This window comes from Limnohabitans sp. 15K (assembly GCF_002778285.1).
Lineage (GTDB): Bacteria > Pseudomonadota > Gammaproteobacteria > Burkholderiales > Burkholderiaceae_C > Limnohabitans_A.
Genome location: NZ_NESM01000001.1, coordinates 340,183 through 450,275, shown reverse-complemented (window position 1 = coordinate 450,275; position 110,093 = coordinate 340,183). Strand labels below are relative to the sequence as shown.

The 110,093-nt window shown below is 60.2% G+C and carries 109 protein-coding genes and 1 tRNA gene (2 of these 110 only partly in view); 65 read left to right on the top strand and 45 right to left on the bottom strand.

The features are described from left to right. The 4 genes in view from B9Z40_RS02100 to B9Z40_RS02085 are tightly spaced (at most 35 nt apart) and all read left to right on the top strand, a layout consistent with a single transcriptional unit that may run on beyond the window. Window positions 1-1,493: the 3' portion of a thiamine pyrophosphate-requiring protein gene (locus B9Z40_RS02100; protein ID WP_100171665.1), read on the top strand. It extends 250 nt beyond the left edge of the window; only the last 1,493 of its 1,743 coding nucleotides appear in the window; its start codon lies off the left edge, out of view; its stop codon occupies window positions 1,491-1,493. Between the two features lie 35 nt (window positions 1,494-1,528). Then, on the top strand, window positions 1,529-2,530 hold the full coding sequence (locus B9Z40_RS02095) for a tripartite tricarboxylate transporter substrate binding protein (protein WP_100171664.1): 1,002 nt from the start codon (window positions 1,529-1,531) through the stop codon (window positions 2,528-2,530). Next, window positions 2,527-3,723, top strand: coding sequence for an FAD-dependent monooxygenase (locus B9Z40_RS02090; RefSeq protein WP_100171663.1), 1,197 nt, complete (start codon window positions 2,527-2,529; stop codon window positions 3,721-3,723). The genes B9Z40_RS02095 and B9Z40_RS02090 overlap by 4 nt, the downstream gene beginning before the upstream one ends. Then, on the top strand, window positions 3,720-5,387 hold the full coding sequence (locus tag B9Z40_RS02085) for an FAD-dependent monooxygenase (protein ID WP_100171662.1): 1,668 nt from the start codon (window positions 3,720-3,722) through the stop codon (window positions 5,385-5,387). Before B9Z40_RS02090 ends, B9Z40_RS02085 begins: the two co-directional genes overlap by 4 nt. Here B9Z40_RS02085 and B9Z40_RS02080 read toward each other — a convergent pair. Beyond that, window positions 5,380-6,876: a M81 family metallopeptidase gene (locus B9Z40_RS02080; protein ID WP_100171661.1), complete on the bottom strand. Its 1,497-nt coding sequence runs from the start codon at window positions 6,874-6,876 to the stop codon at window positions 5,380-5,382. The genes B9Z40_RS02085 and B9Z40_RS02080 overlap by 8 nt on opposite strands. Before the next feature lie 154 nt (window positions 6,877-7,030). Here B9Z40_RS02080 and B9Z40_RS02075 point away from each other — a divergent pair, with 154 nt between their 5' ends. Continuing rightward, on the top strand, window positions 7,031-8,266 hold the full coding sequence (locus B9Z40_RS02075) for a C45 family peptidase (protein WP_100171660.1): 1,236 nt from the start codon (window positions 7,031-7,033) through the stop codon (window positions 8,264-8,266). On the opposite strand, the gene B9Z40_RS02070 is transcribed toward B9Z40_RS02075, so the two are convergent. Continuing rightward, a complete protein-coding gene (locus B9Z40_RS02070) occupies window positions 8,232-9,110 on the bottom strand; it encodes a dienelactone hydrolase family protein (protein WP_100171659.1) in 879 nt (292 codons plus the stop codon). The genes B9Z40_RS02075 and B9Z40_RS02070 overlap by 35 nt on opposite strands. A gap of 5 nt (window positions 9,111-9,115) precedes the next feature. Further along, window positions 9,116-9,523: a hypothetical protein gene (locus B9Z40_RS02065; protein ID WP_100171658.1), complete on the bottom strand. Its 408-nt coding sequence runs from the start codon at window positions 9,521-9,523 to the stop codon at window positions 9,116-9,118. A gap of 86 nt (window positions 9,524-9,609) precedes the next feature. Here B9Z40_RS02065 and B9Z40_RS02060 point away from each other — a divergent pair, with 86 nt between their 5' ends. The 5 genes from B9Z40_RS02060 to B9Z40_RS02040 all read left to right on the top strand — a co-directional run bounded on the left by B9Z40_RS02060 (window position 9,610) and on the right by B9Z40_RS02040 (window position 13,430). Further along, the gene (locus B9Z40_RS02060) at window positions 9,610-10,503 is read left to right on the top strand and encodes an MBL fold metallo-hydrolase (protein ID WP_100171657.1); all 894 of its coding nucleotides are present in this window, start codon (window positions 9,610-9,612) and stop codon (window positions 10,501-10,503) included. Between the two features lie 36 nt (window positions 10,504-10,539). After that, window positions 10,540-11,355 carry a 2-keto-4-pentenoate hydratase gene (locus tag B9Z40_RS02055; RefSeq protein ID WP_100171656.1) on the top strand — a complete coding sequence of 272 codons (816 nt, stop codon included), beginning with the start codon at window positions 10,540-10,542 and terminating at the stop codon, window positions 11,353-11,355. 141 nt (window positions 11,356-11,496) lie between these two features. After that, entirely contained in the window at window positions 11,497-11,928 is a 432-nt protein-coding gene (locus B9Z40_RS02050) for a LexA family transcriptional regulator (RefSeq protein WP_100171655.1), read from the top strand. 27 nt (window positions 11,929-11,955) lie between these two features. Further along, window positions 11,956-12,831: an excinuclease Cho gene (gene cho, locus B9Z40_RS02045; RefSeq protein WP_100171654.1), complete on the top strand. Its 876-nt coding sequence runs from the start codon at window positions 11,956-11,958 to the stop codon at window positions 12,829-12,831. An 8-nt stretch (window positions 12,832-12,839) separates the two neighbouring features. After that, window positions 12,840-13,430 carry a pyridoxamine 5'-phosphate oxidase family protein gene (locus tag B9Z40_RS02040; protein WP_100171653.1) on the top strand — a complete coding sequence of 197 codons (591 nt, stop codon included), beginning with the start codon at window positions 12,840-12,842 and terminating at the stop codon, window positions 13,428-13,430. 6 nt (window positions 13,431-13,436) lie between these two features. Here the strand turns inward: B9Z40_RS02040 and B9Z40_RS02035 are convergent, their stop codons facing one another. From B9Z40_RS02035 to B9Z40_RS02015, 5 genes are all read right to left on the bottom strand, one after another. After that, window positions 13,437-13,844 (bottom strand): dihydroneopterin aldolase, encoded by a 408-nt coding sequence (locus B9Z40_RS02035; RefSeq protein WP_100171652.1) that lies wholly within the window; start codon window positions 13,842-13,844, stop codon window positions 13,437-13,439. A gap of 40 nt (window positions 13,845-13,884) precedes the next feature. Further along, complete coding sequence (locus B9Z40_RS02030; protein ID WP_233204754.1) at window positions 13,885-14,298, bottom strand: HNH endonuclease signature motif containing protein; 414 nt, start codon at window positions 14,296-14,298, stop codon at window positions 13,885-13,887. 68 nt (window positions 14,299-14,366) lie between these two features. Further along, on the bottom strand, window positions 14,367-14,687 hold the full coding sequence (locus B9Z40_RS02025; RefSeq protein ID WP_233204753.1) for a BrnA antitoxin family protein: 321 nt from the start codon (window positions 14,685-14,687) through the stop codon (window positions 14,367-14,369). After that, on the bottom strand, window positions 14,680-14,991 hold the full coding sequence (locus B9Z40_RS02020) for a transcriptional regulator (protein ID WP_100171650.1): 312 nt from the start codon (window positions 14,989-14,991) through the stop codon (window positions 14,680-14,682). The genes B9Z40_RS02025 and B9Z40_RS02020 overlap by 8 nt, the downstream gene beginning before the upstream one ends. A gap of 125 nt (window positions 14,992-15,116) precedes the next feature. Next, complete coding sequence (locus tag B9Z40_RS02015; protein ID WP_100172861.1) at window positions 15,117-15,644, bottom strand: heme-binding protein; 528 nt, start codon at window positions 15,642-15,644, stop codon at window positions 15,117-15,119. 254 nt (window positions 15,645-15,898) lie between these two features. Between B9Z40_RS02015 and B9Z40_RS02010 the strand changes: the two genes are divergently transcribed. Together B9Z40_RS02010 and B9Z40_RS02005 are read left to right on the top strand one after the other, a co-directional pair. Further along, a complete protein-coding gene (locus B9Z40_RS02010) occupies window positions 15,899-17,218 on the top strand; it encodes a Y-family DNA polymerase (RefSeq protein WP_100171649.1) in 1,320 nt (439 codons plus the stop codon). Between the two features lie 99 nt (window positions 17,219-17,317). After that, complete coding sequence (locus tag B9Z40_RS02005; protein ID WP_233204752.1) at window positions 17,318-18,424, top strand: Stealth CR1 domain-containing protein; 1,107 nt, start codon at window positions 17,318-17,320, stop codon at window positions 18,422-18,424. Between the two features lie 18 nt (window positions 18,425-18,442). Here B9Z40_RS02005 and B9Z40_RS02000 read toward each other — a convergent pair whose 3' ends face one another. Genes B9Z40_RS02000 through B9Z40_RS01990 form a run of 3 tightly spaced genes read right to left on the bottom strand, consistent with a single transcriptional unit; the run spans window position 18,443 to window position 21,503 of the window. After that, window positions 18,443-19,822, bottom strand: coding sequence for an MmgE/PrpD family protein (locus tag B9Z40_RS02000; RefSeq protein WP_100171648.1), 1,380 nt, complete (start codon window positions 19,820-19,822; stop codon window positions 18,443-18,445). Between the two features lie 5 nt (window positions 19,823-19,827). Continuing rightward, window positions 19,828-20,799, bottom strand: coding sequence for a tripartite tricarboxylate transporter substrate binding protein (locus tag B9Z40_RS01995; RefSeq protein WP_100171647.1), 972 nt, complete (start codon window positions 20,797-20,799; stop codon window positions 19,828-19,830). Beyond that, entirely contained in the window at window positions 20,796-21,503 is a 708-nt protein-coding gene (locus B9Z40_RS01990) for a GntR family transcriptional regulator (protein ID WP_100171646.1), read from the bottom strand. Before B9Z40_RS01990 ends, B9Z40_RS01995 begins: the two co-directional genes overlap by 4 nt. A gap of 253 nt (window positions 21,504-21,756) precedes the next feature. Between B9Z40_RS01990 and B9Z40_RS01985 the strand changes: the two genes are divergently transcribed. The 5 genes from B9Z40_RS01985 to B9Z40_RS01965 are packed head-to-tail and all read left to right on the top strand — an operon-like array spanning window position 21,757 to window position 26,868. Further along, complete coding sequence (locus B9Z40_RS01985) at window positions 21,757-22,716, top strand: tripartite tricarboxylate transporter substrate binding protein (RefSeq protein WP_100171645.1); 960 nt, start codon at window positions 21,757-21,759, stop codon at window positions 22,714-22,716. Continuing rightward, window positions 22,713-23,225 (top strand): tripartite tricarboxylate transporter TctB family protein, encoded by a 513-nt coding sequence (locus B9Z40_RS01980; protein WP_100171644.1) that lies wholly within the window; start codon window positions 22,713-22,715, stop codon window positions 23,223-23,225. Before B9Z40_RS01985 ends, B9Z40_RS01980 begins: the two co-directional genes overlap by 4 nt. A gap of 3 nt (window positions 23,226-23,228) precedes the next feature. Continuing rightward, entirely contained in the window at window positions 23,229-24,710 is a 1,482-nt protein-coding gene (locus B9Z40_RS01975) for a tripartite tricarboxylate transporter permease (RefSeq protein ID WP_100171643.1), read from the top strand. 50 nt (window positions 24,711-24,760) lie between these two features. Then, window positions 24,761-26,104 carry an MmgE/PrpD family protein gene (locus B9Z40_RS01970; protein WP_100171642.1) on the top strand — a complete coding sequence of 448 codons (1,344 nt, stop codon included), beginning with the start codon at window positions 24,761-24,763 and terminating at the stop codon, window positions 26,102-26,104. Beyond that, the gene (locus tag B9Z40_RS01965; RefSeq protein ID WP_100171641.1) at window positions 26,101-26,868 is read left to right on the top strand and encodes an SDR family NAD(P)-dependent oxidoreductase; all 768 of its coding nucleotides are present in this window, start codon (window positions 26,101-26,103) and stop codon (window positions 26,866-26,868) included. The genes B9Z40_RS01970 and B9Z40_RS01965 overlap by 4 nt, the downstream gene beginning before the upstream one ends. Window positions 26,869-26,914: 46 nt before the next feature. Here B9Z40_RS01965 and B9Z40_RS01960 read toward each other — a convergent pair whose 3' ends face one another. Next, window positions 26,915-27,265: a TIGR03643 family protein gene (locus B9Z40_RS01960; protein ID WP_100171640.1), complete on the bottom strand. Its 351-nt coding sequence runs from the start codon at window positions 27,263-27,265 to the stop codon at window positions 26,915-26,917. A gap of 61 nt (window positions 27,266-27,326) precedes the next feature. Further along, window positions 27,327-28,241, bottom strand: coding sequence for a LysR family transcriptional regulator (locus B9Z40_RS01955; protein WP_100171639.1), 915 nt, complete (start codon window positions 28,239-28,241; stop codon window positions 27,327-27,329). A 107-nt stretch (window positions 28,242-28,348) separates the two neighbouring features. On the opposite strand from B9Z40_RS01955, the gene B9Z40_RS01950 reads away from it, so the two are divergent. From B9Z40_RS01950 to B9Z40_RS01940, 3 genes are read left to right on the top strand one after another with little or no spacing between them, the layout of a single operon-like run. Next, window positions 28,349-29,302, top strand: a complete 954-nt coding sequence (locus tag B9Z40_RS01950) for a 3-hydroxyacyl-CoA dehydrogenase family protein (protein ID WP_100172860.1) — start codon at window positions 28,349-28,351, stop codon at window positions 29,300-29,302. 36 nt (window positions 29,303-29,338) lie between these two features. Then, window positions 29,339-30,166, top strand: a complete 828-nt coding sequence (locus B9Z40_RS01945; protein ID WP_100171638.1) for a 3-keto-5-aminohexanoate cleavage protein — start codon at window positions 29,339-29,341, stop codon at window positions 30,164-30,166. A gap of 27 nt (window positions 30,167-30,193) precedes the next feature. Further along, window positions 30,194-31,174, top strand: coding sequence for a tripartite tricarboxylate transporter substrate binding protein (locus B9Z40_RS01940; RefSeq protein ID WP_100171637.1), 981 nt, complete (start codon window positions 30,194-30,196; stop codon window positions 31,172-31,174). A 41-nt stretch (window positions 31,175-31,215) separates the two neighbouring features. Here the strand turns inward: B9Z40_RS01940 and B9Z40_RS01935 are convergent, their stop codons facing one another. Next, window positions 31,216-31,722 (bottom strand): cupin domain-containing protein, encoded by a 507-nt coding sequence (locus tag B9Z40_RS01935; RefSeq protein ID WP_100171636.1) that lies wholly within the window; start codon window positions 31,720-31,722, stop codon window positions 31,216-31,218. Window positions 31,723-31,896: 174 nt separating this feature from the next. Between B9Z40_RS01935 and B9Z40_RS01930 the strand changes: the two genes are divergently transcribed. The 3 genes from B9Z40_RS01930 to B9Z40_RS01920 are packed head-to-tail and all read left to right on the top strand — an operon-like array spanning window position 31,897 to window position 33,254. Beyond that, window positions 31,897-32,472: a restriction endonuclease gene (locus B9Z40_RS01930; RefSeq protein ID WP_233204751.1), complete on the top strand. Its 576-nt coding sequence runs from the start codon at window positions 31,897-31,899 to the stop codon at window positions 32,470-32,472. Between the two features lie 48 nt (window positions 32,473-32,520). Beyond that, window positions 32,521-32,889 (top strand): glutaredoxin domain-containing protein, encoded by a 369-nt coding sequence (locus B9Z40_RS01925; protein ID WP_100171634.1) that lies wholly within the window; start codon window positions 32,521-32,523, stop codon window positions 32,887-32,889. Window positions 32,890-32,894: 5 nt separating this feature from the next. Continuing rightward, the gene (locus B9Z40_RS01920; RefSeq protein WP_100171633.1) at window positions 32,895-33,254 is read left to right on the top strand and encodes a hypothetical protein; all 360 of its coding nucleotides are present in this window, start codon (window positions 32,895-32,897) and stop codon (window positions 33,252-33,254) included. A gap of 2 nt (window positions 33,255-33,256) precedes the next feature. Here B9Z40_RS01920 and B9Z40_RS01915 read toward each other — a convergent pair whose 3' ends face one another. From B9Z40_RS01915 to B9Z40_RS01900, 4 genes are read right to left on the bottom strand one after another with little or no spacing between them, the layout of a single operon-like run. Next, complete coding sequence (locus B9Z40_RS01915) at window positions 33,257-34,426, bottom strand: FAD-binding oxidoreductase (RefSeq protein ID WP_100171632.1); 1,170 nt, start codon at window positions 34,424-34,426, stop codon at window positions 33,257-33,259. Next, window positions 34,423-35,346 carry an ornithine cyclodeaminase family protein gene (locus tag B9Z40_RS01910; protein ID WP_100171631.1) on the bottom strand — a complete coding sequence of 308 codons (924 nt, stop codon included), beginning with the start codon at window positions 35,344-35,346 and terminating at the stop codon, window positions 34,423-34,425. The genes B9Z40_RS01915 and B9Z40_RS01910 overlap by 4 nt, the downstream gene beginning before the upstream one ends. A gap of 40 nt (window positions 35,347-35,386) precedes the next feature. Beyond that, window positions 35,387-35,941, bottom strand: coding sequence for a ribonuclease E activity regulator RraA (gene rraA / locus B9Z40_RS01905; protein WP_100171630.1), 555 nt, complete (start codon window positions 35,939-35,941; stop codon window positions 35,387-35,389). Between the two features lies 1 nt (window position 35,942). Next, window positions 35,943-36,911 (bottom strand): tripartite tricarboxylate transporter substrate binding protein, encoded by a 969-nt coding sequence (locus B9Z40_RS01900; protein WP_100171629.1) that lies wholly within the window; start codon window positions 36,909-36,911, stop codon window positions 35,943-35,945. 111 nt (window positions 36,912-37,022) lie between these two features. On the opposite strand from B9Z40_RS01900, the gene B9Z40_RS01895 reads away from it, so the two are divergent. Continuing rightward, window positions 37,023-37,847, top strand: coding sequence for a TauD/TfdA family dioxygenase (locus B9Z40_RS01895; RefSeq protein ID WP_100171628.1), 825 nt, complete (start codon window positions 37,023-37,025; stop codon window positions 37,845-37,847). Between the two features lie 81 nt (window positions 37,848-37,928). Here the strand turns inward: B9Z40_RS01895 and B9Z40_RS01890 are convergent, their stop codons facing one another. The 5 genes from B9Z40_RS01890 to B9Z40_RS17190 form a co-directional block, all read right to left on the bottom strand. Continuing rightward, window positions 37,929-38,990 (bottom strand): cyclase family protein, encoded by a 1,062-nt coding sequence (locus B9Z40_RS01890; protein WP_100171627.1) that lies wholly within the window; start codon window positions 38,988-38,990, stop codon window positions 37,929-37,931. 128 nt (window positions 38,991-39,118) lie between these two features. Continuing rightward, the gene (locus B9Z40_RS01885) at window positions 39,119-40,009 is read right to left on the bottom strand and encodes a DMT family transporter (RefSeq protein WP_100171626.1); all 891 of its coding nucleotides are present in this window, start codon (window positions 40,007-40,009) and stop codon (window positions 39,119-39,121) included. Window positions 40,010-40,033: 24 nt separating this feature from the next. Beyond that, complete coding sequence (locus B9Z40_RS01880) at window positions 40,034-40,801, bottom strand: SDR family oxidoreductase (RefSeq protein ID WP_100171625.1); 768 nt, start codon at window positions 40,799-40,801, stop codon at window positions 40,034-40,036. 38 nt (window positions 40,802-40,839) lie between these two features. Beyond that, on the bottom strand, window positions 40,840-41,472 hold the full coding sequence (locus B9Z40_RS01875; RefSeq protein WP_100171624.1) for a flavin reductase family protein: 633 nt from the start codon (window positions 41,470-41,472) through the stop codon (window positions 40,840-40,842). 57 nt (window positions 41,473-41,529) lie between these two features. Continuing rightward, window positions 41,530-41,670, bottom strand: a complete 141-nt coding sequence (locus B9Z40_RS17190) for a hypothetical protein (protein WP_158238048.1) — start codon at window positions 41,668-41,670, stop codon at window positions 41,530-41,532. Between the two features lie 116 nt (window positions 41,671-41,786). Here B9Z40_RS17190 and B9Z40_RS01870 point away from each other — a divergent pair, with 116 nt between their 5' ends. Together B9Z40_RS01870 and B9Z40_RS01865 are read left to right on the top strand one after the other, a co-directional pair. Continuing rightward, on the top strand, window positions 41,787-43,070 hold the full coding sequence (locus tag B9Z40_RS01870; protein WP_143473918.1) for a tetratricopeptide repeat protein: 1,284 nt from the start codon (window positions 41,787-41,789) through the stop codon (window positions 43,068-43,070). Next, the gene (locus B9Z40_RS01865; protein ID WP_100171622.1) at window positions 43,067-44,248 is read left to right on the top strand and encodes a HupE/UreJ family protein; all 1,182 of its coding nucleotides are present in this window, start codon (window positions 43,067-43,069) and stop codon (window positions 44,246-44,248) included. Before B9Z40_RS01870 ends, B9Z40_RS01865 begins: the two co-directional genes overlap by 4 nt. 42 nt (window positions 44,249-44,290) lie before the next feature. On the opposite strand, the gene B9Z40_RS01860 is transcribed toward B9Z40_RS01865, so the two are convergent. Further along, window positions 44,291-44,692 (bottom strand): 5-fold beta-flower protein, encoded by a 402-nt coding sequence (locus B9Z40_RS01860; RefSeq protein ID WP_233204750.1) that lies wholly within the window; start codon window positions 44,690-44,692, stop codon window positions 44,291-44,293. Between the two features lie 239 nt (window positions 44,693-44,931). Here B9Z40_RS01860 and recC point away from each other — a divergent pair, with 239 nt between their 5' ends. From recC to recD, 3 genes are read left to right on the top strand one after another with little or no spacing between them, the layout of a single operon-like run. Then, on the top strand, window positions 44,932-48,504 hold the full coding sequence (recC, locus tag B9Z40_RS01855) for an exodeoxyribonuclease V subunit gamma (protein WP_100171620.1): 3,573 nt from the start codon (window positions 44,932-44,934) through the stop codon (window positions 48,502-48,504). Further along, the gene (gene recB, locus B9Z40_RS01850) at window positions 48,501-52,172 is read left to right on the top strand and encodes an exodeoxyribonuclease V subunit beta (protein WP_100171619.1); all 3,672 of its coding nucleotides are present in this window, start codon (window positions 48,501-48,503) and stop codon (window positions 52,170-52,172) included. Before recC ends, recB begins: the two co-directional genes overlap by 4 nt. Continuing rightward, the gene (recD, locus tag B9Z40_RS01845; RefSeq protein WP_100171618.1) at window positions 52,169-54,256 is read left to right on the top strand and encodes an exodeoxyribonuclease V subunit alpha; all 2,088 of its coding nucleotides are present in this window, start codon (window positions 52,169-52,171) and stop codon (window positions 54,254-54,256) included. Before recB ends, recD begins: the two co-directional genes overlap by 4 nt. Before the next feature lie 89 nt (window positions 54,257-54,345). Here the strand turns inward: recD and B9Z40_RS01840 are convergent, their stop codons facing one another. After that, window positions 54,346-54,618, bottom strand: coding sequence for a hypothetical protein (locus tag B9Z40_RS01840; RefSeq protein WP_233204749.1), 273 nt, complete (start codon window positions 54,616-54,618; stop codon window positions 54,346-54,348). A gap of 123 nt (window positions 54,619-54,741) precedes the next feature. Here B9Z40_RS01840 and B9Z40_RS01835 point away from each other — a divergent pair, with 123 nt between their 5' ends. From B9Z40_RS01835 to arfB, 25 genes are all read left to right on the top strand, one after another. Then, window positions 54,742-55,926: a pyridoxal phosphate-dependent aminotransferase gene (locus tag B9Z40_RS01835; protein ID WP_100171616.1), complete on the top strand. Its 1,185-nt coding sequence runs from the start codon at window positions 54,742-54,744 to the stop codon at window positions 55,924-55,926. A 236-nt stretch (window positions 55,927-56,162) separates the two neighbouring features. After that, window positions 56,163-56,429 (top strand): 30S ribosomal protein S15, encoded by a 267-nt coding sequence (gene rpsO, locus B9Z40_RS01830; RefSeq protein WP_019428565.1) that lies wholly within the window; start codon window positions 56,163-56,165, stop codon window positions 56,427-56,429. A 210-nt stretch (window positions 56,430-56,639) separates the two neighbouring features. Next, complete coding sequence (pnp, locus tag B9Z40_RS01825; RefSeq protein WP_100171615.1) at window positions 56,640-58,745, top strand: polyribonucleotide nucleotidyltransferase; 2,106 nt, start codon at window positions 56,640-56,642, stop codon at window positions 58,743-58,745. Window positions 58,746-58,797: 52 nt separating this feature from the next. Next, complete coding sequence (locus B9Z40_RS01820) at window positions 58,798-59,808, top strand: NAD(P)H-quinone oxidoreductase (protein WP_100171614.1); 1,011 nt, start codon at window positions 58,798-58,800, stop codon at window positions 59,806-59,808. Continuing rightward, window positions 59,808-60,560: a triose-phosphate isomerase gene (gene tpiA, locus B9Z40_RS01815; protein ID WP_100171613.1), complete on the top strand. Its 753-nt coding sequence runs from the start codon at window positions 59,808-59,810 to the stop codon at window positions 60,558-60,560. The genes B9Z40_RS01820 and tpiA overlap by 1 nt, the downstream gene beginning before the upstream one ends. Window positions 60,561-60,597: 37 nt before the next feature. Continuing rightward, window positions 60,598-60,984, top strand: a complete 387-nt coding sequence (secG, locus tag B9Z40_RS01810; protein WP_100171612.1) for a preprotein translocase subunit SecG — start codon at window positions 60,598-60,600, stop codon at window positions 60,982-60,984. Between the two features lie 143 nt (window positions 60,985-61,127). Further along, window positions 61,128-61,212 (top strand) — tRNA-Leu (locus tag B9Z40_RS01805). Between the two features lie 66 nt (window positions 61,213-61,278). Beyond that, window positions 61,279-61,638, top strand: coding sequence for an NADH-quinone oxidoreductase subunit A (locus tag B9Z40_RS01800; RefSeq protein ID WP_100171611.1), 360 nt, complete (start codon window positions 61,279-61,281; stop codon window positions 61,636-61,638). Between the two features lie 44 nt (window positions 61,639-61,682). Beyond that, window positions 61,683-62,162 (top strand): NADH-quinone oxidoreductase subunit B family protein, encoded by a 480-nt coding sequence (locus B9Z40_RS01795; RefSeq protein ID WP_100171610.1) that lies wholly within the window; start codon window positions 61,683-61,685, stop codon window positions 62,160-62,162. 11 nt (window positions 62,163-62,173) lie between these two features. Further along, window positions 62,174-62,782: an NADH-quinone oxidoreductase subunit C gene (locus B9Z40_RS01790; RefSeq protein ID WP_100171609.1), complete on the top strand. Its 609-nt coding sequence runs from the start codon at window positions 62,174-62,176 to the stop codon at window positions 62,780-62,782. 1 nt (window position 62,783) lies between these two features. Continuing rightward, the gene (locus tag B9Z40_RS01785) at window positions 62,784-64,037 is read left to right on the top strand and encodes an NADH-quinone oxidoreductase subunit D (RefSeq protein WP_100171608.1); all 1,254 of its coding nucleotides are present in this window, start codon (window positions 62,784-62,786) and stop codon (window positions 64,035-64,037) included. Then, entirely contained in the window at window positions 64,034-64,522 is a 489-nt protein-coding gene (gene nuoE, locus B9Z40_RS01780) for an NADH-quinone oxidoreductase subunit NuoE (RefSeq protein ID WP_100171607.1), read from the top strand. Before B9Z40_RS01785 ends, nuoE begins: the two co-directional genes overlap by 4 nt. Further along, window positions 64,522-65,922 carry an NADH-quinone oxidoreductase subunit NuoF gene (gene nuoF / locus B9Z40_RS01775; RefSeq protein ID WP_100171606.1) on the top strand — a complete coding sequence of 467 codons (1,401 nt, stop codon included), beginning with the start codon at window positions 64,522-64,524 and terminating at the stop codon, window positions 65,920-65,922. The genes nuoE and nuoF overlap by 1 nt, the downstream gene beginning before the upstream one ends. Beyond that, window positions 65,915-68,023 carry an NADH-quinone oxidoreductase subunit NuoG gene (gene nuoG / locus B9Z40_RS01770; protein WP_100171605.1) on the top strand — a complete coding sequence of 703 codons (2,109 nt, stop codon included), beginning with the start codon at window positions 65,915-65,917 and terminating at the stop codon, window positions 68,021-68,023. The genes nuoF and nuoG overlap by 8 nt, the downstream gene beginning before the upstream one ends. Continuing rightward, on the top strand, window positions 68,020-69,102 hold the full coding sequence (gene nuoH, locus B9Z40_RS01765) for an NADH-quinone oxidoreductase subunit NuoH (protein WP_100171604.1): 1,083 nt from the start codon (window positions 68,020-68,022) through the stop codon (window positions 69,100-69,102). Before nuoG ends, nuoH begins: the two co-directional genes overlap by 4 nt. A gap of 21 nt (window positions 69,103-69,123) precedes the next feature. Beyond that, window positions 69,124-69,624 (top strand): NADH-quinone oxidoreductase subunit NuoI, encoded by a 501-nt coding sequence (gene nuoI, locus B9Z40_RS01760; RefSeq protein WP_369823382.1) that lies wholly within the window; start codon window positions 69,124-69,126, stop codon window positions 69,622-69,624. A 37-nt stretch (window positions 69,625-69,661) separates the two neighbouring features. Next, window positions 69,662-70,312 (top strand): NADH-quinone oxidoreductase subunit J, encoded by a 651-nt coding sequence (locus B9Z40_RS01755; RefSeq protein ID WP_100171602.1) that lies wholly within the window; start codon window positions 69,662-69,664, stop codon window positions 70,310-70,312. Beyond that, window positions 70,312-70,620 carry an NADH-quinone oxidoreductase subunit NuoK gene (gene nuoK, locus B9Z40_RS01750; protein ID WP_100119811.1) on the top strand — a complete coding sequence of 103 codons (309 nt, stop codon included), beginning with the start codon at window positions 70,312-70,314 and terminating at the stop codon, window positions 70,618-70,620. Before B9Z40_RS01755 ends, nuoK begins: the two co-directional genes overlap by 1 nt. Window positions 70,621-70,626: 6 nt before the next feature. Continuing rightward, window positions 70,627-72,660, top strand: coding sequence for an NADH-quinone oxidoreductase subunit L (gene nuoL, locus B9Z40_RS01745; RefSeq protein ID WP_100171601.1), 2,034 nt, complete (start codon window positions 70,627-70,629; stop codon window positions 72,658-72,660). A 22-nt stretch (window positions 72,661-72,682) separates the two neighbouring features. After that, a complete protein-coding gene (locus tag B9Z40_RS01740) occupies window positions 72,683-74,158 on the top strand; it encodes an NADH-quinone oxidoreductase subunit M (RefSeq protein WP_100171600.1) in 1,476 nt (491 codons plus the stop codon). An 18-nt stretch (window positions 74,159-74,176) separates the two neighbouring features. After that, window positions 74,177-75,664 carry an NADH-quinone oxidoreductase subunit NuoN gene (gene nuoN, locus B9Z40_RS01735; RefSeq protein ID WP_100171599.1) on the top strand — a complete coding sequence of 496 codons (1,488 nt, stop codon included), beginning with the start codon at window positions 74,177-74,179 and terminating at the stop codon, window positions 75,662-75,664. Between the two features lie 10 nt (window positions 75,665-75,674). Then, window positions 75,675-75,977, top strand: coding sequence for a DUF2818 family protein (locus tag B9Z40_RS01730; RefSeq protein WP_100171598.1), 303 nt, complete (start codon window positions 75,675-75,677; stop codon window positions 75,975-75,977). Window positions 75,978-76,011: 34 nt separating this feature from the next. Further along, window positions 76,012-76,596, top strand: coding sequence for an NUDIX domain-containing protein (locus B9Z40_RS01725; RefSeq protein ID WP_100171597.1), 585 nt, complete (start codon window positions 76,012-76,014; stop codon window positions 76,594-76,596). A 12-nt stretch (window positions 76,597-76,608) separates the two neighbouring features. Continuing rightward, a complete protein-coding gene (locus tag B9Z40_RS01720; RefSeq protein WP_100171596.1) occupies window positions 76,609-77,172 on the top strand; it encodes a DUF1178 family protein in 564 nt (187 codons plus the stop codon). A gap of 18 nt (window positions 77,173-77,190) precedes the next feature. Continuing rightward, window positions 77,191-77,592 carry an alternative ribosome rescue aminoacyl-tRNA hydrolase ArfB gene (arfB, locus tag B9Z40_RS01715; protein ID WP_100171595.1) on the top strand — a complete coding sequence of 134 codons (402 nt, stop codon included), beginning with the start codon at window positions 77,191-77,193 and terminating at the stop codon, window positions 77,590-77,592. Window positions 77,593-77,609: 17 nt separating this feature from the next. Here arfB and B9Z40_RS01710 read toward each other — a convergent pair whose 3' ends face one another. Next, on the bottom strand, window positions 77,610-78,884 hold the full coding sequence (locus tag B9Z40_RS01710) for a GDSL-type esterase/lipase family protein (RefSeq protein ID WP_100171594.1): 1,275 nt from the start codon (window positions 78,882-78,884) through the stop codon (window positions 77,610-77,612). Between the two features lie 193 nt (window positions 78,885-79,077). Here B9Z40_RS01710 and flgJ point away from each other — a divergent pair, with 193 nt between their 5' ends. Further along, window positions 79,078-80,283 carry a flagellar assembly peptidoglycan hydrolase FlgJ gene (gene flgJ / locus B9Z40_RS01705; protein WP_100171593.1) on the top strand — a complete coding sequence of 402 codons (1,206 nt, stop codon included), beginning with the start codon at window positions 79,078-79,080 and terminating at the stop codon, window positions 80,281-80,283. Window positions 80,284-80,298: 15 nt separating this feature from the next. Here the strand turns inward: flgJ and B9Z40_RS01700 are convergent, their stop codons facing one another. The 5 genes from B9Z40_RS01700 to mutL all read right to left on the bottom strand — a co-directional run bounded on the left by B9Z40_RS01700 (window position 80,299) and on the right by mutL (window position 88,049). Beyond that, complete coding sequence (locus B9Z40_RS01700; RefSeq protein WP_100171592.1) at window positions 80,299-82,248, bottom strand: acyltransferase family protein; 1,950 nt, start codon at window positions 82,246-82,248, stop codon at window positions 80,299-80,301. Then, on the bottom strand, window positions 82,245-83,654 hold the full coding sequence (locus B9Z40_RS01695; protein ID WP_158238047.1) for a GDSL-type esterase/lipase family protein: 1,410 nt from the start codon (window positions 83,652-83,654) through the stop codon (window positions 82,245-82,247). The genes B9Z40_RS01700 and B9Z40_RS01695 overlap by 4 nt, the downstream gene beginning before the upstream one ends. Before the next feature lie 155 nt (window positions 83,655-83,809). After that, window positions 83,810-84,796 (bottom strand): tRNA (adenosine(37)-N6)-dimethylallyltransferase MiaA, encoded by a 987-nt coding sequence (miaA, locus tag B9Z40_RS01690; RefSeq protein ID WP_233204748.1) that lies wholly within the window; start codon window positions 84,794-84,796, stop codon window positions 83,810-83,812. Next, a complete protein-coding gene (locus B9Z40_RS01685; protein WP_100172858.1) occupies window positions 84,793-86,010 on the bottom strand; it encodes a multidrug effflux MFS transporter in 1,218 nt (405 codons plus the stop codon). The genes miaA and B9Z40_RS01685 overlap by 4 nt, the downstream gene beginning before the upstream one ends. A gap of 8 nt (window positions 86,011-86,018) precedes the next feature. After that, the gene (mutL, locus tag B9Z40_RS01680) at window positions 86,019-88,049 is read right to left on the bottom strand and encodes a DNA mismatch repair endonuclease MutL (RefSeq protein WP_100171590.1); all 2,031 of its coding nucleotides are present in this window, start codon (window positions 88,047-88,049) and stop codon (window positions 86,019-86,021) included. 38 nt (window positions 88,050-88,087) lie between these two features. Here mutL and B9Z40_RS01675 point away from each other — a divergent pair, with 38 nt between their 5' ends. Continuing rightward, a complete protein-coding gene (locus B9Z40_RS01675; protein WP_100171589.1) occupies window positions 88,088-88,726 on the top strand; it encodes a DedA family protein in 639 nt (212 codons plus the stop codon). 35 nt (window positions 88,727-88,761) lie between these two features. Here the strand turns inward: B9Z40_RS01675 and B9Z40_RS01670 are convergent, their stop codons facing one another. The 3 genes from B9Z40_RS01670 to tsaE all read right to left on the bottom strand — a co-directional run bounded on the left by B9Z40_RS01670 (window position 88,762) and on the right by tsaE (window position 91,806). After that, window positions 88,762-89,736, bottom strand: coding sequence for a tripartite tricarboxylate transporter substrate binding protein (locus B9Z40_RS01670; protein WP_100171588.1), 975 nt, complete (start codon window positions 89,734-89,736; stop codon window positions 88,762-88,764). 128 nt (window positions 89,737-89,864) lie between these two features. Beyond that, window positions 89,865-91,256, bottom strand: coding sequence for an N-acetylmuramoyl-L-alanine amidase (locus tag B9Z40_RS01665; protein ID WP_100171587.1), 1,392 nt, complete (start codon window positions 91,254-91,256; stop codon window positions 89,865-89,867). Continuing rightward, on the bottom strand, window positions 91,246-91,806 hold the full coding sequence (gene tsaE / locus B9Z40_RS01660; RefSeq protein ID WP_369823426.1) for a tRNA (adenosine(37)-N6)-threonylcarbamoyltransferase complex ATPase subunit type 1 TsaE: 561 nt from the start codon (window positions 91,804-91,806) through the stop codon (window positions 91,246-91,248). The genes B9Z40_RS01665 and tsaE overlap by 11 nt, the downstream gene beginning before the upstream one ends. Window positions 91,807-91,863: 57 nt before the next feature. Between tsaE and queG the strand changes: the two genes are divergently transcribed. Continuing rightward, window positions 91,864-92,907, top strand: coding sequence for a tRNA epoxyqueuosine(34) reductase QueG (queG, locus tag B9Z40_RS01655; protein WP_369823425.1), 1,044 nt, complete (start codon window positions 91,864-91,866; stop codon window positions 92,905-92,907). Window positions 92,908-92,933: 26 nt separating this feature from the next. Here queG and B9Z40_RS01650 read toward each other — a convergent pair whose 3' ends face one another. Next, complete coding sequence (locus B9Z40_RS01650; RefSeq protein WP_100171586.1) at window positions 92,934-93,839, bottom strand: AEC family transporter; 906 nt, start codon at window positions 93,837-93,839, stop codon at window positions 92,934-92,936. A gap of 167 nt (window positions 93,840-94,006) precedes the next feature. Here B9Z40_RS01650 and B9Z40_RS01645 point away from each other — a divergent pair, with 167 nt between their 5' ends. Both B9Z40_RS01645 and xerD read left to right on the top strand, forming a co-directional pair. Further along, window positions 94,007-94,981, top strand: coding sequence for a tripartite tricarboxylate transporter substrate binding protein BugE (locus B9Z40_RS01645; RefSeq protein ID WP_100172855.1), 975 nt, complete (start codon window positions 94,007-94,009; stop codon window positions 94,979-94,981). Window positions 94,982-94,990: 9 nt separating this feature from the next. After that, on the top strand, window positions 94,991-95,899 hold the full coding sequence (xerD, locus tag B9Z40_RS01640) for a site-specific tyrosine recombinase XerD (RefSeq protein ID WP_100171585.1): 909 nt from the start codon (window positions 94,991-94,993) through the stop codon (window positions 95,897-95,899). A 103-nt stretch (window positions 95,900-96,002) separates the two neighbouring features. Here xerD and B9Z40_RS01635 read toward each other — a convergent pair whose 3' ends face one another. Beyond that, complete coding sequence (locus B9Z40_RS01635; protein ID WP_100171584.1) at window positions 96,003-96,779, bottom strand: ferritin-like domain-containing protein; 777 nt, start codon at window positions 96,777-96,779, stop codon at window positions 96,003-96,005. An 86-nt stretch (window positions 96,780-96,865) separates the two neighbouring features. Between B9Z40_RS01635 and B9Z40_RS01630 the strand changes: the two genes are divergently transcribed. Next, entirely contained in the window at window positions 96,866-97,390 is a 525-nt protein-coding gene (locus B9Z40_RS01630; RefSeq protein ID WP_100171583.1) for a gamma carbonic anhydrase family protein, read from the top strand. Between the two features lie 78 nt (window positions 97,391-97,468). After that, window positions 97,469-98,455: an Hsp33 family molecular chaperone HslO gene (locus B9Z40_RS01625; RefSeq protein ID WP_100171582.1), complete on the top strand. Its 987-nt coding sequence runs from the start codon at window positions 97,469-97,471 to the stop codon at window positions 98,453-98,455. Between the two features lie 101 nt (window positions 98,456-98,556). On the opposite strand, the gene B9Z40_RS01620 is transcribed toward B9Z40_RS01625, so the two are convergent. Genes B9Z40_RS01620 through B9Z40_RS01590 form a run of 7 tightly spaced genes read right to left on the bottom strand, consistent with a single transcriptional unit; the run spans window position 98,557 to window position 104,235 of the window. After that, window positions 98,557-99,225 (bottom strand): AAA family ATPase, encoded by a 669-nt coding sequence (locus tag B9Z40_RS01620; protein ID WP_100171581.1) that lies wholly within the window; start codon window positions 99,223-99,225, stop codon window positions 98,557-98,559. A gap of 7 nt (window positions 99,226-99,232) precedes the next feature. Further along, entirely contained in the window at window positions 99,233-99,805 is a 573-nt protein-coding gene (pnuC, locus tag B9Z40_RS01615) for a nicotinamide riboside transporter PnuC (RefSeq protein ID WP_100171580.1), read from the bottom strand. Continuing rightward, complete coding sequence (ftsB, locus tag B9Z40_RS01610; protein WP_100171579.1) at window positions 99,802-100,077, bottom strand: cell division protein FtsB; 276 nt, start codon at window positions 100,075-100,077, stop codon at window positions 99,802-99,804. Before ftsB ends, pnuC begins: the two co-directional genes overlap by 4 nt. A 12-nt stretch (window positions 100,078-100,089) precedes the next feature. Further along, window positions 100,090-101,376, bottom strand: coding sequence for a phosphopyruvate hydratase (eno, locus tag B9Z40_RS01605; protein ID WP_100171578.1), 1,287 nt, complete (start codon window positions 101,374-101,376; stop codon window positions 100,090-100,092). 50 nt (window positions 101,377-101,426) lie between these two features. Continuing rightward, a complete protein-coding gene (locus B9Z40_RS01600) occupies window positions 101,427-101,714 on the bottom strand; it encodes a DUF1330 domain-containing protein (protein WP_100171577.1) in 288 nt (95 codons plus the stop codon). Beyond that, complete coding sequence (gene kdsA / locus B9Z40_RS01595; RefSeq protein ID WP_100171576.1) at window positions 101,711-102,565, bottom strand: 3-deoxy-8-phosphooctulonate synthase; 855 nt, start codon at window positions 102,563-102,565, stop codon at window positions 101,711-101,713. The genes B9Z40_RS01600 and kdsA overlap by 4 nt, the downstream gene beginning before the upstream one ends. A gap of 23 nt (window positions 102,566-102,588) precedes the next feature. Beyond that, entirely contained in the window at window positions 102,589-104,235 is a 1,647-nt protein-coding gene (locus B9Z40_RS01590) for a CTP synthase (RefSeq protein ID WP_100171575.1), read from the bottom strand. Between the two features lie 77 nt (window positions 104,236-104,312). On the opposite strand from B9Z40_RS01590, the gene coaBC reads away from it, so the two are divergent. After that, complete coding sequence (coaBC, locus tag B9Z40_RS01585; protein WP_100171574.1) at window positions 104,313-105,524, top strand: bifunctional phosphopantothenoylcysteine decarboxylase/phosphopantothenate--cysteine ligase CoaBC; 1,212 nt, start codon at window positions 104,313-104,315, stop codon at window positions 105,522-105,524. A 9-nt stretch (window positions 105,525-105,533) separates the two neighbouring features. Here coaBC and B9Z40_RS01580 read toward each other — a convergent pair whose 3' ends face one another. Then, the gene (locus B9Z40_RS01580; protein ID WP_100171573.1) at window positions 105,534-106,652 is read right to left on the bottom strand and encodes a hypothetical protein; all 1,119 of its coding nucleotides are present in this window, start codon (window positions 106,650-106,652) and stop codon (window positions 105,534-105,536) included. Then, complete coding sequence (locus B9Z40_RS01575; RefSeq protein ID WP_100171572.1) at window positions 106,652-107,068, bottom strand: hypothetical protein; 417 nt, start codon at window positions 107,066-107,068, stop codon at window positions 106,652-106,654. Before B9Z40_RS01575 ends, B9Z40_RS01580 begins: the two co-directional genes overlap by 1 nt. A gap of 187 nt (window positions 107,069-107,255) precedes the next feature. Here B9Z40_RS01575 and B9Z40_RS01570 point away from each other — a divergent pair, with 187 nt between their 5' ends. The 3 genes in view from B9Z40_RS01570 to B9Z40_RS01560 are tightly spaced (at most 41 nt apart) and all read left to right on the top strand, a layout consistent with a single transcriptional unit that may run on beyond the window. Beyond that, on the top strand, window positions 107,256-108,104 hold the full coding sequence (locus B9Z40_RS01570; protein WP_143473916.1) for a peptidyl-prolyl cis-trans isomerase: 849 nt from the start codon (window positions 107,256-107,258) through the stop codon (window positions 108,102-108,104). Then, window positions 108,101-109,828, top strand: coding sequence for a ShlB/FhaC/HecB family hemolysin secretion/activation protein (locus B9Z40_RS01565; protein ID WP_100171570.1), 1,728 nt, complete (start codon window positions 108,101-108,103; stop codon window positions 109,826-109,828). Before B9Z40_RS01570 ends, B9Z40_RS01565 begins: the two co-directional genes overlap by 4 nt. A gap of 41 nt (window positions 109,829-109,869) precedes the next feature. Beyond that, window positions 109,870-110,093 carry the start of a YDG domain-containing protein gene (locus B9Z40_RS01560; protein WP_100171569.1) on the top strand. Its footprint extends 9,721 nt past the window's final position, so only the first 224 of its 9,945 coding nucleotides appear in the window; it begins with the start codon at window positions 109,870-109,872; its stop codon lies off the right edge, out of view.

Sequence of the window (110,093 nt, the reverse complement as noted above, 5' to 3'; positions counted from 1 at the left end):
TGGTGCATGTGGACGCGGGTACCGCCAACTCGGCCATGGGCATGCACAACCTGATGCGGGCGCGTTTGCCGGTCTTGCTCATGGCTGGCAAGTCGCCCTATGCCTTGCACGGCGAGTTGCCCGGTGCGCGTGACAACTATGTGCACTATGTGCAGGACCCTTTTGACATCGCTTCGCTGGTGCGCCCCTACGTCAAGTGGGAATACAACCTGCCCTCGGGTGTGGTGGCCAAAGAAGTGGTGCGCCGGGCCCACAGCGTGATGCACACCGAACCTGCGGGCCCGGTCTACATGACGCTGCCACGCGAGACCCTGGCTGAAACTTGGCCATCCGAGCAAGTCAAGACCTACCCCGCTGCCCGTTATGGCGAAGTGCGCATGGGGGCCTTGCCTGCTGAGGCGACGCTGCTTATCGCCCGCGAGTTGATGGCGGCCGAGAACCCGCTGGTGATCACTTCTTATTTGGGACGCAAGCCAGAAGCCGTGCAGGCCTTGGAGGCGTTGGCCGAGTTGTGCGGCATTCGGGTGGTGGAGTTCAGCCCCAGCTGGTTGTGCATCTCGCGCGAATCACCTTGCTTTTTTGGCTTTGACCCGACACCGCTGTTGCCCGACACCGATTGGGGTTTGCTGCTGGACATCGACGTGCCGTGGTTGCCGCACCAGACCCGTGCCCGCGAAGACACCCGATGGGTGCACATCGACGTGGATCCGATCAAGAAAGATTTCCCGGCCTGGGGTTTTGCCAGCGATGTGCGTTGGCCTGCTGACTGTGCGCTGGCCCTGCGTGACCTGCACCAGGCCGTGCTGTCGCTGGCCGACGACGCCTTTCACCAGAAAGTGGCCCATCGCATGGCAGGTTGGAGCGCGCAGCGCCAGCAGCGGCTGGCGCGTGTGGCCGCCGCCGCACAAAACCCTGGGACAGAAGACGCCCTCAACCCGGCTTGGGTCTGCGCCCAAATTGGTTTGCAGTTGCGCCCCGATGACGTGGTCATCAACGAAGCCATTCGCAATTCGCCTGCGGTGTTGCAGCAAATCCCGCGCACCCAGCCCTTGAGTTTTTTAGGGGGCGCGGGTGGCGGCTTGGGCTACAGCGCTGGCATGGCGCTGGGCGTCAAGCTGGCCAGGCCCAAGGACCGGGTGGTGCACATCGAAGGCGATGGTGGCTTTCATTTTTCGACCCCGACCTCGGTCTATGCCGTGGCCCAAGCCCGAGGCTTGCCCATCCTCACGGTGGTGCTGGACAACGGTGGCTGGCAAGCCGTCAAGGAAGCCGTGCTGCGTGTGCATCCCGATGGCCCTGCTGCCAAGGCGGGCGAATTTCAGGCCCGTCTGAAGGGCGAAAAACGACAGTTTGAACAAGTGGCCCAAGCCTTTGGTGCACACGGCGAGCGGGTCTCCCGACCCGAAGACTTGCCTGCGGCCATTGCCCGTTGCTTGCAGGCGCTGGACCACGGTCAGGCGGCTTTGCTGGTGGCTTCGGTGGCCAAGATTTGATGAACCCCGACACTTAAAAAATCAGGAGACAAACCATGACAACGCGCTTCACATTCCCTTCACGCCGCAAGCTGGTGGCCACCGCCGCCTTTTCTTTGGCCGTATCTTTGGCCACTTTGGCCCCGACCTTGTCTTGGGCGCAAGCCGCTTGGCCCAACAAGCCGGTGCGCATTGTGGTGCCCTATGCACCCGGTGGCGCCAACGACATTTTGGCGCGCGTGGTCGCTGAAAAATTGGCCCCTGTATTGGGTCAGCCCGTTTTGGTGGACAACAAACCGGGTGCTGGCGCAGTGGTGGGCTCTGACTTTGTGGCCAAAGCCGCGCCAGATGGTTACACCTTGCTGATGGCGGCCAGCGGCCCCATGGTGTTCAACCCGGTGTTGGTGGCCAAAATGCCATTCAACCCCTTGACCGACTTGGCCCCGATTTCCATGGTGGGTTCATTCCCCTTGATCCTGGCCGTCAACGAAGCCTCGCCTGCCAAAAATTTCAAAGATCTTGTGGCCCTGTCCAAAGCCAATGCCGACAAGACCAACTACTCCTATCCTTCGGCTTCCTTTCAATTGATCATGGAATTGGTCAAAGCCAAGTCGGGCCTGAAGGCGCTGAACGTGCCTTATCAAGGCAGCGCGCCGTCCATCAACGCCGTTCTCACGCAAGAAGTGCAAATGACCCTGATCGACTCTGGCCCCATCGCCGCCTTGGTCAAGTCGGGCAAATTGCGCGCTTTGGCCGTGACCTCTGAACAACGTCTGGCCAGTTACGGTCAAGTGCCTACCCTGAAAGAGCAAGGCATTGACCTGGCCGTGAACTTGTGGAGCGGTTTGCTCGCGCCAGCCGGCACCCCCGAGCCGATCCTCAAGCGCCTGCAAGAAGAAGTCGCCCGCATCATGGCCTTGCCTGATGTGGCCGAGCGCATGGCCAAGCTCGACATCCGTCCATTGGGAACGAGTTCAGCCGAGTTGGGCAAGACCATGGCCAGCGAAATCCAGTTGTGGACCCAGGTGGCCAAAGACAACAACATCAAAGCGCAATGACCGCGTCGAAGCGCATCGCCATTGCTGGCGCGGGCATAGGGGGCTTGACCACGGCCCTGGCTTTGCTGCAGCAAGGCTTTGAGGTGGACGTGTTCGAGCAAGCCTCGCAACTGGGCGAGTTGGGCGCTGGCTTGCAAATCTCGCCCAATGGCTCAAGGGTCTTGCAGTCGCTTGGACTGGGTGATGCCTTGCAGGCCTGTGTGTGCCAGGCCCGGGGCAAGGAAATCCGGATGTGGAACACCGGGCAGCGCTGGAAGCTGTTCGATTTGGGCGACGATTGTCTCGCTCGATTTGGTGCCCCTTATTGGATGGTGCACCGGGGCGATTTGCACCGGGTGCTTTTGGACGCTTTCGAGGCGCGGTCGCAACGGCCCGTGCGCCTGAACGCCCGGGTGGTCCATGCGCAAAGCACGGCTTCGGGCGTGACGTTCGAATTGAACGACGGCTCTCAGCACAGCGCCCATGCTTTGCTGGCGGCCGACGGTGTGCACTCGGTGCTGCGCGAGCAGCTGCTGGGGGAAGACAAAGCGCAATTCACCGGCTTGTTGGCTTGGCGTGGTCTGGTGCCTGTTGAGCGCGTCTCTGAACACTTGCGTGCGCAGGTCGGCACCAATTGGGTCGGCCCAGGGGCACACGTCATCACCTACCCGGTGCGTGGCGGGGCCTTGATGAACGTGGTGGGCATCATCGAGCGCGAAGGCTGGCGCAGCGAATCCTGGACCGAAGCGGGTACACATGCCGAATTGCTGCAGGATTTTGGCCACTGGCATGCCGATGTGTGCGAGTTGATGTCGGCCATTGAGCAGCCTTTCAAATGGGCTCTGCTGGGCCGTGCGCCGCAAACCGGTTGGGCGCAGGGCCACATCTGCTTGTTGGGCGATGCGGCGCACCCCACTTTGCCGTTTTTGGCGCAAGGGGCCAACATGGCCATCGAAGATGCGGCCGTCATGGCGCGCTGCCTGGCCTTGGATGAACCGACCGAACACGCCTTGGTCCGTTTTGAAAAGCTGCGCTGGCAGCGCACCGCCGACATCGTCAACCGCTCGCGCGACAACGCTCAGCGTTTTCACAACCCCCAGCTGTCGGACCCCGGCAAAGCGGTGGACTATGTCAGCAGCGAGTGGGAGCCCGAAAAAGTGCGTCGCCGCTACGACTGGCTGTTTGAATACGACCCCTTGAAAGTGCCGCTATGAGTTTGCATGCCCCCGTTGTGGTGGTGGGCGCTGGGCCTGTTGGCATGACCCTGGCACTGTGTTTGGCGCGCCGGGGCATCGCTTGCACCTTGGTCGAGATGCGGCCTGCGGGCGCGCTGCCCGATGTCAAGTGCAACCACATCTCTGCTCGGAGCATGGAGCTGTTTCGCGCGCTGGGTGTGGCCCAAGACCTGCGTGCCGCAGGCCTGCCTGACGACTACCCGCACGATGTGTCGTACCGCACCAGCACCGTGGGGCAAGAGATTGCACGCATCCACATTCCTGGTCGCAGCACCCGCCTGACCGACCACAGTGGCCCGGACGGCCATTGGCCCACGCCCGAGCCACCCCACCGCATCAACCAGCGGTACATCGAGCCGATTTTGGCGGGGCATGTGCAAAAGCAAGCCTTGATCACCACCCTGTACCGGCACCAGGTGCTGGGTTTTGAGCAAGCCGAAGGGCAGGTGAGGGTGCGGATTCAGAACCTGGACACGCCGGACGCACCGCCGCTGCAAATGCAAGCGGCCTACCTGGTCGGCTGCGACGGCGGCCGCTCGGCGGTGCGCAAAGCCATTGGGGCCAAGCTGGTGGGCGACGAGGTGGTGCAGCGCGTGCAAAGCACCTGCATCCGTGCGCCCGGCCTGCTGGCGCTTCTCAAGGCCCCAGCTGCATGGGCCATGTTCACCGTCAACCCCCGGCGCAGCGGCAACATTTACGCCATCGATGGCCAAGAAGTCTGGCTCATCCACAATTACCTGCGCGACCACGAGACCGACTTTGATGCGGTAGACCGCGACTGGGCCATCCGCACCATTTTGGGTGTGGGCGAAGATTTTGAATACGAACAGACGAGCCGCGAAGACTGGATTGGTCGCCGCCTGGTCAGTGACAAGCTGCGCGAAGGCCGCGTGTTTTTGGCTGGAGACGCCGCGCACCTGTGGGTGCCTTACGCCGGTTACGGCATGAACGCGGGCCTGGCCGATGCGGCCAATCTGGCCTGGCACTTGGCGGCGCAAATCGAAGGCTGGGCTGCGCCCGATGCCTTGTCTGCCTACGAGAAAGAGCGCCACCCGATCACCGAGCAGGTCTCGCGCTTTGCCATGAACCATGCCCACGCCATGAGTCAGCGGCGACGCGAGATTCCCTCGAACCTGGAAGATGACAGCCCCGAAGGGCAGGCTGCTCGCGAGGCCTTTGGCCAAAACTTGTACGACCTGAATGTGCAGCAATACTGCTGCGCAGGTCTGAACTTTGGTTATTACTACGACCAGTCGCCCATCATGGTGTACGACGGCGACAAAGCACCCGAGTACAGCATGGGCAGCTTCACAGCGTCCACCGTGCCGGGTTGCCGTGCGCCACATTTCTGGCTGGGTGAGGGTCAGTCGCTTTACGACGTTTTGGGACCCGCTTACACCTTGTTGTGTTTGCAGCCAGGGCATGACGACGCGCTGGAGGCCCTGCAAGCAGCGGCCGAACACCAAGGCATGCCGCTGCGGGTGCTGGATGTCTCGGGTATGAGGGACTTGCCGACCGAATACCAACACCCCTTGCTCATGGTGCGCGCCGATGCCCACACCGTGTGGCGTGGGCATGCGCTGGATGACGTCTCAGCCCAAGCCTTGGTGGCCACTTTGTGTGGCCGCCAGGCGGTCAGCTGACCGACCAAACCACGCCGGGGTCTAGCGGGTAAATCGGGCGGCGCAGGTTTTTGAATTGCAACTCGCTGTAGTCCGAGGTGCAGGCCCCCGCCCCAGCGCATTCCACCGTGGCGCGGGCCAGGTGACCCAGGCCAGCGCGCCAGTGCACCCGGCTTTTGAGCACCACAAAATCCTTTTGTGTCGGGTCGATGCCCAGGCACAGCAGGGCGTTCACGTCAAAGGGCTCGACATGGCGCGAGATCAGCGCCACCTCCACATTGCCCGTGTCGATCACCACCGCTTGGCCCATGTTTTGCCGGGCACCCCGGCTCATGGGGCCTTTGTTTCGGTACTTGCCGTTCGAGATCAGCTTGACCACGCCGCTCAATTCGATCGGCGCGCTGCGGTGCGGCATGAGCGGCATGGCCATCTTGCCGCCCACTTGCAGGCTCACCTGAGCGCCGATGCCTGCCGCGATGGCTTCTTGCACCGCCTGGGGGTCAAAAATCGCAAACACCGCCACGTTGCGCAAATCCTGGCGCAGCACCTCGGCCAACACGGCGGTGGTGTCCATGGTGCCGCCCGAGGCCGCGTTGTCGTAATGGTCGAGCAGCATGACCGGGAAGTCGGTCAATGTTTGGGCGCGGGCCACCGAAGTGGCCAGGGGTTCCACCTCGTACACCCATTGGGCACGGCTGTCCCAAGCCATTTGCATCAGCTCGTCGCGCAGGCGCTGGGCCAATGCCGGGTCGTTGTCGGTCACCACCACCACCGACAGGCCCGCGTTCTCGATGTCGGCATGTGGAAAACCAGTGAACACACTGGCGCACAAAGCGCCTTCTTTTTCCATTTGTTGGGCGCGGGCTTGGATGGAGCGGTTGGGCTCGTCCAGCGAGCTTTGCCGCATGATGTGCGGGATCATGGGCAGGCGGCCCCAAGCGGTGGTGGGCTTGGCCTGGCCCTGTAGCAGCTTGAGCAAGGCCGAGCCTGCCCGCACGCCTGTGCCGTACATGTCCACATGCGGATAGGTCTGGTAGCCCGCAATGGTTTGTGCCAGCTCGACCATGTCGGCGTACACGTTGGCGTGCATGTCGTAGGCCACGCCAATCGGGGTTTTGGGGTCGATGGCGCGGATGCGGCGCAGCAACTCGCCTTCGCCGTCTTCGTGGCTTTCGCTCACCATGGCGCCGTGCAGGTCGAGCAAGATGCCGTCAAACCCACCGCGGGCCACGGCCTGCAAAATCGTTTGGCTCATGGCCTCGTAGGCTTCGTCGTGCACCAGCCCGCTGGGCGCGGCGTGTGCACCCAAGGCCAGCTCGAATTCTGCCCCTGCCTGCTCGGCCAAGTCGATGAAGGCCCCGGTGGCCGTGCCCGTGCCGCGAAACGCCGCAATGGCCGCTTCACCGCGGGGTGGTTCTTCACCTGGCCCCAGCGCAAAGCGCTGCAGGTCGGTGGGCACAGGCGAGAAAGTGTTGGTCTCGTGCATCATCATCGCGATCAGCAAACGCATAGGAGGGCCTCCAGTTCAACATCTGGCCATGATGGCCTCGATGTCCGGTTGGGCACAGTCACCGACGTGCCAACGTGGGCGAGGGTGTGCGTTTGTCCGGATTGACAGCCAGCCTTGCTGGATCAAGACTGAAGCCCCTTGACGGAGATTGCGCATGTTTCCTTGCATTGACACCTTGGGTGCCGCCTCTGCTTTTGAACGCGGCCAAATTTATGGCCGCGAGGCCCAAGACCGCATCCAGCACAGCGTGGTCACCTACGCCCGTTTGTTTGCCGCCTGCGGCATCGACTGGGCCAGCGCTTGCGATCGGGCCATGCGGTTTGAGCCGGTGATCAAGCAGGTCGATGCCGATCTGATCGAAGAATTGCGCGGCATGGCCCAAGGCAGCGGCCAAACCTTGGGCAGCCTGATGGCGCTGAACTGCCGCACCGAAATTTTGCCGGCTACGTTTTTGGCGGATGCGCCGCACCTGAAAGAAGCCGCCCGAGCCGCTCTGGCCACCAACCGCGCCGCAGGTCTTCCAGACTGGCTGCATGAAGCGGCTTGGGACCATGCCCTGAACGACGGCGAATGCACCGCCATGGGCGTGACCGCCGCAGCCAGCCAGACCGGGCAAGCCTGGCTCGCGCAAAACTGGGACTGGATGGGCCGCCAACGAGAAGCACTGGTGGTGCTGCACACCCAAGGCCCCAGCGGTCAAAGCATCACCACCCTGACCGAGGCGGGCATGCTGGCCAAGATCGGCATCAACCAATCGGGTTTTGCGCTGGGTCTGAACATCTTGCGCTCGGTGCGCGACGGCAGCCGCCTGGGCTTGCCGGTGCATGTGCTGCTGCGGCACCTGCTCGATTGCACCTCTGTGGCGCATGCCCGCGAGCGTTTGCATGTTTTGCAAACGGAACTGAACCTGGGTTTTGGTGCCGCCTCCAACGTGCCCTGCGCCGACGCCGAGGGACAGGTTGCCTGTTTTGAAGTTTCGCCCGTTGGCTGGGCCGAAGTCACGCCCACCGATGGCGTGGTGGTGCACACCAACCATTTCGTGTGCGAGTCATTGCTGAGTGAACAAGCCCCCGTGGGGCCCGGCTTGTCGAGTCATAGCCGCCTGAGCACCGCCAGGCAGCACGCGTTGCGAACGCCCATCGGGCAAGCAGATCTGGAACACTTTTTGCGCGACGAATCGGACGGATTTTTGTCCATCTGCCGCAGCCCCGACCCCAGCGTGCCACCCGAAAGCCGCGTCGAAAGCGTGGCGGGCATCATCATGCAAACCCAGCCTCCGGCGATGTGGGTGGCCAGTGATGTGCCCAGCCGCGTGGCGTTTGAGGCGGTGCCCTTGGCCGCTGCGTCCCGTCAGCTCACTGAGCGACTGGATCCGGCCACCGTTTCTTGAGCAGCTCCAGCACATCCTGCCAGGCCTGCGGGCCAGTCACCGGATTGCGTCCTGCGTGAACGCCGCGGCCCGGGTTTTGGCCATTCGGCACGCGAGGCAAGTGTTGGACTTGCCCCACCGGGTTGTCAAAGCCATGGTGGCTGTCCGGGTACAGCTTGAAACTCATGCCGGCTTGCTGCCCCAAAGCCACACAGGGGGCTGCCGGGGTCCAGTCGTCTGCCGCACCCAGAAGCATGTGGACGGGCCAAGCGGGCTGGTAAGGCTGCCGAAGTGCGTCGGCGCAGCCTGGGTAAAAGGCCAGCGCCACGTTGGGTGTCACGCTGGGTTGAGGGCGCTTTGGGGTGCTGTCTGAACTGGCCAGCACGGCACTGCCGCCATGTGACCAGCCCAGCAAGGCCACCCGTTGCTGATCCGTCCAGGCTTGTTGGGCCAGCCAGGCCAAGGTGGTGTGAACGTCGCTGCGGCGATGGCTTTGACGCACTTTGCGTGACGCCATGCTTTGTTCGCACAAACTGGTTTCCTGACGGGGTGTGAGGCTGTCGGGCCAAACCACGCTGTAGCCTTGCGCCAGCAGCAGATCGGTCATGCCCTGATGGCGTGCACTGAGTTGGCCTTTGCGCGAACCGACCGTGGCATACATGCCGCCACATCCGTGCAGTGCCACCACCACGGGGCGCTCGGTGTCGGGTGCCCGTTGGGTGGGATGAAACACCCAAACTTTCAGCGCCAAACCGTCGGCACCTGGCAGATGTTCGGCCACAGGCTGAGCCAAGGCCGATGCTCCCAGTCCTAAACCCATATACAGCCAAAGATGGCTACGGCGCAGGTGTTGAAGGAAGTGCATGGCCCTTAACCCCGTGAGTTTTCAATCAGGTGCTGCATCGCTTCCGACACACGCATGCCCAGCTGCAAGCCTTGCGCCAGTGCCAAAGCGTTCAGGCCGTTGACGACCCCGTTGTCCAGCCCGTCCTGAGCCTCGCCAATGCGGGCCGAGGTGTGCGCATACAAAATGGCCAGCACCCCCACAGCCTGCAACTCGTGCAGCGCCACGCGACCTGCATCGTCTTTGCCACCTCCCGCATCGTTGAAGGCCACTGCAAAAGGTTTGAGGGGCTGCGCCGTCACGAAATGCGAGGCCGACAAACCGCCGTGCGAACCCGACACGATCACCGAGCCTGCATGCGTGGCGTTGACCAGGGCAATCGAATCGAGCAAGACCAGGGGCCCCAAGGTGGCGGGTGAGGGCAGGGTGTTCATGCATTTGACTGTAGCGTGTGCGCCAGCTTGGATGTGTCACGCTGGCTATATTGCAGCCTACACACCAGGATTTAGGAAAGGCTGTCATGTCCTCTGTTTTGCGTTTTGGCGCGGTGAGCGTGCATTTGGGTGAAAAGTCCGGCAAGTACCCCGACGGCAACCAACTCATCGTGCAGGGGGCCGACACCCGGGTGGCCTTTGACACACCCGAGGTGGCCAACCGCATCGGCCCCGAGCTGGACACGGTGGACCTGGTCATCCTGGGCCATGTGCACGAAGACCACATGGCCGGGCTGCACCGCCTGATGCATGCCCCGGTGCAGGTGCACGAGGCCGACCTGGCCGCCGCCCAGTCCTGGGACGGCATGTGCCGCCACTACGGCTACCCCCAAGACGTGCTGGACGCGATGCTGGCCATCGTGCAAAAGGATTTCCATTACCAGCCCCGGCCCGATGCCACCGGTTACAGCGACGGCGCGGTCTGGGACCTGGGCGGCGGCGTGCGCGTGCGGGCTCACCACCTGCCGGGCCACACCGCAGGCCACTGCGCTTTGGTGGTGGAGAGCGAAGGCCTGGCCTTCATTGGCGACATCGACCTGAGCGGCTTTGGCCCCTATTACGGCGACGCCACCTCCAGCCTGAGCGATTTTCGGCAGACTCTGAAAAAAGTGGCTGAGCTGGACGCACGCATCTGGGCCACCTCGCACCACAAAGCGGTCATCACCGATCGGGCGCAGTTTTTGGCCGATTTGGACCGCTTTGCCAGCAGGATCGACGAGCGCAGCGCGCAGCTGCTGGGCTATTTGCAAGCCCCCCACAGCCTTCAAGAGCTGGTCGACCGCCGCCTGCTGTACCCCCACGGCTACGACGTGCCCTTTGTGCCCTGCGCCGAACGCAACACCATCGGCATGCACTTGGCCGAGCTGCAGGCTGAAGGGCAAATCCAGACGCTGGACGATGGCCGCTATGTCGCCGTTTGACCCCCACATTTCAACCCCCACGACTGGAGACAACACATGACCCCCGAACAACTCTTGCAGCACCACGACCAAGCCCGTTTGTGGGGTCAGCCCCCCGGCGTGGTGGGCGGCTCCGACACGGCTGAGGCCTACCAAAAAGCCCTGGCCGTGCGCCAGTTGCGCCAGCAGCGGGGCGAAGTGGCCAAGGGTTACAAGATTGGCTTCACCAACCGCACCCTGTGGCAGCGTTACGAGGTGTTCGGTCCCATGTGGGGCACCGTCTGGGACACCGGCCTCAGCTTTGCCGAGTCCGCCGCATCGGGGTCTGCCGAGGGCGGCATCGACCTGACCCACACCTGCCAGCCCCGGTTGGAGCCCGAAATTGTCTTCGGCATGAAGGCCACACCCCCAGCCAACGCCAGCCTGCAGCAGCTGTTTGAAGCCATCGACTGGGTCGCGCCGGGTTTTGAAGTGGTGCAGTCGCACTGCTTGGATTGGAAATTCACCGCCACCGACACCATGGCCGACAGTGGCTTGCACGCCCGCCTGCTGGTGGGCCAGCGCCTGCCTGTTCAGCAACTGGCCGCCGATGCGCAGGCCTTGCATACCCTGCTGGCGCAGGTCCAAGTCACGCTGTTCAAAAACAGCCAGGCAGTCGACCAAGGCCTTGGCACCAACGTGCTCGACAGCCCGCTGAACGCCCTTTACCACTTCATGAAAGAACTGCGTCAATGCCCCGGCGCGGCCGATCTCCAAGCGGGTGACGTGATCACCACCGGCACTTTGACCGACGCTTGGCCCTTGCAAGTCGGCGAGCGCTGGCGTGCAGAGTTTTCTGCGCCTCTTGGCCGTCTGAGCGCCCACATGTGCTGATGGCGGGCAGATCGCCGGCCCAAAAAAAGCCCCGAGCTGCAAAGCCCGGGGCTTGAATCAACAAAAATGTCAGGCAACTGCAGGAAGCATGACAAGGTCAGTATACTGTAAATATAAACAGTATATTGAGCAGTTTACGCCATGCACGCCCCAGACACCCCCCAAGCCCTGCCGCCCGGAAATTGGTGGCTGCAGGCCTTGCCCGCCAGCATCGCAGCGGGTTTTCCATCGCCAGCCGAGGACCACCAGGTCGAGCGCATCGACCTCATGCAGCAGCTGGTCAAGCACCCGCAGGCCACGTTTTACATCCGTGTGCGGGGCGAAAGCATGCGCGACGCAGGCATCCTCGACGGCTCGGTGGTGTTGGTGGACCGCGCCATCACCCCGGCCGACGGACAAATCGTGCTGGCTGTGATCGACGGTGACTTCACCTGCAAGACGCTGCGCCTGCAAGGCGAGGGCATCCGCTTGCAAGCAGCTCACCCCCATTACCCGGACATCGTGCCCAAAGATGGCCAAAGCGTGGAAGTCTGGGGCGTGGTGGTCGCTACCATTCACCAGCACCAAACTTGACCTGATCTGCCCCCTCACCACTCTGACATGGCCACCATTTCCACACGCCACCGCCGCGACGACTTCGAAGCCAAGCGGGTCTACGAATACCCGCAGCACCTGCGCGAAGCCATCGAAGACGCGCCCACCGGGGCCGGCGTGTACACCTTCCATGGTCAAGAAGGCGATTTGCCGCTGTACATCGGCAAAAGCATCAACATCCGCGCACGCTTGCTCTCGCATTTGCGCACCGAAGACGAAGCCCGCATGCTGCGCCAGACCCAGCGCATCAGCCACATCCGTACGGCGGGTGAGATCGGGGCGCTGCTTTTAGAGGCGCAAATGATCAAGGCCCAGCACCCGCTGTTCAACCAGAAACTGCGGCGCAACAAACAACTGTGCAGCTTGCAAATGACGGGCGATGTGCCCCAAGTGGTTTACTCCAAAGACATCGACTTTGCTTCTCAGCCCGATCTTTATGGCCTGTACGCCAGCCGCCACGCGGCGCTGGACGCACTGCGTGCTGTGGCCGACCAGCACAAACTTTGTTATGGCCCGCTGGGTCTCGAAAAATTGCCGCCCGGCAAAGCCTGCTTTCGGTCCGCGATCCGGCAATGCGCTGGCGTGTGCCGTGGCGACGAAAGCCCAGACGCCCACCGCGAGCGCCTGTTCAGCAGTTTGCTGGCGCTGCGGGTGGAGTGTTGGCCTTACGAAGGCGCCGTGGGCCTGGTCGAGCGCGATGCCGAATTCACCCAAATCCATGTGGTGAACCACTGGTGCTATTTGGGCAGTGCTGACAGCGCCCAAGAAGCCCGCCAACTGAGCCAAACGACCCACCATGCCGCGGCTCATTTTGATGCCGACAGCTACAAAATTTTGTGCCGCCCGGTGCTCACGCAGAGCGTCGAGGTTGTGCCGTTGTGAGCCAGACCATGAAAATCCACCTGCAAACGCCCTCAGAAATACGCCCGCAAATTTGGATAGAGTTGGGGCGGGCCAGTCTTGACCGGCACCACGAGTGGCGCACGCCCGTGTTGGCTTCGACCGACGCAGACGGCTTGCCCGATGCCCGCACCGTGGTCTTGCGGCAGGTGGACGCAGGGGCTGGGCAACTGACTTTTTACACCGACAGCCGCAGCCCTAAAGTGGCCCAGCTGCAGGCCAAATCCCCTGCCATGCTGGTGTTTTGGAGTGCGCGTTTGAGTTGGCAATTGAGGGTGCGGGTGGCCTGCACGGTCATCACCGCTGGCCCGGAGGTCGATGTGCTTTGGCAAGGGGTCAAGCAGTCGGCGGCTGCGGGTGATTATTTGTCGCTACTGCCGCCGGGTGTCGTCTTGCCTCAAACCAGCGGCAAAGCGAATGTCGAAACGGCCAGTGTCGACCCGGCCAATGCCCCCGCGCCAGCGCACAGCTTTGCTATTTTGCGTGCGCAGGTGCTTCAAATGGACTGGCTGGAGTTGTCGCGTGAAGGGCATCGCCGGGCGCAGCTGAGCGACACCACTTGGGAGTGGCTCACGCCCTGAATGCTTTCAGCTTCGGTCGTCTCGCAGGCGTTGCAGTTGTGCGCCGTCGACTGCCAAGCGCACACCCAAAGAGCCGCTGCCCGCACGCACCGGGAATTTGCGCAAGGCGATGTCGATCGCCTCGATGGCGGGGTAAGCCGCGCAGGCCTGCACGATGCGCGTCATCAGCCGCTCTTGGGTCTCGTACCGTCCATCGGCTGCGAGTCGCTCGATCTCGATCACCAAAGGGTCGTAATCGAACACATGCGCCATGCCGTCTTGGGCAATCAGCACCAGTTCGGGGTGGATCCAGAGTGTCAAATCCAGCGCGTGGTAATCGGGCACAGTATCGCCGGGCGCATAGGTGCCGATGCGGGTGGTCAGACGAAAGTCTTTCAGTTCGATCTGGCTGGCGGTCAAGGTTGGCAGGGTCATGGGTGTTGAGGGGCAAGTTCGTGGGTTGGCGTTCTGGGTCTCAGCGCCTGCTTTTGAGCCGCTGGCTCTTGCGGCTTTTTTCAAAAAATGCGTCGGGTTTGGTTTGCATCCAACGGATGAAGCGGGCCATCTCTTCGGGCTGCTTCAAGGCTTCGACGGTGGCGTATTGGCGGGCCAATTCGGTCTCGGTGAACAGCGCATGGATCTGGCGATGGCAAATGCGGTGCAGCACCGCTGTCTGCACGCCCCCGTGCGACTTGGGCACCAAATGGTGCGCGTCTTGTTGGCTGGGCGGAATGGCTCGCTCGCACAGCGGGCACAGTAGGTCGCCACCGCGCGGGGCAGGCAGGGCTTCAAGCTGGGCTTGAATCAGCTTTTTCCGAATGCGCCCCGTCACGGCAAAACCAGTGTGTTGACCATGGCGCAAGGCTACAACAGACTGCCGGCGGCGCATGCCGCACCGGGCGATTGATCCCAGTGGCTTTCAGGGCATCAGGTCATGTTGAATGGTCGTGGCTTGGTTCAATGTCCGGCTTCAGCCGATGGGGAATGCGTGCGCAGCCAATCTTTGAGCGCGGCATCTATGCGGGTCTGCCAACCATGACCGGTGGCACGAAACGCCGACGAGACTTCTGGCGACAAACGGATGGTGGTGGGCACTTTGCGGTCTGGCTTGACGCTGCCCACGGGGCGGCCTGCACCGCGCGCCCGAATCGCTTGAGGCGTGTGGCTTGCGGCCAGTTCACCCCGGAGCGCCTGATCGACCGAGCTCAGCAGCGCAGCTTCAAATTCGAGCATTTCGGGGTCCATAGGGGACGCTTGAGTGGTTTTGGATTTAGGCATCGAATCGCTCCTTCAGTTTCAGCAGCAGTTCAGGTCTCAGATTGTCAAATTTGGCTTTGGCGTAAACCAACAGAAGAACAATCTCTCCGTTGGCCAAGCGGTTGAAATAAATCACTCTGGCGCCGCCGCTCTTGCCCATGCCTTGGCGTGTCCACCGCACTTTGCGCAAGGGGCCAGCCCCAGAAATCACATCCCCAGCCATTGGGTTTTCGCTGATCCACGCGATGAACTCAAACCGTTCGGAGTCAGCCCAAACCTTGGCTGACCAAGCGATGAAATCTGGGGTTTCATGGACGGTTAACATGAATTAATTGTACTAGCAAAAAATTAGTTGACTGAACCATGGCGGCTGCATCGAGGACCGGAGGGGCGGCGCTCGATACGCGGGACGCAGTCTCCTTTCTGTCAACTAGCCGCGTGGGCCCGGACTCAGGGCATCAGGTCAATCAAAATTTCATTGCGCCGGTTCCACGGCAAGGTGAAGGGGTTGTCGTAGCGGGCCACCTGCGCGGTGGGGCTGAGTTTGAGATTTCGCGCCTGTGCCCAAGCCCTGAGGCGTTCGGTTTGCTCTTGCATGCTGGCCTGCGTCGTCAAGCCACTGAAACGCACGGCCACCACCTCGTGCTCGGGCACGGGGCGCAGTTGTATTTGCGGGTTCAGGGGTTGGGGCAGGGTTTGCACGTTTTCCTCAGACGGCATCACAAAGTGCACGCGCCAGCCGTGGTTCTCAGGCGTGAGCGTGACGGGGGCGGTCATCGCGATTTTGCGCTGCATGCCCGATTGGTGCTGCAGGTTGTCACCAAAAATGTAAGCCGCGATGCGCCTGAAACCACTGCCGCTGGCCGCGTCAAAGTCGCCATTGATTTGCGTTTGGGCCACTGTGAAGGCGCTGTATCGGCGCACTTCAAATGGCGGCTCTGCCGTCAAAACGGTGTAGCGGGGTTCTTCAGTGGCCATGGCAGCCTCGCAAAAAAGGAACAAGAGGGGGGACAAAAGGGAAAAAATCCAGCGCATCGGGGTCTTTCGTGTGTCGTCATTACAGCAAATTCCCGCATGTGCATCTGTCTGACAGCGAACGGAGTGGGTTGGAAACGCATTCCCGCGTGCAAAAGTGGGGCGAGGTGTGGCCCCAAAGAGCTTGCCGTCTATATACTGTTCATTTGTACAGTATTGATGCGGCAGCTCACTTCATGAATTCCCCCCTTCGTCCCATGTACGCCCTCGTGGATGGCAACAACTTCTATGTCTCGTGCGAACGCGTCTTTCAGCCCTGGTTGCAAGGCCGGCCGGTGGTGGTGCTGTCCAACAACGACGGCTGCGCCATTGCCCGCAGCGACGAAGCCAAAGCTTTGGGCATCAAGATGGGGGCACCTTACTTTCAGTTGCATGAGTTGGAGCGCAACGCAGGCCTGATCGCACTGTCGGCCAATTTTTCTTTGTATGGCGACATGAGCGACCGCATGATGAGCTTGGCTGCAGGGCTTGGCCACCATCAAGAGGTTTACTCCATCGACGAGAGCTTTGTGGACCTGAGCGGTATCTCCGGCGATTTGGTCCGCCGTGCCCGCCAAATCCGAAGGCGCATCTTGCAATGGATCGGCATTCCGACCTGCATCGGCATCGGCCCGACCAAGACGCTTGCAAAACTCGCCAACGCCATTGCCAAAAGCGCCGAGCGCAAACCCGGCAGCTACCCCGCGCACCATGCCCAAATTTGCCATCTGGGCGCATGCACGCCGCAAGAGTTGGCCGCGCTGCTGCAGGCCACCGACGTGGGTGAGGTGTGGGGTGTAGGGCCACGCATCGCTGCACGGCTGCGGGCGCAGGGCATCGCGACTGCGCAAGACTTGGTGGGCATGAGCCCGGCAGCCGCTCGGGCCATGAGCTCGGTGGTGCTCGAAAAAACCGTGCGCGAGTTGCAGGGCACGCCCTGTTTTGAGTTTGAAGACGAGCCTTCGCCCAAACAGCAAATTGCCTGCACCCGCAGCTTTGGCCACCCGGTCACCGAGTTGGCCGATTTGCAGCAAGCCGTGACCGAGTTTGCCTGTCGCGCCGCAGAAAAATTGCGCAAGCAAAAGGGCCATGCGGCCCAGGTGCTGGTGTTCATCCGTACCAGCCCGTTCAGAAAGCAAAACGCGCAATACAGCCGCAGCGCCTGTCTGCCGCTGCCTGTGCCCACCAGCGACAGTGCGCACATCACCCAGGCAGCGGTGGCTTTGCTGGGCAGCATTTACGAGCCGGGTTATCTGTACGCCAAAGCGGGTGTGATGCTGATGGGCTTGCAACCGGCCACGCGCCAGCAGATGACGCTCGATTTGTCACGTCACTTAGGCGATGCCCAGCCTGCCAACCGCACGCGCTTGATGCTGGCCATCGATCAGATCAACCAGCGGCACGGCCGGGGCAGCCTGAAGTTGGGCAGCGCGGGCATGGGCCACGCTGCGCAAATTTGGCACATGAAACAAGATTTCAAAACCCCGGCGTACACCACCGATTGGGCCCATTTGCTCACGGTGCAGATGGATGCTTGAGGCGCATCCCCGCAGCGTCCCCGACCTCAGGATGGCTTTTTCGAAAGTGGATGTGTCAACGCTGCTAGACTTACGCCCTTGAAAAATTCCAACGCAGACATGTCCCTCGATTCACCCATTGACATCGTTTATTTGTGGGTTGACGGGAACGATTCGGCCTGGCGTGCCAAGCGCCAGGCTGCCCTGCAGCAACTCCCCAGCGATTCCAACGCCGCCATGGCCCTTTACAGCAATGTGGAGGGCCGGTTTCGTGACAACCACGAGCTGCGTTACAGCCTGCGTGCGTTGGAGAAGTTTTTCCCCGACCATGGTCATGTGTACATCGTGACCGACGCGCAGGCGCCCGACTGGTTGCGCCCCTCGGACCGCCTGACGCTGGTCGATCACCGGGATCTGATGCCCGAGGCGTCTTTGCCCACGTTTGATTCAGGCCATATCGAGTCGTGGATTCACCACATTCCGGGTCTGTCTGAGCGTTATTTTTATTTCAACGACGACGTATTTTTTGGGGCCCCGGTGCAGGTGAGCGATTGGTTCAGCGATGCCGGTTTTCATGTCACTTGGTCCGATGAGCCCATGGTCACCGATGAGGCCATGCGCATGGACGCCACTTCACTCGAGAACGCATGCCGTTTGTCGATCCAGTGGCTGACCGAAAAAGCCCGCTCAGGCGCGCCCGCACTGCGCGAGCAAGACCCGCTGTACCAAAGTACTTTCCGCACGTTCGCGCATTCGCCCCGGCCCATGCTCAAGTCGATCTTGTTCGAGCTTGAAGCCACGGCCCCCGAGTTGTTTGCCGCTGTGCGCTCCACGGTGTTTCGCAGCTGGGACAAGCCCACCATCGTGTCGGATTTTGTGTTGCGCTGGGCCTTGGCGCATGGCCTGGCCAGCATTCAGCCTTACCGTCACCGCTATGTGTCGACAGGTGAGAGCGATCAAAACGAGCAGTTGCAAGCCTTGGAGGCCGAATTTGGTGCGCTCGATTTCTTTTGCATCAACGACACCACCGACGACGCCCACACCCACGATCCGCGCTTGCAAAACGTGCTGACTGTGCTGCAAACCATCTTGCCCAAGCCTTCAGCGTTTGAAAACGACCAAGCCACAGCGTCTTCTGTCGGATCGCCAGCGCGGTCGGGTGTGCATTCAGCACAGGGCCAGGCCTTGAATGCCTTCCCTGTGCCTGCCCTGCAAAAAAGGGCGTGAACCTTCGCAGCCGTCGACTTAGGCGGTTTGGGGTGTTGCCAACTGGATGATGGAATTGACGTTGGCGGCGTTGCCAATGGCCCAGCAAGCGTTGATCAGTGCGGTGGTCTGGGCTTGGCCCAAAACAGGATCGCTCAGACCGTGGAATTTGCCCTCGAGCAGCGCTTGGGTCATGGGGTTTTTCAGCGAGCCAATCGCGTGCTCCACAAACACATGGACCTTGCTGCCATCGGTCAAAGTGGCGGTCACGTCGGCGCTGGCTTCGTCGATCGAGTCGTCCACTGTGGCCACCACTTTGCGGCGCAAGGCCACCATGTCGTCGCGCGTCACGATGTGGTCAGAGAACTCTTCCTCGGCGGCGAAACCAAAGGTCAAGCCCGCAGCGCAACCGTGGTAAACGCTGAACTTGGCCTGCAGACCATCAACCGGCTCTTTTTTGCCAGTCAGTTCGAGCACCAAGGAGTGCACGCGCAAATCAATGCGTTCCACTTGTTCTGGGCGCACGCCTTTGGCGCGCAACTGGGCGCAGGCATCGATGCTGGGGTGGATCACGATGCCGCAGGCGAAGGGCTTGTAACTGTTGAACGAAATTTCAAAGCGCTCGCCCAGCTCGTGGGTGATCTCGCTCCAGTCGTTCTTGATCGACACGGTTTGCATCATGCCGCGAGGTGCTTCCAGCGCTTTCGGGCTGGCGGTGAAACCTTGCTGGGCCAAGAGCGCCGACATCAGGCCTGCACGCGCGGCAGCACCGGGGTGAAAGGGCTTGGTCATGGTGCCGAACTGCTCGCGCATGCCAATGGGCTGAGAGGCTGCAATGCCCAAAGCCATGGCTGTTTGTTGTTCGTTGAGTTTGAGCAAACGGGCGCAGGCCGCAGCCGCACCCAAAGTGCCGGTAGAGCCGGTGATGTGCCAGCCACGGTCGTAGTGGTCGGGGTACATGGCATTGCCCACGCGGCAAGCCACGTCAATGCCGATGACCAGCGCATCGATCACCTCGCGGCCAGTGCACTGCTGGTGTTCGGCCAAAGCCAAAATGGCCGAGGCCACAGGACCTGCGGGGTGGATGATGGTTTTGAGGTGGGTGTCGTCAAAGTCAAAGGTGTGCGAGGTGATGCCATTGAGCAAGGCGGCGCTGGCCATGTCGACTTTGGTGGCGCGGCCCAGCACACTGGCTTGCGCTGCGGGTTGAAGCACCTGCACAGCGGCCAATGCGGCATCGGCGGCTTCGTGGCCAGTGGCGCCCACGGCGCAGCCCAGCCAATTCATGAAAGTGCGGTGAGCCTCCAGATCAACCTCGTCGCTCCAGCCTTTGGAAGGATGCGTGGCCACGAACTTGGCCAAAATTTGGGTGACTGCAGGGGCGTTGTGGTCAGCGGTGACTTGGGTATTGCGTGCCATGGTGTTCAGTTGTCGAGTTGGATGTTGCGGGCTTTGGCGATGGCGGACCATCGGACGATTTCAGCTTTGATGAAGACACCAAATTCGTCAGGTGTCATGGTGATGGGTTCGATGGCCTCGACCGAGAGTTTCTCGCGCAGGTCTGGGGCTTTGAGCACGGTGGCCAAGGTCTCATTGAGGTGCTTGACGATGGGCGCAGGCATGCCCGCAGGCCCGACCACGCCGTACCACTGCTGGGCGTCAAAACCCTTGAAACCGGATTCGTCGAGCGTGGGAATGTCTTTGTATTGCGAATGGCGCTTGGGGCCCGTGACCGCCAAGGCGCGCACGCGGCCCGACTTCATGTGGGGTACGGCTGCGGCCAAACCAGGGAACATGGCTTGGGTCTGCCCACCAATCAGGTCGGTGAAGGCCAGAGCGACGCCTCGGTAAGGAATGTGGACCATGAAGGAGTTGATCTGTTGCTTGAACAGCTCCATGGTCAAGTGGGTCAAGGAACCCTGACCTGCTGATCCATAGCTCAAGCGTCCTGGGTTGGCTTTGACGTATTCCACGAATTCTTTGATGTTGCGCACGGGCAGAGATGCGTTGACCACCAAGACATTGGGTGTGGCACCAATCATGCCAATCGGTGTGTGGTCCTTGATCGGGTCATAGGGCAATTTGCGCGTGGCTGGGCTGGTGCCGTGGGTGGCCACATAGCCTTGCAGCAAGGTGTAACCATCGGGGGCTGCGCGCGCAGCAGATTGGCAAGCGATCACGCCGCCACCACCAGCTTGGTTGTCCACAATGAACGATTGTTTGAGCAAAGCGCCCCAGCGCTCGGTCACGGTGCGGCCGACCATGTCGCTGCCACCACCGGCGACCACCGGAACGATGTAGCGGATCGGTTTGCTGGGGTAAGTGGCTTGGGCGTTTGCCAAAGAGGGCAGCAGGCCTAGGGCCGATGCGGCCTGCAGCAGTTGACGGCGTTTCATGTTGGTGCTTTCAGTTGAGAGGTTTCTTCCAGTCGAACAAGGGCGTCGTCGACGTGACGGGCCATCAGTAACTCGGTCTGCGCAAAGTCGCCTTGGCGCAAAGCCCGAACAATGGTTTGGTGCTCGGCAATGGAGGCTTTTCGGCCGCTGTTGCCAGAGAGATTCTTGAGGCGCGAGATGTGCAGTTTTTGCACAATGCCTCGGTAAATTTCGGCCATCTGCACATTGCCTGCAGCTTCGACGATGGCCCAGTGAAAACGCAGGTTTTCTGCGTAATAAAGGTTGGCATCGGCACTTTTCAGAGCTTCTTTCATGCTGCTGGTGGTGCTGACCAAAAATCTGACCAAGCTGTCGCGGTCTTTTTTGGGCAACTGGGCTGCAGCACGTCCGGCAAAACCGTCCAGTAAAGATCTGAGTTCGTAAAGGTCGCGAACTTCAACCATGCCGAGCTGTCGCACAAACACGCCAGAGTGTTTGCGTGAAATCACCACGCCAGAGCTTTCAAGTTCTCGCAGGGCTTCTCGGACCGGGACTCGCGAGACATTCAAACGAGCGGCGACATCGGGCTCATTGATCCGCTGCCCCGGCAGCAGGCTGCCATTGAGAATGCCCGCCAACACATCGTCGCGCACCAACTTCGCCAATGAAGTGGTGTGCGAGCCATGCGGCTGTTCTGTGGGGTTTTCGCCAAGCCAGGGAAGCATGCGGCAGTCTATGGTGTTGAATTTATAAAGGACATATCGTATACGAAATGTCCGGTTGGAACGGGTTGTGAGTTCCTTGTTGGCTGAATTTTTCGATGTGCGATAGCGACTGGGGGGGGGGGTGAGTTTTGATCATGCATGCGGGTTTTTCTCGGTGTTCTTGGTGGCGATTTTCGTATACGATAAAGAAATGAATTTGAAAAATGCGCTGAAATGTGCATGGATCTGATCACCTCATTTTTGGAGACGACCCATGAAAATCAAACAAGTGATGGCCAGCTTCGGCTTGTTCTTGGTGGCCAGCAGCATGACCCATGCACAGCAGGCCCCTTACCCTGTTGCGCGCGTTTCGTTGGTGACGCATTCCAGTCCCGGTGGCGGTACAGACGTTTTCTTGCGGGACTTTTCCAAGCAGCTGAGCACGGTGATGAAAACCAGCTTCTCTGTGGAAAATGTGCGTGGTGGCAGTGGTGCCACTGCAGTGGCTGCGGTGGCCAAAGGGGCGCCTGATGGTTCAATTTTTTACGGCACAACCCCCACGTACATTCAGACCACCTTGCTGTCCAAGCCGCCCGTCGGTTATGACGGTTTGGACCCCATGCTGATCGTCTTTTTGGACCCCGAGCTCATTTACACCCGTGCAGATTCGCCGCACAAGACGTTGGCCGATGTGATGGCTTTTGCCAAAGCCAATCCAGGAAAATCCCGTTGGGGTGCGTCCAATCCAGCGTCTTTGGAGCGCATCGCCATGGAGAAGCTGGCGCGTGCCGCAGGCGTGAAAGTGCCCATTGTTAGCCATGAAGGCGGCGCAGACCAAATGATTGGTGTGCTCAACGGCACTTATGACTTGGGCATTGGTGAAATGCAGGAATTGCAAGGCCAACTCGAAGCCGGAAAAATCCGTTTGTTGGCCACTTTGTCTGAAACGCGTTTGCAAGGTTTGCCCAAGTTGCCCACGGCCAAAGAGCAGGGCTTCAACGTGGTGGTGCGCAAATTCCGTGGACTGGCCAGCCCCAAGGGCTTACCGGACAGTGTGGCCAAAGCCTGGGAAGATGCTGCCCGCAAAGTCATGGAGTTGCCTGCTTATAAAGCTGAGTACACACGCGAGAACCTCACGCCCATGGTGTTGGGCCGTGAAGCTGCACGCAAATTCACAACCGATTTCGCGGCTGAAACAGTCACTTCCTTCAAAGAGTTGGGGCTGTTGAAATGAGTAGCACCCTCAGTGAACGCAAGACCAATTTGGTCACAGGTGCGATCGGTCTGTTGTTTTCATTGGGCTATGTTGGGTTTGCCAATGGCATTGAGGACAGTTTGTTGGCCGATGAGGTCGGGGCTTCGGGTGTTCCGGTGTTCATTGGCGCTTTGATGGCTGTAGCCTCCGCCTTACTGTTGTTCAAAGCATTGATGCAAAAGCCGGCACCGGGTTTGCTTGCAGATGCTGATGACACACAGGACGAAGATTCGCCGCAAAATCCGCACCAACTTGCCTTGGGTTTGCTGTTGATCTTGGCCACTTATTTGGTCTTGCTGCCTTGGCTCGGTTACGTGGTGTCGGTTGGCCTGCTGTCTGCCGCCGTGGCCTGGTTTGCAGGCGGGCGCGAAGCCAAAGTGCTGTTCGGTTTTGTATTGCTCACCGGTCCGGTGCTGTGGTTTTTGTTTGACTTTGCACTGAAAGTCAAAATGCCAGCGGGCATCTGGCCCACACTTTTTGCAGGTTGATTCATGGACGCGTTGTTGCAATCTCTCAGTGGTTTTGCTTGGCTGTGGGTCATCGCCGCAGCCTTTGGTGGCGTTTTGTGGGGCATTTTGGGTGGGGCTTTGCCAGGCATCTCGCCCTCGATTGCGATGGCTTTGTTGCTGCCCTTTACGGTTGGTTTGCCGCCAACCATCGCCATCGTTCTTTTGGCCAGCGTTTATGTGGGGGCTGAATATGGGGGCTCTATCCCCGCGATTTTGATTCGAACGCCGGGTACCAACTCGGCATCGGCCACGGTCATCGATGGTTTTGAAATGGCAAGGCAAGGCAAGGCGGGTGAGGCACTGGGCATTTCTTTGATGTCTGGTTTGGTGGGGGGCTTGTTTGGTTTGGTGGTGTTGGTGCTGGCCACCGAAAGTTTGGCCAAAGTGGCTTTGGCTTTCACGCCCGCGGCTTATTTTTCCTTGGGCGTTTTGGGACTCTCCGTGATTGCCAGTCTGTCGGGTGGTGCCTTGCTCAAGGGACTGATCGCCGCTTGTGTGGGGCTCATGATCGCTTTCATTGGCAGCGACCCTGTTTCTGGGGTGTCACGTTTCACCTTTGGTTCTGCCGACCTGCTGGATGGCGTGAAGCCCATCATCATCATGGTGGGCTTGTTCGCCGTCACCGAAATGTTGGTGCAAATTGGTGAGCCTGCTTGGGCCAAGGCCGACAAAATTTCGTCTCGTTTGAAGTTGCCCGATTGGGCCATGACCAAGCGCTTGTTCAGGCCACAGGCCATCGGTGCGGCTGTGGGCACATTCGAAGGTGTCACGCCGGGTGCGGGTGGCACGGTGGCCGCCTTCATGGCTTATTCTGAAAGCAAACGCTGGTCCAAGCACCCTGAGGAATATGGCCATGGTTCGCCTGAAGGCGTGGCGGCACCCGAGGCGGCCAACAACGTGGTGACAGCCACGGCGCTGGTGCCGTTGCTCAGCCTGGGCATTCCTGGGTCCAACTCGGCCGCCATCTTGATGGGGGGCTTTCTGATCCATGGCTTGCAGCCAGGTCCCATGTTGTTCACCAAAGCACCCGATGTGGTCTATGGCCTGTATGTGGGTTTGTTGGCGGCCAACATCGCCATGCTCTTGATTGGTTTGGTCATTCTCAACCCGTGTATCTGGCTGGTGAACCGTCCTAAGCCGTACCTGATTGCAGGCATTTTGGCCTTGGTCATGACGGGTGTTTATGCACTGCACCAAAGTGTCTTTGACATCGCTGTGACCTTGGCGGTGGGTGTTTTGGGCTATGGCATGCGTTTGTTGCGCATCCCTGTATTGCCGATGGTTTTGGGCTTGGTGCTGGGCTACATGGTCGAGTCCAACTACCGACGAAGCCTGCTGATTTCAGGCGGGGACCACAGCATCTTCATGACCGACATGGTTTCAGCCGGCTTGTTGGGCTTGTCCTTGGTCCTCGCGCTGTACACCGGCATCAAAGAATTTACCGATAGAAAGTCAAAGAAATGAGTCACGCAAGCCCCTCAGGCCCATCCGTTGCCGTCAGACTCGCTGCGGCGATGGCTTCATCCAAGCCCGAATTGGACCCTTTGGCATTGCCCGTGGCGCGGCGTTTGTTGATGGATGTGGCCGGCATTTGCATGGCCGCACGCCATGAAAACTATGTGCTGGCGGCACTGGCCGCTGTGGAGCAACCGGGTCCCTGCGCCGTGTTCGGTTTTCCAGAGGGCTACGGCGTTGAAGCGACTGCTTTTGTCAATGGCATCGCTGCCCACGGCGAAGATTTTGACGACACATACGAAGGTGGCCCTGTGCATGCAGGTGCGGTCATCGTGCCAGCGTTGTTGGCGGTGGCTCAGCGCCACACGCTGGACGGCGATGCGCTTTTGCGGGGCATCGCCTTGGGTGTTGAAGTCACTTGCCGTTTGTGCGCCGTGGCCCCTACCCGCGTTCACAAAGCAGGTTTTCATCCCACAGCCATTTTTGGCGTCATCGGCGCTGTGGCGGGCATTGGCACCGCCATGAAGCTGACCGAGGCCCAAATGGTCCATGCTTTGGGCCTGGCAGGCAGCATGGCTGCGGGCATCATTGAATATTTGGCCGACGGTTCTTGGACGAAACGGATGCACCCCGGTTGGGCCGCGCAGTCGGCTTACCGCGCTGTCCGTTTGGCGCAGGCAGGGTTTGTGGGACCTTCCACGGTGTTTGAAGGCACACATGGTTTGTTCCATGGTTTTGCGAACACGCTGGACGGTGACTTTGAAGCCATGTTGGCGGGTTTCGGCGAACGTTGGGTCTGGACCACGATTGCGTTCAAACCTTACGCCTGCGGCACGATGGCACATCCCTACATCGACTGCGCACGCGCTTTGCGCAAGCAGGGTGTGACGGCCGACCAGATCCAAAGCATTGAATGCGAGACCGCCGAGGGCATCGTGCACCGTCTCTGGGAGCCGTTGGCACTCAAAGCTTCTCCGCCTAACGCGTACTCTGCCAAGTTCAGCATTCCCTACGCCATCGCGGCGGGGTTGTTGTTGGACGATGCGGGCTTGTCCGCCTACACCGAAGCCACCGTCCAACGCGATGATTTGCGCGCACTCGCTGCCAAAGTTCGTTACGTTGTTGACCCGGCCAATCCTTACCCGCTTCAGTTCACTGGGCATGTGCGTGTGCATTTGACCGATGGCCGTGTTGTGGAAGAGCGTCAGGCGTTCTTCAAGGGCGGCGCGGCACACCCTTTGAGTGACGCCGATTTGGAACAAAAATTCCGAGCCAACTGCAGCCACGGTGGTTTGGACGCTGCGCAAACGCAGGCACTGTTGGACACGGTCAATGCGGCCTTGTTGGGCGGTCCTTTGTCATTCTCGGCCTTGGCCGCTACCGCAGCATCGGGCACGAAATGAGCACACCTGCTTCAAAAGAAACCCGTCGTGTGGCCTTGGTCACAGGGGCTGGACGCAACATTGGTCGCGCCATTGCTTTGGCCTTGGCCCGCGATGGCATGGCCGTTGCTGTCAACGTGCGCAGCTCAGTGTCCGAAGGCCAAGCCGTGGTCGATGAACTGACCGCTCTGGGCGTTCCTGCGCTCTTGTGCGTGGCCGATGTGACCGATGCCCAAGCGGTGAAAGCGATGGTGGCCGAAGTGGCCGATCGGTTTGGACGCCTGGATGTGTTGGTGAACAATGCGGCCATTCGCAAAGAAGCACCTCTGGCCGACATCAGCAGTGCAGATTGGCGCAGCACTTTGGCCGTGGTTTTGGATGGTGCTTTCCACTGCACGCAAGCGGCATTGCCGCACTTGCAACATGCAACCGACGGTGCTGTCATCAACATTGGTGGACTGACTGCCCACACTGGCGCTGAAAACCGCGTGCATGTGGTGACCGCCAAAGCGGGCCTGGTTGGCCTGACCCGCGCTTTGTCGCACGACTTGGCAGCACATCAAGTGACGGTCAATTGTGTGTCGCCCGGCATGATCGATACCGTGCGGCACGGCAGCAGCGTGTCGGCTCAGCCCAACCACCACAAAAAGCACACGCCATTGCTGGGTCGACGGGGTACGGCCGAAGAGGTGGCCGATTCCGTGGCCTGGCTGGCGGGCCCCCAAGCCCGTTTTGTCACGGGGCAAGTGCTGCACGTCAATGGTGGAACTTACTTGGGGTCTTGAGTCGCTTGATGGGCATGGGTCTCCATGCCAAGTCTCTCGTGCAGTTTCAGCGCAGCGATGCCGGTGTCAACGTCAAGTGGGGCGTCGGAAAATCCTCCTCTGGTGCCCTGTCGCGTGCCAGCGATTGAACCAGGGTGTGGGAGGCATGGCTTTGTGATTGCCGGTCCAACTTCTGCAGGCCACCGTGTTTGGCCGACCGTCCACGGACCCGCATGCGCCAGACTCTGAACGAGCGTGTTTTCAGCTGGTCTCGCATCAAGGCGATCACTTCGGCTTCATTCAGTCCAAACTGCAAGGCAATCGCTTCAAAAGGGGTGTCGTCTGACCAAGCCATGGCAATGACGCTGGATGCCTCTTCTTCAGACAAAGCGTGGTGATCGTTTTTCGATGAACTCATGGTGACACTTTAATGGAGTGCTCGGGGGCGCGTTGGCCCTCCAGGCAAAGTGTCGGATTGTTCAAGGCAATAAAGCCGTTGTTTCTTGCCGCAGCATGCGCACCATTTCTTGTGCGGCAGGTGACAGGCTTCGGTGGCGTCGCGTCACCAAGCCAATGGGCCGCTGGATGTCCGGCCCCGTCAGGCGCCGCGTGGCCACGCCGCCTTGCTGCACAAAGGCTGCTGCCAATTCGGGCAGGGCGGCCACCCCTAAACCGGCTTTGACCATGGCGTGGATGGTGGCGATGTGCTCGACTTCGTAGCGTGGCTGAAAAGCCATGCCGTGCGACATGAAGGCGGTGTTGGCGTATTGCCGCACGCTCGCAGGCAGGGGCATGGAGATGTGTGTCAGCTCGCCCACGGCCTGCCAGCTCAGGGGACTTTGAACTTTTGCCAGAGGGTGACCCAAAGGCATGAGCAGTACAAAGCCATCGGCCGACAAGGGGGTGTAATCCAGGTCTGCGTAGTCGGGGTTGGCGGCCGTTAAGGCCAAATCCACCGTGCCGGACCGCACCAGGTCAAAGGCAGGACCCGACAAAGTGTCGTGCAGTTGCAATGAAATTTGCGGGTACTGCGCCGCAAATCGGGCCATGACCCGGGGCACGACCGTCGCTGCCAAAGAGGGCAAGGCGGCGAGGGCGACTTTGCCCGACTGCACCTGCTTGATTTGCTGGACCTGCTGTACGGCCTCCAGCGTTTGGGCACTCAGAATCTTGGCTTGCTCGACAAACACCTGGCCAGCCACGGTCAAGTGCACGCTGCGGGTGGTGCGGTCAAACAAGCGCGTGCTGAGGGCTTCTTCGAGCCGAACGATGACACCCGATACCGCCGATTGCGACAAATGCACTTGTGCAGCCGTGCGGCGGAAACTGCCCGTTTCGGCCAGCACCAAAAAAATATCCAGATCGCGAGGCGTCCAGTTGAGTGGGGTGTTCATGGCTGCATTGATTTGTATTTCAGATCAGTTTATGGGAAAAAACGGCTGGACGAAACGAAGGGGGTTTTCTAGACTGCAAGCCATTTCAATCTGTGGGCATTCAAAACATGATTTCTTTGCTTCCTTTGCAGGCCCGGACCGTGGTGGTGGGCGGTGGCACCATGGGCATGGATGTGGCCATTGTGCTGGCCCGTGGCGGCAGCCAAGTCACCGTGGTCGAGCCCGACGCCGCCAAACGCCAAGCTTTGGCAGCCCATGTCCGCCACAACTTGGAACCGCTGGGCATGGCGCACCGCACCGAGCGGGTGCAAGCCGTGGCCAATTTGACCGACATCGCCTGGCCAGGCGTGTGTCTGCTGATTGAATGTATTCCGGAAAAACTGCCCCTCAAGCAGGCCCTGTTTGCGCAACTGGCGCAAATGGCGGCATCTGAAACCTTGCTGTGCAGCAACAGCTCCAGTTTCCCGATCAGTGCCATCGCCGAAGGTTTGCCCACGGCTGAGCGGATGTTGGGTCTGCACTTTTTCATGCCGGCACATCTGGTGCCCTTGGTCGAAGTGGTGCTGGGGCCAAAGTCCAGCGTGCAAGAGGCCGAGCAGCTGTGCGACTTCATGCGGGGTTGCGGCAGCGTGCCAGTGCTGGTGCGCAAGGACAAGCCGGGCTTTTTGGCCAACCGCATGCAGCATGCGCTAGCGCGTGAGGCCTTCGCCCTGATCGACGAAGGCGTGGCCTCGCCCGAAGACGTGGATGCGGCGGTTCGCTTTGGCTTTGGTTTTCGCTTTTTGGCGGCAGGCCCGGTCATGCAGCGTGACCATGCCGGCCTGGAGGTGCACACGGCCGCAGCCGCCAGCATGTACCCCAGCTTGGCCGTGAATGCTGAACCCGCTCGCGTGTTGCAAGAGCGCGTGGCCCGGGGCGACTTGGGCATGAAGACCGGGCAGGGCTTTTTCAGCTGGACGCCCGAGGGCCAAAAGGCCGAGCGCGAGCGCTACGACCACCTGCTGCGCCAGGGCTTGGATTTGCTCGCCTCTGAATTGCCACCGCTGAACGCAAAAGATTGATTTTTCTCCCCCCACAATTTCTAGACAAGGCATGACATGGCAGTTTTTTCACACCCCATTTTGATCACAGTGGCCCCCAACGGCGCCTACAAGCAGCGGCCTGATCACTCGGCCTTGCCCCTCACGACGGCGGAGCTGGGCCAAACCGCCAAGTTGTGCCTCGACGCAGGCGCGGCCATGATCCACATGCACATCCGGGATGCTGAGGGGCGCCATAGCCTGGACGTGCAGGGCTACCGCGATGCTCAGCAGGCGGTCAAGGCGGCGGTGGGCGATGAAATGATCATCCAAGTCACCAGCGAAGCGGCTCGCGTTTACAAAGCACCTGAGCAAATCGCCATGGTGACCGCGCTCAAACCCGAGGCGGTTTCCGTTGGCCTGCGCGAAGTGGACCAGCCTGAAATTGGCGAAGCGGGTCTCGCCCAATTTTTTGGCTGGCTGGCCAAAGAGCGCGTGATGACCCAGGTCATCGTGTACGACGTGGCCGATCTGCAGCGCTGGCAAGCCTTGCGCGCGCAAGGCGTGATCCCTGATGCGCCTTGGTCGCTCTTGTTTGTGCTGGGCCGTTATTCGGTCGGCCAAACGTCTGAGGCCAAAGACTTGTTGCCGTTTGTCATGGCCCACACCGGCAACGAGCCATGGTCCATGTGCGCCTTTGGTGCGGGCGAACATGCTTGTGCCACCACCGCAGCTGCTTTGGGTGGCCATGTGCGCGTGGGCTTTGAAAACAACCTGTTGCTCAACAACGGGCAAGTCGCTCCCGACAACGCCGCCTTGGTGCGCCAAGTGGCCGACTCGGCCCGAGTGCTGGGCCGCAGCCTCTACACTGCCAAGCAGGCGCGTGAAGCCTTTTTGGCCGCTTGAGCATTCCATTTTTAAAGGAGACACCCCATGAAACGCAGCACTTTCGTCGCAGCACTGTCTACCGCCTTGTTGGCGGCCACCGCTTTGCCCGCTTTGGCGCAGGACAACTACCCCAGCAAAACCATCCGTTTTGTGGTGCCTTACCCACCGGGTGGCCCCACCGACCTGATGGCCCGCATGTTGCAAAGTGAATTGACCACGCGTTTGGGCGTGACGGTGATCGTGGACAACAAAGGCGGTGCGGGTGGCAACCTGGGCAGCGCCGAAGTGGCCAAGCAAGCGCCAGCCGATGGTTACACCTTGCTGTTGGCAGCCAGCGGCCCGATGGCGGTCAACCCCACGCTCTTTCGCAGCATGCCGTTTGTGCCCATGACCGATCTGACCCCCGTGATCCAGATTTCGGCTTTTCCGCTGGTGCTGGAAGTGCACCCCAGCGTGCCTGTCAACAGCGTCAAGGAGTTGATCGCTCTGGCGCAAAAGCCAGACAGCAAACTTGCGTTCGCTTCTGCTGGAAACGGCACGCCCCAGCACTTGGCAGGCGAAATTTTCAACACCCAGATGAACACCAACATCTCGCACATTCCCTACCGTGGTGCAGGCCCTGCGCTCAACGACTTGATCGGTGGGCAGGTTCAGGTGATGTTTGACATTCTGGGCAGCTCATTGCCCCATATCCAGGGCGGCAAGCTCAAACCCTTGGCCGTGACCTCGGCCAAGCGCCACCCCTCGCTGCCCCATGTGCCGACCATGATCGAGGCCGGCGTGCCCGGTTACGAACTGACCGGCTGGCACGGTATTGCCGTGCGTGCGGGCACACCTGCGCCAGTTGTGCAAAAGCTCAACACCACTTTGAATGCGATCTTCAGCGACCCCGAATTCAAGAAAAAGTGGGAAGCCATCGGCACCCCTGTGGTGGGCGGCACTTCCGCTCAGTTTGGTGAGTTGATCCGCAAAGAAACGATCCGTTTGGGCCAAGTGGTCAAGAACGCTGGCGTGACGGTGGATTGATGGCGGTGTGAGTCACCCGGTCGTGAGACCGGGTGTTGCCTTCAAACGCCCCCTTGGGGGTGGGTGGGATCGATCCAAAGGACTGTTTCAGGTTTTTCAGCAGGGTCGATGTCCATGTTGACCGCCACCGCCTGACCATCGCTGCGGCACAAGACGCACTCCAATGTCTCGTCTTCGCTGGCGTTGATTTCTTGGTGCGGCACATAGGGCGGCACATAAATGAAATCACCAGGTCCGGCTTCGGCGGTGAATTCCAGCGCATTGCCCCAACGCATGCGGGCACGGCCTTTCACCACATAGATCACGCTTTCCAAGGGCCCGTGGTGGTGTGCGCCGGTTTTGGCATTGGGGTGAATGTGCACCGTGCCTGCCCAGAGCTTTTGAGCGCCCACCCGAGCAAAGTTGATGGCCGCTTTGCGGTCCATGCCCGGTGTGGAGGGCACATTGCCGTCCAACTGGTCATGCTGCACCACGCGCACACCATCGTGTTTCCAGTCGGTCGGCGGGTGATCGTGCGCTGAGGGAGGGGTGTGATCGTTCTGAGACATGGCTTGTATCTTTTAAAAACAGATATTTTCACTTTAGCATGTGACTTGGCTGTGTTTTTGCAGATCCCAGACCGTGGGACCACTAAACTCAGGTCGCTGAGCTCTTCAAGGCTCTCCAGCTGTGCGCACTTGACGGGTGCTGATCTCAACTTCTGATGACCCATGAAATTCAAAATGTCTGAAAAGTCGTTGTTTGCGACTTTGTTACGCGCCCCTTGGTGGGTGAGCTTCTTGGTGATGTTCGCTGTGGCATTGGTGGCTGGCGCTTTGCTGCCTGACGCTTACAAAATCCCGGGCATGCTCGGCGGATTCCCGTTCTTTGTCATTGGCGTCATGGCGGCTTGGCGTCAAAGAAAAGCCATCCCTGCCAGCCGTATTCAGGAACTCGTCGAGCAGGCTCGGGGCATGGGTTGGCGAGATTTTTCGGTGTTGGTCGAAGAGGCGCTCAGGCAGCAGGGCTTTGTGGTCACCTCCTTGAACGATGGCCCGGCCGATTTCCAAATTGAAAAAAATGGCCGCATCACCTTGGTCAGTGCCAAGCGCTGGAAAGCGGCCACCGTGGGTGCCGAACATTTACGTGAATTGCTGGCGGTCCGTGAAAGCCGGGATGCCTTTTCGTGCACCTGTATGAGTTTGGGCGTCTTCAGCCAGGCGGCCGTTGACCTGGCCAACAACAGCCCCATGCAGTTGCTGGGGCCTGCCAATATTGCGCAACTCATGCACGATGGGGCCAACGCCCTCAAAGGCTGAGACCTCTTCGCATCTCTTGTCGACCTTTCTCGGCTCCAAAGGACTCCCATGACCAGACAATTTCTCGCTGAATCGGCCATTCACCCGGCCATTCGCCAACGCATTGCCGAATACCACCTGCCCGTGATCCAGCAGGTGCAAAGCGCCATGGCCCAGCACCCTGTTGTGGTGGTGGGCTTGTCGGGTAACCCCTTTGTGGGCAAAGCGCGCAAGGCGCTGGCCGCGGTGGGCGTGGCGCACGCATACATCGAATTTGGCAGCTATTTCTCGCAATGGCGCTTGCGCAATGCCCTGAAAATGTGGACCGGCTGGCCTACTTTCCCGATGGTGTTTGTGCGCGGCACCTTGGTGGGTGGGGCTGACGATCTGCGCCGACTGATCGACAGCGGCGAACTCCAGACCTTGCTCAAAGCCTGATCGACATGGCTGCATTGGCAAAACCCGAGTTGTGGCGCACCGAGGTGGGCGTGGGCGATGCGGTGGCCGTGCTCAACATTCCCGGCGCGCTCAAGCGTTCTCGCACGTTCGACATCGATGTGAGCTTGCTGGTGCGTGTGCCTGAAGACAACGCAGAGGCCTGGCATGCCTTGACGCTGGAGATCGACGGTCAGCGGCAATGGCACAGGCAGGTTGCCAGCAGCTGTCCAGGTCAGACCGATGGGCTCGATTACCACTGCCGCTTGGTGCTCGAAGCAGGTCCTGCCCTGCGCATCCGCGCGGTGGCAGGCACCCGTGGCGCAGTGGTGAAACGCCTGCAGATCGAAGCCCGCGAAGACCTTTGACTTCAGCCGATCACCGCCAACTCGCGCAGCGGCCTGTTGTGTATCAGTCGATCAAATCCCAGTTCTTGCACGGCGATGGTTTGCGCTTGACCCTGCAGCATCCATTCGGCCAGGGCCAGACCGGCACCCGCGGCGTGTTGCATGCCGTGGCCTGAAAACCCGTTGATGAAATACAGGTTTCTAAGCTCCGGGTGTGGGCCCATCACGGCATTGTGGTCGAAGGTGTTCATCTCGTAATAACCCGCCCAAGCCCGCTCCACCCGCAAAGCCGCCAGCGCCGGAATGCGGTGCGCGAGCGAAGCCCATTGCTCGTCGTTCCATTCGGCCCAGTTGGGTTCCAGTGGCAAGCCGGGTTCGGTGTGCAAAGGCTCAGCGCCGCTGATCAAAAACCGACCTTCGGGCCGCAGCCACCAACCGCTCGGGTCGATCAGCAAGGGGCACTGCGGCAGCGGCTCGGGACACGACAGCACAAACACCGTGCGCCTCGCCGCCTCGATGGGCAACTGCACCCCGGCCATGGCCGCTACTTCGCCAGCCCAAGGTCCCGCTGCGTTGACAACTTGCCCACAAGACAAAGTGTTGCCACTGGCCAGCCGCACGGTGGTCACTTGACCTGCTGTGTGGTCCATGCTCACCACACGGCCGTGCAGGCGCTGCACGCCTTGCGACATGGCTTTTTTCAAGAAGGCCTGGTGCAGCGCCGGGCCGTCAAACCAACCCTCGCCACTCAGGCCCAGGCTGCCCAGCGCCACATCGTCCACGTTCAGCCAGGGGAAGCGCTGGCGCAGGGCCTCGGGGCCGAGCAAGGCCACATCGGCCCCGGCTTGCTTTTGGATCTGGTGCGCGGTGTGCAGGGCTGCCGTTTGCTCGGTCTGGGCCAGGTACAAATAGCCGGGCTCCTGCAAGCCCAGTTGCACCGGGTGATCGGGCAGGCCCAAGTGGTCTTCGGCCTCTCGTAAAAATGCGATGCCGTACTGGCTCAGACGGATGTTGACGGGGCAGGTGAACTGCTGGCGAATGGAGCTGGCCGACAGCGACGAGGAGGCTTTTTCGTAGCGGGTGTCCGACTCGACCAGCGTGACGCGCAGGCCAGGCTGCAATCGGGTCAGCCAATAGGCCGTGGCCGCGCCCATCACGCCGCTGCCCACAATCACCACATCGGCGCGGCTCATGGGCGAACGTCTTCAGCCAAAGCTGCGCGGTACACCAAACGTGCCGCCACGGTGTCTTCCACCGCTTGACCCAGCGATTTGAAAATGAGGGTGGTACCCGCAGGTGGCGGCGCCATACGGCCACACAAAATTTCGCCAATCTCGGCAGCGACCTTGGCACCCGAGAGCATCACGTCGCCCGATTCTTTTTCGGCGGCTTCGCGCTGATCGGCGACCACCCAATGCTGCATGGCCTCATCGTCCAGCTCGCGCCAAGTGGGGCGGGGCGCACCCACCGCCGCCACAAAAGCGCCTGGCTTGAGCCAAGCGCCCTGAAGCACGGGCTCGCTGGCGTTGGTCACGGTGCACACGATGTCTGCGCCGCGGACGGCCGCTTCGGCGCTAGCGCAGGCCACACCGCCAATGTCTTGTGCGCACTGCTGCGCGTTGGCTGCGTTGGGGCTCCACACCCGGATCTCAGACACCTCGCGCACGGCACGCAGCATTTGCGCATGGCTGCGGGCCAGCACGCCGCTGCCCAGCATGGCCACCACCTGCGGAGTACGTGGCACCAGTGCGTCGGCTGCCACGGCAGACGCCGCTGCTGTCCGCATCGCGGTGATGGTGTTTCCTTCCATGACGGCCAGCGTCTGGCCTGTGGCCGGGTCCATCAGCACGATGGTGCTGAGCAGGGTGGGTAAGCCTTTTTGTGCATTGCCCGGCACCAGGGTGATGAGCTTGGTGCTCAGGGCATCGCCCAGTTGCGCGGGCTTCAAAAACAGCAAGCCATCTGCCGATGACTCGCCAATCGGCATGACCATGCGCAGCGGCTGCACCACCTGGCCCAGCGTCAGCGCCACCAAGGCTTCGCGCACGCCTTGCAGCAAATCGGGCACGTTCAGCAGTTGCTGAACACGGGCTTCGTCAAAGTAATGAACCATGGGATTGCTTCAAGTAAGGGGTCAAGCTGGGGGAAGTCCTTCACTCGGTACGGGGACCCTTGGCATACAAGGCCGTTGCAGCGACCACGTCGGCCACCGGAATGTCCGCAGCGGTTAGGCCCTGGGGCAACATGATCACGCCATCGGTATCGGCCGCCACATGGTGTCCCGGCAAAAAAGTCATGCCTCCGAAACTCACAGGCACATCCAACTCACCGGCGCCGGTCCGCTCACCCCTTTTGGGCACGGTGCCCAGCGCTTTCACACCGATGTCCATGCCATTGATCTCATCGGCATCGCGGATCACGCCATGAATCACCAAGCCTGCCCAGCCATTGCGTGAAGCGGCCTCGGCCATCACATCGCCAAACAAGGCCCGTGACAAAGACCCCCCGCCGTCGATGACCAGCACATGCCCGTGGCCGGGCTGGGTGACGGTGTCACGCATCAGGCCAATGTCTTCGTGACAACGCAGGGTGCGGATGGGGCCGGTAAAGGCGCGGCGCAAGCCGTAACTGTGAAAAGGCAACGCGCAAGCCAGGGCAGCATCGCATGCATCACACAGGTCGGTGGTTTTGGGAACCGGACCAAGCACTTCAGTCAATCTGAGCTCCCGATGCCTTGACCACCACACTCCACTTGGCCAAGTCTTTTTTCAGCATGCCCGCAAATTCTGCGGGTTGGGTGATCAGCACATCGGCGCCCTGCGCATTGAAGCGCTCGATGACATCCTTGTTTTTCAGCACCTCCTGCACATCTTGGTTGATGCGGCGGATCACCGCGGCCGGAGTCTTGGCAGGTGCAAACAAACCGAACCAGGGTGACACATCAAATTCTTTGAAGCCCCCTTCGGCGATGGTGGGGATGTTGGGGAAGTTGCCCGAGCGCACCGCGCTGGTCACCGCGACCGGACGCAAGGTGCCGCTCTTGATGGCCCCCGACACCGAAGGCAAGCTGGTGAACACCATGTTGATCTGGCCGCCCATCAAGTCCTGCATGGCCGGTGCCGCCCCGCGGTAGGGAATGTGTTCGAGCTTGGTGTTGGCTGCGGCGTTGAACATGACGCCCAGCAAATGGTTCACCGAGCCGTTGCCCGCCGAGCCAAAAGTCAAAGGCGTGCGCTGACCTTGTTCCACCAAATCCTTGATGCTTTTGAGGGGAGAGTCCGGGCGCACCACCAACACAAAGGGCAGGGTGGCCAATGTGGCGACAGGCTCAAAATCTTTTTCGGGGTCGAAAGGCAGTTTTTTGTACAAGGCCGCGTTGATGGCGTGCGAACCGGCATAGCTCATCAGCAAGGTGTGGCCATCGGCCGTGGCCTGCGCCACATGCTCCATGCCCACGTTGCCACCGGCACCTGCGCGGTTTTCGATCACCACCGCCTGTCCCCATTTTTCGCTCAATTTTTGGCCCACGATGCGGGCCAGCGCGTCCGATGCACCGCCAGGAGTTTGCGGAACCACAATGCGCACGGGTTTGGACAAAAATTCTTGCGCCAGCACGGCACCTTGGGCCATGGTCAGACCCAAAGCCAGGACCAGAAATTTCAATCGACGGTTCAGCATATCTACTCCAGAAAATAATGACCTAAGAATGACACGAAGGTCCCCCAGCGCTTGTCTCGTGGTAGACAAAATCGCCGGGGTTTTACCCAAGGCCCGTGACACAATCAAAACATGATCATTCGCCAAATTGCAGGTGCCTTAGGCGCCGAGCTGCACGGGGTCGATCTGACCCAGCCCCTGTCTGCCGATCTGCAACAGGCCGTTCGCGCCGCCTTGCTGCAGCACCAGGTCATTTTTTTCCGCGACCAAGACCTGTCGACCGATCAATTCATGCGCTTTGCACAGGCACTGGGTCAGCCCATCGAATACCCTTTTGTCAAAGGCTTGGACGGCTTCCCCTGCGTCATTGAAGTCAAGAAACTCGAACAAGAAAAGGTTAACTTTGGTGGCATCTGGCACTCCGACACCACTTACCTGGCGCAGCCGCCTATGGGCTCGATGCTGTTGGCCAAAGAGGTGCCGCCTTACGGGGGCGACACCCTGTTTGCCAACCAATACATGGCCTGGGAGACACTCTCAGACACCATGAAATCCCTGTTGGATGGGCTGGTGGGCATCAGCAGTTCGGCCAAAGCCGACGTGTCCAAAACCCGCGAAGACCGCATCAAAAGCGATGGCAAGGCCAGCGCGCCGAAAGAGTACATTGCCCACCACCCTTTGGTTCGCACCCACCCTGAAACCGGTCGAAAAGCCCTGTATGTGAACGTGGCCCATACCGCTGGCATCGTGGGCATGAGCGAAGCCGAAAGCACACCCATCCTGAACTTTTTGTTTCAGCACCAAGTCAAGCCTGAGTTCACTTGCCGCTTTGTCTGGCAGCCCCACTCGTTGGCGGTGTGGGACAACCGCTGTACCCAACACAACCCGGTCAATGATTACAACGGTTTTCGCCGGGTCATGCACCGCATTACTCTGGCGGGCGATACGCCACGTTGACCATTTGACAGGCCTGCAGCCGGGCTTGCACGTTGATCCATTCGCTGGGCCAGCATCAAAAATCAGCCTTGCCAACCAAGCTCAAACGGTGGCAATGGGCGTGGCCGGGGAGCCAATGGCTCCGGGCAAGCGCAAAGGTGGGGCGGTCAGCAAAAAACGACTTCGGTTGTTTTGGCGCAGCCAGTCGGCCAAAGGGGTGAGGTGCCAAATTTCTCCCAAGTGCACACCCAGTTTGAACAGGCAATGCTCATGCAAGGGCAAGGCCGCGCAGCTGCCGGGCCGGGGTGTGGCAGGCAAGCCTTCCACCGCGTAGTTGTCGGCGATCAGGGCCACCAGGCCTGAATCGGTGATCCATTGCAGCAGTCGCTCGTCGCGTCCCTCCAGCACGGCGCACGAATTTTCGACCGCATGCGGGTCGGGCTGTTTGTTCATTTTCAACAGCATCTGCGAAAAACCCGTGTGCAGGCACACCATGTCGCCGGGCTCCACCACCACCTTGTCTTTTTTCAGAATGTCCATCAACAGGTCGTAGCCCACCCGCACCCGTTCACGGCCCAGATGGGCATGCAGGTCGATCATCACGGCGCGGCCCTGCACGCAGCGCTCGGACATTTTCTCGATGCCCAAGGCTTGGGCTGCCGATGTCGATTCGCGGGCGATCTCCGGAAAGCCAAAAATGCCAGCCCCAGATCCACTGCTGGGCCCCACCACATCGGTGCCGGCGCGAAAGCCGTTGTAATAAACCGGCTCGGGCACGCCGTCGCCATTGGCGTCGAACATCGAGCCCACATGCGCCAGACTGTCCCACTGGGTGCTGTACTGCAAGTGCATGATGACCAGGTCGTCGCACACCACATCGGTGCAAACCGGGTCATCGCACCACAGTTGGTAGTTCATGTTGGGCTTGTCACCACGCAAGGTGGGGCGCAGCACAGGCGGTTGCCTGCGGGGGTTGAGCACATTGCCCCCCGGAAAGTCCAGCGGCAGGCTCAGGTTGAAGGTTTGCCCCGTGCGGACTTCCTGCATGCCTTGTAACACTTTGTCGGGCGTCAAAAGGTTCATGCGACCGTACTGGTCGTCAGGCCCAAAGTCGCCCCAGTTCGAGCCGGGTGGGCGTTGTTTCCAGCGGGGAGAAGTAGACATGCCAGACTCCTTTGATGACGGACCAAACGCAACATGCGCGCCTCGCATCTTGTGCGCTGAGCGGCTGGCTTTGTGTCACCGATCTGACTGTGGGCTGCTTGACTCAAACTGGCTTAGGCTTGGATTGATCACAGCTCGCTTTGACCCTGAAACTCGCGCCACAGCAAGTAAAGACCGCTGCCCACCACCACCAAAGCACCCAGCACCACGGCCAAGTCAGGCACTTGGCCAAAGACCAGCCAGCCGAGCACGGTCATGTAAAGGATTTGCTGGTACAAAAACGGCCCGAGCACTGCCGCCGAGGCGTAACGGTGGGCCACGGCCACAAAGTAGTGGCCAATGCCGCCACACAATCCGGCCAGCGCCATCACGAACCACTCCAGGAGGGTGGCCGGTTGTTGCCATTGCCACAGCGCCACGGGCGTCAACACCAAGGTGGCCACCACCGCCGAGGTCAACTGCGTCGTAGCCGGGTTTTCGCTGCTGGCCAGGTAGCGCGTCATCATGTTGAAGAGCGCATACAAAATGGCATTGAGCGCCGACAACAAGATGGCCGGGTGAAAGCCTTGGCTGCCTGGGCGGATGATGACCAGCACGCCCGCAAAGCCCACCGCAATGGCCAGCCAGCGCTTGGCGTCCAGCCGCTCGCCCAGCCACCAGGCCGAGAGCAAGGCGATCAAAATCGGGACGGAAAACTGCATGGCGCCGGTCTCGGCCAGCTGCAAATACTGCAGGGCCCAGAAATTCAACGCGGTCATGGACGCCAGCATCAAGCCGCGCAGCAGCTGCAATCGCGGGTGCCGCCAGCGCAGCAAATCGCCTTTGACCGATGGGGCGAACACCGCAATGGAAAACAATGAGTGCGTGAGAAAGCGCATCCACACCACCTGCATCACGGGCAGGGTCAGCACCAGCCACTTGGCCGATGCATCGAGCACCGCAAACATCAAGGTGGTGACCGTCACCAGCGCAATGCCGATGCGGCGGTGCCGGGCGCTGTCGCTGAAAAGTTGGCTCATGGGCTGGGTGAGATGCCGCCGGGTTCAGCGCTTGGGCGGCGTTTCCAACCCACCTGTGTAAAAGCGGTTGAAGGTGGGGGAGATCACCAGTTCATTGATGCAGGTACGGGCAGGCATTTGCGCCACAAATAGGATGGCCTGGCCCATGTCTTCGGCCTGCACCATCAATTCACGCTGCTCGGCAGACGGCGGCACGGGCCGTTTGTCCAAAATGGGTGTGGCCACTTCGCCAGGCAAGAGCGAGGTGGCGCGGATGCCATGTGTGCACTCTTCCATGTTGATGGATTCGGTCAGTGCCAGCACAGCGCGTTTGGTGGCGTTGTAGGCCGGGCCAGTGAGCTTGGACGCGTAAAGCCCTGCCCAAGAGGAGACGTTGATGATCAAGCCGCTTTGTTGCTGGCGCATGGCGGGCAGGACCGCATGCACGCAATAAAACAGACCCGACAAATTGATGGCCACCACATCGTCCCAGGCCTCGGCCGTGACCACATCGAAATTGCGCTGCGTGGCATTGGTGCCTGCACTGGTCACCAAGATGTCGATGCGGCCGTGGCGATCCAGGATTTTCTGCGCTGCTGCTTTGACGGCGTGTTTGTCAGCCACGTCCAGCAGCAAAGCCTCTGCACTGCCCAGGGCCTGCAACGAGGCCAAAGCGCTGGCGTTGGTGGCGGCGTTGCGGCCGGAAATCACCACATGGGCCCCAGCTTGGGCCAGCGCCATAGCACCTGCCAGCCCGATGCCGCTGCCCCCGCCTGTGATCCATGCGACTTGTCCAGAGAGTGGTGTGTTCATGATGGTGTCCTGTTGAGGTGGTTGGGGTCTTCGAGGGGTTACTTGGGTAAGTCGCGTGCACCGCTTTCTGGGCGGAACATTTTGAACAACTGTTCAGGGCCAATGCTGAAGTAATCAGCGGGGCCGCCGCCACGCAATATATGCCCCGCACGGGCGGTGTCGTAAATGCCTTCAGGCACCAGCCGCTTGTCGATGTGCACGCCCACCACTTGGCCAAAAACCATCCAGGTCTGAAGTTTTTGACCCTCTAAATTTTCCATTTGCAAGATTTGTGTGCAGCGGCACTCAAAACTCACTTGGCTTTGGGCCACGCGCGGTACGCTGACGATGCGCGAAGGCTCCGGCGTCAAACCCGCGAGTGCAAATTCATCCACCTCAGGTGGCACCGCCTCGCAGGTCTGGTTCATCACTTCGGCCAAGTCCCGCGTGACCAAGTTCCAAACAAATTCGCCTGTCGCCTCGATGTTGTTGAGCGAATCTTTGCGACCAATGCTCGAAAACCCAATCAGGGGCGGCACGTAGTTGAAGGCGCTGAAGAAACTGTAAGGCGCCAGATTCAAGACACCGTCCGCGCTGCGGCTGGACACCCAGCCGATGGGACGCGGACCCACAATCGAATTGAACGGGTCGTGCTTGAGGCCGTGGCCCAGATGGGGTTCGTAGAAGTGCATGGCAGTCAACTCGTAAAAAAACCCCTCAAGAGGGGTTTGGCCTAAAGGTCAGAAAGTTTACTTCTTGACGCAAGCAGGGTTGGCTTCGTTTTCTTTCTTGGAGCAGTCGACTTTTTTGTCGTCTATTTTGCCGCCGCCGTGCGAACCTGCGAAGGCGGGCATGGACACCAACATGAAAGCGGAAACGAGAGCGGTCATCACGAATTTCATAAAAACACCTTAGGAGAGAGGTTGATCAAAAGGGCAAAAATGGTGAATTGGTGTAACCCAACGCACAGACGCATACTATCAAGCATCCAAGGCACATGAAAACAATGGACAAAACCCATCGCCACCGCCCCGATGCTTTCATACCGATTTCAGGCGCAGTGGGCAGCGCGTTTATGGGGCTTTGGGGTCTTTTTTGGGCCCTGTCACCTGTTGCCGCCCAAGAGCGTTTTAAGCCTGCAGAGGCTGCGGTGGTCTTGTCCGCGTCGGTGCACGCGGCCAGTGGACGTCAAAACGCTTTGCGAGCTTTGGACAAAGCATGGCGAGCACAACCCCAAAATTTAGCCTCTTCACTGGCCTATGCCCGGGCTGTTTTCATGCTGGGCCTGACAGAAGGTGACTTGCGTTGGTATGGCTCGGCCAAGGCTGCTTTGAAGCCCTGGTGGACTGCCGCAGATTTGCCTGCAGAGGCCTATTTTTTACGGGGCTTGGTCAAGCAAGGTTTTCATGATTTTCAAGATGGCTTGCAAGACATCAACCGAGCCATCGCCTTGGAGCCCGCAAGGGCCGAATTTTGGTCTTGGCGATTTGCTTTGCACCTGCTTTTGGCTGACATGACGGCGGCCCAAAAAGACATTGTCGAAATCGGACGGCTGTTGGGTGAAGAAGAAGCCAAGGTTTACCGCGCTGTCTTGCTTTACCGCACAGGCCAGCCTTTGCCCGCCGTGGACCTGCTGAGCCAGGCCATTCGCTCGGCCAACTACCAAGATGCCTCCTCGCAAGACTGGTTGGGGTTTCATTTGGGGGAAGCGCACCGCACAGCCGGTCAGCCTGTAAAAGCTTTGGCCGTTTGGGGGCAGCGCCTGCAAGCCAGCCCGCAGTCGCACCTGATTCGCTTGTCTCTGGCCGAGCTGCTCAACCAGCAAGGCCAGTACCGTCAAGCCAAAAATACCGCTATGGCCGCCAGCCCCAGCGGCAACGCCCCAAACAGCGCCGCGACCCTGACCGATGCGCTCTTGATGCAGGCGGTGTTGGCCAGTCGCGGCTTGAAAGACCCAGACGAATCCCGCTTGGCCAGTCAGCTGGAGGCGCGGCTTCAGTCGCAAGCACTGCGGCAAGAGGCCTTGATCGAGCGGCCCAAACTCATTTACCAAATTGCCTATGGGCGCGATGTGAACGCCGGTCTGGCATTGTCCATAGACAACTGGCAGTTGCAAAAAGAACCGCCCGATGCGATCTTGTTTGTCCAGGCCGCACTGGTTTTAGGCCAAGCCCGGGCTGCCGAGCCCGTGGTCCATTGGGCAGAGAAAACCGGTTACACCGATTCGCAATTCACGCCGCTGCTGGCGCAGCTCAAGGCTCACCCCAGCTGGACAGGGGGGCGTCCATGATGCCGTTGCTCCAAAAATATTGGTTGCAGCGCTGGGTCCTTGCAAGTGTCTGGCCTTTGCTCAGCTTGCTGACAGCTCCTCTTGCCCATGCGCACTCCAGCAGCAACAGCTACCTCACGCTCAGCACGTCTGGCCCCGCGTTGATGCTGCGGGCCGATGTCCACATGCGAGACCTAGACCTGATTTTTGACCTGGACGCCAACCGCGATGGCCAAGTCACTTGGGGCGAGGCACAGACACGAAGCCTCGAGTTCAATGACTGGCTGGGCCAGGGCATTGCGCTCACGGCAGCGGGCCAAAAATGTGCCTTGGGGCCCGCAGACCTGCAAGCCAGCGAGCATGCCGATGGCACTTACCTGAGCGCCCAATGGGTCGTGAATTGTCCTGGTCTGACCTCTGCGGCAGACGCAGCCGAGGCCCGACTGGCGTTGCGCTATGACTTGATTTTTTCGCAAGACAGCTTGCACCGAGGCTTGCTCAAGGTGGACTTTGGCGATGAGCAAAGCAGCGCTTTGCTCAGCCCAGAAAGGCCCGAGGCCCAAATCAGCCGTGCCGACACCAGCCCGTTGAAAGTTTTCGGTCGCTACATCCTCGAGGGCGTTTGGCACATCTGGATTGGTATTGACCACATCGTCTTCCTGCTCAGCCTCTTGGTGCTGGCTCCCTTGCAGTCTTCGCGCCAACGGGTGGTGCATTGGCAAGCGGCCACGCACCCGAGGACCGTGGTGCTCGACGTCCTGGCGGTTGTCACGGCCTTCACTGTGGCGCACTCCATCACCTTGGGTTTGACCATCACGGGTTGGCTCACGCCACCGGCCGATCTTGTAGAGCCCGCCATTGCCATTTCGGTGGTGCTGGCCGCACTGAACAACTTATTGGGTTTCAGCGCCCTCAAGCGCTGGCGACTGGCCTTTGTGTTTGGTCTGGTACACGGATTTGGCTTTGCCAGTGTGTTGCTGGACTTGGGCCTGCCCGCCAGTGGGTTGCTGGCCGCTTTAGGCGGCTTCAATGTGGGTGTTGAGCTGGGGCAACTGGCCATCGTGGGCGTGTTTTTACCTGTGGCTTGGTGGTTGCGCCATACCCGGTTCTACCGCTGGGTGGTGGTGGCCGGTGGCTCCGCAGTCATCGTTGTGCTTGGGGTATTCTGGACGGGGCAACGCATGGTGTGGTTGGGCTGATGCTGAACTTCGGCCTGCATCATTCCGCAAGCCGTGACCGCCTCACATGAAGAAATAAAAGAACACGATCATCTGCATCCTGCGCAGACCGTCAGCGCGCCCAATTTGGCGACCCGAGCCGTCGTAAAGGCGCTCGCCATCGATGCGACCCATCTGCGAGCCCGAAGCGCTGTACAGCCGGTCGCCATCGATTCGGCCGATTTGGCTTCCCGACGCGTTGTAGACGCGGTCTCCGTCAATGCGCCCCAGCTGTCGTCCGGAGCCGTCGTAAACACGTTCGCCGTCGACTCTCCCAATTTGTTGCCCCGATGCGCTGTAAAACCGCTCCGCGTCGACGCGGCCAATCGGACTGCCACTGCCGTCGTACATCCGCTGGGCAAAGGCAACCGGCAAGAGCAGGATCGAAAGGAACAGGAAGGTGGTGAAGCGATGGATAGGTTTCATCATGGTTTCCCATGGTATCCCCAAACACCGTGCCCAAAGCTGTGGATAAGTCCTTGAACAAGCCTGTCAAGGCGCATGCCTGTTGGCTTGGCAGCGTCTGCCTAAAAAAGCAGCAGTGGCCATGTTCGGTTCATGCGCGCCGATTCAGCCTGCAATTCCTTTTTTTACGGCTATTCTTATTGCTTTGCACGCTCTTTCGAATTCCAATTTTGGAGGGCTGATGCCCTGCCGCTGACCGCATGACCACCTCCTTGATCGCACCCGGCTTCATTGCCCTGCACAGCTACCGCTCTGAGGTGCTGGCCGACACCCTGACGGGCTGGCTGCGTGCGCACCCGCTGCACCCACTGGAGAGTGAAGTCGTGCTTGTGCAGAGCAACGGCATGGCCGAGTGGATCAAGATCGAACTGGCGCACCAGGGTGGGGTGTGCGCGGCCACGCGAGTGGAGCTGCCTTCGCGCTTTTTGTGGCGCACTTACCGGCAGGTGCTGGGCAAGCACAACGTGCCGCCCGACTCGCCGCTTGACAAACTGCCCATGACCTGGCGGCTGATGGCCTTGTTGCCCGGCTGCTTGCAAGACTCGGTGTTCCAGCCCGTGGCGGGCTTTTTGCGCGGCGACGAGCCCGACCGCCTGCTGCAACTGGCCAGCCGATTGGCCGACCTGTTTGACCAGTACCAAATTTACCGACCCGACTGGCTGCAAGACTGGGCCGCCGGGCGCAACGTGCTGCGCAAGGCTGCTGGGCATGATGAGCTGGGCGAAGACCAGTTGTGGCAGTCCGAACTGTGGCGGCGCGTGCTGGCCACTTTGGACGAGACTCAGCGCCAGGCCACCCGCCCCGCGCTGCATGCGCGGGCGCTGGCGCACCTGCAGTCGGGCCAGCCGCTGGCCAGCCCCGTGGCGCGGCGCGTGTCGGTGTTTGGCATGAGCCACATGCCGGGGCAGCTGCTGGAGATGCTGGCGGCGCTGGCCGCGCACAGCCAGGTGCTGCTGGCCGTGCCCAACCCGTGTCAGTACCACTGGGGCGACATCATCGACGGGCGCGAATGGCTGCAGGCCGAGCGTCGCCGTCACGCTTACCGGGGCGAGGCATTGGCGGGTTTGCCGCTGGCGCAGATGCATTTGCACGCCCCTACGCTCTTGGCCGCTTGGGGGCGGCAGGGGCGCGACTTCATTCGCCAGCTCGACGCCTTTGACGACCTGCAGGCGGCCCAGCAAGTCACGCAGTGGCCGCGCCTAGACTTTTTTGACGATGTGCCTGGCGAAGACAGCACGCGTTTGCTCGCGCAGTTGCAGCGGCGCATCCGTGACCTGGAGCCGTCAAGCGGTGGCAGCCCAGCCCAGCCTTTGCGCAAGGGCGACGCTTCAGTCACGTTCAGCGTGGCGCACAGTCCAGTGCGCGAACTGGAAGTGCTGCACGACCAGTTGCTGCAGTGGTTCCACACCCCGCCGAGTGATCTGTTGTCGCCGCGCGACGTGGTGGTCATGGTGCCCGACATCGAAAGCATGGCCCCAGCGATCCGCGCTGTGTTTGGCCAATACAAGCGCAGCGATGCGCGGTACATCCCGTTTGACATTGCCGACTTGGGTGCGCAGGCCATCAGCCCGCTGATCCACGCGGTCGAATGGCTGCTGGCCCTGCCGCAGCAGCGCAGCCGCATGAGCGAGCTGGTCGAGCTGCTCGAAGTGCCTGCCCTTGCCGCCCGCTTTGGCCTGAAAGAAGAGAACCTGCCCACGCTCACCCGCTGGATGGCGGGCTCGGGCATCCGCTGGGGCCTGTCGGCTGAGCACCGTGCGGGCCTGGGGCTGGGCGTGTGCGGCGACGACAACTCGGCGTTGTTTGGCGTGCAGCGCATGCTCATGGGTTATGCCTGCGGTGCCGACCCGGTTGAGGACGGTGTTTCATTGGGCGTATCGCCTTACTTTGAGGTGGGCGGGTTGGACGCCGAACTGGCCGGGTCGCTGGCGCACCTGCTGCAGGCCCTGATCGACTGGTGGCAAACCTGCACGCAAAGCGCCACGCCCGCACAGTGGGCCGAGCGCTGTCGCGCCATGCTCGCGGTGCTGTTCAAGCCGCGTGACGACAACGACCGCAATGCACTGGCAGCGCTGGACCAAGCGCTGAACGACTGGGTGCGTGCCTGCGGCGAAGCCGGTTTTGCCGAGGCCGTGCCCTTGGCCGTGGCCCGATCGGCTTGGCTCGAAGCTTTGAAGGCGCCCCGGCTGGAGCAGCGCTTTCGCGCTGGCGGCGTGACGTTTTGCACGCTGATGCCGATGCGGGCGATCCCGTTCAAGGCGGTGTGCCTGCTGGGCATGAACGACGGCGACTACCCGCGCCGCAGCCCGCGTGCCGACTTTGACCTGATGGGCCTGCCCGGCATGACGCGCCCCGGCGACCGCTCGCGCCGCGACGACGACCGCCAGCTCATGCTCGAAGCGCTCTTGTCAGCGCGGCAGGTGCTCTATGTGAGCTGGAGTGGCCGCAGCGTGCGCGACAACAGCGAACAACCACCTTCGGTGCTGGTGTCGCAACTGCGCGACGAGATCGACCTGCTCTGGGGCAAAGACACGGCCAAAGACCTGACCACCGTGCACCCGCTGCAACCGTTCAGCCGTGCTTACTTTGAAGCGGGCAGTGGGCTGCAAACTTATGCGAAAGAGTGGCGGGCGGCGCAACAAGACCATCGCGGCGAGGGTGGTGGGTCAATCATTGGCGCTGCAGGGGATCGCGGCGAGGGCGCCGATCCTACAGGGGCATTGGTGGGAGCGGCGCCCTCGCCGCGATGGCCTGTGCTGTTGCCGCCGCTCATGGCCGCCAACGAGCAAGCCCCGATCATTTCACTCGCCCAACTGGCCCGCTTCCTGCGCAAACCTGTGGGCGCGTTTTTCCGCGAGCGGCTGCAGGTGCATTTGGAAGACGAGCGCAGCGAGCTGCATGACGAAGAACTGTTTGGCTTGGGCGGGCTGGACTTGTACCAGTTGCTCGACCACGAACTGCAGCACGTGCCTGCGGATTTGAGCGCAGACGAACTGCCCAGCCATGCAGCGCGTGTGGTGCAGCACTTGCGTGAGGCCGGGGCCTTGCCGTTGGCGGGCGTGGGCACGCTCGAAGCCCAAAAGCTCACCCACATCCTGCAAACCCAACTGGCCGCTGCGCTGCGCGAACGCGGGTCCTACCCCGAAGCTGCCGAGCGTGTGCTGGTCGACCTGGCACACCCGCCGATGCACCCACAAGTGAGTTTGCAGGATGCGCTGGGCGGCGTGCTGGCGGGTGAGGGGGGGCAAATGCTTTTGAGTTTGCGCGCCAACAAGCTGGTCAGCATTTCCAAAGCGGGCAAGGCCACCGCATTGCCTGAAAAACTCATCGACATTTGGCTGCAGTCACTGGCCGCTGCCGCCATGGACCAACCATGCAACTGCGTGGTGGTGGGCCGCAATGCCGTGGTGCGTGTGCCCCCGCAAGACCCTGAAGTCGCCCGCACCCAGCTGCAGGTGCTGCTCGCCACCTGGGCCGAAGGCATGCGCTGGCCGCTGCCCCTGCCGCCCGGCGTGGCCTTGCAGTGGCTCAAGGACAAAGAAAACACCAACGCGCTGGCCGATGCATACGAAGGCAGCGACTTCAAGAGCGCAGAAAAAGACAAAGACCCGGCGCTGGCACGCACCTACCCCACGGTGGACGATTTGCTGGACACGGGCGCACTCGACCGGCTGGCGCAGGCGGTGTATGCGCCGCTCCAGGACTGGGCGGCGCAGACGCAAGTCGAGGTCCTGCCCAATGCGCCTGCAGACGATGAAGGGGACGAGGCATGAGCACCGCACACGCCCTCAACGCCCACAGCTTCCCGCTGCGCGGCAGCCACCTGATCGAGGCGAGCGCAGGCACGGGCAAGACCTGGACCATTGCCGCGCTGTACGTGCGCTTGGTGTTGGGCCATGGCGATGCGTGCACCGCACCCGTGCGCCCCATGCTGCCGCAAGACGTGCTGGTGATGACCTTCACCCGCGCCGCCACCCGCGAGCTGTCAGACCGCATCCGCGCCCGCCTGACCGAGGCGGCGCAGGTGTTCCGGGGCATCGCCCAAACGGACGACGCCTTCCTCAATCAACTCAAAAGCGAATACCCTGAAGGTGAGTCCCGCGAACAAGCGGCGTATCGGCTCGCGCTGGCCGCACAGGCCATAGACGACGCGGCTGTTTACACCATCGACGCTTGGTGCCAGCGCATGCTGCGCGAGCACGCCTTTGACAGCGGCAGCCTGTTTGAAGAAACGCTGGTCGGTGACGAAGCCGCGCTGCGCCTCGAAGCCGTGCAGGATTATTGGCGTCAGCAGCTCTACCCCATGGCCACACCGCTGGTGGCACAGGTGCAACGCGTCTGGCGCGACGTGCCTGCGCTCGACAAGGACATGCGTGCCCTGATGGCGGTGCCGCTGGTCGACCCCGCCCCCGGCACGCTGGCGGAGGTCTTCGGCGCGGTGCTGGCCGAGCGCGATGCGCAACTGGCGGCGCTCAAGCAGGGCTGGGTTGAAAAGGCCGACAACTTGCTGGGCTGGATTGAGGGGCAGCTGGCCGTCAAGAAGCATGGATGGAATGGTTCAATTCTGCAGGTGGGGCGCTCCAAGAAGTGGATGGATGCACTCAAAGACTGGTCGCAAAGCAGTGGGGATGCGAAGACATTGAAAGATGCAATGGGTACAGGCTGGGATCGTCTGACACCCAATGGCCTGCTGGAGTGCCGCAAAGAAGGCGATGTCGTTGAGCTGCCGCCCGAGTCTCAGGCCTTCGCTGATCTGCAAGCCGCTTTGTTGGCCTTGCCCGACCCCGCGCAGGCCGCCCGCCTGCACGCCCGTACCCATGTGCTGCAGCGCATGGCCGAGCTGAAAAAACGCAGCGGGCTGTTCGGTTTTGCCGACATGCTGCAGCGCCTCGATGTGGCGCTGGCCGACCCCGAGTCGGGCGAGCGTCTGGCGCAGCGCCTGCGCGAGCAGTTTCCGGTGGCGATGATCGACGAGTTCCAGGACACCTCGCCGCTGCAGTTCCGCATTTTTGACCGCATCTACCGCACAGCCGAGAACCGGCAAGACGCTGCGCTGCTCCTGATTGGCGACCCCAAGCAATCGATCTATGGTTTTCGCGGTGCCGACATCCACGGCTATTTGGCCGCACGCCTCGCCACCGCTGGCCGCCACCATGTGCTGGGCACCAATTACCGATCCACCCAAGCGGTGGTGGATGTGGTCAACCGTTGGTTCCAAATCTCTGACGATGCATTTGGCTACCGTCAAGGCGTCGAAGACCCGCTGCCTTTCCAGCCCGTCAACGCCAAGGGGCGCGACGAGGTGTTCACGACCCACAACGGCAAGGTGGAAGCGCTGACCGTGGTGCACGACGCCACGCTGCGCAGCCAGCGCGATGCGCAGATGCACCTGTCGGCCCTGTGCGCCGAACAGATCGTGGCATGGCTCGGTGACCCGCAAGCGCGTTTTGTGGATGCAGAAAAGGGCGACAAGCCGCTGCAACCCAAAGACATCGCCGTGCTGGTGCGCACGGGCAAAGAGGCCGCTGCCGTGCGCGACGCCTTGCGTGTGCGGGGCGTGGCCTCGGTCTATCTGTCGGACCGCGACTCGGTGTTTGCCAGTGACGAAGCGCAGGACCTGTGCCTGTGGCTGCGCGGCGTGGCCGAGCCGCAAGACATGCGCCGGGTGCGTGCCGCTTTGGGCACACGCACCGTGGGCCTGTCGCTGGCCGAGTTGTACGACTTGGCCACGCAAGATGAGTTGCTGGACCAACGCGCTGAGCAGATGCGCGACCTGCGCGGGGTTTGGCAAGGGCAGGGCGTGTTGGCCATGCTGCGCCAGTCGCTGCATGTGTTGCAACTGGCCGGGCGCTGGCGTGGCCAGAGCGACGGCGAGCGCCGCCTGACCAATGTGCTGCACCTGGCCGAACTGCTGCAAACCGCCAGCAGCCAGCTCGATGGCGAGCAGGCCCTGATCCGTTGGCTGGCCCAGCAGATCGAGGAGGTCAAGGCGGGGGGCGCTGGCGACAGCGAAGACCAGACCGTGCGGCTCGAAAGCGACGAAGACCTGGTCAAGGTCATCACCATCCACGCCAGCAAAGGCTTGGAGTACCCGGTGGTGTGCCTGCCCTTTGCGCACAGCCACCGCATGATGGAAGCCCACAAAACCCCGGTGTTGCAGCGCGATGACGGCGAGGGCGAGCGGCACTGGACCTTGGACTTTGACAAGGACGACACGAAGCTGGCCGACCGCGACCGCCTGCGCGAAGACCTGCGCCTGTGGTACGTGGCGCTCACGCGTGCGCGGCATGCGCTGTGGGTGGGCTGGAGCCCGGTCACGCGGGGTTCGGGCAAAAGCTGCGTGAACCACAACAGCGCCGCAGGCCATTTGTTGTGCGGCGGTGACGCCATCGATGAAGCTGGCTGGTGGCCCAAGTTGCAAGCGCTGGAAACCGATGCGCAAGCGCAGCGCTTGTCGGTGCAACTGGTGAGCGTGAGCGAAGACGTGCCGCTCACGGTCTGGCAGCGGCCCGCCCGCACCACCGAACTGAGCGACGCGCTGGTCTGCACCGCCCGCATCGACAAGTCGTGGACGATCGCCAGCTTCTCGCGCCTGACGCGAGACCTGTCTTCGCAGCCTTTGGCGCAAATGAGCCTGCACATGACCACGCCGCGCCCCGCCGATGACGAACCGCCCGTGGACGTGCAGGCGCTGCACGCAGCCGCAGTCGCTATGGGCTCCTTGGCCCCTTGGCACGGCTTTGCCAAAGGCCCGAGCGCAGGCAACTTTTTGCACGACCAGCTCGAATGGCTGGCCGCCGATGGTTTCGTGCTGGACGCACCCAAGGCTGAGCGCCTCAAAAAGCGCTGCGAAAACGCAGGTTACAAAACCCAAGCTGATGTGGTGGTGCAGTGGCTCACCCGTGTGGTGGCGCAACCCCTGCGTGGGGCAGGTAGCCCGCTGAACGCGCTGGGCACCTTGCTGCCCGAGATGGAGTTCTGGCTGCCCGCCGAGCGGCTGCACGCCCGCGAGGTGGACGCCCTGTGCCAGCAGCACCTGCTGCCCGGCGTGAGCCGCCCGCAACTGCCCGACGCGCAACTGCACGGCATGCTGATGGGCTTTGCCGACTTGGTGTTCGAGCACGAAGGCCGTTACTGGGTGCTCGACTACAAATCCAACCACCTGGGTGCCGATGACGCGGCTTACACCACGCAGGCGCTCGATGCCGCCATGGCCCACCACCGCTACGAGGTGCAGGCCGCGCTCTACATGCTGGCGCTGCACCGCCTGCTGCGCGCTCGACTGGGTGAGGCCTACAACCCGGCGCAGCAACTGGGCGGCGCGGTGTACCTGTTCTTGCGTGGCATCGACGGGCCTGCGGGCGGCTGCTGCACCTTGCCTGCGCCGCTCGAATTGCTCGATGGTCTGGACGCCATGCTCAATGCCGAGGTGAAAGCATGAGTTTCAAAAAGCCCTCGCGCACGATGTCTGTACCCACCACACAAATGGATTGGCTCAACGACTTGCCCGCCCAAGGCCTGAGCGCCGCGCAAACGCTGCAATGGCTGCAGCCGTGGACCGAGCAAGGCCTGCTGCGCCACATCGACAGCGCCCTTGCAGCCCAATTGCTGCGGCTCTATGGCCAAGCCAGCCCTGCGCTGCTGGTAGCGGCGGCTATGCTCGCACAAATGGAAGGGCGTGGCCACACCTGCCTGCCCTTGGCCGACCTGTGCGCACCGCCTGTGGCGATGTTGGGTTGGCCCACCGTGGCGGTGGACGGGCCGCAAGGCTTGCGAGCGCTTTGGGCGCACCTGCCCGCTACGCTGGCCGACTGGCAAGCCGCTTTGCAAAGCAGCACATCCCGAGCCTGCTCGCGTCTGAGCGATGCGCCCGACCAAGGCCAGCCGCTGGTGCTGGGTGGCACGGCCCATGCCCCGCTCTTGTACCTGCGCCGCTATGCAGGCTACGAGCAGCGCGTGGGCCAGGGTCTGTTGCAACGGGCCAGCGAACCGTTGCCTGTGCCCGAGGCGGCGGCACGCCGCTGGTTGGACCGCTTTTTTGTGCCCAGTGCCGAAGCACCTGCCGAAACCGATTGGCAAAAGGTGGCCTGCGCCGTGGCGCTGCGTGCGCGCTTGTCGGTCATCACGGGCGGGCCGGGCACGGGCAAGACCTACACCGCTGCACGCCTGTTGGCTTTGCTGCTGGCACTGCACGAGGGCGACAGCCCGCTGCGCGTGGCCTTGGCCGCGCCCACGGGCAAGGCGGCGGCACGGCTCAAGCAATCCATCGACAACGCGCTGACCAGTCTGCAAGATCAGGTGCCAGAGGGCAGCGGCCTCGACTTGAACACGCTGATCGCCCGCATGGGCCCTGCGCGCACGCTGCATTCGCTGCTGGGCGCGCGGCCCGACACGCGCCAGTTCAGGCACCACGCCGCCAATCCGCTTGACGTGGATGTGTTGATCGTGGACGAAGCCTCGATGGTGCACTTGGAAATGATGGACGCGCTGCTGCAGGCGCTCCCTGCCACGGCGCGGCTGGTGCTGCTGGGCGACAAGGATCAGCTGGCCTCGGTGGAGGCGGGTGCGGTACTGGGCGACCTGTGCCGCGATGCCGCCGCAGGCCGCTACAGCGCGGACACCGCGCAGTTTGTGCAGACCGTGGCCGGGCAGACCTTGCCTGCCGAGTATCGGTCTGCGGGCGCTGCGCCCTTGCTCGCTCAACAAACCGTGATGCTGCGCCAAAGCCGCCGATTCAAAGGCGCCATTGGGCAGCTGGCCTTGGCGGTGAATCGGGGCGATGCCGCTGCTGCCCGCGCAGCTTTCCTGAGCCCTGTGGGAGCGACGCCCTCGTCGCGATCTCCCTCGGCTTTGCTCGCCCTGCAACCCACCACCCCCCAAGCCGTTTGCGCTTTGGCGATGGGCACCCAAGACAAACCCTCCTACGCCGACTACCTGCACCTCATGCAGCAGGTGCCGAGCGGGCAAGACGCTGAAGTCCATGCCGCTTGGGTGCGCAGCGTGCTCAAAGCTTTTGAGCGTTTCCGAATCCTGTGCGCCGTGCATCAGGGCGAATGGGGCACCCAAGGACTCAACGCCGCCGTGCAAAAAGCCTTGGCCGATGAAGGGCTGCTCAAAGTCACGGGCGAATGGTTTTCCGGTCGCCCGGTCATGGTCACCCGCAACGATGCGCAACTGGGCGTGTTCAACGGCGATGTGGGGGTGGTGTTGCCCAACAGCGAAGGCACGCTCAAGGTCTGGTTTCTTGACGGCGAGGCGCTGCGCTCGGTGAGTGTGATGCGCTTGGCGCAGGTCGAAACGGCTTTTGTCATGACGGTGCACAAGAGCCAGGGCTCGGAGTTCGAGCACACCGCGCTGGTCTTGCCACCTGGCGGTGCTGAAGTGCTGAGCCGTGAGCTGGCCTACACAGGCATCACCCGGGCGCGGGAGCAGTTCACCCTGATCGAGGCTGAGTCCGGTTTGCTTGAAGCGGCCATTGACCGCCCGAGCGTGCGGGCCAGCGGCTTGGCTCAGTGGTGGCTTTGACTGCCTGAAATCGCCCCGGGGGCGGGGCTCCCACATGTTCTGCTGGAGCTAAGCATTGTGTGGGCGCGGCGCCCTCGCCGCGATGACGTTTAACTGGCGTAGCCCTCACAAGCGCCCGCATTGGCTTTGCCTCGACACTCGCGCAACAGACGCTTGTCGCGCTCGCCCTTGCTTTCGCCCGTGTTGGTGCTGATGGGCTGCTTGGGGGTTCTGGCTTGTTTGGGTTTTTTGGCCTTGACCGGTTTATCGCCAGGCGTGACTACAGTGAAGTTGTCCGCCGCCCAGCTGGCGGAGGGTGCCGCCAGCAAGCCCAGTCCCAAAACCAAGCCGGCGAACGATGAAGTTAAATGCCGTGTTTTCATGGCGATCTCCCTGTCTTTTGTTGTGATGTTCATCATAGGCAAGCCGCGAACAACTGCAAGCATTTTTGCAAAGGTGTGCAACAAGCGACCCGTTCATGACGCACCAACCATTACGATGTTGGGATGAACAAAAACACCGCACCTTTCATGCGACAGGCCGTCATGGACCTGGAAGAGTCCCGCATCCGCGAAGTCGCCAACGCAGGCATGGGCCGCCCCGATGTGCTGGCGTTCTGGTTTGGCGAGTCCGATGAAGTCACGCCCGATATCGTGCGCCAAGCGGCCATCGATTCGATGCAAAAGGGAGAGACCTTTTATTCGCACAACCTGGGCCTTCCTGAGCTGCGCCAGGCCGTGTCCGACTACATGTCGACCTTGCACGGACCCATTGGCGTGGACCGCCTGGCCATCACTTCGGGCGGCGTGAATGCCTTGATGCTGGCGGCGCAAGCCCTGATCGATGCGGGCGACGAGGTGGTCGCCGTGACGCCTGTATGGCCCAACCTCACGGCCCAAGCGCTGGTGATGGGCGCGAATTTGAAATGCGTGTCGTTGCGCCCGGTGGGTGGACAGTGGCAGCTTGACATGGCTGCGCTCAAAGCCGCGATCACGCCCGCCACGCGGATGTTGATCGTCAACTCGCCCAACAACCCCACTGGCTGGACACTCAGCCGCGTCGAACAGGCCGAAATATTGACGCACTGCCGCCAAACAGGCACCTGGGTGCTGGCAGACGAGGTGTATGAGCGGCTTTATTACGAAACCGACACGGCCAATGGTTGCGCGCCGTCTTTTCTGGATGTGGCCGAGCCCGATGACCGACTGGTTGTGGTGCACAGCTTTTCCAAGAGCTTTTTGATGACCGGCTGGCGACTGGGGTGGCTGGTCATGCCTGCTGCCATGACGCCCCACATGGGCAAATTGATCGAATTCAACACCTCCTGCGCTTCGGTGTTCACCCAAAAGGCGGGTGTGGTGGCCTTGCAAAACACCGCCGACATCACCCCACGTGTGGTTGCCCACCTCAAAGCCTGCCGAGACACCCTGGTGCCGCTGCTGCAGGCCGTGCCCAGCGTGCAGCTGGCCCCAGCCAAGGGTGGCATGTACGCGTTTTTCAAACTCGAAGGGCATCCTGACTCTGTTGCCACGGCCAAACGGCTGGTGGCCGAAGCCGGACTTGGTCTTGCCCCGGGCGAAGCCTTTGCTCCCGAAGCCGCAGGCTGGCTGCGTTGGTGCTTTGCGTCCAAAGACCTCTCTAGGCTGACCGAAGGTGTGGAGCGACTCAAAGCTTGGCTGGCCAAGAATTAATTGGGATCTGACCCCAATTAAATCAATCGGGGTCAGATCCCGATTTTGGGGCTCGAAACGCCGCATGCTTGGGTTGTTGCAACCGGAGTTCAGGATCAATAGACCCTGTTTCGGGCTATAATCCGGCTGTTTTGCGATTTGCAAAGCGCACGCCATTGGCTCTTCCGGCCCTTGGCGCAAGTCATAAACCCGCTGAAATTCATCTTTGAATGCAGGCGAAACAACAAGGAATTACCATGATTGCATCTTCAATCAAGGCCGAGGTCGTCAAGGCCAACGCACGTGCTGCCAATGACACTGGGTCCCCAGAAGTCCAAGTGGCTTTGCTGACAGCCCGTATCAACGAGCTGACACCTCACTTCAAAACACACGCCAAAGACCATCACGGTCGCCGCGGTCTGCTGCGCATGGTGAGCCGTCGCCGCAAACTGTTGGACTACCTCAAGTCCCGTGATGCTGACCGTTACGTTGCGCTGATCGCCAAGCTTGGCCTGCGTAAATAATCGTCTCTCCAGATGAAAAGCGCCTGAGTTAGTTCACTAGCTCAGGCGCTTTATTCTTTTTTTCAGTCGGAATTTGTCACAAAGAACCCGCGCTGTGTCATTCCACAAGGCTTTCAATTCAAGGTTTTGTGGAATGGCATCGAGTTCAAAGCGTCAACTTCCGGGCCCACAGTGCAGCCTCATGCGCTTTTGTTTTCAGGAGTTCTGAACATGTCTATTTTTAACAAAGTCACCAAAACTTTCCAGTGGGGCCAGCACACGGTCAAGATGGAATCCGGCGAAGTCGCTCGCCAAGCCGGCGGCGCCGTGCTGCTCGACATGGAAGGCACTGTGGTGCTGGCCACCGTCGTAGGTTCCAAGATCGCCAAAGCCGGTCAAGATTTCTTCCCCCTGACTGTCGATTACATCGAGAAGACTTACGCTGCAGGCAAGATCCCCGGCAGCTTCTTCAAGCGTGAAGCCAAGCCCAGCGAGCACGAAACCCTGACCAGCCGTTTGATCGACCGCCCCATCCGTCCTTTGTTCCCCGAAGGTTTCTACAACGACGTGCATGTGGTCATCCACACCGTGTCTTTGAACCCTGAAGTCGACGCCGACATCGCCGCAATGATCGCCGTGTCTGCCGCTTTGTCCATCTCGGGCATCCCGTTCAATGGCCCCATCGGTGCTGCCCGCGTGGGTTACATCAACGGCGAATACGTCCTGAACCCCGGCCAAACCCAGCGCAAAGACAGCGTGATGGACCTGGTCGTGGCCGGTACAGAAGCTGCTGTGCTGATGGTCGAATCCGAAGCCCAACAACTGTCCGAAGAAATCATGTTGGGTGGTGTGGTGTATGGTCACGCGCAATCGGCTGTCGCCATCAATGCGATCCATGAGTTGGTGCGCGAAGCCGGTAAGCCCGTTTGGGACTGGCAAGCGCCTGCCCGCGATTTGGCTTTTGAAGCCAAGTTGGCCTCTTTGGCCGAAGAAAAACTGCGCGCCGCCTACCAAATCCGCAACAAGCAAGCCCGCACACACGCTTGCCGTGAAGCCTACGCTTCCGTCAAAGCGGCTTTGGCTGCAGAAGGCGTGGCCTTTGACGGCGTCAAGCTCGACGGCCTGATGTTCGAAATCGAAGCCCGCATCGTGCGCAGCCAGATTTTGGCGGGTGAGCCCCGCATCGACGGTCGCGACACACGCACTGTGCGCCCCATCGAAATCCGCAACAGCGTGCTGCCCCGCACCCACGGCTCTGCCTTGTTCACACGTGGCGAAACACAGGCTTTGGTGATCACCACTTTGGGCACCGAGCGCGATGCACAGCGCATTGACGCGTTGGCTGGCGAGTTCGAAGACCGCTTCATGTTCCACTACAACATGCCTCCCTTTGCCACTGGCGAAGTGGGCCGCATGGGTTCTACCAAGCGCCGCGAAATCGGCCACGGCCGTCTGGCCAAGCGTGCTTTGGCCGCTGTGCTGCCGACCAAAGAAGAATTCCCCTACACCCTGCGTGTGGTGTCCGAAATTACTGAATCGAACGGCTCCTCGTCCATGGCTTCGGTCTGCGGCGGCTGCTTGTCGATGATGGACGCTGGTGTGCCCATGAAAGCCCACGTGGCCGGTATCGCCATGGGCCTGATCAAGGAAGACAACCGCTTTGCGGTGTTGACCGACATCTTGGGTGACGAAGACCACCTGGGTGACATGGACTTCAAAGTGGCTGGTACCACCAACGGCATCACTGCTTTGCAGATGGACATCAAGATCCAGGGCATCACCAAAGAAATCATGCAAGTCGCTTTGGCCCAAGCCAAAGAAGCGCGTATGCACATTCTGGGCAAGATGCAAGAAGCTATGAGCGAAGCCAACACCGAAGTGTCTGATTTCGCACCCAAGCTCTTCACCATGAAGATCAACCCCGAGAAGATCCGTGACGTGATTGGCAAAGGTGGCGCGACCATCCGTGCGTTGACCGAAGAAACCGGTTGCCAGATCAACATCTCCGAAGACGGCACGATCACGATCGCCGCCACCGACGGCGACAAGGCCGAAATCGCCAAGAAGCGCATCGAGCAGATCACTGCTGAAGTCGAAATCGGCAAGGTCTACGAAGGCCCAGTGACCAAGATCTTGGACTTCGGTGCTTTGATCAACTTGCTGCCAGGCAAAGACGGTCTGCTGCACATCAGCCAGATCGCCCACGAGCGCGTTGAGAAGGTCACCGACTACCTGAGCGAAGGCCAGATCGTCAAGGTCAAGGTCATGGAAACCGACGAAAAAGGCCGCATCAAGCTGTCGATGAAGGCCTTGTTGGACCGTCCTGCTCAGAGCTAAATAGCGCTGGTTTCGGGTGGTCAATGGCCACTCGAAACTGCCTTGATTCACCATGAACGTCATTGAAATTCAAAGCTACGGTGCGCCAGCAGTGCTGGTGCCTGGCATCCGTCCTGACCCAGTGGCCGGGGCAGGGGAGTTGCTCATTCGCGTCTCGGCCAGCGGTATCAACCGCCCCGACGTGTTGCAGCGCACCGGCAACTACCCAGTGCCACCGGGTGCGTCTGACATTCCGGGTCTCGAAGTAGCTGGTGTGGTCGTCTCGGGTGATGCGGTTGCCATGGCGGCTTCGGGCTTGTCTGTGGGAGACCGTGTCTGCGCTTTGGTTTCCGGTGGTGGATATGCTGAGTTTTGCGTGGCCCCGGTGGCGCAGTGTTTGCCCGTGCCCAAAGGCTTGACCGACATTGAAGCCGCTTCGCTGCCAGAGACGTTTTTCACCGTGTGGAGCAATGTGTTTGACCGCGGGCGTTTGCAAGCGGGTGAGACCCTGTTGATTCAGGGTGGCACCAGCGGCATCGGCGTCACGGCCATCCAGATGGCCAAAGCCGCTGGCGCTAAGGTGATCGCCACGGCGGGTTCTGACGAAAAATGCCAGGCATGCCTGGCTTTGGGCGCAGACCATGCCATCAACTACAAAACCACCGATTTCGTCGCTGAGGTCAAGCGCCTGACCGACGGGCTGGGTGTCAACGTGATTTTGGACATGGTCGCGGGCGACTATGTCGCGCGTGAAGTCGAGGCCTTGGCCGAAGACGGTCGCTTGGTCATCATCGCGGTGCAAGGCGGTATCCAAAGCCAGTTCAATGCAGGCATGGTGTTGCGCCGCCGCTTGACCATCACTGGCTCGACCTTGCGTCCACGTCCTGTGGCGTTCAAAGCCGCGATTGCCCAGTCGTTGCGTCAAACCGTTTGGCCCTGGATCGAGTCGGGCCGCATCAAGCCGGTCATTCACAGCGTCTTTGCGGCTGCAGAGGCTGGCGGTGGTTTGCCATCGGGTGCAGCGCAAGCCCATGCCTTGATGGAGACCAACCAGCATGTGGGCAAGATCGTGGTGACTTGGTGATGTCGATGCGCAGCAAATTGATGGTGGCCAACTGGAAGATGCATGGCAGTTTGGCTGCCAATGCGTCTTTGGTGGCTGACATTCTGGCGGGCATGTCCGCCGTCCATTGCCGAGCTGCGCTGTGTGTGCCTTCTGTGTATTTGGCGCAGCTGCAGGCTTTGCTTGCCGCCTCGTCCATCGACCTTGGGGCACAAGATGTGTCTCCCCACGCGTCTGGCGCTTTCACAGGTGAGGTGTCCGCCGACATGCTGCGTGAGTTCGGGGTGCGTTACTGCATCGTGGGCCATTCAGAGCGGCGTCAACACCATGCCGAGTCGGATGAGGTGGTGGCCTCCAAAGCACAAAGGGCACTGGCTGCGGGCATCACCCCCATTGTGTGTGTCGGCGAGAGTTTGGCCGAGCGCGAAGCCGGTCATACGGAAGCTGTGGTCAAGCGCCAGTTGGCTGCGGTGATCCATGCCAATGGACACTGCATCAGCGAAATTGTGGTGGCCTATGAGCCTATTTGGGCGATTGGTACCGGATTGACGGCATCGCCAGAGCAGGCGCAACAGGTGCACGCAGTGCTGCGGGCCCAGTTGCATGCGGCCACGGCCCAAGCCGAACGCGTCTCTATTTTGTATGGCGGCAGCATGAATGCTGCCAATGCTGCCGACTTGTTGGCCCAGCCCGATGTGGATGGTGGCCTGATCGGTGGCGCTGCGCTCAAAGCGCCTGACTTTTTGTCCATGCTGAAGACCGCTTCTTGCTGAGTCTTTGGCTAACTTTTATTGATTCTTGGAGATAGAGATGAGCATGGTGTTGACTTTGATTTTGGTGGTTCAGATGTTGTCGGCTTTGGCCATGATTGGTTTGATCCTGATCCAGCACGGCAAAGGTGCTGACATGGGTGCAGCCTTTGGCAGCGGCGGTTCGGGCAGCTTGTTTGGTGCCACGGGTGGTGCCAATTTCTTGTCGCGCACCACTGCCGTGTTGGCGGCTGTGTTTTTTGTTTGTACCTTGCTGCTGGCTTACTTCAGCAATGTGCGTCCAACTGCGCCATCATCCAGTGTTTTGGAAGGCGCTGCTGTCACGGCACCTGCTGCGCCTGTTGACAGCAGCACAGCGGCGCAAATTCCAGGCAATACACCTACCGCCAAGCCTGACAACAGTGTGCCTCCTGCGCCAGCCAAGTAAGCTCTTGTTCAGCTTTGTTGCTCTGCACAATTTTCGCGTTTTGTGAAAGGAAAAAGCAGGGTTTTCAGAGTAAACTACGTGATTGTTCGGTGAGCCAAATGCACCATGTGGTGCACCTCTTGCAACCCGAGCAAATGTATCCAGCCGTCGTGGTGAAATTGGTAGACACGCTATCTTGAGGGGGTAGTGGCGAAAGCTGTGCGAGTTCGAGTCTCGCCGACGGCACCAGATAAAACGGAAAAGCCCAAGTTTGATCCCTTGGGCTATTCATTCGGTGATACCGGCAGTCCAACAATGAACCTCGCTCAATACCTTCCTATTCTTTTGTTCATTTTGGTCGGCATTGCAGTCGGCATCATTCCTCAGGTTTTAGGCTACATCCTTGGCCCCAACAAACCTGACGCAGAAAAAAACTCCCCTTATGAATGTGGCTTCGAAGCCTTCGAAGACGCCCGCATGAAGTTCGATGTGCGCTACTACTTGGTGGCCATCTTGTTCATTTTGTTCGATTTGGAAATTGCGTTCCTGTTCCCTTGGGCTATAGCGCTCAAGGAAGTGGGGATGGCCGGCTTTGTGGCCGTGGTGATTTTTTTGGCCATTCTGGTTGTGGGCTTTGTCTACGAGTGGAAAAAAGGCGCCCTGGACTGGGAATGATGGTTCGCATTGACAACAGCATTCAGCCTGCTTGAGGACTAAAAATGATTGAAGGCGTGATGAAAGAGGGCTTTATCACCACGAGTTACGACTCGGTGGTGAATTGGGCCAAAACCGGTTCGCTCTGGCCCATGACATTCGGTTTGGCTTGCTGTGCAGTCGAGATGATGCACTCGGCTACCGCGCGTTATGACCTGGCCCGTTTTGGCGCCGAGGTGTTCCGTGCCAGTCCACGCCAAGCCGACTTGATGATCGTGGCAGGCACTTTGTGCAACAAGATGGCTCCAGCCCTGCGCAAGGTGTACGACCAGATGTCCGAGCCACGTTGGGTGATTTCCATGGGGTCATGCGCCAACGGTGGTGGTTACTACCACTACAGCTATTCGGTGGTGCGCGGTTGCGATCGCATTGTGCCGGTGGATGTGTATGTGCCTGGCTGTCCGCCCACGGCAGAAGCGCTGATTTACGGCATCATTCAACTGCAGCAAAAGATTCGCCGCACGAACACCATTGCGCGTGCTTGAAGGGATTGACGATGACCGATTTCGCCATTCGTCCCGAAGACTTGCAAGACACCCTCGCTGCCGCTTTGGGTGACCGTGTCCAAAGCATTGGCATTGCCCTGGGTGAGGTGACCGTTCATGTGAACGCCGCCCACTATCTGAGCGTGATGCAGACCCTGCGCGATGCCGTGGGTTGTCAATTCGAACAACTGATTGACCTGGCTGGTGTGGACTATTCCACCTACCGAGACATCGGCACAGATGGCCCGCGCTTTGGCGTCACGGTGCATTTGTTGTCGGTCAGTCTGAACCAGCGCGTGCGCGTCAAAGTGCTCTGCCCCGAAGATGACCTCCCCATGGTGGCGTCGGTCAACGAACTGTGGAATTCTGCCAACTGGTACGAGCGCGAAGCCTTTGACCTGTACGGCATCGTGTTCGAAGGTCACAACGATTTGCGCCGCATTTTGACCGATTACGGTTTCATCGGGCACCCATTCCGCAAAGACTTTCCGCTGTCGGGTCACGTTGAGATGCGCTACGACGCTGAGCGCAAACGCGTGATTTACGAACCCGTCAGCATTGAGCCGCGTGAAATCACACCGCGCATCATCCGCGAAGACAACTACGGAGGCCTGAACTGACATGGCCGAAATCAAGAATTACACGCTGAACTTCGGACCCCAGCACCCTGCCGCGCACGGTGTGTTGCGTCTGGTGCTCGAGCTCGACGGCGAAGTGGTGCAACGCGCTGACCCGCACATCGGTTTGCTGCACCGTGCCACCGAAAAACTGGCTGAAAGCAAAACCTACATCCAGTCGCTGCCCTACATGGACCGCTTGGATTACGTGTCGATGATGTGCAACGAGCATGCTTACTGCTTGGCCATCGAAAAGATGCTGGGCCTCGAAGTGCCGATGCGCGCGCAGTACATCCGTGTGATGTTCTCCGAAATCACCCGCGTTTTGAACCACCTCATGTGGTTGGGTTCGCACGGCAACGATTGCGGCAGCTCCACCATCCTGATCTACACCTTCCGCGAGCGTGAAGACCTGTTTGACATGTACGAAGCCGTCTCGGGCGCACGCATGCACGCAGCATATTTCCGTCCAGGTGGTGTTTACCGTGACCTGCCGGACAGCATGCCGCAGTACAAGGTCAGCAAGATCAAAAACGCCAAGGCCATTGAGCAACTCAACAGCAACCGCAACGGCTCTTTGCTTGATTTCATCGATGATTTCACGCAGCGTTTCCCCAAGTGCGTGGACGAGTACGAAACCCTGCTGACCGACAACCGCATCTGGAAACAGCGCACGGTGGGTGTGGGTGTCGTGCCACCCGAGCGCGCTCTCAACCTGGGTATGACCGGCCCCATGTTGCGCGGCTCCGGCATCGCTTGGGATTTGCGCAAAAAGCAGCCTTACGACGCTTACGACCAAGTCGAATTCGATGTGCCCGTGGGCAAAACCGGTGACAGCTACGACCGCTACCTGGTCCGCATGGCCGAGATGCGCGAATCCAACCGCATCATCGCTCAGTGCGTCAAGTGGTTGCGTGCCAACCCCGGCCCGGTCATCACCGACAACCACAAGATTGCGCCGCCTTCTCGCGAAGGCATGAAGTCCAACATGGAAGACTTGATCCACCATTTCAAGCTTTTCACAGAAGGTTTTCATGTGCCCGAAGGCGAGGCTTATGCCGCCGTCGAACACCCCAAGGGCGAGTTTGGCATTTACATGGTGAGTGATGGTGCCAACAAGCCCTACCGCCTCAAAATTCGCGCCCCGGGCTTTGCCCATTTGGCCACCCTCGATGAAATGGCCCGTGGCCACATGCTGGCCGACGCGGTCGCGATCATCGGGACCATGGACATCGTTTTTGGAGAGATTGACCGATGATCTCTGAGTCAACCCAAGCGCGCTTTGCGCGTGAAGTCGCCAAGTTCCCTGCAGACCAAAAACAGTCCGCAGTCATGGCTTGTTTGTCGATCGTTCAGCAAGAGCAGGGCTGGGTCAGCCCTGAAAGTGAGCAAGTTGTGGCCGATGTGTTGGGCATGCCCGTGATGGCCGTGCACGAAGTCACCACCTTCTACAACATGTACAACCAAAAGCCGGTGGGCAAGTTCAAGCTGAACGTTTGCACCAACCTGCCTTGCCAGTTGCGTGGCGGCCAAAAGGCTTTGGAACATCTGGAACACAAATTGGGCGTGCATGTCGGTGAAACCACAGCCGACGGCTTGTTCACATTGCAGCCCAGCGAGTGCCAGGGCGCTTGCGCGGATGCGCCGGTGTTGTTGGTCAATGACCGCCACATGTGCAGCTTCATGAGCCATGAAAAATTGGACCAACTCGTCGACAGCCTGAAGAAAGCCGAGGCCGCCTGATGAAAGTCGAACAAATTCTCAGCCAATTCCAAGCCACGGGCGTGGAAAGCTGCTTCCATGACCGCCACATCAACCCGCAAATCTATGCCGGTCTGAATGGCACGAACTGGGGCATCAAAGACTACGAAGCGCGTGGCGGTTATGCGGCCTTGCGCAAAATTTTGGGCAAAGACGGTTCTGAGCCCAATGCCGAGACCGGCGTTGCAGGCATGACCCAAGATCAGGTGATTGCCACCGTCAAAGAATCTGGCTTGCGCGGTCGCGGCGGTGCGGGTTTCCCGACGGGTCTGAAGTGGAGCTTCATGCCCCGCCAGTTCCCTGGGCAAAAGTATTTGGTCTGCAACTCGGATGAAGGCGAACCGGGCACCTGCAAAGACCGCGACATCATGGAGTACAACCCCCACACGGTGATCGAAGGCATGATCATCGCGGCTTATGCCATGGGCATCAGCGTGGGTTACAACTACATCCATGGCGAAATCTTCCACACCTACGAACGCTTTGAAGCGGCTCTGGAAGAAGCCCGCGCAGCAGGCTATTTGGGCAACAACATCATGGGCAGCACATTCAGCTTCCAGCTGCACGCTTCCCATGGTTTTGGCGCTTACATCTGCGGCGAAGAAACCGCTTTGCTCGAATCACTCGAAGGCAAAAAAGGCCAGCCTCGATTCAAGCCGCCGTTCCCCGCCAGCTTTGGCCTCTACGGCAAGCCCACCACCATCAACAACACCGAAACATTCGCAGCGGTGCCCTGGATCATCCGTAACGGTGGTCAGGCCTATCTGGAATGCGGCAAGCCCAACAACGGTGGCACCAAGATCTTCTCGGTCAGCGGTGACGTCGAGCGCCCCGGCAACTACGAAGTGCCCATGGGCACGCCCTTTGCCAAGCTGCTCGAATTGGCCGGTGGCGTGCGCGGTGGTCGCCAACTCAAGGCGGTGATCCCTGGCGGTTCTTCTTCGCCGGTGGTACCTGCAGAGTTGATGATGAAGCTCACCATGGACTACGACAGCATCGCCAAAGAAGGCGGTTCGATGTTGGGTTCGGGCGCGGTGATCGTCATGGACGAGACACGTTGCATGGTCAAGGCCTTGGCGCGTTTGTCCTACTTTTACTCGCATGAGTCTTGCGGCCAATGCACGCCTTGCCGTGAAGGCACGGGTTGGCTCTGGCGCATGGTGGACCGCATAGAACACGGCCAGGGCCGTGCCAGCGACATCGACATGCTCGACAGCGTGGCCGGCAACATCATGGGCCGCACGATTTGCGCCTTGGGCGACGCAGCGGCCATGCCGGTGCGCGGCATGCTCAAGCATTTCCGTCACGAATTTGTACACCTCATCGAGCACAAGACCTCCATGGTCGGTGCCGACGCAACAACGGTGAAGACCCATGGTTGAAATAGAACTCGACGGTCAGAAAGTGGAAGTTGCCGAAGGCAGCATGGTCATGCATGCGGCTGAAAAAGCGGGCACCTACATTCCCCATTTCTGCTATCACAAGAAACTCTCCATCGCGGCGAACTGCCGCATGTGTTTGGTCGAGGTCGAAAAAGCCCCCAAGCCCATGCCCGCATGCGCCACGCCGGTCACGCAAGGCATGATCGTGCGCACCAAGAGCGACCGGGCCATTGCGGCTCAAAAGTCGGTCATGGAGTTTTTGCTGATCAACCACCCGCTCGATTGCCCGATTTGCGATCAAGGCGGTGAGTGCCAGTTGCAAGATTTGGCCGTGGGTTATGGCGGCAGCAGCTCGCGCTACGAAGAAGAAAAGCGCGTGGTGTTTCACAAGGAAGTTGGCCCGCTGATCTCGATGGAAGAGATGAGCCGCTGCATCCACTGCACACGTTGTGTGCGCTTTGGCCAAGAAGTGGCCGGTGCCATGGAGCTGGGCATGTCCCACCGTGGTGAACACGCCGAGATCGAAACCTTCTTGGGCCAGACGATCGACTCTGAGTTGTCGGGCAACATGATCGACATCTGCCCCGTGGGCGCTTTGACCAGCAAGCCCTTCCGCTACCACGCCCGCACTTGGGAACTGTCGCGCCGCAAGTCGGTCGCAGCCCACGATTCATCTGGTGCCAACCTGATCGTGCAGGTCAAAAACAACCAGGTCATGCGTGTCGTGCCGCTGGAAAACGAAGACGTCAACGAGTGCTGGATCGCTGACCGTGAGCGTTTCTCGTACGAAGCCCTGAATGGCACTGACCGCCTCACGCACCCCATGCTCAAGCAGGGTGGCGAGTGGAAAACGGTTGACTGGCAAACCGCCCTCGAATACGTGGCCAATGGCTTGCGCAACATCCAACGCGATCACGGTGCCAACAGCATCGGCGCATTGGTCAGCCCGCAAAGCACACTGGAAGAGTTGTACCTGGCGGGCACTTTGATGCGCGGTTTGGGTTCAGACAATATTGACCACCGCCTGCGCAACGCCGAATTCTTCCCAGCTGAAGGCGTGCGCACCTTGGGCACATCCATTGCATCGCTGTCTACCTTGCAGCGTGTTTTGGTTGTGGGTTCTAACCTGCGCAAAGACCACCCCTTGTTTGCTTTGCGTGTGCGTCATGCCGTGCGCCACGGTGGTGCAGTCAACCTGATCACCGACAAAGCCAGTTTCAGCCACTCTGACGCTTGGGCCATGCCCGTGGCGCAAGCGGTGGTGTCCGACGCTTCAGGCTGGGCGCAAGCCTTGGCCGATGTGGCTGCAGCGATTGCAGCAGAGAAGGGAGCAATAGCTCCTGCCGCTGGCAACCTTACAGCACAAGCCCAGGCTATCGCCAAGTCCTTGATCGGCGGCGAGCGCAAAGCCGTGTTGCTGGGCAATGCCGCAGCGCACGCAGCGAATGCATCGAGCTTGCTGGCCTTGGCCAATTGGATTGGTGCACAAACCGGCGCGAGCGTCGGTTACCTGACCGAAGCCGCCAACACCGTGGGCGCGCAATGGGTGGGTGCCCAGCCGCAAACCGGTGGCAAGAACGCGGGTCAGATGCTGTCAGGCGGTTTGAAGGCGGCGATTTTGCTCAACAACGAGCCCGAGTTTGACAGCGCTGCAGGCAGCAACGCGTCTCAAACCCTGGGTCAAGCCGAAATGGTGGTCACACTCAGCCCGTTCAAAGCCAACATGGCTTTCAGCGATGTGCTGCTGCCGATCGCGCCTTTTACCGAAACCTCGGGCAGCTTCGTCAATGCCGAAGGCCGGTTGCAGAGTTTTCATGCTGTGGTCAAGCCTCTGGCTGAAACCCGTCCAGCTTGGAAAGTGCTGCGCGTGTTGGCCAATTTGCTGGACATTCCCGGTGTGGCTTTTGAAACCTCGCAAGAGGTCTTGGCCCGCGCCACAGCCCAGCCTTTGCAGGCATCGAATGCGACACAAGTGGCGATCAACTTGGCCGCTCAAGTTCCCGCACCGGCCGTTGCTTCGATTTACCAACTGGACGGTATCGTGCGCCGTGCGCCGTCTTTGCAGTTGACTGCAGACGCTCGCCAGGAGGTGGCCGCATGATTGACGCTCTGTACAACGGTGGCCTGAACTTGGTGGCCGCCACATGGTGGGCCACTTTGGTCTGGCCCGTTTTGTGGATCTTGCTGAAGATCGTCGCTATCCTCGCGCCGCTGATGGGCGCTGTGGCTTACTTGACGCTGTGGGAGCGCAAGCTCCTGGGTTTCATGCAAGTGCGCCATGGCCCCAACCGCGTGGGTCCGTTTGGTTTGTTGCAGCCGATTGCCGATGCGCTCAAGTTGCTGACCAAAGAACTGATCAACCCCAGCGCCGCCAGTTTGGGCTTGTTCCGCTTGGGTCCGATCATGGCCATCATGCCGGCCTTGGCCGCTTGGGTGGTCATTCCCTTTGGTCCCGAAGTGGCACTCACCAACATCAACGCTGGCCTGATGCTGGTGATGGCCATCACCTCGATTGAGGTGTACGGCGTGATCATCGCGGGCTGGGCCTCCAACTCCAAGTATGCCTTTTTGGGTGCGCTGCGTGCGTCGGCTCAGATGGTGAGCTACGAAATCGCCATGGGCTTTTGCTTCTTGGTTGTTTTGATGGTGTCGGGCAGCATGAACTTGACCGAGATCGTTTTGGCGCAAGGCAAGGGCACGGCAGCCCACATGGGCTTGGGTTTCCTGTCTTGGAACTGGCTGCCTTTGCTGCCCATCTTTGTGGTCTACCTGATTTCGGGTGTGGCCGAGACCAACCGTCACCCCTTTGACGTGGTCGAAGGTGAAGCCGAAATCGTGGCCGGTCACATGGTCGAGTACTCGGGCATGGGCTTTGCCATCTTCTTCTTGGCCGAATACGCCAGCATGTGGCTCGTGTCCATCCTGGCCGTGATCATGTTCCTGGGCGGCTGGTTGTCCCCGATCGACAGCGCTTTGTTCAACATGGTGCCCGGCTGGATTTGGTTAGGCCTGAAAACGTTCTTGGTCGTGTCCATGTTCATCTGGATCCGCGCCACTTTCCCGCGCTTCCGTTATGACCAGATCATGCGTTTGGGTTGGAAAATTTTCATCCCGGTCACTTTGGCGTGGCTGTTGGTGGTGGGCGTTTGGCTCCACTCGCCATGGAACATCTGGAAATAAGAAGCACACGACATGACCACAATGACTGCTTCCTCCTTTTCGATCAAAGACTTCTTCAAGAGCTTCTTGCTCGTGGAGTTGCTTAAAGGCATGGCCCTGACCGGACGTTACGCTTTCGCCCGCAAGGTGACGGTGCAATTCCCGGAAGAAAAAACACCTCAGTCGCCGCGTTTTCGTGGCCTGCATGCCCTGCGCCGTTATGACAACGGTGAAGAGCGCTGCATTGCCTGCAAACTCTGTGAAGCCGTGTGCCCAGCAATGGCCATCACCATCGAAGCTGGACAGCGCGAGGACGGTTCGCGCCGCACCACACGCTACGACATCGACTTGACCAAGTGCATCTTCTGCGGCTTCTGCGAAGAAAGCTGCCCTGTGGATTCGATTGTCGAGACGCACATTTTTGAATACCACGGCGAAAAACGCGGTGACCTGTACTTCACCAAAGACATGTTGCTGGCCGTGGGCGACCGTTACGAAAAAGAGATCGCTGCCGCCAAGGCTGCTGATGCTCCTTACCGTTGAACGCCGCCAAGTCCTGAACATTTAAAAAGACAGACCTATGGACGTCAAGACCGGTTTCTTCTACCTCTTCTCGGTGGTGCTGCTGTTTGCAGCCTTCCGGGTGGTGACCGCACGCAATCCCGTGCACGCGGTGCTGTACCTCATGCTGGCTTTCTCCCAAGCCTCGGCCGTGTGGTTCTTGCTCAACGCCGAATTTCTGGCCATTTTGCTGGTGCTGGTTTACCTCGGTGCGGTGATGGTGCTCTTCTTGTTCGTGGTGATGATGTTGGACATTGGCATTGACACCGTGCGCAAGGGGTTTTGGAAAAACTTTCCACTCGCAGCCACCTTGGGCGCCATCGTAGCCTTGGAAATGGCCGCTGTGTTGTTGTCTGGTTTCCGTTTGGCAGAAGCACCTGCCATGGCGGCAGGCGCAGTTCAGGTGGACAACGCCAAAGCGCTGGGCATCTTGCTCTACACCGAATACCTGATGCCGATCCAGATCGCTGCGGCCATTTTGCTGGTGGCCATGGTTGCGGCGATTGCATTGACCCTGCGTGAACGCAAGGACAGCAAAGCCATTGACCCGTCGGTTCAAATCCGGGTGCGTGCCGCCGACCGCATGCAGCTGGTCAAAATGGCCTCGACACAAGTGGCTCCCGCGCCTGTTGCTACCCCTGATGCAGCCCCTGCGGAGGTGAAGAAATGATGACTTTGACACTCGGGCATTTCTTGTCGCTTGGCGCCATGCTGTTTGCATTGGCCGTGATCGGCATCTTCTTGAACCGCAAGAACCTGATCGTTTTGCTCATGGCCATCGAATTGATGCTGTTGGCTGTGAACATGAACTTCGTCGCTTTCTCACACTACTTGGGTGACATGCATGGCCAAGTCTTCGTGTTTTTCATCTTGACAGTGGCGGCTGCTGAGTCTGCCATCGGTCTGGCCATCCTGGTGCTGTTGTTCCGCAACAAGAACAACATCAACGTGGACGAACTCAATTCGCTCAAGGGTTAAAACAACATGAGTCAAACCCTCAACGCCAGCACCCTGCTGGCTGTCCCCCTCGCGCCCTTGGTGGGTTCGGTGCTGGCCGGTGTTCTGGGCACCCAATTCGGTGGCAACTGGATTGGCCGTCGCCTGTCGCATACCCTGACCATTTTGGGTGTCTTGGTCGCCTTCATCTTGTCGGCCATGACGCTCAAAAGCGTGATCGATGGTGCGCGCTTCAACGAAACCCTCTACACCTGGATGGTGGTGGGTGGCCTTAAGATGGAAGTCGGCTTTTTGGTCGATGGCATCACTGCCATGATGATGTGTGTGGTGACCTTTGTGTCGCTGATGGTGCACATCTACACCATCGGCTACATGGAAGAAGACGAAGGCTACAACCGCTTCTTCGCCTACATCTCGCTGTTCACTTTCTCCATGTTGATGCTCGTCATGAGCAACAACTTGCTGCAGTTGTTCTTCGGCTGGGAAGCCGTGGGCCTGGTGTCGTATTTGCTGATCGGCTTTTGGTACAACAAGCCCACCGCCATCTTTGCCAACATGAAGGCCTTCTTGGTCAACCGTGTGGGTGACTTCGGCTTCATCTTGGGCATTGGCCTGATCGTGGCTTATGCCGGCACGCTCAATTACACCGAGTTGTTTGCCAAAGCCGGTGAGTTGGCAGCTGTCAATTTCCCTTGGTATGTGTTTGGCATGGACGCCATGTTGATCACCGTGATCTGCATTTGTTTGTTCATCGGTGCCATGGGCAAGTCGGCGCAGTTCCCATTGCATGTGTGGTTGCCTGACTCGATGGAGGGCCCAACGCCGATCTCCGCGCTGATCCACGCCGCCACCATGGTGACGGCCGGTATCTTCATGGTTGCCCGCATGTCGCCTTTGTTTGAGCTGTCAGAAGCCGCTTTGAACTTCATCATGGTGATTGGCGCAATCACGGCCTTGTTCATGGGCTTTTTGGGCATCATCCAAAACGACATCAAGCGCGTGGTGGCTTACTCCACCTTGTCGCAATTGGGTTACATGACGGTGGCTTTGGGCGCATCGGCCTACTCGGTCGCCGTGTTCCACCTCATGACACACGCGTTTTTCAAAGCGCTGCTGTTCTTGGGTGCGGGTTCCGTCATCATGGGCATGCACCACAACCAAGACATCCGCTGGATGGGTGGCGTGCGCAAGTACATGCCCATCACTTGGATCACCTCTTTGCTGGGCTCATTGGCCTTGATCGGCACGCCTTTGTTCTCAGGTTTTTACTCCAAGGACAGCATCATCGAAGCTGTGCACCTGAGCACCTTGCCGGCTGCTGGCTTTGCCAACTTCGCGGTCTTGGCGGGTGTGTTCGTCACTGCCTTCTATTCGTTCCGCATGTATTTCTTGGTCTTTCACGGCCAAGAGCGTTACGACCAAAATCCGGACGCACACCATGGCCACGATGACCACCACGGTCATGATGACCATGGCCACGACAAGCCCCACGAGTCACCTTGGGTCGTCACGGTGCCACTGGTCTTGTTGGCGATTCCTTCGGTGGTGATCGGTTTCATGACCATCCAGCCCATGCTCTATGGTGAGTTCTTCAAGGATGTCATTTTCATCGACGCGGTCAAGCACCCCGCCATGAAAGAGTTGGCCGAATCCTTCCACGGTCCTGTGGCCATGGCATTGCACAGCTTGAGCACGGCACCTTTCTGGTTGGCTTTGGCCGGTGTGGTCACGGCTTGGTATATGTACTTGGTCAACCCCAAAGTGCCCGCGTTTTTTGCACGCGCCCTGCGTCCTTTGATCGTGGTCCTCGAAAACAAATACTACCTGGACTGGATCAACGAAAACATCCTGGCCAAGGGTGCGCGAGGTTTGGGCATGGGCCTTTGGAAGGTGGGCGACCGCGCCATCATCGACGGCTTCTTTGTCAATGGTTCCTGGAAAGTCGTGGGCCTGGTGTCTGGCGTGGTGCGCTGGTTCCAGTCGGGCTTCTTGTACCACTATGCCCTGGTCATGATTTTGGGTGTGTTCGTGCTGATGACGTATTTCGTCTGGCTCGCTTAACGGTTTTGAGGACAAAATAAAAATGGGATTGTTAAGCCTTGCCATCTGGATGCCGATTGCTTTCGGCGTCATCTTGCTGGTCCTCGGTCGCGACAGCCAAGCCCGCGCCGTGCGCTGGTTGGCGTTGGTCGGCTCGTTGGCCAGTTTCTTGGTCACGTTGCCGCTTTATTCGGGCTTTGCGCTCGGGTCTTCGGCGATGCAATTTGTCGAAAAAGCCCCGTGGATCGAGCGCTTCAACGTTCACTACCACTTGGGCGTGGACGGTATTTCCTTGTGGCTGGTGCTTTTGACCGCGTTCATCAACGTGATCGTGGTCATCGCGGGTTGGGAAGTCATCACCCGCAAAGTCAACCAGTACATGGCCGCCTTCATGATCCTGTCGGGTCTGATGATTGGCGTGTTCAGCGCCCTCGACGGCATTTTGTTCTACGTCTTCTTTGAAGCCACGTTGATCCCGATGTACCTGATCATCGGTATCTGGGGTGGCCCGAACAAGATTTATGCAGCGTTCAAGTTCTTCTTGTACACCTTGCTTGGCTCATTGCTGATGCTGATCGCGCTGATTTATTTGTACGTGGCTTCCGGCGGCAGCTTCGACATCCTGACTTGGCACAAACTGCCCTTGTCAGGCTCGGTGCAGACTTTGCTGTTCTTCGCCTTCTTCTCGGCCTTTGCCGTGAAGGTGCCCATGTGGCCTGTGCACACTTGGTTGCCCGATGTTCACGTTGAAGCGCCCACCGGCGGCTCGGCTGTGCTGGCGGCCATCATGCTCAAGCTCGGCGCTTATGGTTTCTTGCGTTTCTCGATGCCCATCGCCCCCGATGCGGCCCGCGAATGGGGCATGTTGATCGTTGTGTTGTCTCTGGTGGCCGTGGTCTATGTGGGCCTGGTGGCCATGATTCAGCAAGACATGAAAAAGCTGGTGGCCTACTCGTCGGTGGCGCACATGGGTTTTGTGACGCTGGGTTTCTTCATCTTCAACCCGCTCGGCGTATCCGGCGGCATTGTGCAGATGATTGCCCACGGTTTTGTCTCTGCTGCCATGTTCTTGTCGATTGGCGTGTTGTACGACCGCGTGCATTCCCGTGAAATTTCTAGCTACGGCGGTGTGGTCAACACCATGCCCAAGTTCACTGCTTTTGCCTTGTTCTTTGCCATGGCCAATTGCGGCTTGCCGGGTACGGCTGGTTTTGTGGGCGAGTGGATGGTCATTTTGGGCGCCGTCAAGTTCAACTTCTGGGTGGGCATGTTGTCCGCTTCGGCTTTGATCTTTGGTGCCGCTTACACCCTGTGGATGTTCAAGCGTGTCTATCTGGGGCCAGTCGCCAACGACGACGTGAAGCAACTGACCGACATCAACGGCCGCGAGTTTTTGGTGATGGCTTTGTTGGCCGCTGCCGTGCTCTACATGGGCATTTATCCCAAGCCCTTCACCGATGTGATGGACAGCTCGGTGCTGGACCTGCTCAAACACGTTGCCCAGTCCAAACTGCCTTGAAGAATTGAAAGAACACCCATGATGGACAACTCCAGTTGGATGACGGTTTATCCGGAAATCGTGTTGCTGGTCATGGCCTGCGTGATTGCGCTGGTCGACCTCTTCGTGAAAAGCCCCAAGCGCACTGCCACTTATGCCCTGACCTTGTTGTCTTTGGGTGGTGTGGCCTTGTTGCATGCCCTGCACGCCGACGCCGGCCAGACCCTGTATGGCTTTGGCCGTTTGGTCGTGAGTGACCCGATGGGCCACTGGCTGCGTTGCTTTGCCACGATCGCGGTGATGGTCACCTTGGTTTATTCGCGCCCTTACGCCGCTGACCGTGACATGTTGCGTGGTGGTGAGCTGTTCAGCTTGAGCATGTTCGCATTGCTGGGCATGAGCTTCATGATCTCGGGCCAGAACTTCATCGTGATTTACCTGGGCTTGGAGCTGTTGACCTTGTCCAGCTACGCCCTGGTGGCCTTGCGCCGTGACCATACCCAAGCCACCGAAGCGGCCATGAAGTACTTTGTACTGGGTGCCATGGCGTCGGGCTTCTTGTTGTACGGCATGTCCATGATGTACGGTGCCACGGGCAGCCTTGAGCTCTCGGCGGTTTTCAAAGCCGTGGCTTCAGGCCAAGTCAACCACCAAGTGTTGGTGTTCGGTCTGGTGTTCATCGTGGCCGGTTTGGCTTTCAAGATCGGTGCGGTGCCTTTCCACATGTGGATTCCCGATGTGTACCAAGGCGCACCGACTGCCGCCACACTCATGATCGGCGGCGCGCCCAAGTTCGCGGCTTTTGCCATCTTGATCCGTTTGTTGGTCGAGGGCTTGCTCCCCTTGGCCTTTGACTGGCAACAGATGCTGTCGGTCTTGGCCATCGCCTCTTTGTTGGTTGGTAACTTGGCAGCCATCGCCCAGACCAACCTCAAGCGCATGCTCGCTTACTCGACCATCGCGCAAATGGGTTTTGTGTTGCTGGGCTTTGTGGCCGGCGTTATCAACGGCCAAACCACTTTGGCTGCCAACGCCTACAGCTCAGCCATGTTCTACATGGTGTCCTATGTGTTGACCACTTTGGCCGCTTTCGGCGTGATCATGTTGTTGGCCCGTCAAGGCTTTGAGAGTGAAGAAATCACCGACCTGGCCGGCTTGAACCAGCGCAGCCCGCTGTATGCCGCGGTCATGGCAATTTGCTTGTTCTCGATGGCAGGCATCCCGCCCATGGTGGGTTTTTACGCCAAATTGTCGGTCTTGCAATCGCTCATGGTTTCAGGTCAAAGCTTCTACATCGGCTTGGCCATCTTTGCCGTGATGATGTCTTTGATCGGCGCTTTCTACTACCTGCGCGTCATCAAGGTCATGTACTTTGACGAGCCCGTCACCGCCACCACCGTGTCGGCCGACCTCGATGTGCGCGTGGTCTTGTCGATCAACGGTTTGCTGGTGTTGGTTCTGGGCATCGTGCCAGGTGCCCTGATGGCTCTGTGTGCCAACTCCGTGGCGCGCATGTTGGCGGTCTGACCGAACTGCCATGTCGATGTCGTCGCAAATTGTCATGTTGGTCGTGCTGGCATTGCTGGCCGCCAATTTGCCGTTTGCGAATCAACGCATCTTGCTCCTTGGCCCCCAGCGCGAGTCCAAACCTCTGGGGTGGCGACTCGCCGAGTTGGTGGTGCTTTACTTTGTGGTCGGCGGTGTCGGTTTGGCGCTGGAAAACCATGGCGGCCAAATTGCACCCCAAGGCTGGGAGTTTTATGCGGTCACAGGCACCATGTTTGTGACCTTGGCTTTCCCCGGTTTTGTCTACCGCTACCTCATGCACCGTCAGCATTGAGGCCTTGGCCGCTTGCTCTTTTGAGGCATTGCCTATGACCGATGCGCATCTAACCGAGCACCGGGTCAGCCAAGAGGAGCTGCTGCACGGCAACTTTCTGCACGCTTTTCGAGACACCGTTCGGTTGCCCAATCAAAGTCTGGCCACCCGCGAGTATGTGGTCCATCCGGGCGCGGTCATGGTCATCCCTTTACTCGACACGCCCGAGGGTTTGCAGGTGGTGCTGGAGCGCCAATACCGCTACCCGGTCGGGCAGGTGATGACCGAGTTTCCGGCGGGTAAGCTCGACCCCGGTGAAGACCCTTGGTTGTGCGCCCAACGCGAATTGAAAGAAGAAACCGGTTACACCGCCAAACTCTGGGCGAGGGCAGGGGTCTTGCACCCGGTGATCGCGTACTCAACCGAAGTGATTGAGATCTGGTTCGCCAAAGACCTGACTTTGGGTGAGCGCCAGCTGGATTCAGAAGAGTTTTTGGACGTGTTCACCGCCACGCCCGAGCAATTGATGGCGTGGTGCCAAAGTGGGCAAGTGACCGATGCCAAAACACTCACGGGTGCGCTTTGGCTGCAAAACAGTTTGTCGGGTCAATGGCCTCTGACTTGGCAAAGCTTGGCCTGACATGAGCGCTACATGAAAGTTCTTGATCTTCAATGCGCGCAGGGCCACTGCTTTGAGGGTTGGTTTGGCTCACAAGACGATTACGACAGCCAACGTTCAAGAGGCCTGGTCACCTGTCCAGTGTGCAACGACAGCGATATCCTCAAAAAACTCTCGGCCCCTCGCTTGAACCTAGGCCATGGCGTGGCACCAGATGCTGCCGTGCAGTCACTGGGTTCACAAGAGCCAGGAGGCAGTGCCTCCAATTTGCCCGCTCATGGAGCCGTCAATGCACTCGCAAAGACACCACATTCCGAGCTTGGGCAAGGCGCGCTGAGCCCCGAGCTTGCCCAGAACTCTGACACCTTGCAGCAGATGCAAGCGGCCATGACGAACATGGTGCGCCATGTCCTGGCCAACACCGAAGATGTGGGCCCTCAGTTTGCCGAAGAGGCCCGCAAAATCCACTATGGTGAGCGAGAGGCTCGCAACATCCGTGGCCAAGCCACCCGCGAAGAAACCGAAGCCCTGATGGACGAAGGCATCGAGGTCATGCCGCTGCCTGTGCCAGAAAACCTCAAAGGTCCGCTGCAGTAAGCGCAGATTCAGCGCCGAATGAAACACGCCCTGCACATCGACGATTCTGAAGTCGAGCTCACCGCCATCCGTGCGCAAGGCCCGGGTGGGCAAAACGTCAACAAAGTTTCCAGCGCCATCCAGTTGCGCTTTGACGTATCGAACTCTGGCTTGCCCGATGACGTCAAGCAGCGTTGGCTGGAGTCGGGTGACAGCCGCCTCACGCTCGAAGGCGTGTTCATCCTCAAAGCCCAAAAACACCGCACCCAAGAAGCCAACAGGGTGGACGCGTGGGCACGGTTGTATGAAACGCTGGACCTGTACGCCAAGCCCCCCAAAGCCCGCAAAGCCACCAAGCCGACTTATGGCTCTGTGAAAAGGCGGTTAGAGGGCAAGGCGATTCAATCCAAAATCAAAGCCTCAAGGCAGGGCAGGGATTGAGACCGAGAAGGCATTGATTACCGTGGCTTGACCGGCACCATGCTCACAAAGCTGCGTGCGCTTTGCGCATACCCCTCGGGCGTCAGGTGCAGTAAGTCCGCTTGCATCCAGCCTTTCGCTTGCCAGCGCTGTGCGGCACCAGGGCCGCCCATGGCTTTTTGCCAGTGCCAGTGCGCGCAGCCTTGGGCGAGGCCTAAGCGGTATTGCGTGTCGTTGATCAAGCGTACGGTGGTGGACGATTTTTGCGCGTCGGGTGGGCCGATCAAGATGCAGCGGGCCCGGGGGTAAGCCGCTTTGAGCTTGGCAAGGCTGGCGCTGATCTGTTGTTCGTACAGGCGGACCTTGAAGTCCGGGTCCAGCGATTCGTTGGTGCCCGATTGCAGAATGACCACATCGTAGCCATTGGCCAGCGGGTCTTCGCGTCGCAGGTGGTCTTTATTGACAACGCGCCAGCCCTTGGCTGTAGCCCCGGGGATGCTGAAAACGTCCATGACGACAGGGGTTTTGCCTTCGTACACCGGGGCAATGCCATCGATGCGGACGGCTCCTGCCACGACCCTCAACTTGAGGCTGGCAAAGGGCAGCTCCGCTTGAACCCGCAGGCGGGATAGGCTGCCCGGTGGAAGTTGGACAAGGGATTCAACGCCATCGTCGACGGAGACGCCCAAGACCAAACCCCGTTCACCGCTGTCCTTGCCCAAGTGGATGTCGGCCCATTTCACGCGCGTTTGGGCGCTGGGGTAGCGAAAGTCCAGCCACATGAACGCCCCCACTTGATCGGTGTGGATGGCGCTCAAAGACTTGGCGTAGTTCTCAGGCCCCTCTTTGGGGGTGCGGTAGGCCAGGGCCAATTGCCAATCGTCGCTCAGGCAAGCGCGGCGCAGCGGCTGGCGAACCCCTTTGAGCCCAAAAGTGGGTGCGATGAAGCTCGGGTGGGTTTGGGCCAAGGGCAGGCGAAGCGCTTCCAGGACGTTGTCGGCAAAGGTGCCCGAAGCGGTGTGGCTGTCACCCCAAAGGCCAATTTTGAGGGCTGAAGGGTAGGCGTTGGCCGGTGGCAGTGGCGTCTGGGTCCATGGTTTGACGTCACCTTCTGATGGGCCTGTCAGCTCGTTCGTGGAGCGGTTGGCCAGTTGACGCGATTTGGATGCTGGACAGTTGAATTCGGTCGGGTTGCCTTGCCCTGTCACCCGCAGCAAGGCCATGTCAGGACCGGCAAGGGTGCTGACAGGCCAGCTGGCCGTGGCGATGGCCATGGCCACGGTGATCGCGAATTTTGAGAAGGCAGCGGTCAAAAAAAGGTTCCGTTTAACCAAGTAGACCCGTGGTTTTACCACCCAAAAATGAAGACAGGGCCCAGATGGGCTTCAAAAGTGTGTCTCAGCGCACCCATATTCGGGCGCGAAAATTGCTTTTATCGTTTCAAGCTGTGGATTTACCGTCAATTTTGAGGACCTGAGCCCCTCCCAACCGTTTGCCCAAGAAGCCATGACCTTGCTTGCTACGCCATTTGCCCCAGCGGCGTCCGATGCCTCGGACCGCCTTGCGGGTGGGCCTGCGCGTTCGGGCAGTGCATCAGCGGGTCAGGGGGCGGCTTTTTCGCAGGCGCTGTCCAAGTTCAAGCCTGCGGGCGACGTGGTCACAGTCCGCCCCGGCGACACCTTGAGCGGCCTGATCCAAAAGCGCTTACAAGACACCAACTCCCCGTTGCAACTCTCCGGCGAGCAGTTGTACCGGGTCGCCCTGAAAGTGGCCGCGGACAACGGCATTCCCAACGCCAACCTGATTTATCCCGAGCAACGCATCGATTTGTCATCGGCGCAGCCTTTGGCCATGGCCGAGGCACTGAACCCGGACACCTCGGTGATCCCTTACGCCGCAGCCCAGTCAGATCCTTTGAACCCAGCGATCCAGGCCCGTCGCACCCAGGCGGGCTCCAGCGCTGGTGCCGACAGTCCACGCGCATTTTTGGCCCAGCACGCCCAGGCGGCTCGGCAGGCGCAAGCCACCAGTGGCATTCCGGCCACCTTCATGGTCGCGCAAGCTGCGCTGGAAACCGGCTGGGGGCAGCATGAGATCCGTTTTGAAGACGGCCGCACCTCGCACAACCTGTTTGGTATCCGTGCGGGGGGCAACTGGAAGGGGCCCGTGGCGGAGGTCTGGACCACAGAATTCATCAACGGCAGCGCGCAAAAAGTGCGTGGCCAGTTCCGCGCTTATGGCAGTTACGAAGAGTCTTTCAACGACTATGCCCGTCTGATCAGCCAAAGCCCGCGTTATGCGCCCGCGATGCGGCAACTGGACAACCCGCAGGCCTTTGCCAGTGCTTTGCAGCAAGCCGGTTATGCCACCGCCCCCAACTATGGCAGCGTGCTGGGCTCGATGATCGAGAAGACGCAGCGCCTGCAAGGCACTGCACAACCAGCCATGGCGGCACTGACTTTGCCGGGCACGCCCGTGCCAATGAACACCATGCCCACCACGGCACAAATGCTCAGCATGCGGCAAGGGGGGCAAAGCCCTTCAGAAATAGCCATGGGCATCATGAACAGTGCACTCAACACCATGCCCGGTGGGCAGGGTCCGAGCATGGTGGGACATCGCCAGTGGCGACAGTCTCCCTACGCAGAGCTGGGCTTGACTAACCAGTTGCCCAATCAGTTGCCAGTGAATTTGCCGATCACCAGGCGCTGACCGCGAGCGTGGCACTCAGTTGTCGGCTGGCGTTGGCGTATCCGGCTTGATGGGCGGTGTGTTGGAAGGAGTCGGCTCCGAAGCTGCCGCGGGCGTGACCGTTGGAGTGGAGGCTGGCGGTGAAATTGGCGTTGAACTTGCCGTTGGCGAGGGCAGCGCAGGGCGTTTGACCTGTCGAAGTGACGGGCCAGACAGCAACACTTCGGGTTGACCCAAAGCGATCCGAATCTGGTTGTAATAGGCATGGATGCCGCTGCCCGAGAGGTGAATCCCGTCTTGCACAAAGTAGGCCGGGTTGTTTTGGCCAATGGCGTGCCAGTCCACCATGCGCACGTTTTCAAAGTTTTGGCTGACCCGCGCGATCAAGTCATTGTTAGGCCCGGTCCAGCGCCGTGCACCGTAGACATTGAGCACCACCACTGTTTTGCGGTCGGCCAGTTGTTCCAGCAAGGCCCGGAATTGTTTTTCGCCCAAATAACCATTGGTGCCCAAATGGATGACTGCCGCATCGCCCAGCTGAGCTGTTTCGCGCAGGCTTTGCACCAGCTTCAGGCCATCACTGCCTTGGCGGCCCACCTTGGCCTCGACGCGTGCGGCCGGCAAACGGCGCAGCAAATAAGGGCTGGCCCCGAGCAAAACCGAGTCGCCCACCAGGGTGACCTGCTGGTAAGCCGCGCCAGCCGGGTTGGGCGACAGAGAGGCGGCGGACACGGAATTTGCCGACGCCCCGGCCGTTCTGGGGTTGGGCACCGGAGAGGTGGTGTGTACTGCGGGCGCATGGGCTCCGGTTTGTACCTGGCTGCCCAGCGTCAGTGTGAAGCCCAAAACCCCCACATTGACCAAGACCAAAGCCCCCAACCCGATCCATGTGCGACGCCCCCAAGCCTTGGGTGAACCCACTGCCCATGTTTTTTCAACCCAGCGGTAAGAGGCCTCGGCGCAGAGCAAGGTCAGCATCAGCCGAGTGGCGTTGACCCAGGTCAACTCCAGCGCGTCGGCTTGCGAAGAGGGTTTCAGCCAAACCACCACGGGCCAGTGCCAGAGGTAGAGCGAATAAGACCGCGCACCCAGCCACAACATAGGGCGTCTGGACAGCATCCAGGCCACCCAAGTGCCTTCGCGTGTGCTGGCCACAATCACCAGGCCCGTCAGCACCGCAGCCGCTAAAAATCCACCTTGGTAGAGGCCCGCCATGCCTTCGTGGGTTTCGGCCATGGCCCAAATCAGAGCGGCCAGGGCGGCCGTTCCTGCCAGGTTGAGCACTTCATCGCTGGTGGGCGAAGTCAGGCGCAGCTTCCACGGGTTCCACCAGGCCGCCAACGCCGATCCCGTGAGCAAACCCATCAAGTGTGTGTCCGTGCCCAGGTACACGCGACTGGGGTCGCCGCCGTCAATTTGCGTGACATAGAGCAAAGCCATCCAAGCCGTGCTTGCCAATGCGATGCCGCCAGCGGCCAAGCCTAGACCGGTTTTACCGGTCTTGTTCAAAAACCACAAAGCCAACAGTGGCCACGCCAGGTAGTACTGCTCTTCGACGGCCAAGGACCACAGGTGCTGCAGCAGCCGGGGTTGTTCGATGGCCTCGAAATACGACTGCTGCGCCACGATTTGCCACCCGTTGGACAGGTACAAAAACGCGGCAGGCAGGTCTTCGACCAATCGCTGCAGTGCAGCGGGCAACAACAGCGGCGTGAGGGCCACCAACAAGAGCAGCATGACCAGGGCGGCTGGAAACAGGCGTCTTGCACGGCGCAGGTAAAAAGCTCGAAAGTCGACACGGCCGGTTCGGGCGTGTTCTTGCAACAACAGCGCGGTGATGATGAAGCCCGACACGGTGAAGAAAATGTCCACCCCCAAAAACCCGGCAGGCAAAAAGTTGCCCAGGTTCAAGTGGTAACCGATGACGGCCAGCACGGCCACGCCGCGCAAGCCATCCAGGCCAGGCAAACGGGCCAGTGAGCTCATGGCGCGGTCAGGCCGAAGTCGGCCATGAAACGGTTGGCCAGTTCGCGGTAACCGGCCGCTGTGAAGTGGATCAGGTCAGGGGCCATGAGCGGCGGATTCTTGCGGGCCCAGGTGTAGGCGCTGCCCACCCCACCCATGGCCTCTTGCATGCTCCAAGCCAAGCAACCGTGTTGCGCCGCCAGCTCGGTTTGGATTTGGCCAATTTGTGCGTGGATTCGGCTGTACTTGAGCAAGTTGGCCGCAGGGGTTGAGGGCGGTGAGGTCTTGGGCTTGACGGCCGTGTTGTTTTTGCTGGACTTGGCCTTTGGGTCTTGTTTGTTGGCGGCTTGCTTTTGGTTGCCTTTGGTGGCTTTATTGGCTTTGGCCGTCTTGGATTTGGCGACCCGAATGCCCCGATCACCCGGGCTAAGCAGCACACACTGCGTTTGCGGAAAGACTTGGCGGAAGTTGCCCAAGGCCTTGTTCAGCGTGTCACGGTAAGTGGCTTCGTTGAAACGCGGGTCGTTGCCTTCGTTTGTGCCAAAGGCGATCAGGGCCAAGTCGTAAGGTTGGTCGGTGAACCAAGAGGCCAGATAAGCCAAATCGCTGCGAACCCAACCCGCCACGGTGGCGCCGGGGTAGGCGAACAGGTCGAGGTGCAGGGGCGCTGCGGTTGAAGCGGGTGTTGCCGACTCCGGCAGCTTGATGCCCTGAAAGCGAAACGATCCCTCCAGCACTCGGATTTGCAAAGTCGACAGCGCCACGTCGGTGCTCAAAGCCAAGGCATTGGGGCCCGCTTGGGTGGTCAGAGTCAGCTGCGTTTCTACTTCGCCGTCCACGCTGATGGCCAAGCGGGCAGGGCCAGAGGCATCTCCATGGTGCAAAAGCTGCAATCGGGTATGGCGGGCCAGGCCTTGGGCGTCGCGCAGGTCCAGTGCCAGCATGGCCCCGGGCTTTTTGGCCACCAAACTGGTCATGCCAGGGCCAGGGGCAGCCGCCGCATCGCCGTGGGCATAAGCCATCTCGCGTGCCCATTCACCCGTCAAGCAGGTTTTTTGCACCAAGGCCCTCACGCCACCGTGGCCCACCCCAGCGTGCACAAAGCGGCTGCTGACCGTGTTGGCGTTGGGCCCTGCAGGCCCAGCCAGTTGGCGCAGCAATTGGTCGCTGAAAAAAGCAGCGGCCATGTGGCTGTCCCCCCAGATGGCGATGTGCAAATGGCTGGTTTTTTCTGGCCGCAAAGCACCCGTTCTGGGCGGTGTGGTCAAGCGGGCATCCAAAGGTTCTCGCGCCTCTTTCAGGGCTTGTTCAATGTCTGCGTCGTCCGGAATTTCTGTCGGCTCAGCAGGTGCCATGGCGAGGCGACCTGGGGCCGGCCCCTTGCGCGGACAAACCAGTTCCAAGGGCCGAGCCCCTGAGTTGGCCATGTGCTGGGATTGAACAGATACTGCGAGAGCGGTCAGGGGAGCGAGTGTTGGGGCCATTCGCTGAACCTGCTGAGCATTCTGAGGCAGCTGAGCGCCCACGGTGCTGCAAGCGCACACCAACACCCACGCCCACAAAAACCACCCATCACGCTTGTTCATGGCTGCCAATAGCCCTCAGCCAGTTGAATGACGCGGGTGATGGGGTCTTGCGGTCCGTCGGCTGCCACCACCACACGCTGCGCCATGCTGCGCAACCAAGTGATTTGGCGTTTGGCCAGTTGGCGGGTGGCGATGATGCCGTGCTCACGGATCTTGGCTTCTGGCCAGCCTTCATCCAGCCCTTGCCAGGCTTGGCGGTAGCCCACGCAGCGCATCGAGGGCAGATCGGGGTGCAAGTCGCCGCGTGCCCGCAGGCCTTTCACCTCGTCCAGGAAGCCAGCTTTCATCATCTGGTCAAAGCGCAGCGCGATTCGCCCGTGCAGCCAGGCGCGGTCGGTGGGCTCCAGGCTGATGACCGGAATCTGCCAGTCGGGCGCATCCGGTTTGGCGCTTTGGTGAAATGAAGACAAGCTTTGCCCTGTGCTCGTCCAGACTTCCAGGGCGCGGCCGATGCGTTGGCTGTCGGCAGGGGCCAGGCGGGCGGCTGTGGCTGGGTCGACCTGCGCGAGTTCAGCATGCAGGGCGGGCCAGCCCAGCTGTTCGGCGCGTTGGGCAATGGCTTCGCGCACTTCGGTGTTGGCAGCGGGCATGTCGTTCAGGCCTTCGCTCAAAGCTTTGAGGTAAAGCATGGTGCCGCCCACCAGCAGCGGTGTTTTGCCCCGAGCGCGGATGTCTTGAATGAGGCGTGAGGCGTCTTTGGCAAAGTCGGCCGCGCTGTAGCTTTGCAGTGGGTCCAACGTGTCGATCAGGTGGTGCGGCACGGCGGCCAGTTCTTGGCGGCTGGGTTTGGCAGTGCCAATGTCCATGCCGCGGTACACCAGCGCCGAGTCCACGCTGATGATTTCTGCGCCGCCTCGGGCTTGCAGGCTTTCGGCCAAGGCCAAAGCCGCGGCTGTTTTGCCGCTGGCCGTGGGGCCGACGATGGCGATGGCATCTATGCCACCTGTGGCGTCGATAGGGCGCTGCGGCATGAGGGTTTTCATGCGGCTTGGGCCAATATGGGCACAGGCTTGCCGTGGCGTTGCACGGCGGTCCAAGCCACGAGCGTGATGAACACCGCCCACAGCAAGAGGCCGTGCGCGAGGGCAAAAACCGGTTGGTCCATGTGGGTGCCCAACCAGCCGCCCATGAAAAAGGCGCCCAGCATCATCAAAAAGCCGTTCAGGGCTGAAGCGGTTCCGGCCCGTTGCGGGAAGGGCGCGACCGCGCCGCTTTGGCTGCAAGGCTGGTGCACGCCGTGGCCGATCATGAAGATGTACATCGGCACCATGACCGCCCAAGCGCCGTACCAGTCTTGGCCTTCGCCTGCATAAGCGAGGGCCGCCATGCTCACGCCACCCGTGACCGTCAAGACAGCGGCCAAGCCCACGGTGCGGTGCACTGATGTGCGGCGCAACAGCCAGCGGCACCAGAAGGTGCCCACGATGTAGGACAGCGACATGCTGAGCATGAGGAAGCCATAGGCCGTTTTGCTGTAACCCATGGCGGTGACAAAGACGAACGAAGAGCTGGCCAAAAAGGTGAACAGCCCGAGGTAAGAGCCAGCCGACATGGCGCACCAGGTGCGGAACGTGGGGTTGCGCAGGATGTCGAGGTTGGCGCGAATGAGCGGGCCAGCGCTGAGCGCATGGGGGTCGGGGTTGGCCAAGGTTTCTTCAAAACGCCAATAAAGCAGCACAAGGGTGGCCGCTCCAAAAGCGGCCAAAGCCAGCAGGGCGTAGCGCCAGCCCAAAGTGTCGGTCAGCAAGCCGCCCAGGGGTGCGCAGGCACAGGCGATGATGCCCAGCCCCGTGAGCGCTTGCGACATGACATTGGCCCCTTGCACGGGCTGGAACAAGTCTCGCACCACGGCGCGTGCAGCCATCACGCCCGCGCCCATGGCCACGCCTTGCACGGTGCGCCCAGCAATCAGCCAAGCCATGTCGGGCGCGAAAGCGCTGGCAACCGAGGCGAATGTGTAAGCCCCCATACCCCAAAGCAGGATAGGCCTGCGGCCAAAGCGGTCCGACAATGGCCCCCAAACCAACTGAGACAAGCCAAAGGCCAAGAGCAGCGCCGTGAGTGTGAGCTGGGCTTGGCCCATGCCCGCACCAAAGCCTTGGGTGATGGCGGGCAGGGCAGGCAGATACAGGTCTGTGGTGACCGGTTGTAGTCCGAGGAGCAGCGCGAGCAGGAGGACGATGAGTTTTTGGGGCATCCCCGTCATCACCGACCTCTCAAGAACAAAGCGTCCAGATCGCGCATGGACATCTGCCGCCAGGTGGGACGCCCGTGGTTGCATTGGTCAGAGCGTTCGGTCTCTTCCATCTGGCGGAGCAAACCGTTCATTTCATCTAGCGTCAGGCGGCGGTTGGCGCGAACTGCGCCGTGGCAGGCCATGGTGGCCAGGATTTCGTTTTGGGCACGTTGAACCACCGTGCTGGCGTCGTGTTGGGCCAGTTCGGCCAGCACGCTGCGGGCCAGCTCGACCGCGTCGCCTTGCGCCAGGCTCGTGGGCACGGCGCGAACGGCCAGTGTTTTAGCCGAGAGGGGCGAGATTTCCAGGCCCAGTTGTTCGAGGGCTTCGGCACAAGCCTCGGCCGTGGCCACTTCGGTCGGCGTGGCGGCAAAGGTGGCGGGGATCAATAGGGGTTGGCTGGCGATGCGAGGTCCCTCGACATCGGCTGTGTTGAGTTGGTTTTTGAGGCGTTCGTACACGATGCGCTCGTGCGCAGCGTGCATGTCGACCACCACCAGGCCCCGCTTGTTTTGGGCCAGGATGTACACGCCGTGCAGCTGCGCCACGGCGCGGCCCAGCGGCCAGTCGCCTTCAGGCAAGGGCGTATCGGGCGTGTCTGTATTGTTGTAGGAACGAGCCCCTGCTCGCGAATCGCCTTCGGTGGTAGGAGCGGCCTCCCACCTTGCGGTTCGCTCTGAAACCTGAGGTGCTGATGCGTCGTCTTCTCTGCGGGGCTGCCACAGCGCCTTCAGGTCGGCCATGGCCTGTTCGCCGTCCACCCGTGGGCGCAAAAAGTCGGCCGGTTTGTAGGCGGGGGCGTTGAAGGTGGCCAGTCCTGGACGTTCAAACGCCATACCGCCTTGTTGCCAGCCCGCTGATTCGGGCAGGGCTTTGGCATCGGGGCCGTTTTTCAATTCAAAAGCGTGAGCCGATTCGGACAAGGCGCCTTGTGATGCCGAAAACGGTGTGTCTTGTGTCGATTCGTTCAGCAGGTGCGCTCTGGGCGCGGCCAGCGCGTTTTCCAGCGCGTGCCGCACGGCCTGGTGAACGGCTCGGCTGTCCCGAAAGCGCACCTCGATTTTGGTCGGGTGCACGTTCACATCGACCAAGGTGGGGTCGATCTGCATGAACAGTGCATAGGCCGGTTGTTTGTGCCCGTGCAACACGTCTTCGTAGGCGCTGCGGGCGCCGTGCATGACCACTTTGTCGCGCACAAAGCGGCCATTCACATAGGCAAATTGGTGGTCGGGGCGCGAGCGGGCAGCGTCGGGCAGACCGGCACGGCCGAGCACTTTGAGCGGCCCGGCGTTGTAGTCGATGGGGATGGACTGGGCCACAAACTCTTCGCCCAGCACATCGGCCAGGCGCTGCGCCAGGCCGGCTGCACCCGGGTGCACGCGCCACTGCTCGACCAGCTTGCCCTCGTGCCAGATGGCAAAGCCCACATCGGGGCGGGCCAAGGCGTGGCGGCGCACGGCCTCGATGCAGTGCGCCAGCTCGGTGCTGTCACTTTTCAAAAATTTGCGGCGGGCGGGGGTCGAGAAGAAAAGTTCTTTGACCTCCACCGTGGTCCCCACAGCGCGTGCGGCAGGGCGGATTTCGCCGGTTTGGCCATCGAGCGCAAAGGCGGTGGGTTGGTTGTCCATGCGCGAGAGCAAGGTCAGCTCAGACACCGAGTTGATGGCCGCCAGGGCTTCGCCCCGAAAGCCCATGGTCATGACCGATTCGAGATCGTCCAGATTGCCGATTTTGCTGGTGGCGTGGCGCTTCAAGGCCGTGGCCAACTCCTCCGGGGCGATGCCGCCGCCGTCGTCTTCAACCGAAATCAGCCTTGTACCGCCGCCCATTAGGCGCAGGGTGATGCTGCGTGCGCCTGCATCCATGGCGTTGTCCACCAATTCGCGCACCACCGAAGCCGGGCGTTCGACCACCTCGCCAGCGGCGATTTGGCTGATCAGTTCATCGGGGAGTTCGCGAATGGGTCGGCGCGCGGAAGCCGGGGTCTGTTGGGCGGTCACCGCCTGATTTTAGGGGTTTGTCCGGGGATAATGGGTCCATGGATATTCTTTTGCAACTTGTCGATTTCGTTCTCCATGTGGACCGTTACCTGGAGGCCTTTGTGGGGCAATACGGCGCTTGGGTTTATGCCTTGTTGTTTCTCATTATTTTTGTCGAAACCGGCTTGGTCGTCATGCCCTTTTTGCCGGGTGATTCGCTGCTGTTCATCGTGGGGGCCCTGTGTGGGGCCGAGTTGATGAGTTTGCCCTTGGTGATGGGCTTGTTGCTGGTGGCGGCTGTGTTGGGCGATCAAACCAACTACACCATCGGGCGCTACTTTGGCCCCAAGGTGTTTCAGTGGGAAAACTCCCGTTTTTTCAACCGGCAGGCTTTTTTACAGGCCAATGCCTTTTATGAAAAATACGGCGGCATCACCATCATCCTGGCGCGTTTCATGCCGTTCATCCGCACGTTTGTGCCGTTTGTGGCGGGTGTGGCCGAGATGACGCGCCACAAATTCACGATGTTCAATTTGGTTGGCGGCTTCATTTGGGTGGTGGGTTTGACCCTGGCCGGCTACCTGTTTGGCAACTTGCCCTTTGTGCAAACACACCTGTCCAAGATCATTTGGGCTTTGATCATCGTGCCGGGCTTGATCGCCGTGTTCGGGGCTTGGCGGGCACGCAAGGCAGCTTGATCGCTGCCTCTTTGGCCGACCGCACCCATTTCAGCTTATTCGGCTTTCACGCCCGCGGCCGAGATGACCTTGGACCATTTGACGATTTCTTCGTCCAGAAATTTCGCCGCAAATTCGGGCGATGTGTCACCGGTGATGATGCCCAGCGCCTCGAATTTGGCCTTGATGTCGGGTGAGTTCAGCGCTTTGGTCGTCTCAGCCGACATGCGGCGCACGATGTCCTTTGGCGCGGCCGCTTGCGTTAAGAACAACACCCAAGTGGAGCCTTCGATGGCCGGGCCACCCGATTCGGCGATGGTGGGCACCTCAGCGGCACCCGGCACGCGCTGCGACGAAAACACGGTCATGCCTTTGACCTTGCCACCCCGGACATGGGGCATCAAGGCGCTGGCTGTGTCGGTCAGGATCTGGATGTTGCCGCCCATCAGGTCGGCCAGAGCCGGGGCCGTGCCTTTGTAGGGCACATGCACCATGTCAATGCCCGCCACTTGCTTGAACAGCTCTTGGGTCAGGTGGGCCGCTGCCCCCACGCCTGATGAACCAAATGCCAATTTGCCGGGGTTCGCCTTGGCGTAATCGATCAGTTCCTTGACGTTTTTGACGGGCAATTGGTTGTTCACCGTCATCACCAGGGGCGCAATGCCAACCAGCGACACCGGAGCAAAACTCTTGACCGGGTCATAAGGCAAACGCCCTGCGTACAGCGTGGCGTTGGCGGCATGCGCGCCGATCACCGTCACGAAGGTGTGCCCATCGGCTGGCGCTTTGGCAGCCAGGTCTGCACCCAAAATCGAATTGGCACCGGGCTTGTTGTCCACCACGATGGTCCAGCCCGTTTGTTCCTGAATCTTTTGGACCACCATTCGGGTGGCGTTGTCGGTGATGCCGCCGGGGGTGTAAGGCACGATCCATCGGATTGGTTTGGTGGGCCAGTTTTGGGCCAAGACGGGTTGGAGTGTGGTGGCGGCCAAAACCAAGGCGGCCGCTTTGAAAAGGTGAACCAAGCGCATGAATGTCTCCTGATAAAAAGCATGGCCATCTGCGGGCCAAGTCAGTGCTCAGATTAGGGGCAAGTACCCAGCCGGTCAATCGGGCAGTGCCTCCCAGGCGACTCTGATTTGCGGTCAAGCATTTGCGCTTAAGCAGGCGCGCGACTTCTGGCCAAGGGCGGGTTGCGTGAAAAATAGGCCACGATGCCGCGCACCAGTGCGTCGGTCAGTTGCTGCTGGTAAGCGTCGCTGCGCAGTTTTTCTTCTTCTTGCGGGTTGCTGATGAAGGCGGTTTCGACCAAGACGCTCGGAATGTCGGGCGCTTTGAGCACCGCAAACCCCGCTTGCTCCACCCGGGGTTTGTGCAGGCGACCCACCCCACCGATCTCGCGCAACAAATTGCTGCCCAGCTGCAGGCTGTCCTTGATTTGGGCGGCAGTGCTCATGTCGAGCAAGGCGTGTTGCACTTGGGCATCTTGGCTGCCCAAATTGAGGCCACCGATCAGGTCGGCTTTGTTTTCTTTTTGGGCCATCCAGCGGGCGGCACTGCTCGATGCTGCGCCTTGGCTGAGCGCGAACACACTGGCGCCGCTGGCCTGCGGCGTGAAAAACGCATCGGCATGGATGCTGACAAACAGGTCGGCTTGCACGCGGCGGGCTTTTTGCACCCGCACATGCAACGGCACAAAAAAGTCGGCATCGCGCGTCAGAAAGGCTCGCATGGGGCTGCCGTTCACGCTGCTGGTGTTGATTCGGTCGCGCAGCAGTTTGGCGATGTTCAGCACCACGTCTTTTTCTCGGGTGCCGCTGGGCCCGATGGCCCCGGGGTCTTCCCCGCCGTGACCTGGGTCCAGGGCGATGACGATCAGCCGGTCGGTGGTGCCAGTGTTCACTGGGCGTGGTGGATGATTGGGGTTGTCCATGACCGCCGATGGCGCAGGCTCAAAATCTTGTTTGCGGGTGTTGTTGGGGGCTGGGTTGGGCTTGGCGTTGCCTTGGCCTTGCTTGGCGATCAAGTCGCCCAAGGGGTCGTTGACGGGCCCTGCAGCTGGCAAGGCGGGAGCGGGCAGCGTCGCTTTGGCGGTTGACCGCTCTTGGATGAGTTGCTCGAGTGGGTCAGCCGCTTGTGAGGGGTACAGGTCGAGCACCAAACGGTGGGCATAGGCCGCCACGGGCTGCAAGGTGAACACCTGAGGCGCGATGGGCCGTTTGAGGTCAATGACCAGCCGCACAGTGCTGGCGTTGAATTGGCCCACGCGAATGCCCGCGATGTTGGGGTCCGACGCTTGCACTTTGCCCACCAGCTCGCGCAGGGCGGCGTTGAGTTCCAGACCTTCAATGTCCACCGCCAGACGTGGCGGCGAGTCGATGAAGGTTTGTCGGGTCTTGAGCGCTGTGTCCGATTCGAGCGTGACCCGGCTGTAGTCTGGGGCGGGCCAGATGCGCACGGCCAGCATGTTGGCGCCCCGTGCCAGCTGTGAGGCCCCCAGGCTGAGCGCCAGCAGGCCCGCCTTGAGCAGACGTCGACGGTCAGACCGCATGGGCCCAGTCCTCCATCCAAGATTGCAACCAGCTTTGCCCTCTCGGCGTGCCAGCATGGATCCGCACGCGGCGCTGGTTTTCGTCGATGGCTTCCAGCGCGATCACCCAATCGGGCGGCGGAAGTTGGCCCGCCACTTGGTCAGGCCACTCCATGAGTTTCAAGCCGGGGCCCGCAAAAATGTCGCGAAAACCGGCGTCTGCCCATTCTTGCGGGTCATTGAAGCGGTAAAAGTCGAAATGCCATATGGGCCAGGCACTGCCGCCTTCGCCCACTTGGTGCGGCTCGACCACGGCGTAAGTGGGGCTTTTGATGCGGCCTTGCACCCCAGCAGCGCGCAGCAAATGGCGGACCAGTGTGGTTTTGCCTGCCCCCAAGTTGCCGCGCAGCTCGATGCTTGCATCGCGCCCGTCCGGCCAGTGCTGTAGGGCTTTGGCCAGTTGCGTGGCAAAGGCTTGTGTGGCGGATTCGTCTGGCCACACATTGACCCAGACCCGTTCGGCCAATGCGGCTTCGGTGGGGCTTCCTACAATCGGCGGGTGACTGCTCAACTTACTCAAAACGACCTTCTTGAACTGTGGCCCCAGATCCAAATCTGGGCGCGTGAGCTGGGATTGTCCCAAATTGGCGTGTGCGGCATCGATTTGTCTTCGGCAGAGCCCGGATTGTTGGCGTGGTTGGACGCCGGGTTTCACGGCAGCATGGGCTACATGGCCGCCCACGGCCTGAAGCGCGCCCGTCCCGCTGAGCTGCAGCCGGGCACGGTGAGCGTGATCACCGCCCGCATGGATTATTTGCCGCAGGACACGCCACTGGACTGGTTGGCCCAAGAAACCGCACGCATGCTGCAGCCGGGTGAGGCGGTGGTGTCGCTTTACGCTCGGGGCCGGGATTACCACAAGGTCTTGCGCAGCCGCCTGCAAAAACTGCAGGATCGGATTGCCGAGGCGATTGGCCCGTTTGGCCACCGCGTGTTCACCGATTCGGCCCCGGTGCTGGAAGCCGAGCTGGCCACCCGCAGCGGCTTGGGCTGGCGCGGCAAACACACGCTGGTCTTGTCGCGCGAAGCGGGATCGATGTTTTTTCTGGGCGAGTTGTTTGTCGATTTCGCCTTGCCCGAAACACCCGCAGTGTCTGCGCACTGCGGGCAATGCACCGCTTGCATTGACCTGTGCCCCACGCAGGCCATCGTCGGCCCCTACAAGCTGGACGCGCGGCGCTGTATTTCTTATTTGACGATCGAGCATGCCGGACCGATCGACGAGGCCCTTCGGCCGTTGATCGGCAACCGGATTTACGGCTGTGACGATTGCCAGCTGGCCTGCCCGTGGAACAAGTTTGCCCAGATCAGCACCGTGCCAGATTGGCAAGTGCGAGACGGTTTGGGCGCGGGCGGCATCGCGCAGTTGATGGCTTGGAATGAGGCCGAGTTTTTGCGTCGTACTGAAGGCAGCGCCATCCGACGCATCGGCCACGCCCGTTGGCTGCGCAATTTGGCTTTGGCTGCGGGTAATGCCTTGGATTCATTGGCTTTGTCAGATGCTGAGCGCCAGGTTTTGCTGCAAGGGCTGGCCGTGCATGCTGACCATTCGGACCCGGTGGTCCAAGAGCAAGTGGCTTGGTCCCTGGCCAAAGCAGATTCGCATGTGTAGGAGGCCGCCCCCGCGGCCGAAGGATTTCAGCGCAGCACGCCCAGCGCAAACGGCAAACTGAGCATGCCCGACAGCGTGGACAGCGTGACCAGTCCCGCCACATAGGGGCCGTTGTAGCCCATGCGAGCTGCCAACACATAACAAGTCGACGCGGTTGGGAGGGCCGAAAAGGCCAGCAGCACGGTGGTCTGCATGTCGGTGAGCCCAAACAATTTGGACATGCCCAGCGCGATCAAGGGCAGCAGCAGGTGCTTGACCATCAACACACTCATGGCCAGCAATTTGCCCTGGCGCAAGGTGCGCAGTTCCATGCCTGCACCCGCGGCCATCAAACCCAGGGCCAAAGAGGCCGCGCCGATGCGGCTGACACTCGGGTCCATCCATGAGGGGATGCTGAAACCCATGAGGTTGAAGGCCAGCCCCGAACTGGTGGCAATGATCAGCGGGTTGCGGGCCAGCTCGCGCAAAAAACCTGTGTTGGCATGGCGGGCCATGGGCCAGACGGCACCGATGTTGAAGAGCGGCACGCAAAAACCAATCAGCACCGAAATCAGCAGCAGCCCCTCGGGGCCCGCCAAGCGTTCGGCCAGGGCCAGGGCAATGAAGGAGTTGAAACGAAAGCCCACCTGAGCGCTGGCCGCGTGGTCACGGCGGTCCAGCCGTTTGCCCAAAATCGGCCAGTAAGGCAGGCTGTACGAAAGAGCAATGGCGCAAACCCCCAGACTCAGACCTGCGCCAATCAGGCTGGACGCGGCTTGCAGATCGAGTGGGCTTTTCACGATGGAGCGAAACAGCAGCACCGGGAACAGGAAGAGATAAACCAAGCTGTCGACCTGTTGCCACACCGAGCGGTTCAGTGCGGTGAAGCGACAAATCAGGTAGCCGCACAAAATCAGCGAGAAATCGGGGAAGAGGAGTTGGGCAAAGTTCACCCCTTGAGCATAACGGCCCGGCCAAGCGGGTTGTGACCCGTGTGTCGCCCTGGGGTAATGGCGATCAAAAAAGCAAAGCCCCGATTTTTGAGGGTGTTGTGGGTTTGGGCGCTCTGAAATTGCCCTGTTTTTTGCATATCATGGGCGTACTTTCAAGGAGTTTTGACATGATGCGTCGCAGTGTGGTTTCGGCAGCCGGTTTGGCTGTCACCGTTTTGGCCAGTGGTTCGGTGTTTGCGCAGGCTTACCCCAACAAAGTGATCAAGCTCCAAGTGCCTTTTGCCCCCGGCGGCACGACCGACATCGTGGCCCGCGTGATTTCGGAGCCTTTGGGCAAGGCGCTTGGCCAAAGCGTGATCGTTGAAAACAAGGCTGGTGGCGGGGGTGTGGTGGGTGCCACCGAAACCGCACGTTCGGCCCCCGATGGCTACAGCCTGGGCATGGCCACGGTGTCGACCACCGCCGCCAACCCCGCCATCAACCCCAAAATCCCTTACAACGTCTTGACCGACTTCACGCCCATCATCAACATTGCCGCCACGCCCAATGTGATCGCGGTGCACCCCAGCTTTCCTGCCAAAGACTACAAAGGGTTCTTGGCCGAGTTGAAGAAAAACCCCGGCAAGTACTCGTACTCCTCTTCGGGCACAGGCGGTATTGGCCACTTGCAGACCGAATTGTGGAAAAGTCTTGCGGGTGTGTTCATTACCCACATCCCTTACCGCGGCGCAGGCCCAGCCCTGAACGACACGGTTGCCGGTCAAGTGCCGATCATTTTTGACAACCTGCCTTCGGCGTTGCCTTTCATCCAAACCGGCAAGCTGATCCCGATCGTGGTCGCTGCACCCCAGCGCTTGCCCCAATTGCCCAACGTGCCCACGTTCAAAGAAATTGGCCTGGAGCCTGTGAACCGTATGGCTTATTACGGCATCTTGGGTCCCAAGAACTTGCCCAAAGAGGTGGTGGACAAGATCAGTGCGGGCGTGAAAAAAGCCCTGCAAGACCCGGCCGTGACCAAGCGCATCAACGACACCGGCTCTTTGGTGGTGGCCAACACGCCTGAAGAGTTCACGGCCCAGATCAAGGCCGAGTTTGAGGTGTACAAGAAGGTCGTCGACCAGCAAAGCCTCAAGCTGGACTGATTCCAGTCCATGCACGAGGCCAGCCAGAACGCCATCGACCGCTTTGCCGAGGCGCTCTGGTTGGAGGACGGACTGGCTGCCAACACTTTGGCGGCCTACCGTCTCGATTTGTCGCTTTACGCCACCTGGCTTTTTTTAACGCAGAGGCTGGCGCTGGAGGCGAGCCAAGAGCACCACCTGCAGGCTTACTTTGCCGACCGCCATGGCCAGACCAAGGCCACATCGGCCAACCGCAGGCTCACGGTGTTCAAGCGTTTTTTCAGATGGGCGTTGCGCGAGCGCTTGGTTCAAGCCGACCCCACCCTGCGCATGCTGGCCGCCAAGCAGGCCCTGCGTGTACCCAAAACGCTGGGCGAGGCGCAGGTGGATGCTTTGCTGCGTGCACCGGATGTGGCCACCGATTTGGGATTGCGTGATCGCGCCATGCTGGAGCTGATGTACGCCAGCGGCTTGCGTGTGAGCGAGTTGGTAAGCCTCAAAACCCTGCATGTCTCGCTCAATGAAGGGGTCTTGCGCATCATGGGCAAAGGCAGCAAAGAGCGGCTGGTGCCCTTTGGCGAAGAAGCCCGCGAATGGTTGCAGCGCTACATGGGCCAAGCCAGACCGGCCATGTTGGGCCAGCGCCAGACCGAAGACCTGTTTGTCACCACCAGCGGCAGCACACCCGGCACGGCCATGTCGCGCGTCATGTTCTGGAGCCTGGTCAAGCGCTACGCCATCGACGCGGGCATCACCGCACCGCTGTCGCCGCACACCTTGCGCCACGCTTTTGCCACGCATTTGCTCAACCACGGGGCTGATTTGCGGGCTGTGCAAATGCTGTTGGGCCATGCCGATATCTCGACCACCACCATTTACACCCATGTGGCGCGCGAACGCCTGAAAACGCTGCACGCCCAACACCATCCCAGAGGCTGATGCGGCTGATTTTTCTGTGGGAGGCCCCCCTGCGGCCGAATGCCTTCATCAGTGCATTAAGTCGATTCGCAAGCAGGGGCTCGCTCCCACAGGGGATATGCGCTCAGTTGAGTGCCGCCAATTCAGCGTCTTCAAACCCCGCCAAGCGCCGCGCGGCCATGTTGAAGGGCGGACGCAGTTTGGGGGCGTCGTATTGCGCGATCAACTCGGCATAGGTGCTGACCGGGTCGAGGCCGCGCTGCCCGCACAGGTAGCGGTACCAGCGGTTGCCCGCAGCCACATGGCCGATTTCGTCTTCCAGAATGATGTCCAAAATTTCACCCGCGCGGTGGTCGCCCACGCTGACCAGTTTGTTTTTGACGCCGGGTGAGGCGTCCAAGCCCCGTGCTTCCATGGTGCGCGGCACGATGCCGATGCGGGCGAGGATGTCGTTCTGGGTGCGTTCGGCCATGTCCCACAGGGTGTTGTGGGCGGGAAAGTCACCGTAGTCAAAACCCAAGCCCACCAAATGTCGGCGCAGCAGGCTGAAGTGTTTGGCCTCTTCTTGGGCGATGCGCACCCAGTCGGTGTAAAAAGCCTCGGGCATGCCCGCAAAGCGCCAGACCACATCCAAGGCCAGGTCGATGGCATTGAGCTCGATGTGCGCGATCGAGTGCACCAGCATGGCCCGGCCTTCAGGTGTGGCCATGGATTTGGCTTTGAGCTGGGTGTGTGGCACCAGCAGCGGGCGGTCAGCGCGGCCGGGTCCCGCAGTAGGGGGGCTCAGGCTGTCGAGCACGCCTATGGGCAGGCTCAGGTCCAGGGCCAAAGTGGCTTGGGCCTTCAGGTTCGGGTCGGTTTGCGCCCAAGGGATCAGGGCGGCGGCGCGCAGGGTGTGCATGGTGATCGGTGGCAGCGCCCACGGCAGGGTGTGGGCATCCCTACAATTGTAGGTTTTCAAGAAATCCCAACCGACAGGAGACCGCCATGGCCATTTACCAACTGGATGATCAAACCCCCGATGTGGCCGACAGCGCTTGGGTCGCTGACAACGCTCAGGTGATGGGTGCGGTCAAGATCGCAGCGGACGCCAGTGTCTGGTTTGGTGTGACGGTGCGCGGCGACACCGAGACGATTGAGATCGGCGAGGGCAGCAATATTCAGGACGGCAGCGTGATGCACGCCGACCACGGCAAGCCGATCAAGGTCGGCAAGCACGTCACGGTGGGCCACATGGTCATGCTGCACGGCTGCACCATTGGCGACGAGTCGCTGATCGGCATTGGCGCGGTGGTGCTCAATGGTGCGAAGATCGGTAAGAACTGCCTGGTGGGTGCTGGCTCGCTCGTGACCGAGGGCAAGGAATTCCCGGATGGCTCGATGATCATGGGCACGCCTGCCAAGGTGGTGCGCGAACTCAGCCCCGAGCAAATCGAAGGCCTGCGCCAAAGCGCCAAACATTACGTCGAGAACGCCCGCCGCTTCAAGGCGGGCCTGAAAAAAGTCAGCTGACACTTTGACTGATTTTTTGGCCAGTCCTAACGCTTTTTAACTTTTGAGGATCGGCCCCACGGGGCTGTTGATTGCACTTTGTCCGAACTCCATAAATTCATTTTCGAAGGCCTGCCGGTGCGCGGCATGCTGGTGCGCTTGACCGATGCCTGGCAAGACATCTTGGCGCGGCGCGCTGCCAATTCCGAGACGGGGTCTTACCCCGCACCCGTGCGCCAGTTGCTCGGCGAAATGGCCGCAGCAGGTGTGTTGATGCAGGGCAACATCAAGTTCAATGGCGCTTTGGTGCTGCAGATTTTTGGCGACGGCCCGGTCAAGCTCGGCGTGGTGGAGGTGCAACCGGATTTAAGCCTGCGCGCCACCTGCACCCAAGTGGGCGAAGTGGCCGACAGCGCCACCCTGAGCCAGATGGTCAACGTGAACAACGAAGGCCGATGCGCGATCACACTCGACCCGCAAGACCGCTTGCCGGGCCAGCAGCCTTACCAAGGTGTGGTGCCGCTTTTCGGTGACCGGGGCGAAAAGCTCGAAAACATCAGCGAGGTACTGGAGCACTACATGCTGCAGTCCGAACAGTTGGACACCGTGCTGGTGCTGGCGGCCGACGACAAGGTGGCGGCAGGTTTGTTGATTCAGCGTTTGCCCATTGAAGGCGAGGGCAATCTGGCCGGGAAAACCGATTCACTGATGCGCGAGTCGGTGCTGGGCCAAAGCGAAGACTTCAGCCGCATCTCGATCTTGACCAAGAGCCTCAAGCGCGAGGAGTTGCTGGGTTTGGACGCAGAAACTATTCTGCACCGCCTGTATTGGGAAGAGCCGATCGCCCGTTTTGAGCCTTTCATCGGCGAGACCGGTCCCCGCTTTGCCTGCCGTTGCAACCGCGAGCGCGTGGGCAACATGATCCGCAGCTTGGGCACCGAAGAGGTGGACAGCATCATCGCCGAACAAGGCCAAGTGGAAGTGGGCTGCGACTTTTGTGGTGCGCAATACCGCTTTGACCCAGTGGACGCCGCAGGCCTGTTCACGGGTTTGCCGGCTGACGTGCCTGGTGGATCGGTGCACTGATCGGACCTTCGGTGCTTCGCTGTGGGAGCGAGCCCCTGCTCGCGAATGCGTGAGCCACCACGGCGCACATGTTGCTCAGGGGCGGCCTCCTACAAAGGCCCTCAATCCAAGCGCTTGGCCAGCAGTCCCGTGAACAACTTGTGTTCGCACTCCGGGTCACTGCACTCATTGCATTGCCACACGGTGCGCCCCTCGTTGATGGCGAATTGGGCGTTGTAGCGGGTCATGCGCGCAGTCTCATCTTCTCCGGCTAAACCCAAAGCCAGCAGGGCGTTGTTCAGTCGCTGGTGGCCTTTCCCATAGACCACCCGGTAGGCGATGCCTGCACGTTCAAGCGCTTGGCGCACCAGTGTGTCGACCGGGTCACGCACTTGGGGTCCGTCTCGTTGCAAACCGTCTGCCACCCAGGGCAAATCGAGGCCGGTGACTAAAGTCTGATCGAAAAGCGCTTGGTGCGCCAAAGCCATGGGGTAGAGGCTTTCATCGGCAAACAAGAGGTGGCTGTAGACCGCAGTCATGAGGGGTGTGGTGTCTGCAATCACCACACCTTGTGCGATCCGTATCACTGCTTGGGCTTGTGTTTGGGCAATGTCGATTTGTTCGTGCGCAAGTGGCGTTCGGCCTTCACGTTCGCACCAATGGCGCAGCACTTCGTCGACCGTATGAACACTGTGCCCGCGCGCTTGCATCACGCCCGCCAAGGCGTTTGCCAGCCAAGACTTGCCGGTGCTTTCTGCCCCAAGGATGGCGATGCGCTGAACGCGGCTCATACCGCCCTTAACCGGCCTTGAGGGTCATGCTTTGACGCCAAGCCCGCCAACCCCAGAGGCTCAATGCGGTGAACAGGGCGTACAAAACGCAGGTCAACCACAGGCCTTTGTGGGCAAACAAGGCCACACTGATGACGTTGACCACCATCCAGACGAGCCAGTTTTCAAGGTATTTTCGGCCCAACAAAACTTGCCCCACCAAGCTCAGGGCCGTGGGCAGGGCGTCCCACCAGGCCACATCGCTGTCCGTCAAACTTTGCAGCAGCACGGCCAGTGCAGGCCAAAGCGTGGCGCTGGTGGCCAGCACCACAAGCCATCCGCGAAAGGTCAAGCGCTGAATGGCGATGGCGGGTTGCTCGTCATCCGTCTTGCGAAGCCATTGCCACCAACCCCACAGGGAAATGGCCACAAAAACCAGCTGCAAGCCTGCTTCGCCGTACAACAGGCTGTCTTTGAAGAGAAAAAAATAAAGAAGTGAACTGGCCACCGCCAGTGGCCAGCCCCAATGCCAAGCTTGGATGTTGCAAACCACCATGGCCAAGCCGAGCACACACGCTGCGATCTCGACCGAGGACATCATTTGGCGATTTGAACGAAGATCTCGTTGGGTTTGACCATGCCCAGCTCATGCCTTGCACGTTCCTCGACCATGTTCAGGCCTTCCTTGAGGTCATTGACCTCGGCACTGAGCTGGTCAATTTTGCGGTGGGCTTCTTCGTTGGCGGCCTTTTGTTCTTGCAAGGCCCGCTCCAGTTCGGCAACCGTGGACACGCCGCCTTTGCCCAACCAAAGTTGGGCTTGGATGATCACCAGCAAGGTGACCAACACGATCGGAACGAGGCGGTTGCCCATGGCTTGAACGGCTTAGCGCAAGTTGTAAAAGGCCGCTCGGCCAGGGTAGACCGCAACTTCGCCCAAGTCTTCTTCGATGCGCAGCAGCTGGTTGTACTTGGCCATGCGGTCCGAGCGGCTCATGGAACCTGTTTTGATTTGACCGGCATTCAAACCGACAGCAATGTCGGCGATGGTGCTGTCTTCGGTCTCGCCTGAACGGTGGGAGATGACGGCGGTGTAACCGGCGCGCTTGGCCATTTCGATGGCTTCAAAGGTTTCGGTCAGGGTGCCGATCTGGTTGATCTTGATCAGGATCGAGTTGGCGATGCCTTTGTCGATGCCTTCTTTGAAGATTTTGGTGTTGGTCACGAACAGGTCGTCACCCACGATTTGCACGTTCTTGGCCAAGCGGTCGGTCAACACTTTCCAGCCGTCCCAGTCGTTTTCGGCCATGCCGTCTTCGATGCTGATGATGGGGTACTTGTCGCACCAAGTGGCCAGCATGTCGGTCCACTGCTCAGAGGTCAGGCTGATGCCGCCTTCGCCGGCCAACACATACTTGCCGTCTTTGTAGAACTCGCTGGCCGCGCAATCGAGGCCAATGGCGATCTGCTCGCCAGCGGTGTAACCGGCAGCAGCGATGGCGTCGAGCACCATCTGGATGGCGGCTTCGTGGCTGTCGACGTTGGGGGCAAAGCCGCCTTCGTCGCCCACGGCAATGCTCATGCCCTTGTCGTGGATGATTTTCTTCAAGGCGTGGAACACTTCAGCACCCCAGCGCACGGCTTCGCGGAAAGATGGTGCGCCCACAGGGATGATCATGAACTCTTGCAAGTCCAGGTTGTTGTTGGCGTGTGCGCCGCCGTTGATGACGTTCATCATGGGCACAGGCAGCTGGTTGCCGTTCATGCCGCCAAAGTAGCGGTACAGGGGCAGGCCGGACTCTTCGGCCGCAGCGCGGGCCACGGCCATGGACACGGCCAGCATGGCGTTGGCGCCCAAGCGGCTCTTGTTGTCGGTGCCGTCCAGGTCGATCAGGGTGCGGTCCAGAAAGGCTTGCTCAGAGGCGTCCAGGCCCAGCACGGCTTCGGAAATTTCGGTGTTGATGTGCTCCACAGCTTTGAGCACGCCTTTGCCAAGGTATCGGCTCTTGTCGCCGTCACGCAGCTCGATGGCTTCGCGGCTACCGGTCGAAGCGCCAGACGGAACAGCGGCGCGGCCCATGACACCAGACTCCAACAACACGTCGCATTCGACGGTGGGGTTGCCACGGCTGTCGAGGATTTCACGGCCGACGATATCAACGATTGCACTCATTTTTGAACTCTCTCAATTTAAAAATAAAACGGGTCTTTGAAGCCAGCGGTTCAGACGCCTTCGACGGCCACCATGCGCATGATGGCGGCGCCTTCTCGGGCCTCGCGGGCTTTGAGGTATTCGGGCAGCTCGTAAAACGCTTTGGCGGCATCAAACGATGGAAATTTCAAAATCACGATGCGCTCGGGCGACCAGTCGCCTTCTAGCACTTGCACTTGGCCGCCCCGCACGCAGACTTCGGCGCCTGCCGTTTTCATGGCGGCTGTGGACCACTTTTTGTACTCTTCGTACTGCACAGGGTTGGTCACTTGGACGTGCGCGATGATGTAGCCGCTCATGAGAAGTCTTCCTCTAACAATGGGTTTTTCTTGGTCACGGCATCGAGCTGCACTAGTGTCTCGAGCAGGGCCCGCATTTTGCCCAGTGGCACCGCGTTCGGGCCATCGGACCATGCTTCTTGAGGCTTGGGGTGGGTTTCCATGAACAAACCTGCCACGCCTGCGGCCACGCCCGCGCGGGCGAGTACCGGCACCATCTCGCGGGCTCCGCCGCTGCTGGTGCCTTGGCCGCCCGGCTTTTGCACCGAGTGGGTCACATCGAACACCACCGGTGCGCCTGTTTTGCGCATTTCGGCGAGGCTCGTCATGTCGGCCACCAGGTTGTTGTAGCCAAAGCTCACACCGCGCTCGCAAGCCAAAAAGTTGTCTTCGGGCAGGCCGACTTCGCGCGCGGCGGTGCGGGCTTTGTCGATGACGTTTTTCATGTCCCAGGGCGCCAAAAATTGGCCCTTCTTGATGTTCACCGGCTTGCCCGACTGGGCCACGGCGCGGATGAAATCGGTCTGACGGCACAAAAAGGCGGGGGTTTGCAACACATCGACCACGCTGGCCACGGTTTTGACTTGAGATTCGTCGTGCACATCGGTGAGGATAGGCACGCCGATCTGGCGGCGCACTTCGTCCAATATCTTCAGGCCGGCATCGATGCCCACGCCGCGCTGGGTGCTGCCCGAAGAGCGGTTGGCTTTGTCGAACGAGCCTTTGTAGATGAGCGGAATGCCCAAGGCCGAGCAAGCCTCTTTCAGGCGACCGGCCACCTCGATGGACATCTCCAGACCTTCGATGGAGCAGGTGCCCGCGATCAAAAAGAAGGGTTGGTTCAGGCCAACGTCAAATCCGCAAAGTTTCATGGGGCTGTCCTTGGACGGGTGGTTCAGGCGGCAGCCTTGTGCTCAACAGCCGCCTTGACGAATGCGTTGAACAGGGGGTGGCCGTCCCAGGGGGTGGACTTGAACTCGGGGTGGAACTGCACGCCCACATACCAAGGGTGCTCGGTTTGCGGCAGCTCGACAATTTCGGTCAGTTGCTCGCGCTGTGTCAGCGCCGAGATCACCAGACCCGCTTTGCGCAGGTCATCGAGGTAATTGACGTTGGCTTCATAACGGTGGCGGTGGCGCTCGGTGACCACGTCGCCATAAATCTGGTGCGCCAATGTACCTTTGGCCACGTCGGAGCTTTGTGCGCCCAGACGCATGGTGCCGCCCAAGTCGGAATTGGCATCACGCACCTGGATGGAGCCGTCGGCGTCTTTCCATTCGTTGATCAGAGCGATCACGGGGAAGGGGGTCTCGGGCTCAAACTCGGTGCTGTTGGCGTCCTTCATGCCGGCCACATGGCGGGCATATTCGATGGTGGCCACTTGCATGCCCAGGCAGATGCCCAAATAAGGCACTTTGTGGGTACGGGCGAATTGGGCGGTTTCGATCTTGCCCTCTACGCCGCGCTTGCCAAAGCCGCCCGGCACCAGCACGCCGTCGTAGTGAGCCAGGCTGGCCACGGTCTCGGGGGTGATGGTTTCAGAGTCGATGTGCTCGATCTTCACACGCACATGGTTGCGCATGCCCGCGTGGCGCAGCGCTTCGTTGACCGATTTGTAGCTGTCCGACAGCTCGACGTATTTGCCGACCATGGCAATGGTGACTTCGCCCTTGGGGTTGGCGGTCTCGTACACCAAGTCGTCCCAGCGCTTGAGGCTGGCAGGCGGTGTGTTCAGGCGCAGCTTGTCGCAGATCAGGCCGTCCAGGCCTTGCTCGTGCAGCACGCGCGGCACTTTGTAGATGGTGTCCACGTCAGGCATGGAGATCACGCCCCAGCTTTGCACGTTGGTGAACAGCGAAATCTTGTCGCGCTCGTCGTCCGGGATGTAGCGGTCGGCACGGCACAGCAGGGCGTCAGGCTGGATGCCGATTTCGCGCAGTTTTTGTACCGTGTGCTGGGTGGGCTTGGTTTTGAGTTCGCCTGCGGTGGCAATCCAGGGCAGGTAGGTCAGGTGCACAAAGGCAGTGTTGTTGGGACCCAGACGCAGGCTGAGCTGGCGCACGGCTTCCAAAAATGGCAAAGACTCGATGTCGCCCACGGTGCCGCCGATTTCGACGATGGCCACATCGACCGCTTCAGGGGTGCCAAAACCGGCACCGCGCTTGACGAAGTCCTGGATTTCGTTGGTGACATGGGGGATGACCTGCACGGTCTTGCCGAGGTAGTCGCCACGGCGCTCTTTTTCAAGGACGCTTTTGTAAATCTGACCGGTGGTGAAGTTGTTGGCCTTCTTCATCCGGGTGTTGATGAAGCGCTCGTAGTGGCCCAAATCGAGGTCGGTTTCCGCGCCATCGTCGGTCACAAACACCTCGCCGTGCTGGATGGGCGACATGGTGCCGGGGTCCACATTCAGGTAGGGGTCGAGCTTGATGAGGGTGACGGAGAGGCCGCGCGATTCAAGGAGGGCGGCGAGCGAGGCGGAGGCGATTCCCTTGCCCAGGGAAGACACCACACCGCCGGTGACGAAGACGAATTTGGTCATGTCCAAGACGGGAGCTTTCAGCCCCCGGTAGGTGGAAATCGTGATTATAGACAGTCACGTCTGCTACATTCCCCGGCATGAGCACATTGGCTGGAAAACACATCGTTCTGGGCTTGTCGGGCGGCATTGCGGCCTTCAAGTCGGCTGAACTCTGCCGCGCCTTGGTCAAGGCGGGCGTCACGGTGCAGGTCGTCATGACCGAGGCCGCAGAGCAATTCATGACGGCGGTCACCATGCAGGCCCTGTCGGGCAGGCCGGTTTACACCTCGCAGTGGGACCCGCGCGAAGCCAACAACATGGCGCACATCAACCTGAGCCGCGAGGCCGATGCCATTGTGGTGGCCCCGGCCAGCGCCGACTTCATGTCCAAATTGCTGCATGGCGGTGCCGATGAACTGCTGAGCCTGATGTGCCTGGCCCGTCCGATTGACAAGGTGCCGCTGATCGTGGCTCCGGCCATGAACCGCGAAATGTGGTCCAACCCGGCCACGCAGCGTAATGTGGCACAGCTCAAAGCCGACGGCATCCATGTGCTGGATGTGGGGCAGGGCGACCAGGCTTGTGGCGAAACGGGCGACGGGCGCATGCTCGAAGCCGATGAAATTCTGGAAGACTTGGAAGCGTTTTTCACGCCCAAAGTGATGGCAGGCAAGTCGGTTTTGGTGACTGCAGGACCCACTTACGAGGCCATTGACCCGGTGCGCGGCATCACCAATTTGTCGAGTGGCAAGATGGGTTTTGCCATAGCGCGGTCAGCCCGCATGGCGGGGGCGAGCGTCACGCTGGTCGCGGGGCCCGTGCATTTGCCCACACCGCGGGGCGTGCAGCGGGTGGATGTGCGTTCGGCCCGTCAAATGCTCGACGCGGTGCAATTGCATGCCCACGCGGCCGATGTGTTCATCGCCACGGCCGCAGTGGCCGATTGGCGACCAGCCCATTCCGCCGATCAGAAGATCAAAAAAGACGGCTCAGGCGATACACCCCAGCTGAGCTTTGTGGAGAACCCGGACATTCTGGCCACCGTTGCGCAGTCTTCGCGTGCCGCATCGGGCGAGTTGTTTTGTGTGGGTTTTGCGGCTGAAAGCCACGACCTGCTGGCGCACGCTACGGCCAAGCGCCTTCGCAAGGGGGTGCCGCTGTTGGTGGGCAATATTGGTCCTGCCACTTTTGGCCAGGACGACAATGCCTTGCTTTTGGTGGACCAAGCAGGTGCCCGAGAGTTGCCTCGTGCCAGCAAGCAGGCACTGGCCACCCAACTCATTGACGACGTTGCCAGCCGCTTGAAATAAGACGCTCGCTCAAGAGGCTGTTGCAGAGCTGTTCACGGCCAAGAGGTCGCCCAACATTTTTTGATGCATTTTTTCGTTGTGCACAAAACGCCAAAGCATGGCATTCAGCTTGTCCATCAGGTCAGGCACCATGACTCTGATGGTATTGAGTGATTCCAAGGCCTCTTGGGGCATTTGAAGGCGGTGGTAGACCGCAGCGGTGTAGAGCTGAAAGAACGGAAAAGATTGCGGATTCACGCGCTTGGCGTATTGAAGCGCAGTCGCGTGGTCTTCACGTAAATACGCATCAGAGACATAGGGAATCCAGTACCAATCCGGGTGCAGTGGTGCCAGCTCCCGGGCGCGATCCATCAAGGACAACCCCAATGACCAATCGCCTGCATAGGCCTGGAAAAATCCGATCCCGGCAATCAGGTCGGCCCTGTAGGGCGCCATGTCGAGTGTTTTTTGCGCGTATTCCCTAAACAACGCCAAATCGCCTTGCTGGAACAAGGCAACTGCCAGGGCGTAGGTGCCTGTCACCGAGTCTGGGGCCAATTTGAGGGCGTGTTGTGCGCATTCGACCGACTTGCGCAATGGGTCTTCTGTGTCGGCAGAAGGGTTGAACTCAAAGAAATATTCGTTCCAATAGACGCCCGACAAGCAAGCCCAGGCCTCTGCGTAAAGCGGTGAGTCTTTCACCGCCTCCAGCAACTCAACTTTGGCCTGCTGATGCAACTCGGGGGTGAACTGTTCGGTGTAAGCGTAAAAACGCAAAACAGCGGAGTAGGCCGAGCCGTTTTGTGCTTTAGACCGAGCCAGTCGATCAATGACGCTCGTCGGAGTGGCCAGCTGAGCCGCAATCTTTACCGCAATTTCGCTTTGCAGATCAAACAAGCGATCTGTGTCGTACGCCAGATTGAACTCTTCTGACCAAACAACTTGGTGTGTTTTGCAATCGTTGAGTCGAATGGCAATTTTGTAAGCAGCAGGTTGAAAACGCACAGACCCTTCCAACGCAAAATCCGATTGGGTCAGCAGCTTGGCTGTCAGTTCGCTGTTGGCGTTGGTGCTGGCGGCACCCAGCTGCGGCAAGGTCAAGACGCGGAGTGTGCGCGATTGCGCCAACAAATGAACCAAATCCAGCATCAGTCCAGTGCATATTTGCTGTTGGCGCGTGTCTCCCCCATATTAAGCAGAGGCAAGATGCACAGCTTTGGTGCAAAACTGGACTGATCCGCTGTGCTCGGCTTCAGCGTCAGTCCATAACTGCCCGCTTCGAAGGTCAACTGCCAAGGTTCGTCTTGACCTTCTGTTTCGTAAAAGGTGGCCAACAAAGACTTGATCCGGCTGATTTGCACCCTGCAAATGGAGCTTTTTGCATTCGGCAAACTGTCACCCAGCCCAAAGAACTCTGTTTCCAGCAGCCTGCCTGTGACCAGGTTTGGCCCCAAGGCGACAGACTTCTGAGCAATGAAATCCAGCAGTTTCTGGCTTTTGGGTGAGCGTTTGAAAGTCTCGGAATCAATCGCTTTCAGTACAAACGTTGGTAGCTTACGTTCCATTTTTGATATTCAAACAGGGTCTCAGGTGGCATGTCTCTCGTGCATGCACTCTAAATGGGGGCGCTTTAACCTTTCATGTAACACGTTACGTCAGTTAATTTCGGCATTTTTGTCAGTTTGTAACTGGTTACAAGCCTGATCTGACCACCAACAACCATGATCAAGTGCCCAAATTTATAGGGCAGTGTTGACCTGCACTTTTCTGGTGCAGGCCGTCTATGTCATGGATGGGGTGTGTCAGATGTTCAAGTTTTTGACAGTGGTGGTGTTTTTTTGGTTTTCTTCATCGGCATTGCATGCGCAAACGTCGCTGCCCTCCGGGGCAATTGCCTCTGTCAACGGGGTTGCCATACCCACCAAGTTGCTAGACCAGCTGGTGTCAGCAAGCACAGCGCAAGGCCTGCAAGACTCGCCGCAGTTGCGCAATGCAATCAAAACTGAGCTGATTGCCAAAGAGCTTTTTTGGCAAGAGGCCCAAAAACGGGGATTGGACAAAACCCCTGAAGCCACAGCCGCCCTTGCTCAGTTACGACAGAACGTGTTGATCGACTTTCTCATTCAGGACGAGATCAAACAAAAACCCCTGACCGAGGCCGAAATCAAGTCTGATTACGACCGCCAGATCGCCAACTTGAGCGATGCACAGCAATACCAGCTGCGCCAGGCCGTGTTCTCGACTGAAGCCGAGGCCAAAGCGGCCATTGCCTCTGTGCGCTCAGGTGTATCGCTGGCCAAGCTGGCCAAAGACAAATCGCTGGATGCAAGCAAATCCAATGAAGGCCTGATGGACTGGCTGCTGCCCAACCAGATCGTCCCAGCCGTGTCCAACGTCATCGTCAATCTGGGGAAAGGGGCCATGGCGGCCACGCCTATCCAAGTGGGCGATGGCTGGCACGTCATCCGGGTGGAAGACACGCGCAAGTTTGCGCCCCCCACCTTCGAGCAAGCCAAAGAGGGCATCCGCGCTGCTTTGCAGCAAAAAAGACGTTTTGAACTGCTCGGCGAACTGTCGCGCAAAGCCAAGGTTGAACTATGAAATTACCCAAGGTGATGACTGTGCAAATTTTCACAACCCCTTTAGTATTGGCGCCTTTAGCGCTGGCCAGCCTGGCCTGCTTGTGTGGGCCAGTGCATGCACAAACCAAGGCGCCCGATGCGGGCGCCATCATGCAAGGCATCGACCGGGACCGCAAACCTGCTGGACCGACAACGCCCGCCCCCGCACTGGCACAACCCGAACCTACCGCCAAAAGCCAAGGCGAAGCGACCGTGGTGGTCAAGCAGTTCACGTTGACTGGCAACACCTTAATTGCTGAAGCCGCACTGCAAGGTGTGCTGCTGCCTTATGCCCACCGCGCCTTGACCATGGCCGAGCTGCAGCAAGCGGCCGACGCGATCGTGCAGTACTACCTGGACCAAGGCTACTTGACCCGCACCATCTTGCCCAAGCAAGACGTGACCGAGGGCGTGGTCCGCATTCAGGTCATCGAATCGAGTTTCAGCGGCATCGAGATCGAGTCCAAACTCGAGGGCAAACGGATCAACGGAGACCGGCTGCGAAAGACGATTGCCGCCCAAATCCAGTCGGGTGACCCCATGTCGCTCAAGAAGCTGGAGCGTGGCCTGATGCTGGCTGACGACATCCCGGGCGTGAATGTCACCGGCCGCCTGACTGCTGGCGCGAGCGACCTGACCACCGGCGTGGTGCTCAATGTCAGCGACGAGCCGTTGATTTATGGTGAAGCGGCCATCGACAACTTTGGCAGCTACTCCACAGGCCCTGTGCGCCTGACGGTGAACGGCACCATGAGTGGCGCATTCAAGATGGGTGACCAGTTCAGCCTATTCACCATGAAGACCTCGGGCATCGAGTTTGCCCGCTTCGGCTTCAGCCTGCCTGCAGGCCATGACGGTTGGCGGATTGGCACCAACGCCAGCACCATGCAATACAAAATTGTGGAAGGCCCTGCCGGCAAGGGCACATCGGTGGTGTTGGGGCTGGACGCCAACTACCCCATCTATCGCAGCCGCCCTGACAACTTGTACTACGTTGCCAATCTCGACAAAAAGTTCTTCAACAACACCGACTCACTCGGCGACACGACCACCAAATACCACTCGGTGGTGCTGTCTACAGGCTTGAACGGCAGCATGACCGACAAAATCCTGCCCGGCGGTTTGACCGCAGGTAATGTGATGCTGTCGCTGGGCAACATCAACCTGAATGGTTCACCCAACCAGGCCGACGACTTGGCCACCGTCAATGCACAAGGCAGTTTCCAAAAACTCAAGTACACCGCCACTCACACGCAAAACATCACCAAGGACTTGATTGGGTTTGCCTCGTTTGCGGGGCAGGTGGCCAGCAAAAACCTCGACAGTTCTGAGAAGTTTTACCTGGGCGGCCCTTTGGGCGTGCGTGCTTACCCCAACAACGAAGGCGGTGGCAGCCATGGCCAGCTGCTGACTTTGGAGCTGCGCCAAAACTTGCCCAGCGATCTGGTGTTGACGGCCTTTTATGACCGAGGCCACGTCACCGTGAACAAAAACAACGACTTTGCAGGCGCAGCCAACCCCAACCAGATGAGCTACGCGGGCGCTGGCCTGCAGCTGGCCTGGTATGGCCCGAAAAACAGCAACGTCAAAGTGATCTGGTCGCGCCGTTTGGGAGACAACCCCTACCCGGCATCCACTGGCACCGACCAGGACGGCACCCAAACGCTCAACCGCGTTTGGTTCAGCGCGTCCATCCCTTTCTGAAAATTTTTGCCTGAGCTTGCTGAACGCAGGCCATTGATGACATGAACAAAGTTCACCGCACGATTTGGAACAACGCCCTCAATGCTTGGGTTGCCGTGGCAGAAAACGCCAAGTCCAGTGGCAAAACCAAGACCAGCAAAACCCTGCTGGCCACGCCACTGCTGGCTGCGCTGACCGCCACGGGGGCACTGGCCGCGCCGCCCAACCCGCCAGCCACCAACGCCCTGCCCACAGGCGGCGTGGTGACTGCAGGCATGGCCAGTCT

What these genes read in the sequence shown, in the direction of transcription:
- B9Z40_RS01955 (WP_100171639.1), bottom strand. Translation starts at nt 28,241, where the DNA reads ATGAACACCCCACTCAACTGGACGCCTCGCGATCTGGATATTTTTTTG.
- B9Z40_RS01635 (WP_100171584.1), bottom strand. Translation starts at nt 96,779, where the DNA reads ATGCACACCCTGCGCGCCGCCGCCCTGATCCCTTGGGCGCAAACCGAC.
- B9Z40_RS01910 (WP_100171631.1), bottom strand. Translation starts at nt 35,346, where the DNA reads ATGGTTCATTACTTTGACGAAGCCCGTGTTCAGCAACTGCTGAACGTG.
- B9Z40_RS01960 (WP_100171640.1), bottom strand. Translation starts at nt 27,265, where the DNA reads ATGAGTTCATCGAAAAACGATCACCACGCTTTGTCTGAAGAAGAGGCA.
- B9Z40_RS01665 (WP_100171587.1), bottom strand. Translation starts at nt 91,256, where the DNA reads ATGCGGTCTGACCGTCGACGTCTGCTCAAGGCGGGCCTGCTGGCGCTC.
- B9Z40_RS01795 (WP_100171610.1), top strand. Translation starts at nt 61,683, where the DNA reads ATGATTGAAGGCGTGATGAAAGAGGGCTTTATCACCACGAGTTACGAC.
- B9Z40_RS01980 (WP_100171644.1), top strand. Translation starts at nt 22,713, where the DNA reads ATGAGTAGCACCCTCAGTGAACGCAAGACCAATTTGGTCACAGGTGCG.
- B9Z40_RS01880 (WP_100171625.1), bottom strand. Translation starts at nt 40,801, where the DNA reads ATGAACACACCACTCTCTGGACAAGTCGCATGGATCACAGGCGGGGGC.
- miaA (WP_233204748.1), bottom strand. Translation starts at nt 84,796, where the DNA reads ATGAAAACCCTCATGCCGCAGCGCCCTATCGACGCCACAGGTGGCATA.
- B9Z40_RS01685 (WP_100172858.1), bottom strand. Translation starts at nt 86,010, where the DNA reads ATGCCCCAAAAACTCATCGTCCTCCTGCTCGCGCTGCTCCTCGGACTA.
- B9Z40_RS01720 (WP_100171596.1), top strand. Translation starts at nt 76,609, where the DNA reads ATGAAAGTTCTTGATCTTCAATGCGCGCAGGGCCACTGCTTTGAGGGT.
- B9Z40_RS01600 (WP_100171577.1), bottom strand. Translation starts at nt 101,714, where the DNA reads ATGAGCGGCTACATCATCGCGCACGTCCAAGTGACCAACCCTGTGCAG.
- xerD (WP_100171585.1), top strand. Translation starts at nt 94,991, where the DNA reads ATGCACGAGGCCAGCCAGAACGCCATCGACCGCTTTGCCGAGGCGCTC.
- B9Z40_RS02020 (WP_100171650.1), bottom strand. Translation starts at nt 14,991, where the DNA reads ATGTTAACCGTCCATGAAACCCCAGATTTCATCGCTTGGTCAGCCAAG.
- B9Z40_RS02025 (WP_233204753.1), bottom strand. Translation starts at nt 14,687, where the DNA reads ATGCCTAAATCCAAAACCACTCAAGCGTCCCCTATGGACCCCGAAATG.
- B9Z40_RS01835 (WP_100171616.1), top strand. Translation starts at nt 54,742, where the DNA reads ATGAACAAAAACACCGCACCTTTCATGCGACAGGCCGTCATGGACCTG.
- B9Z40_RS02090 (WP_100171663.1), top strand. Translation starts at nt 2,527, where the DNA reads ATGACCGCGTCGAAGCGCATCGCCATTGCTGGCGCGGGCATAGGGGGC.
- secG (WP_100171612.1), top strand. Translation starts at nt 60,598, where the DNA reads ATGAGCATGGTGTTGACTTTGATTTTGGTGGTTCAGATGTTGTCGGCT.
- B9Z40_RS01865 (WP_100171622.1), top strand. Translation starts at nt 43,067, where the DNA reads ATGATGCCGTTGCTCCAAAAATATTGGTTGCAGCGCTGGGTCCTTGCA.
- B9Z40_RS02015 (WP_100172861.1), bottom strand. Translation starts at nt 15,644, where the DNA reads ATGGCCACTGAAGAACCCCGCTACACCGTTTTGACGGCAGAGCCGCCA.
- kdsA (WP_100171576.1), bottom strand. Translation starts at nt 102,565, where the DNA reads ATGAAACTTTGCGGATTTGACGTTGGCCTGAACCAACCCTTCTTTTTG.
- cho (WP_100171654.1), top strand. Translation starts at nt 11,956, where the DNA reads ATGGCCACCATTTCCACACGCCACCGCCGCGACGACTTCGAAGCCAAG.
- B9Z40_RS01725 (WP_100171597.1), top strand. Translation starts at nt 76,012, where the DNA reads ATGACCGATGCGCATCTAACCGAGCACCGGGTCAGCCAAGAGGAGCTG.
- ftsB (WP_100171579.1), bottom strand. Translation starts at nt 100,077, where the DNA reads ATGGGCAACCGCCTCGTTCCGATCGTGTTGGTCACCTTGCTGGTGATC.
- B9Z40_RS01840 (WP_233204749.1), bottom strand. Translation starts at nt 54,618, where the DNA reads ATGAAAACACGGCATTTAACTTCATCGTTCGCCGGCTTGGTTTTGGGA.
- B9Z40_RS01630 (WP_100171583.1), top strand. Translation starts at nt 96,866, where the DNA reads ATGGCCATTTACCAACTGGATGATCAAACCCCCGATGTGGCCGACAGC.
- B9Z40_RS02060 (WP_100171657.1), top strand. Translation starts at nt 9,610, where the DNA reads ATGTCCTCTGTTTTGCGTTTTGGCGCGGTGAGCGTGCATTTGGGTGAA.
- rpsO (WP_019428565.1), top strand. Translation starts at nt 56,163, where the DNA reads ATGATTGCATCTTCAATCAAGGCCGAGGTCGTCAAGGCCAACGCACGT.
- B9Z40_RS02005 (WP_233204752.1), top strand. Translation starts at nt 17,318, where the DNA reads ATGTCCCTCGATTCACCCATTGACATCGTTTATTTGTGGGTTGACGGG.
- B9Z40_RS01930 (WP_233204751.1), top strand. Translation starts at nt 31,897, where the DNA reads ATGTCTGAAAAGTCGTTGTTTGCGACTTTGTTACGCGCCCCTTGGTGG.
- B9Z40_RS02035 (WP_100171652.1), bottom strand. Translation starts at nt 13,844, where the DNA reads ATGACCCTGCCAACCTTGACCGCCAGCCAGATCGAACTGAAAGACTTT.
- B9Z40_RS01870 (WP_143473918.1), top strand. Translation starts at nt 41,787, where the DNA reads ATGGACAAAACCCATCGCCACCGCCCCGATGCTTTCATACCGATTTCA.
- B9Z40_RS01945 (WP_100171638.1), top strand. Translation starts at nt 29,339, where the DNA reads ATGGCAGTTTTTTCACACCCCATTTTGATCACAGTGGCCCCCAACGGC.
- B9Z40_RS01820 (WP_100171614.1), top strand. Translation starts at nt 58,798, where the DNA reads ATGAACGTCATTGAAATTCAAAGCTACGGTGCGCCAGCAGTGCTGGTG.
- B9Z40_RS01620 (WP_100171581.1), bottom strand. Translation starts at nt 99,225, where the DNA reads ATGAGCCGCGTTCAGCGCATCGCCATCCTTGGGGCAGAAAGCACCGGC.
- B9Z40_RS01860 (WP_233204750.1), bottom strand. Translation starts at nt 44,692, where the DNA reads ATGAAACCTATCCATCGCTTCACCACCTTCCTGTTCCTTTCGATCCTG.
- B9Z40_RS02040 (WP_100171653.1), top strand. Translation starts at nt 12,840, where the DNA reads ATGAAAATCCACCTGCAAACGCCCTCAGAAATACGCCCGCAAATTTGG.
- arfB (WP_100171595.1), top strand. Translation starts at nt 77,191, where the DNA reads ATGAAACACGCCCTGCACATCGACGATTCTGAAGTCGAGCTCACCGCC.
- B9Z40_RS01970 (WP_100171642.1), top strand. Translation starts at nt 24,761, where the DNA reads ATGGCTTCATCCAAGCCCGAATTGGACCCTTTGGCATTGCCCGTGGCG.
- nuoF (WP_100171606.1), top strand. Translation starts at nt 64,522, where the DNA reads ATGAAAGTCGAACAAATTCTCAGCCAATTCCAAGCCACGGGCGTGGAA.
- B9Z40_RS01790 (WP_100171609.1), top strand. Translation starts at nt 62,174, where the DNA reads ATGACCGATTTCGCCATTCGTCCCGAAGACTTGCAAGACACCCTCGCT.
- B9Z40_RS02065 (WP_100171658.1), bottom strand. Translation starts at nt 9,523, where the DNA reads ATGAACACCCTGCCCTCACCCGCCACCTTGGGGCCCCTGGTCTTGCTC.
- nuoH (WP_100171604.1), top strand. Translation starts at nt 68,020, where the DNA reads ATGATTGACGCTCTGTACAACGGTGGCCTGAACTTGGTGGCCGCCACA.
- B9Z40_RS02070 (WP_100171659.1), bottom strand. Translation starts at nt 9,110, where the DNA reads ATGCACTTCCTTCAACACCTGCGCCGTAGCCATCTTTGGCTGTATATG.
- B9Z40_RS01590 (WP_100171575.1), bottom strand. Translation starts at nt 104,235, where the DNA reads ATGACCAAATTCGTCTTCGTCACCGGCGGTGTGGTGTCTTCCCTGGGC.
- eno (WP_100171578.1), bottom strand. Translation starts at nt 101,376, where the DNA reads ATGAGTGCAATCGTTGATATCGTCGGCCGTGAAATCCTCGACAGCCGT.
- B9Z40_RS01875 (WP_100171624.1), bottom strand. Translation starts at nt 41,472, where the DNA reads ATGCACTTCTACGAACCCCATCTGGGCCACGGCCTCAAGCACGACCCG.
- B9Z40_RS01990 (WP_100171646.1), bottom strand. Translation starts at nt 21,503, where the DNA reads ATGCTTCCCTGGCTTGGCGAAAACCCCACAGAACAGCCGCATGGCTCG.
- nuoN (WP_100171599.1), top strand. Translation starts at nt 74,177, where the DNA reads ATGATGGACAACTCCAGTTGGATGACGGTTTATCCGGAAATCGTGTTG.
- B9Z40_RS01965 (WP_100171641.1), top strand. Translation starts at nt 26,101, where the DNA reads ATGAGCACACCTGCTTCAAAAGAAACCCGTCGTGTGGCCTTGGTCACA.
- pnp (WP_100171615.1), top strand. Translation starts at nt 56,640, where the DNA reads ATGTCTATTTTTAACAAAGTCACCAAAACTTTCCAGTGGGGCCAGCAC.
- B9Z40_RS01740 (WP_100171600.1), top strand. Translation starts at nt 72,683, where the DNA reads ATGGGATTGTTAAGCCTTGCCATCTGGATGCCGATTGCTTTCGGCGTC.
- B9Z40_RS01755 (WP_100171602.1), top strand. Translation starts at nt 69,662, where the DNA reads ATGGACGTCAAGACCGGTTTCTTCTACCTCTTCTCGGTGGTGCTGCTG.
- B9Z40_RS02030 (WP_233204754.1), bottom strand. Translation starts at nt 14,298, where the DNA reads ATGCGCCGCCGGCAGTCTGTTGTAGCCTTGCGCCATGGTCAACACACT.
- B9Z40_RS01915 (WP_100171632.1), bottom strand. Translation starts at nt 34,426, where the DNA reads ATGAGCCGCGCCGATGTGGTGATTGTGGGCAGCGGCGTGATGGGCGCG.
- nuoL (WP_100171601.1), top strand. Translation starts at nt 70,627, where the DNA reads ATGAGTCAAACCCTCAACGCCAGCACCCTGCTGGCTGTCCCCCTCGCG.
- B9Z40_RS01670 (WP_100171588.1), bottom strand. Translation starts at nt 89,736, where the DNA reads ATGCGCTTGGTTCACCTTTTCAAAGCGGCCGCCTTGGTTTTGGCCGCC.
- B9Z40_RS17190 (WP_158238048.1), bottom strand. Translation starts at nt 41,670, where the DNA reads ATGACCGCTCTCGTTTCCGCTTTCATGTTGGTGTCCATGCCCGCCTTC.
- nuoG (WP_100171605.1), top strand. Translation starts at nt 65,915, where the DNA reads ATGGTTGAAATAGAACTCGACGGTCAGAAAGTGGAAGTTGCCGAAGGC.
- nuoI (WP_369823382.1), top strand. Translation starts at nt 69,124, where the DNA reads ATGACTGCTTCCTCCTTTTCGATCAAAGACTTCTTCAAGAGCTTCTTG.
- B9Z40_RS02000 (WP_100171648.1), bottom strand. Translation starts at nt 19,822, where the DNA reads ATGGCACGCAATACCCAAGTCACCGCTGACCACAACGCCCCTGCAGTC.
- B9Z40_RS01730 (WP_100171598.1), top strand. Translation starts at nt 75,675, where the DNA reads ATGTCGATGTCGTCGCAAATTGTCATGTTGGTCGTGCTGGCATTGCTG.
- B9Z40_RS01940 (WP_100171637.1), top strand. Translation starts at nt 30,194, where the DNA reads ATGAAACGCAGCACTTTCGTCGCAGCACTGTCTACCGCCTTGTTGGCG.
- B9Z40_RS01675 (WP_100171589.1), top strand. Translation starts at nt 88,088, where the DNA reads ATGGATATTCTTTTGCAACTTGTCGATTTCGTTCTCCATGTGGACCGT.
- coaBC (WP_100171574.1), top strand. Translation starts at nt 104,313, where the DNA reads ATGAGCACATTGGCTGGAAAACACATCGTTCTGGGCTTGTCGGGCGGC.
- B9Z40_RS01645 (WP_100172855.1), top strand. Translation starts at nt 94,007, where the DNA reads ATGATGCGTCGCAGTGTGGTTTCGGCAGCCGGTTTGGCTGTCACCGTT.
- B9Z40_RS01925 (WP_100171634.1), top strand. Translation starts at nt 32,521, where the DNA reads ATGACCAGACAATTTCTCGCTGAATCGGCCATTCACCCGGCCATTCGC.
- B9Z40_RS01895 (WP_100171628.1), top strand. Translation starts at nt 37,023, where the DNA reads ATGATCATTCGCCAAATTGCAGGTGCCTTAGGCGCCGAGCTGCACGGG.
- B9Z40_RS01920 (WP_100171633.1), top strand. Translation starts at nt 32,895, where the DNA reads ATGGCTGCATTGGCAAAACCCGAGTTGTGGCGCACCGAGGTGGGCGTG.
- B9Z40_RS01800 (WP_100171611.1), top strand. Translation starts at nt 61,279, where the DNA reads ATGAACCTCGCTCAATACCTTCCTATTCTTTTGTTCATTTTGGTCGGC.
- pnuC (WP_100171580.1), bottom strand. Translation starts at nt 99,805, where the DNA reads ATGATGTCCTCGGTCGAGATCGCAGCGTGTGTGCTCGGCTTGGCCATG.
- B9Z40_RS02050 (WP_100171655.1), top strand. Translation starts at nt 11,497, where the DNA reads ATGCACGCCCCAGACACCCCCCAAGCCCTGCCGCCCGGAAATTGGTGG.
- recD (WP_100171618.1), top strand. Translation starts at nt 52,169, where the DNA reads ATGAGTTTCAAAAAGCCCTCGCGCACGATGTCTGTACCCACCACACAA.
- flgJ (WP_100171593.1), top strand. Translation starts at nt 79,078, where the DNA reads ATGACCTTGCTTGCTACGCCATTTGCCCCAGCGGCGTCCGATGCCTCG.
- B9Z40_RS01565 (WP_100171570.1), top strand. Translation starts at nt 108,101, where the DNA reads ATGAAATTACCCAAGGTGATGACTGTGCAAATTTTCACAACCCCTTTA.
- B9Z40_RS01890 (WP_100171627.1), bottom strand. Translation starts at nt 38,990, where the DNA reads ATGTCTACTTCTCCCCGCTGGAAACAACGCCCACCCGGCTCGAACTGG.
- B9Z40_RS02085 (WP_100171662.1), top strand. Translation starts at nt 3,720, where the DNA reads ATGAGTTTGCATGCCCCCGTTGTGGTGGTGGGCGCTGGGCCTGTTGGC.
- nuoE (WP_100171607.1), top strand. Translation starts at nt 64,034, where the DNA reads ATGATCTCTGAGTCAACCCAAGCGCGCTTTGCGCGTGAAGTCGCCAAG.
- B9Z40_RS01975 (WP_100171643.1), top strand. Translation starts at nt 23,229, where the DNA reads ATGGACGCGTTGTTGCAATCTCTCAGTGGTTTTGCTTGGCTGTGGGTC.
- B9Z40_RS02010 (WP_100171649.1), top strand. Translation starts at nt 15,899, where the DNA reads ATGTACGCCCTCGTGGATGGCAACAACTTCTATGTCTCGTGCGAACGC.
- B9Z40_RS01935 (WP_100171636.1), bottom strand. Translation starts at nt 31,722, where the DNA reads ATGTCTCAGAACGATCACACCCCTCCCTCAGCGCACGATCACCCGCCG.
- tpiA (WP_100171613.1), top strand. Translation starts at nt 59,808, where the DNA reads ATGTCGATGCGCAGCAAATTGATGGTGGCCAACTGGAAGATGCATGGC.
- B9Z40_RS02055 (WP_100171656.1), top strand. Translation starts at nt 10,540, where the DNA reads ATGACCCCCGAACAACTCTTGCAGCACCACGACCAAGCCCGTTTGTGG.
- B9Z40_RS01575 (WP_100171572.1), bottom strand. Translation starts at nt 107,068, where the DNA reads ATGGAACGTAAGCTACCAACGTTTGTACTGAAAGCGATTGATTCCGAG.
- nuoK (WP_100119811.1), top strand. Translation starts at nt 70,312, where the DNA reads ATGACTTTGACACTCGGGCATTTCTTGTCGCTTGGCGCCATGCTGTTT.
- B9Z40_RS02075 (WP_100171660.1), top strand. Translation starts at nt 7,031, where the DNA reads ATGTTTCCTTGCATTGACACCTTGGGTGCCGCCTCTGCTTTTGAACGC.
- recC (WP_100171620.1), top strand. Translation starts at nt 44,932, where the DNA reads ATGACCACCTCCTTGATCGCACCCGGCTTCATTGCCCTGCACAGCTAC.
- B9Z40_RS01700 (WP_100171592.1), bottom strand. Translation starts at nt 82,248, where the DNA reads ATGAGCTCACTGGCCCGTTTGCCTGGCCTGGATGGCTTGCGCGGCGTG.
- B9Z40_RS01580 (WP_100171573.1), bottom strand. Translation starts at nt 106,652, where the DNA reads ATGCTGGATTTGGTTCATTTGTTGGCGCAATCGCGCACACTCCGCGTC.
- recB (WP_100171619.1), top strand. Translation starts at nt 48,501, where the DNA reads ATGAGCACCGCACACGCCCTCAACGCCCACAGCTTCCCGCTGCGCGGC.
- B9Z40_RS01885 (WP_100171626.1), bottom strand. Translation starts at nt 40,009, where the DNA reads ATGAGCCAACTTTTCAGCGACAGCGCCCGGCACCGCCGCATCGGCATT.
- B9Z40_RS01900 (WP_100171629.1), bottom strand. Translation starts at nt 36,911, where the DNA reads ATGCTGAACCGTCGATTGAAATTTCTGGTCCTGGCTTTGGGTCTGACC.
- B9Z40_RS02080 (WP_100171661.1), bottom strand. Translation starts at nt 6,876, where the DNA reads ATGCGTTTGCTGATCGCGATGATGATGCACGAGACCAACACTTTCTCG.
- B9Z40_RS01985 (WP_100171645.1), top strand. Translation starts at nt 21,757, where the DNA reads ATGAAAATCAAACAAGTGATGGCCAGCTTCGGCTTGTTCTTGGTGGCC.
- B9Z40_RS01950 (WP_100172860.1), top strand. Translation starts at nt 28,349, where the DNA reads ATGATTTCTTTGCTTCCTTTGCAGGCCCGGACCGTGGTGGTGGGCGGT.
- B9Z40_RS01995 (WP_100171647.1), bottom strand. Translation starts at nt 20,799, where the DNA reads ATGAAACGCCGTCAACTGCTGCAGGCCGCATCGGCCCTAGGCCTGCTG.
- B9Z40_RS02095 (WP_100171664.1), top strand. Translation starts at nt 1,529, where the DNA reads ATGACAACGCGCTTCACATTCCCTTCACGCCGCAAGCTGGTGGCCACC.
- B9Z40_RS01785 (WP_100171608.1), top strand. Translation starts at nt 62,784, where the DNA reads ATGGCCGAAATCAAGAATTACACGCTGAACTTCGGACCCCAGCACCCT.
- B9Z40_RS01695 (WP_158238047.1), bottom strand. Translation starts at nt 83,654, where the DNA reads ATGGCCAACTCAGGGGCTCGGCCCTTGGAACTGGTTTGTCCGCGCAAG.